Annotated in this window: 93 protein-coding genes and 4 tRNA genes (2 of these 97 cut by a window edge); 42 read left to right on the forward strand and 55 right to left on the reverse strand. The window is 42.4% G+C overall.

The features are described 5' to 3' along the window. The 6 genes from ACEN9X_RS02500 to ACEN9X_RS02525 form a co-directional block, all read right to left on the reverse strand. Nucleotides 1-3,203 carry the 5' portion of a gliding motility-associated C-terminal domain-containing protein gene (locus tag ACEN9X_RS02500; RefSeq protein ID WP_413668904.1) on the reverse strand. The gene continues 568 nt to the left of window position 1, outside the view, so the window shows 3,203 of its 3,771 coding nt (coding positions 1-3,203); it begins with the start codon at nt 3,201-3,203; its stop codon lies beyond the left edge, outside the window. Between the two features lie 291 nt (nt 3,204-3,494). After that, entirely contained in the window at nt 3,495-3,785 is a 291-nt protein-coding gene (locus ACEN9X_RS02505) for an RNA recognition motif domain-containing protein (RefSeq protein WP_090523751.1), read from the reverse strand. Nucleotides 3,786-3,932: 147 nt separating this feature from the next. Next, complete coding sequence (locus ACEN9X_RS02510) at nt 3,933-4,529, reverse strand: hypothetical protein (RefSeq protein WP_413668905.1); 597 nt, start codon at nt 4,527-4,529, stop codon at nt 3,933-3,935. A gap of 273 nt (nt 4,530-4,802) precedes the next feature. Further along, the gene (locus ACEN9X_RS02515) at nt 4,803-6,047 is read right to left on the reverse strand and encodes a hypothetical protein (protein WP_413668906.1); all 1,245 of its coding nucleotides are present in this window, start codon (nt 6,045-6,047) and stop codon (nt 4,803-4,805) included. 84 nt (nt 6,048-6,131) lie between these two features. Then, nucleotides 6,132-6,596, reverse strand: coding sequence for an RES family NAD+ phosphorylase (locus ACEN9X_RS02520; protein WP_413668907.1), 465 nt, complete (start codon nt 6,594-6,596; stop codon nt 6,132-6,134). 81 nt (nt 6,597-6,677) lie between these two features. Beyond that, the gene (locus ACEN9X_RS02525) at nt 6,678-7,184 is read right to left on the reverse strand and encodes an antitoxin Xre/MbcA/ParS toxin-binding domain-containing protein (RefSeq protein ID WP_413668908.1); all 507 of its coding nucleotides are present in this window, start codon (nt 7,182-7,184) and stop codon (nt 6,678-6,680) included. A 167-nt stretch (nt 7,185-7,351) separates the two neighbouring features. Here ACEN9X_RS02525 and ACEN9X_RS02530 point away from each other — a divergent pair, with 167 nt between their 5' ends. The 5 genes from ACEN9X_RS02530 to ACEN9X_RS02550 all read left to right on the forward strand — a co-directional run bounded on the left by ACEN9X_RS02530 (nt 7,352) and on the right by ACEN9X_RS02550 (nt 12,674). Next, a complete protein-coding gene (locus tag ACEN9X_RS02530; RefSeq protein WP_413668909.1) occupies nt 7,352-7,822 on the forward strand; it encodes a hypothetical protein in 471 nt (156 codons plus the stop codon). Nucleotides 7,823-7,872: 50 nt separating this feature from the next. After that, nucleotides 7,873-9,132 (forward strand): PBSX family phage terminase large subunit, encoded by a 1,260-nt coding sequence (locus ACEN9X_RS02535; RefSeq protein WP_413668910.1) that lies wholly within the window; start codon nt 7,873-7,875, stop codon nt 9,130-9,132. A gap of 34 nt (nt 9,133-9,166) precedes the next feature. Beyond that, nucleotides 9,167-9,892 (forward strand): hypothetical protein, encoded by a 726-nt coding sequence (locus tag ACEN9X_RS02540; protein ID WP_413668911.1) that lies wholly within the window; start codon nt 9,167-9,169, stop codon nt 9,890-9,892. A gap of 210 nt (nt 9,893-10,102) precedes the next feature. After that, on the forward strand, nt 10,103-10,543 hold the full coding sequence (locus ACEN9X_RS02545; protein WP_413668912.1) for a hypothetical protein: 441 nt from the start codon (nt 10,103-10,105) through the stop codon (nt 10,541-10,543). A gap of 25 nt (nt 10,544-10,568) precedes the next feature. Beyond that, complete coding sequence (locus ACEN9X_RS02550) at nt 10,569-12,674, forward strand: hypothetical protein (protein WP_413668913.1); 2,106 nt, start codon at nt 10,569-10,571, stop codon at nt 12,672-12,674. Between the two features lie 3 nt (nt 12,675-12,677). Here ACEN9X_RS02550 and ACEN9X_RS02555 read toward each other — a convergent pair whose 3' ends face one another. Next, nucleotides 12,678-13,124, reverse strand: coding sequence for a lipocalin family protein (locus tag ACEN9X_RS02555; protein ID WP_413668914.1), 447 nt, complete (start codon nt 13,122-13,124; stop codon nt 12,678-12,680). A gap of 136 nt (nt 13,125-13,260) precedes the next feature. Between ACEN9X_RS02555 and ACEN9X_RS02560 the strand changes: the two genes are divergently transcribed. From ACEN9X_RS02560 to ACEN9X_RS02615, 12 genes are all read left to right on the forward strand, one after another. Beyond that, nucleotides 13,261-15,309 carry a hypothetical protein gene (locus tag ACEN9X_RS02560; protein ID WP_413668915.1) on the forward strand — a complete coding sequence of 683 codons (2,049 nt, stop codon included), beginning with the start codon at nt 13,261-13,263 and terminating at the stop codon, nt 15,307-15,309. A gap of 89 nt (nt 15,310-15,398) precedes the next feature. Next, nucleotides 15,399-15,968 carry a hypothetical protein gene (locus tag ACEN9X_RS02565; protein WP_413668916.1) on the forward strand — a complete coding sequence of 190 codons (570 nt, stop codon included), beginning with the start codon at nt 15,399-15,401 and terminating at the stop codon, nt 15,966-15,968. A 326-nt stretch (nt 15,969-16,294) separates the two neighbouring features. After that, a complete protein-coding gene (locus ACEN9X_RS02570; protein ID WP_413668917.1) occupies nt 16,295-18,610 on the forward strand; it encodes a hypothetical protein in 2,316 nt (771 codons plus the stop codon). Nucleotides 18,611-18,716: 106 nt separating this feature from the next. Beyond that, nucleotides 18,717-18,956 carry a hypothetical protein gene (locus tag ACEN9X_RS02575; protein ID WP_413668918.1) on the forward strand — a complete coding sequence of 80 codons (240 nt, stop codon included), beginning with the start codon at nt 18,717-18,719 and terminating at the stop codon, nt 18,954-18,956. Between the two features lie 332 nt (nt 18,957-19,288). Continuing rightward, nucleotides 19,289-20,491 (forward strand): head maturation protease, ClpP-related, encoded by a 1,203-nt coding sequence (locus tag ACEN9X_RS02580; protein WP_413668919.1) that lies wholly within the window; start codon nt 19,289-19,291, stop codon nt 20,489-20,491. Between the two features lie 113 nt (nt 20,492-20,604). Beyond that, the gene (locus ACEN9X_RS02585; protein ID WP_413668920.1) at nt 20,605-21,813 is read left to right on the forward strand and encodes a hypothetical protein; all 1,209 of its coding nucleotides are present in this window, start codon (nt 20,605-20,607) and stop codon (nt 21,811-21,813) included. A gap of 136 nt (nt 21,814-21,949) precedes the next feature. Continuing rightward, nucleotides 21,950-22,537 (forward strand): hypothetical protein, encoded by a 588-nt coding sequence (locus ACEN9X_RS02590; RefSeq protein WP_413668921.1) that lies wholly within the window; start codon nt 21,950-21,952, stop codon nt 22,535-22,537. Nucleotides 22,538-22,641: 104 nt separating this feature from the next. Continuing rightward, nucleotides 22,642-22,875, forward strand: coding sequence for a hypothetical protein (locus ACEN9X_RS02595; RefSeq protein ID WP_413668922.1), 234 nt, complete (start codon nt 22,642-22,644; stop codon nt 22,873-22,875). Then, entirely contained in the window at nt 22,872-24,155 is a 1,284-nt protein-coding gene (locus ACEN9X_RS02600; protein ID WP_413668923.1) for a hypothetical protein, read from the forward strand. Before ACEN9X_RS02595 ends, ACEN9X_RS02600 begins: the two co-directional genes overlap by 4 nt. Before the next feature lie 117 nt (nt 24,156-24,272). Then, nucleotides 24,273-24,935, forward strand: coding sequence for a hypothetical protein (locus tag ACEN9X_RS02605; protein ID WP_413668924.1), 663 nt, complete (start codon nt 24,273-24,275; stop codon nt 24,933-24,935). Then, nucleotides 24,935-27,538, forward strand: a complete 2,604-nt coding sequence (locus ACEN9X_RS02610) for an SGNH/GDSL hydrolase family protein (protein ID WP_413668925.1) — start codon at nt 24,935-24,937, stop codon at nt 27,536-27,538. Before ACEN9X_RS02605 ends, ACEN9X_RS02610 begins: the two co-directional genes overlap by 1 nt. A gap of 36 nt (nt 27,539-27,574) precedes the next feature. After that, nucleotides 27,575-28,246, forward strand: coding sequence for a GDSL-type esterase/lipase family protein (locus ACEN9X_RS02615; RefSeq protein WP_413668926.1), 672 nt, complete (start codon nt 27,575-27,577; stop codon nt 28,244-28,246). Nucleotides 28,247-28,388: 142 nt separating this feature from the next. Here the strand turns inward: ACEN9X_RS02615 and ACEN9X_RS02620 are convergent, their stop codons facing one another. Beyond that, nucleotides 28,389-29,252 (reverse strand): hypothetical protein, encoded by an 864-nt coding sequence (locus ACEN9X_RS02620; protein WP_413668927.1) that lies wholly within the window; start codon nt 29,250-29,252, stop codon nt 28,389-28,391. Between the two features lie 166 nt (nt 29,253-29,418). Here ACEN9X_RS02620 and ACEN9X_RS02625 point away from each other — a divergent pair, with 166 nt between their 5' ends. Beyond that, nucleotides 29,419-29,670 (forward strand): hypothetical protein, encoded by a 252-nt coding sequence (locus ACEN9X_RS02625; RefSeq protein WP_413668928.1) that lies wholly within the window; start codon nt 29,419-29,421, stop codon nt 29,668-29,670. Nucleotides 29,671-29,690: 20 nt separating this feature from the next. Here ACEN9X_RS02625 and ACEN9X_RS02630 read toward each other — a convergent pair. Together ACEN9X_RS02630 and ACEN9X_RS02635 are read right to left on the reverse strand one after the other, a co-directional pair. Beyond that, nucleotides 29,691-29,774: transfer RNA gene (locus ACEN9X_RS02630), tRNA-Leu, on the reverse strand. Nucleotides 29,775-29,866: 92 nt separating this feature from the next. Beyond that, a tRNA-Leu gene (locus ACEN9X_RS02635) sits at nt 29,867-29,950 on the reverse strand. A gap of 140 nt (nt 29,951-30,090) precedes the next feature. Between ACEN9X_RS02635 and ACEN9X_RS02640 the strand changes: the two genes are divergently transcribed. The 4 genes from ACEN9X_RS02640 (at nt 30,091) to ACEN9X_RS02655 (ending at nt 32,420) form a co-directional block, all read left to right on the forward strand. Further along, entirely contained in the window at nt 30,091-31,113 is a 1,023-nt protein-coding gene (locus ACEN9X_RS02640; protein WP_413668929.1) for a WD40/YVTN/BNR-like repeat-containing protein, read from the forward strand. Between the two features lie 134 nt (nt 31,114-31,247). Further along, nucleotides 31,248-31,320, forward strand: a tRNA-Lys gene (locus tag ACEN9X_RS02645). Nucleotides 31,321-31,407: 87 nt separating this feature from the next. Then, nucleotides 31,408-31,480 (forward strand) — tRNA-Lys (locus ACEN9X_RS02650). 238 nt (nt 31,481-31,718) lie between these two features. Continuing rightward, nucleotides 31,719-32,420 carry a hypothetical protein gene (locus ACEN9X_RS02655; protein ID WP_413668930.1) on the forward strand — a complete coding sequence of 234 codons (702 nt, stop codon included), beginning with the start codon at nt 31,719-31,721 and terminating at the stop codon, nt 32,418-32,420. Between the two features lie 109 nt (nt 32,421-32,529). Here ACEN9X_RS02655 and ACEN9X_RS02660 read toward each other — a convergent pair whose 3' ends face one another. From ACEN9X_RS02660 to ACEN9X_RS02725, 14 genes are all read right to left on the reverse strand, one after another. After that, nucleotides 32,530-33,789: an alginate lyase family protein gene (locus tag ACEN9X_RS02660; RefSeq protein ID WP_413668931.1), complete on the reverse strand. Its 1,260-nt coding sequence runs from the start codon at nt 33,787-33,789 to the stop codon at nt 32,530-32,532. 340 nt (nt 33,790-34,129) lie between these two features. Continuing rightward, on the reverse strand, nt 34,130-35,785 hold the full coding sequence (locus tag ACEN9X_RS02665; RefSeq protein ID WP_413668932.1) for a hypothetical protein: 1,656 nt from the start codon (nt 35,783-35,785) through the stop codon (nt 34,130-34,132). Between the two features lie 4 nt (nt 35,786-35,789). Beyond that, nucleotides 35,790-38,642, reverse strand: coding sequence for a heparinase II/III family protein (locus tag ACEN9X_RS02670; protein WP_413668933.1), 2,853 nt, complete (start codon nt 38,640-38,642; stop codon nt 35,790-35,792). Between the two features lie 41 nt (nt 38,643-38,683). After that, nucleotides 38,684-40,321 carry a glycoside hydrolase 43 family protein gene (locus ACEN9X_RS02675; protein ID WP_413668934.1) on the reverse strand — a complete coding sequence of 546 codons (1,638 nt, stop codon included), beginning with the start codon at nt 40,319-40,321 and terminating at the stop codon, nt 38,684-38,686. A 16-nt stretch (nt 40,322-40,337) separates the two neighbouring features. Beyond that, complete coding sequence (locus ACEN9X_RS02680) at nt 40,338-42,278, reverse strand: beta-L-arabinofuranosidase domain-containing protein (protein ID WP_413668935.1); 1,941 nt, start codon at nt 42,276-42,278, stop codon at nt 40,338-40,340. Further along, the gene (locus ACEN9X_RS02685) at nt 42,275-44,185 is read right to left on the reverse strand and encodes an alpha/beta fold hydrolase (protein ID WP_413668936.1); all 1,911 of its coding nucleotides are present in this window, start codon (nt 44,183-44,185) and stop codon (nt 42,275-42,277) included. Before ACEN9X_RS02685 ends, ACEN9X_RS02680 begins: the two co-directional genes overlap by 4 nt. Continuing rightward, on the reverse strand, nt 44,185-45,417 hold the full coding sequence (locus tag ACEN9X_RS02690) for a sugar MFS transporter (protein ID WP_413668937.1): 1,233 nt from the start codon (nt 45,415-45,417) through the stop codon (nt 44,185-44,187). The genes ACEN9X_RS02685 and ACEN9X_RS02690 overlap by 1 nt, the downstream gene beginning before the upstream one ends. Before the next feature lie 5 nt (nt 45,418-45,422). Continuing rightward, nucleotides 45,423-46,355: an ROK family protein gene (locus ACEN9X_RS02695; protein WP_413668938.1), complete on the reverse strand. Its 933-nt coding sequence runs from the start codon at nt 46,353-46,355 to the stop codon at nt 45,423-45,425. Between the two features lie 45 nt (nt 46,356-46,400). Then, nucleotides 46,401-48,305 (reverse strand): glycoside hydrolase family 97 N-terminal domain-containing protein, encoded by a 1,905-nt coding sequence (locus ACEN9X_RS02700; protein ID WP_413668939.1) that lies wholly within the window; start codon nt 48,303-48,305, stop codon nt 46,401-46,403. Nucleotides 48,306-48,565: 260 nt separating this feature from the next. After that, nucleotides 48,566-50,284, reverse strand: coding sequence for an alginate lyase family protein (locus ACEN9X_RS02705; RefSeq protein WP_413668940.1), 1,719 nt, complete (start codon nt 50,282-50,284; stop codon nt 48,566-48,568). A 52-nt stretch (nt 50,285-50,336) separates the two neighbouring features. Further along, complete coding sequence (locus ACEN9X_RS02710; RefSeq protein WP_413668941.1) at nt 50,337-52,082, reverse strand: RagB/SusD family nutrient uptake outer membrane protein; 1,746 nt, start codon at nt 52,080-52,082, stop codon at nt 50,337-50,339. A gap of 11 nt (nt 52,083-52,093) precedes the next feature. Then, nucleotides 52,094-55,582: a TonB-dependent receptor gene (locus tag ACEN9X_RS02715; protein WP_413668942.1), complete on the reverse strand. Its 3,489-nt coding sequence runs from the start codon at nt 55,580-55,582 to the stop codon at nt 52,094-52,096. Between the two features lie 131 nt (nt 55,583-55,713). Beyond that, nucleotides 55,714-56,901, reverse strand: coding sequence for a FecR family protein (locus ACEN9X_RS02720; protein ID WP_413668943.1), 1,188 nt, complete (start codon nt 56,899-56,901; stop codon nt 55,714-55,716). Nucleotides 56,902-56,994: 93 nt separating this feature from the next. After that, nucleotides 56,995-57,591: an RNA polymerase sigma factor gene (locus ACEN9X_RS02725; protein ID WP_413668944.1), complete on the reverse strand. Its 597-nt coding sequence runs from the start codon at nt 57,589-57,591 to the stop codon at nt 56,995-56,997. 331 nt (nt 57,592-57,922) lie between these two features. On the opposite strand from ACEN9X_RS02725, the gene ACEN9X_RS02730 reads away from it, so the two are divergent. Beyond that, nucleotides 57,923-58,951: a LacI family DNA-binding transcriptional regulator gene (locus ACEN9X_RS02730; RefSeq protein WP_413668945.1), complete on the forward strand. Its 1,029-nt coding sequence runs from the start codon at nt 57,923-57,925 to the stop codon at nt 58,949-58,951. Nucleotides 58,952-58,954: 3 nt separating this feature from the next. On the opposite strand, the gene ACEN9X_RS02735 is transcribed toward ACEN9X_RS02730, so the two are convergent. The 9 genes from ACEN9X_RS02735 to ACEN9X_RS02775 all read right to left on the reverse strand — a co-directional run bounded on the left by ACEN9X_RS02735 (nt 58,955) and on the right by ACEN9X_RS02775 (nt 78,366). Further along, nucleotides 58,955-61,249 (reverse strand): GH92 family glycosyl hydrolase, encoded by a 2,295-nt coding sequence (locus ACEN9X_RS02735; RefSeq protein WP_413668946.1) that lies wholly within the window; start codon nt 61,247-61,249, stop codon nt 58,955-58,957. Nucleotides 61,250-61,345: 96 nt separating this feature from the next. Then, the gene (locus ACEN9X_RS02740) at nt 61,346-64,591 is read right to left on the reverse strand and encodes a GH92 family glycosyl hydrolase (protein WP_413668947.1); all 3,246 of its coding nucleotides are present in this window, start codon (nt 64,589-64,591) and stop codon (nt 61,346-61,348) included. 128 nt (nt 64,592-64,719) lie between these two features. After that, nucleotides 64,720-65,847, reverse strand: coding sequence for an acyltransferase family protein (locus tag ACEN9X_RS02745; protein WP_413668948.1), 1,128 nt, complete (start codon nt 65,845-65,847; stop codon nt 64,720-64,722). A gap of 9 nt (nt 65,848-65,856) precedes the next feature. Further along, entirely contained in the window at nt 65,857-68,814 is a 2,958-nt protein-coding gene (locus tag ACEN9X_RS02750; protein WP_413668949.1) for a beta-galactosidase, read from the reverse strand. 223 nt (nt 68,815-69,037) lie between these two features. After that, on the reverse strand, nt 69,038-71,236 hold the full coding sequence (locus tag ACEN9X_RS02755; RefSeq protein ID WP_413668950.1) for an alpha-N-acetylglucosaminidase: 2,199 nt from the start codon (nt 71,234-71,236) through the stop codon (nt 69,038-69,040). A gap of 81 nt (nt 71,237-71,317) precedes the next feature. Beyond that, the gene (locus tag ACEN9X_RS02760) at nt 71,318-72,796 is read right to left on the reverse strand and encodes a RagB/SusD family nutrient uptake outer membrane protein (protein ID WP_413668951.1); all 1,479 of its coding nucleotides are present in this window, start codon (nt 72,794-72,796) and stop codon (nt 71,318-71,320) included. Nucleotides 72,797-72,803: 7 nt separating this feature from the next. Beyond that, nucleotides 72,804-76,175: a TonB-dependent receptor gene (locus ACEN9X_RS02765; protein ID WP_413668952.1), complete on the reverse strand. Its 3,372-nt coding sequence runs from the start codon at nt 76,173-76,175 to the stop codon at nt 72,804-72,806. 195 nt (nt 76,176-76,370) lie between these two features. Next, nucleotides 76,371-77,438, reverse strand: coding sequence for a FecR family protein (locus tag ACEN9X_RS02770; protein ID WP_413668953.1), 1,068 nt, complete (start codon nt 77,436-77,438; stop codon nt 76,371-76,373). A 388-nt stretch (nt 77,439-77,826) separates the two neighbouring features. Beyond that, nucleotides 77,827-78,366: an RNA polymerase sigma-70 factor gene (locus tag ACEN9X_RS02775; protein WP_413668954.1), complete on the reverse strand. Its 540-nt coding sequence runs from the start codon at nt 78,364-78,366 to the stop codon at nt 77,827-77,829. Between the two features lie 391 nt (nt 78,367-78,757). On the opposite strand from ACEN9X_RS02775, the gene ACEN9X_RS02780 reads away from it, so the two are divergent. The 6 genes from ACEN9X_RS02780 to ACEN9X_RS02805 all read left to right on the forward strand — a co-directional run bounded on the left by ACEN9X_RS02780 (nt 78,758) and on the right by ACEN9X_RS02805 (nt 83,061). Then, a complete protein-coding gene (locus ACEN9X_RS02780; RefSeq protein ID WP_413668955.1) occupies nt 78,758-79,780 on the forward strand; it encodes a sensor histidine kinase in 1,023 nt (340 codons plus the stop codon). Further along, the gene (locus ACEN9X_RS02785) at nt 79,761-80,522 is read left to right on the forward strand and encodes a LytR/AlgR family response regulator transcription factor (protein WP_413668956.1); all 762 of its coding nucleotides are present in this window, start codon (nt 79,761-79,763) and stop codon (nt 80,520-80,522) included. The genes ACEN9X_RS02780 and ACEN9X_RS02785 overlap by 20 nt, the downstream gene beginning before the upstream one ends. Before the next feature lie 225 nt (nt 80,523-80,747). Further along, a complete protein-coding gene (locus tag ACEN9X_RS02790; protein ID WP_413668957.1) occupies nt 80,748-81,548 on the forward strand; it encodes a DUF1223 domain-containing protein in 801 nt (266 codons plus the stop codon). 169 nt (nt 81,549-81,717) lie between these two features. Further along, a complete protein-coding gene (locus tag ACEN9X_RS02795) occupies nt 81,718-81,876 on the forward strand; it encodes a hypothetical protein (protein WP_413668958.1) in 159 nt (52 codons plus the stop codon). Nucleotides 81,877-81,931: 55 nt separating this feature from the next. Further along, on the forward strand, nt 81,932-82,354 hold the full coding sequence (locus ACEN9X_RS02800; protein ID WP_413668959.1) for a hypothetical protein: 423 nt from the start codon (nt 81,932-81,934) through the stop codon (nt 82,352-82,354). Between the two features lie 26 nt (nt 82,355-82,380). Next, the gene (locus ACEN9X_RS02805) at nt 82,381-83,061 is read left to right on the forward strand and encodes a metal-dependent hydrolase (RefSeq protein ID WP_413668960.1); all 681 of its coding nucleotides are present in this window, start codon (nt 82,381-82,383) and stop codon (nt 83,059-83,061) included. Between the two features lie 179 nt (nt 83,062-83,240). On the opposite strand, the gene ACEN9X_RS02810 is transcribed toward ACEN9X_RS02805, so the two are convergent. Next, entirely contained in the window at nt 83,241-83,717 is a 477-nt protein-coding gene (locus ACEN9X_RS02810) for an organic hydroperoxide resistance protein (protein WP_413668961.1), read from the reverse strand. Nucleotides 83,718-83,996: 279 nt separating this feature from the next. Between ACEN9X_RS02810 and ACEN9X_RS02815 the strand changes: the two genes are divergently transcribed. From ACEN9X_RS02815 to ACEN9X_RS02845, 7 genes are all read left to right on the forward strand, one after another. Beyond that, nucleotides 83,997-84,545 (forward strand): hypothetical protein, encoded by a 549-nt coding sequence (locus tag ACEN9X_RS02815; RefSeq protein ID WP_413668962.1) that lies wholly within the window; start codon nt 83,997-83,999, stop codon nt 84,543-84,545. A gap of 189 nt (nt 84,546-84,734) precedes the next feature. Next, nucleotides 84,735-85,301: a carboxymuconolactone decarboxylase family protein gene (locus tag ACEN9X_RS02820; RefSeq protein WP_413668963.1), complete on the forward strand. Its 567-nt coding sequence runs from the start codon at nt 84,735-84,737 to the stop codon at nt 85,299-85,301. Nucleotides 85,302-85,329: 28 nt separating this feature from the next. After that, on the forward strand, nt 85,330-88,098 hold the full coding sequence (locus ACEN9X_RS02825; protein WP_413668964.1) for a TonB-dependent receptor: 2,769 nt from the start codon (nt 85,330-85,332) through the stop codon (nt 88,096-88,098). Between the two features lie 5 nt (nt 88,099-88,103). After that, nucleotides 88,104-89,366, forward strand: a complete 1,263-nt coding sequence (locus ACEN9X_RS02830; RefSeq protein WP_413668965.1) for an MFS transporter — start codon at nt 88,104-88,106, stop codon at nt 89,364-89,366. A gap of 77 nt (nt 89,367-89,443) precedes the next feature. Then, nucleotides 89,444-89,989 carry a carboxymuconolactone decarboxylase family protein gene (locus tag ACEN9X_RS02835; RefSeq protein ID WP_413668966.1) on the forward strand — a complete coding sequence of 182 codons (546 nt, stop codon included), beginning with the start codon at nt 89,444-89,446 and terminating at the stop codon, nt 89,987-89,989. Nucleotides 89,990-90,005: 16 nt separating this feature from the next. Then, on the forward strand, nt 90,006-90,560 hold the full coding sequence (locus tag ACEN9X_RS02840; RefSeq protein WP_413668967.1) for a carboxymuconolactone decarboxylase family protein: 555 nt from the start codon (nt 90,006-90,008) through the stop codon (nt 90,558-90,560). Nucleotides 90,561-90,931: 371 nt separating this feature from the next. Next, nucleotides 90,932-92,272 carry a polysaccharide deacetylase family protein gene (locus ACEN9X_RS02845; RefSeq protein WP_413668968.1) on the forward strand — a complete coding sequence of 447 codons (1,341 nt, stop codon included), beginning with the start codon at nt 90,932-90,934 and terminating at the stop codon, nt 92,270-92,272. Nucleotides 92,273-92,352: 80 nt separating this feature from the next. On the opposite strand, the gene hmpA is transcribed toward ACEN9X_RS02845, so the two are convergent. From hmpA to ACEN9X_RS02910, 13 genes are all read right to left on the reverse strand, one after another. Then, nucleotides 92,353-93,564 (reverse strand): NO-inducible flavohemoprotein, encoded by a 1,212-nt coding sequence (hmpA, locus tag ACEN9X_RS02850; protein ID WP_413668969.1) that lies wholly within the window; start codon nt 93,562-93,564, stop codon nt 92,353-92,355. Between the two features lie 40 nt (nt 93,565-93,604). Continuing rightward, a complete protein-coding gene (locus ACEN9X_RS02855; protein ID WP_413668970.1) occupies nt 93,605-93,901 on the reverse strand; it encodes a hypothetical protein in 297 nt (98 codons plus the stop codon). Between the two features lies 1 nt (nt 93,902). Beyond that, on the reverse strand, nt 93,903-94,196 hold the full coding sequence (locus tag ACEN9X_RS02860) for a cupin domain-containing protein (protein WP_413668971.1): 294 nt from the start codon (nt 94,194-94,196) through the stop codon (nt 93,903-93,905). Between the two features lie 216 nt (nt 94,197-94,412). Next, nucleotides 94,413-94,799 carry a group III truncated hemoglobin gene (locus tag ACEN9X_RS02865; RefSeq protein WP_413668972.1) on the reverse strand — a complete coding sequence of 129 codons (387 nt, stop codon included), beginning with the start codon at nt 94,797-94,799 and terminating at the stop codon, nt 94,413-94,415. Between the two features lie 368 nt (nt 94,800-95,167). Further along, nucleotides 95,168-95,575 carry a cytochrome C gene (locus ACEN9X_RS02870; RefSeq protein ID WP_413668973.1) on the reverse strand — a complete coding sequence of 136 codons (408 nt, stop codon included), beginning with the start codon at nt 95,573-95,575 and terminating at the stop codon, nt 95,168-95,170. Next, nucleotides 95,572-95,838: a hypothetical protein gene (locus ACEN9X_RS02875; RefSeq protein ID WP_413668974.1), complete on the reverse strand. Its 267-nt coding sequence runs from the start codon at nt 95,836-95,838 to the stop codon at nt 95,572-95,574. The genes ACEN9X_RS02870 and ACEN9X_RS02875 overlap by 4 nt, the downstream gene beginning before the upstream one ends. 19 nt (nt 95,839-95,857) lie before the next feature. Beyond that, nucleotides 95,858-96,901 carry a cbb3-type cytochrome c oxidase subunit II gene (locus tag ACEN9X_RS02880; protein ID WP_413668975.1) on the reverse strand — a complete coding sequence of 348 codons (1,044 nt, stop codon included), beginning with the start codon at nt 96,899-96,901 and terminating at the stop codon, nt 95,858-95,860. Nucleotides 96,902-96,906: 5 nt separating this feature from the next. Further along, nucleotides 96,907-99,057 (reverse strand): cbb3-type cytochrome c oxidase subunit I, encoded by a 2,151-nt coding sequence (locus tag ACEN9X_RS02885; RefSeq protein ID WP_413668976.1) that lies wholly within the window; start codon nt 99,055-99,057, stop codon nt 96,907-96,909. 118 nt (nt 99,058-99,175) lie between these two features. Beyond that, complete coding sequence (locus ACEN9X_RS02890; protein WP_413668977.1) at nt 99,176-99,613, reverse strand: RrF2 family transcriptional regulator; 438 nt, start codon at nt 99,611-99,613, stop codon at nt 99,176-99,178. A gap of 86 nt (nt 99,614-99,699) precedes the next feature. After that, the gene (locus tag ACEN9X_RS02895; RefSeq protein ID WP_413668978.1) at nt 99,700-100,818 is read right to left on the reverse strand and encodes an ATP-binding protein; all 1,119 of its coding nucleotides are present in this window, start codon (nt 100,816-100,818) and stop codon (nt 99,700-99,702) included. A 21-nt stretch (nt 100,819-100,839) separates the two neighbouring features. Further along, nucleotides 100,840-101,184: a hypothetical protein gene (locus tag ACEN9X_RS02900; RefSeq protein ID WP_413668979.1), complete on the reverse strand. Its 345-nt coding sequence runs from the start codon at nt 101,182-101,184 to the stop codon at nt 100,840-100,842. Further along, on the reverse strand, nt 101,184-101,597 hold the full coding sequence (locus ACEN9X_RS02905; RefSeq protein ID WP_413668980.1) for a hypothetical protein: 414 nt from the start codon (nt 101,595-101,597) through the stop codon (nt 101,184-101,186). The genes ACEN9X_RS02900 and ACEN9X_RS02905 overlap by 1 nt, the downstream gene beginning before the upstream one ends. Nucleotides 101,598-101,738: 141 nt before the next feature. Continuing rightward, entirely contained in the window at nt 101,739-102,710 is a 972-nt protein-coding gene (locus ACEN9X_RS02910) for a sensor histidine kinase (protein ID WP_413668981.1), read from the reverse strand. 523 nt (nt 102,711-103,233) lie between these two features. Here ACEN9X_RS02910 and ACEN9X_RS02915 point away from each other — a divergent pair. Genes ACEN9X_RS02915 through ACEN9X_RS02925 form a run of 3 tightly spaced genes read left to right on the forward strand, consistent with a single transcriptional unit; the run spans nt 103,234 to nt 106,003 of the window. Continuing rightward, nucleotides 103,234-104,106: an AraC family transcriptional regulator gene (locus ACEN9X_RS02915; RefSeq protein ID WP_413668982.1), complete on the forward strand. Its 873-nt coding sequence runs from the start codon at nt 103,234-103,236 to the stop codon at nt 104,104-104,106. A gap of 52 nt (nt 104,107-104,158) precedes the next feature. Next, nucleotides 104,159-104,398, forward strand: coding sequence for a hexameric tyrosine-coordinated heme protein (locus ACEN9X_RS02920; RefSeq protein WP_413668983.1), 240 nt, complete (start codon nt 104,159-104,161; stop codon nt 104,396-104,398). Between the two features lie 57 nt (nt 104,399-104,455). After that, nucleotides 104,456-106,003 carry an FAD-dependent monooxygenase gene (locus tag ACEN9X_RS02925; RefSeq protein WP_413668984.1) on the forward strand — a complete coding sequence of 516 codons (1,548 nt, stop codon included), beginning with the start codon at nt 104,456-104,458 and terminating at the stop codon, nt 106,001-106,003. Nucleotides 106,004-106,026: 23 nt separating this feature from the next. On the opposite strand, the gene ACEN9X_RS02930 is transcribed toward ACEN9X_RS02925, so the two are convergent. Then, the gene (locus ACEN9X_RS02930) at nt 106,027-106,467 is read right to left on the reverse strand and encodes a DoxX family protein (protein WP_413668985.1); all 441 of its coding nucleotides are present in this window, start codon (nt 106,465-106,467) and stop codon (nt 106,027-106,029) included. Nucleotides 106,468-106,634: 167 nt separating this feature from the next. Between ACEN9X_RS02930 and ACEN9X_RS02935 the strand changes: the two genes are divergently transcribed. Beyond that, a complete protein-coding gene (locus tag ACEN9X_RS02935; protein WP_413668986.1) occupies nt 106,635-107,225 on the forward strand; it encodes a hypothetical protein in 591 nt (196 codons plus the stop codon). Here the strand turns inward: ACEN9X_RS02935 and ACEN9X_RS02940 are convergent. From ACEN9X_RS02940 to ACEN9X_RS02960, 5 genes are all read right to left on the reverse strand, one after another. Further along, nucleotides 107,222-107,803, reverse strand: coding sequence for a Crp/Fnr family transcriptional regulator (locus ACEN9X_RS02940; protein WP_413668987.1), 582 nt, complete (start codon nt 107,801-107,803; stop codon nt 107,222-107,224). The two genes, ACEN9X_RS02935 and ACEN9X_RS02940, sit on opposite strands and share 4 nt — an antisense overlap. Before the next feature lie 66 nt (nt 107,804-107,869). Next, nucleotides 107,870-108,727, reverse strand: coding sequence for an SDR family oxidoreductase (locus ACEN9X_RS02945; protein WP_413668988.1), 858 nt, complete (start codon nt 108,725-108,727; stop codon nt 107,870-107,872). Nucleotides 108,728-109,196: 469 nt separating this feature from the next. Further along, complete coding sequence (locus ACEN9X_RS02950) at nt 109,197-110,246, reverse strand: family 43 glycosylhydrolase (RefSeq protein ID WP_413668989.1); 1,050 nt, start codon at nt 110,244-110,246, stop codon at nt 109,197-109,199. A 110-nt stretch (nt 110,247-110,356) separates the two neighbouring features. Then, entirely contained in the window at nt 110,357-111,391 is a 1,035-nt protein-coding gene (locus ACEN9X_RS02955; protein ID WP_413668990.1) for a LacI family DNA-binding transcriptional regulator, read from the reverse strand. Between the two features lie 359 nt (nt 111,392-111,750). Continuing rightward, nucleotides 111,751-112,416, reverse strand: a complete 666-nt coding sequence (locus tag ACEN9X_RS02960) for an O-methyltransferase (protein WP_413668991.1) — start codon at nt 112,414-112,416, stop codon at nt 111,751-111,753. A 217-nt stretch (nt 112,417-112,633) separates the two neighbouring features. Here ACEN9X_RS02960 and ACEN9X_RS02965 point away from each other — a divergent pair, with 217 nt between their 5' ends. Both ACEN9X_RS02965 and phnN read left to right on the forward strand, forming a co-directional pair. Then, a complete protein-coding gene (locus tag ACEN9X_RS02965; RefSeq protein ID WP_413668992.1) occupies nt 112,634-113,431 on the forward strand; it encodes an endonuclease/exonuclease/phosphatase family protein in 798 nt (265 codons plus the stop codon). A gap of 66 nt (nt 113,432-113,497) precedes the next feature. Next, on the forward strand, nt 113,498-114,055 hold the full coding sequence (gene phnN / locus ACEN9X_RS02970) for a phosphonate metabolism protein/1,5-bisphosphokinase (PRPP-forming) PhnN (RefSeq protein ID WP_413668993.1): 558 nt from the start codon (nt 113,498-113,500) through the stop codon (nt 114,053-114,055). Here phnN and ACEN9X_RS02975 read toward each other — a convergent pair. Together ACEN9X_RS02975 and ACEN9X_RS02980 are read right to left on the reverse strand one after the other, a co-directional pair. Then, complete coding sequence (locus ACEN9X_RS02975) at nt 114,052-114,492, reverse strand: N-acetyltransferase family protein (RefSeq protein WP_413668994.1); 441 nt, start codon at nt 114,490-114,492, stop codon at nt 114,052-114,054. The two genes, phnN and ACEN9X_RS02975, sit on opposite strands and share 4 nt — an antisense overlap. Nucleotides 114,493-114,791: 299 nt before the next feature. After that, on the reverse strand, nt 114,792-115,343 hold the end of the coding sequence (locus tag ACEN9X_RS02980; protein ID WP_413668995.1) for a COG3014 family protein. The gene runs 822 nt beyond the window's last position; 552 of the gene's 1,374 nt are visible here — the last part of the coding sequence; its start codon lies off the right edge, out of view; the stop codon is at nt 114,792-114,794.

Raw genomic sequence — 115,343 nt, forward strand, 5'->3', positions numbered from 1 at the left:
GTCAGCGTAACAGTTATCTTGTCAGCAGCCGTTATAGTAGCTGGTGCCTGGAATGTTTTATTATTATAATGCTGATCGATACCATTGATCTCCCAACGATAAACAGAATTAGCATTCTCAGTATCATGAGTGTTTGCCACAAATATTACCTGCTGTCCCGGGCAAGCCAGATTCGGTTGCTCTATTGTTACCACCGGAGGTATTAATGGCACAAATTGGGGCGATATCGGGTCGGAAATTGCACGCAAAGGGCCACAATCACTTGTATTGGTCAGCGTAACAGTTATCTTGTCAGCAGCCGTTATAGTAGCCGGTGCCTGAAATGTTTTATTATTATAATGCTGATCGATACCATTGATCTCCCAACGATAAACAGAATTAGCATTCTCAGTATCATGAGTGTTTGCCACAAATATTACCTGCTGTCCCGGGCAAGCCAGATTCGGTTGCTCTATTGTTACCACCGGAGGTATTAATGGCACAAATTGGGGCGATATCGGGTCGGAAATTGCACGCAAAGGGCCACAATCACTTGTATTGGTCAGCGTAACAGTTATCTTGTCAGCAGCCGTTATAGTAGCCGGTGCCTGAAATGTTTTATTATTATAATGCTGATCGATACCATTGATCTCCCAACGATAAACAGAATTAGCATTCTCAGTATCACGAGTGTTTGCCACAAATATTACCTGCTGTCCCGGGCAAGCCAGATTCGGTTGCTCTATTGTTACCACCGGAGGTATTAATGGCATAAATTGGGGCGATACCGGGACTGAAGTTGCACTCAGAGGCCCGCAATCACTTGTATTGGTCAGCATAACAGTTATCTTGTCAGCAGCCGTTATAGTAGCCGGTGCTTGAAATGTTTTACTGTTATAATGCTGATCAACATTATTGATCTCCCAGCGGTAAACAGAATTAGCATTCTCAGTATCATGAGTATTTGCCACAAATGTTACCTGCCGTCCCGGGCAAGCCAGATTCGGTTGTTCTACTGTTACCGTTGGCGGTGTTAATGGCATAAATTGGGGCGATACCGGGACTGAAGTTGCACTCAGAGGCCCGCAATCACTTGTATTGGTCAGCGTAACAGTCACTTTATCGGCTGTAGTAATTGTAACCGGTGCCTGGAATGTTTTATTGTTATAATTTTGATCGATATTGTTGATCTCCCAGCGGTAAACAGAATTAGCATTCTCGGTGCCATGGGTGTTTGCCACAAATGTAACCGACTGCCCCGGGCAAGCTAAGTCTGGTTGTTCTGCTGTTACGACCGGGTTTACCAATGGTATATACATGGGTGATGCCGGGGCAGAAGTAACGGATGGCGAAGTGGTACAATCAACTGTATTGGTCATCGTTACCGTTATTATATCAGTACTGCTAACATCAGAGCTTATAAAATTTACACTATTAGGCCCAGTGGGGATTCCGTTTACATACCACTGATAATTTAAATTATTGGCCGGATTGGGTGTCAACGCCACAAGTATCACTTGCTCGCCGGGGCAACCTAAAATTTGTTGATTAATGCTTACTTCAAGTGTCATGATCTCGTTTACTACCCCGCTTACAGGCACTTGAACATCCGCTACCCCAGTTGATTTTAATAACACATTCCCGGTTATATTTCCGACGGGTGCTGTTGCTGCAGAACTAACATACACGGCAATTCCGTCACCATCGGGTGGGAACTCCAAATCAGCAAGAGGTATAGTAACAGTATTGCTATAACCGCCAACCGGCGTCAACGACACTTCAAAGCTGGGAGGAGCTATAACAACTGCATCACTGGTAAGGTTTATTCCCGCAACCATGAACGTTTGATAATTTGCAGATGCCGTCCCAACGCAGGCCGTAATAGTACCACTGGCGCTACTATTATTGATAATGGGCTTTGTCACATCATCAACTTCTATACTCAATATAAATTTACTGCTACCCGCTGCGTTATATGCGGTAACTGTATAATTAGTAGCGGGCCATAAAACTGTAGGTGTACCGGTAATAATGCCTGTTTTCGGGTTAAAAACAAGACCGGCAGGCAAAGCTTTATCAATGGTATAACCGGTTGCTATAACCTGTTTTATAGCATTTTTATCATATTCTGCCACATATAAGTTACCATCCGGCCCCATTGTTATACCGCTCGGGCTACTGAAATGAACATTAGTACCAACCCCACTTTCGGCTCCTATGGGCCCGCCGCCAGCTATAGTTTTAACCTCACCATCCGGCGAAATTCGTCGCACAGTGCCCGCGCCACCGTCAGTAACATATAAATTGCCGGATGGATCAATCGTTATACCTACAGGATATTGGAAGTTAGCAGTTGTTCCGTTTCCATCACCTGTACCGAAGGAACCACTACCCGCTATTGTTGTAACCTGCCCGTTAGGGGTAATTTTACGGATTACAAATCCCCCCTGATCTGCAACGAATATATTTCCGTTTTTATCAACTACGAGTCCGGCCGGCTTGTTAAACTTTGCAGCAGGCCCAATACCATCTAACGTACCCGCCACCGGCTGCCCGGCAAGTGTATATACATATCCGGAGGGAGAAATCTTTCGGATTGCGTTATTACCATCTGATACATACAGATTATCATCCTTGTCAATTGCAATACCATTAGGATTAATGATATTTGCTACATTACCCGGACCATCGGCAGTTCCAGCTTGGCTAATACCGGCAAAAATTGTAATTATCCCGGAAGGGGTGATTTTTAGAATGTTGTGATTACTGTAATTGGCTACAAACAAATTGCCACTTTTATCCTTAACAACACCGCGGGGGTTATTAAGCTTCGGCACATTAAAAGGAGGGCCGGGTAATGCATCAGTAGCTATTGACGAAACCTGCCCGGAAGCACTTATCATACGAATCCCGCCACCACTTTCTGCTATGTAGGTATTGCCGTCGGCATCCATGCTTATACCATATGGCAATTTAAATTGCGCGGTAGCTGCGCCACCATTTACATTGCCAAACTGCCCCGTACCTGCTATAATCTTAGTTTCACCATATATAGTGGCGGGTACAGCGCCACCTGTATTAGAAGGGCTTAAGGGCGTTATTGCAGCACCATTAATATAAACGTTGAGGGTAGTATAAGTAATATCGGGCGCCTGGCCAAAAGCCGAAAAGGCCATAAGCCAAAGCGCTATTGCTGCTGTTGCCGGTTTCAGGAAAGTATACACACTGCTGTTATTTTAAATTGTAAGCAAGTTTGTGGATCCCGGAATATGAAAGATAATAAGAGCAGATATAATTGGCCATTAAATTGCAGGTAAGGTTATAGTAATCTGTTTTATATCATCAGTCTATCAATTACTTATAGACATACTAAAATAAGTCTTTTCCGGCAACTACTGGTCAGTTAATTCATTTAATATGATTTTAATTATATAGTTTCACATTACAGATAAAACAAAAAAGCCGGCATGGCCGGCTAATATTTTGAAAAAGAAGAATAAATGTTTTAATTGGTATTAATTACGTCTGAAGCCGCCTTTTTGACCACCACCGTTAAAGCCAGGACCTTTATCTTCGGCTACGTTAACCGTGATCCTGCGGCCATAATAACTTGCTCCATTCATGCAACGTATCGCTTCTTTCGCTTCATCCTCGTTAACCATCTCCACAAAACCAAAACCCTTACTCTCTTTTGTTTCGCGATCCTTAATGATCCTGAGCGATTTAACAGGCCCAAAATCACCAAAAACAGCTGTTAATTCGGCCTCATCTACTTCTAAAGGAAGACCTGCAATAAATACTTTCATCAATGTTTTTAAAATTTGCGTAAAGGTACGAAAAAAGAGCCATATTCCCGCCTCTCCGGGCATTAATGATCATTAGGTAATGGCTTTTTTACCTTCATATTACTGAATAAAAATTTCCAAACCAAATGTTAAAAACAGAGCCGGATTTTATTTAAGCTGCAGCTCAAAACTGCCCTCAACGCGGTAAAATGGCGAGTCGGATTTATCATCCTTGGCTAAAAAGGTAAAGAAAGTACCTTTGGCAATCATGTTTTCGTGGTTATACTGGTCCATATCAATTTTACCAAAATCCTGTTGCCCGGCATACCTGGTAAGTGTGTATTGAAGTAAAGGTTTTTTTTCATCAACCTTAAATAAAAACTGGCTTCCTGCTACATCACTGCTTGTTTTTACCGAAGCCAATCCTAACGAGCTGATACCAAAACTCATGTTATGCGCTTTATTAATTGCAGTGATGCCAAAATATTTATTATCACCATTATGCACGTTTATGAACGCTATCGAATCCTGGCTGGCATCAAATGTGTAAGTTGAATCTTCGATGGTAACCTTTAAAGTTCCTTTACCTGCAAGAAAATTACCGGGAGTATTGATGATGTTTACTGATGATACGCTGTCTTTACTACTTGTTGTTTTAACCGCGTTTATATCCTTCACTTCCTCATCTTTTTGACAGGAAGTTAAGGCCACCGAAATGGATAAACTTAGTAAAACAAATAATTTAGTAAAACTGGTACGTATCATAGGCTCATTGGCGAATAAACATAGCAATAAATAATTACAAATCTCATTAAATATGGTTAAACAAATTAATTTTTTAACTTTTTTTAACCTTTGTATGATATACGTCAATATTCATGCTAAAGTTGCCCTTTTCGGCACGACAAAGCACTTTTAATAAAAATGCAAAAACAAGTATGCAACCGGCTGCTTTCAGGGATTTTCGATGCCTAAAATTATAAAAGACAAAATCAAGACTACTGACAATCCACTGCCAATCAGCTCAATACATACACATTAAAACACTTCGCCTACATTTATAAACAAGCCTCGTGACCCTTCACGCCCAAAACCGTAGTCAATGGCTATGTTGGTTTTGGATACCTTATTTAGCTTAACCCTTAAACCAGCTCCAAAACCGGGCTGTATAGATTGCAAAGCCGTGCCCGGTGCCGCCGAAAATGATTCGCCGTTTGCAAAAGCTACACCTCCAAGCAAACCATTGCGGGTGATCTTAAACCGGTATTCGCTTTCAAGATAAACCATTTGCGCTCCACGAAATCTGCCTTGTATATATCCGCGTCCGGTAGTAAAGCTGGGATCATGTCCTGTGGCTGGCAGATCAAGATATGCAGGCCGGCCATTAATTACCAACCAGTTATATGACCAAAAGGCCAATACGTTATCAGAACTTTCAGGAAATCTGAAATATTTACGTATGTCAACAATTAAAGAACGCCAGGCCGTTGTGCTGCCTAAAAAAGTATAATTATCCCGGTACTGTAACGAGGTGTAAAACCCGCGCGATGCATTGATCGGGTTATCGCGACTATCATACAATCCGCTGAATGTTATCCCGGTTGATATAGCACGGCTAACAGGGCCGTACCTTTCATAATCAGAGGTTTTTCCGTTTAATTGCCCTTTCTCATACATATTCCACCGGTCATCAAAGATATAACCTAAACCGGCATAAAAATTCCCGGTTATATTGCGCAAAACGGTTTCATGAAAACGAAAAAAACTATAAACCAACGGATTTTCATTATCCCTGTCAGAATTACTGCCTAAGCCAAAACTACTTTGCGGATATTTGTAAAACCTAAAATCACCTATAAAGTCATACTTATTATTTTTTGACCAGATGTTTGATTGTATGGGGATGATCACCTGCTTATTCTGAGTATAAGCGGGATTTACGGTTATAGTAGAGATCCGGGTATTAGGAGCTAACCTGAAAATCACATTGCCGGATATAGTACCAGCCAAACCTGTTTGCAAAGTATATCCTATAGCCGGGATAATTGATATTACCGGTTTTGAGGTTACGGAATCAACCTTGCCGGGTTTATTGCTTTCATGAAAAATGGATCCGATAACATCAAAAATATCTTTTTCGAAGGTAGTGTCGGGATGGGTAACCAGTACTGTATCTTTATATTTAGTATGCCCTATAGGGATGTATTTTTGATCCTGGGCATGCACACTTATACCTATGAGCAAGCCTGCAAATATTAAAATGCCTGTTTTATTAATACCCATTATAATTATTCGATGCAGGATGTGTAAAGGTTATATCCGTGCAATTATAAAATAATTATTTAAGTTATTTGTTTGTGCAAAGTCTTATTGCGCCTTCAGCCGCGGATCAAAAGTAAACTTGCTTACGCTGCCAATGGTTATTTTATTATAATCGGGATGGGCCGGATTGAGCAGGTAATTATATTCAAGATCAATAATTGCCGATGGAACTTTTAAAACAGCTGTTTCCATTTTGCGGAGCCAGGTATCGCCAAGCAATTGCGTAACCGGATAGTTAATTACTTTATGCCAGTCGGCATTAAGTCTCTGGAGTTTGTTTACAGTGATTTCAAAAATGGGCAGATTATCAGGTATTTGAAATATAATAACCGAAAAATCACCTGCATATAAAGCAGTTCCGGGTGAATGCGCCAGTTTCTCAAGACATGAAAGCGCTAACGAACCACCCGTATAGATCATATATTGTCCCAATGAGTTCCATCGCCCGTCTATGCCCGAGCCCTTACGGTCGCGTGCATATTTGGTTTGGCTTATCCTGTAAACGTTCAAAAGGTGGTGTAGATAGATTAATAAATTATTTGGTAAACATAGATTTACGTTAAAAGGTAATCTATAATTCAATAATTGATATTATGCAAGCACACCGTAATCAATACGTATAAGCTGACTTATTACAATACTGATGCCTGTTATTGTATCAAGTAAATCATAAGGAATGGCATCAATGCCCGGGTTATAATGCTTTAACCAGCCTTTAAATTCATCAAGAGAGCCAAAGGTATCAAGGCCTTTATCAAAAAGTTCAAAAAGTTGGATAATATGCTCGCTAAGCCCCTGGTTTAACTCATGTGCACTTTGCAAATGTTTACGCAAAGTAGGCTCGGTGATATGTAACCATTTGGCAATATCACCCTGAGTAGCACCGGTTACTTTTAATAAATCAGTGATGGCATTTGAGTGTAACCCTTGTTTTATAGCACCAAGCTTAGCTAAGGGCGATTTAAAATAAGTTTCATAAGGTACCAGCAGATCATTAAAGGCCTGCATAGGCGCATCTGTAAATACATATGGGTGCGATGCAGCCTGCCCCTGCCTGGCTTCAATACCTGTATTACGATTTTTGATTGCTTTGCTCATACACAAATGTAAATATTTTCTATTAAAAAAGAAAATATTTACATTCACTTACATGCTAATTATTCTATTAATTATACTCAGTAAAAAATTACCAATAAAATTAGCAATTACAGAAAACATTTCCGATATTTGGTTATTCTTTTATGCCATTCGGCATTATAAACATAATGAAACTCAACATATCTTCCTGCAATAACGCCGCCCAGGTTAAGCAGCTTATTGATCATTATTTCGACAATATAAAAGGTGAATATCACCTTGAACACAAACCCGCAAAAAACAATAAAGACAATGTAGAAACTATTGAACACAAAGTTTGGGATAGGGACCCCGAACCTGCAACCTTATCAGCTTTAGCCCTTGCCCTTGGCTTTAGCAGCCGCCAGGAGTTTCATGATTATGTACATCATGGCCGTTTTTCGAAAGCTGTTAAACAGGGAATTTTACGCGTAGAGGCATGTTATGAAGCTCATTTACATCAAAATACAACGGGCGCAATGTTCGCATTAAAAAGTATGGGATGGACTGAAAAACCTGACTCACCATCTGCTAATACCAACGCAGATAATAATTTAAAAGTACATATAGTTGACTCCGGTCCTGCTCCGGCCGGCAGTGAAAAAGATGTAAAGCTATAATACCAACATCTCTGGTTGATAAATTATCAACCAGATTAACAATTAAAACCATGACCGATGAAGAAATAAATGCCGAAATTGAATTTAAAGAACCGGAAGATTTCCACTGCTCCGTGCTGTTCAAACAAAATTACCTCTCAACGGCACATGTGGTAGTTAACCAGGGAGGTACCAGTAGCGGTAAAACGTTCGCCATTGAACAGGCGCTGTTTTGCCTTGCCTGCGAAAAGCCCAAACAGGTAATCACCATTGTTGGACAGGACATCCCTAACCTTAAAGCAGGTGCCCTGCGCGATGCGATTAACATATATAGTTCTTCGGCAATATTACAGGCCAAAATAAAAAGCTATAATAAAAGCGACCGTATTTTTGAGTTTGTTAATGGCAGTTTGATCGAGTTTAAGAGTTATGATAACAGCCAGGATGCAAAATCGGGCAAGCGCGATTATCTGTTCATCAATGAAGCAAATGGCCTCACGTGGGATGTATATACAGAACTGGCATTACGTACTAAAAAGCGCATTTTTATTGATTACAACCCCAATACAGGCTTTTGGGTACATGAGCATTTAATTGGCAAACCAGGAGTACAACTCATTGTATCCGATCACAGGCATAATCCATTTTTAGGGGCGGAAGTCCATGATAAAATCGAAGCGCTAAAAAGCGTCGATTTTGAACTTTGGAAGGTATACGCCCGCGGCTTAACAGGAAAAATAAACGGACTTATATTTGACAACTGGTACATCTGTGAGGCAATCCCTGCCGATGCCCGCTTGATAGCCCTTGGCCTGGATTTTGGTTTTACCAATGATGAAACAGGATGCGTTGAGGTATATCAGCAAAATGGTGAACTGTGGGCAAATGAGCTACTTTATGCAACAGGATTAACCAACACCGATATATCTGCAAAATTGAAAGATGCGGGAGTAGGTATTAATAATGAGATTATTGCCGATAGCGCAGAGCCCAAATCAATAGAAGAGTTAAAACGGCTTGGATGGCGTGTTACCCCGGCAAAAAAAGGGCCCGACAGTGTTAAAAATTCTATTGATATCCTTAAACGATACAAAATAAATGTAACCCGCAACAGTGTAAACCTCCGTAACGAGCTTAACCGTTACAAATGGCGCATAGATGCAACAGGCAAAGCAATTAACGAGCCGGTTGATTCATGGAACCACCTGATAGATCCGCTAAGATATATCGCCCTTAATAAATTAAAAATAAGCAGCGCAGGCAAACTTCAGTCCCGTCTGCCGCACTTGCCAGGCAGTCGGCAAACCAACGCATTACACGGACTGATTTGACATACGTTATTAAAACAATACAGGCTTTATAATTATGACAGAACGAATATTAAAAACCACCGATGGCAAGCTGCGCATTCAGATGCCAACCCAATTAAATGAGATTACCCTTGGCCAAATGATGGATTTACAAGCCCGACCCGATATAACGGATATTGAAGCCATCAGTATACTTTCCGGCATCCCGGTAAACGAGCTTCAAAACATCAAAAACTATGATGACCTGCATCAGTTTGGAGAGGCAGTACTTTCACTATCGTACCAAATCAAATACCTGTATAACAGTAATGAGATCCCCAAAGAAATAATTTTTACAATGTTGGGCGCCAACGAAATATCGCCCCAAAAAACAAAAGTAAAAGTAAAAGTAATGCAAAACCTATCGATTGAACCCGCAGGCGCTTTTATGGCTGCACGCGACATCATAACCGAAGAAATAAACACCCACATAAAAACCCATGGAGAAAACGATTGGCAGGAGCATTTTAACCCTTCGTTAAACGCCTGCTGCCAGGTACTGGCACAATATTTTTATTGCCGGGCAACAGGTAAAAAATATAGCGAATACGAGGTTGAAAGCTTTATTGATGAAGTTAAAAAACTACGGGTAACGGAGGCGCTGCCCATCTCGAAACATTTTTTTACCTGTTATCCCAACTTATCGATACCGAAAACAAACTTTTGGCATCGGCTCCTACCGCGCTTGAAAAAAGGGCGGGCATCCAATCGTTCGAAAAATTTAAGTATATCAACACTATAAACTCCTTGGCAGGCGGTGATATTACCAAGTGGCACCAGATCATGAGTATACCATATGAGCGTATCCTCACCAAGCTACTCCTCAATAAAACTGAAGCCGAATATCAAAAGCGATATAGCGAGCTATCTCAATCCTCAACTTAAACGCCTACTCCCTGCAAGGCACTGAACACTTAACCAGCCCCAATCAGGGATCGGGGTTTTAATTTTTATGCGTAACCAAATAGAAGCTATAGTACAAACACTTAATGATAACCCAACATTTGCCTATGGCACCCAGACTGAACTAAACACCCTGGCAGACGGCATCACCTTTCCCTGCGTGTTCCTTTATCCGCTTCAATCTATCGAAGTAAGTGCGCAGGTTAATGGCTCAGTAGATAATACGTTTGCTATTTACATGGAATTTCTGTTCAAAACAGACTTTGGGCAGTTCACGTCCGAAAATGAAATATATGTATCTCAGGCATTGCAAATGGCTAATCAATTTGTGGTGAAAGCCTCACAATACCGTGAAGGCGAAGGCAGGTACTTTAGAGTAAAAGCCGGGCAAAAAGCTAAATGTGTGCCGGTTTATAACAAGTTTGATGTTAACACCACAGGCGTAGGCTTAACCATAACGTTGTCAACTATGTATTTTGATATTTTTTAACCTGGTTAAATCCAATTGACAAACAATGAAAATAACAGCTATAATTAATGAAATCATCAGCTCAACAACCTATCCCGATCAAAATGGAGGACAGATTGACCAGGGCGATATATTCATCAGCATTATTGATGCAGATACCAAACAACCTACTAATGGAAATAACTGCGAGGTTACTTATCAGCGCAACCAAAACGGTATAACAAGTAATTACACCGTTACTGTAGCCGGGCAGTCATTCCCTCTCTATTCGGGTGTAATCAGAGATTACGAGTACAGCCCCCAGGGAGATATGATCCGGAGCGATTATGTGTCGTTCACCCTAATTTCTGTAAAAGCCGGAAATAGTCCCTCCACTAATCCCTCTGTATGTGACCTAAAGATAAACTATATAGATATTAACAAGATTGAATCGGCTCCAGGGGCCTCCGATGCCCAAATTACAGTTAATGCAACCTCAAGTTTTGCATCTATATTATACAGTATAGATCTGGGCATAACCTGGCAAACCTCTCCTGTTTTTTCAAACCTGAGCGGCGGATTAAAACACATATTGGTAAAAGACAGTAATCCGTTAGGGTGCACCGACTCAGCAGACATCAGCATTTTAACATCTACAAACCTGTTAACCGGCGATCCTTCAGTTACGCTGCCCGATGGGTATGTTTCACGATGGAATGCGGCATTTAACCCCGTTGTGTTTACCTATCAACGAAAAGATTTCACTATTAAAAGTATAACAGCTGATAGCGGGCAAGGACACACTATCATCAGCGTCAATGCCAACTTCATTGATCCCAATACAGGTTTACCAAAAGTGAAGGCAGGAGATAAAATCTATATAAATACCGCTGCTTATAAAGGAGTTTATACCATTGAAAAAGTTAGCGGTATTAATACTATTGTGATCAACACGCTTTTTGCAAGTAGCGATACAACTGGTTTTATCAATATAAACAGTATGTACCCCTATTATGAACTGCATACACGTATTACTTATACCGATCCGTTTACCAATACCCTATCCACTATCAAATCAGTAAACCGGCCGGATAATACAGGGCTGATAAAAGCCGATCTGTCAAACTTTTTGCAAAGTTTATTACGCCCTGCAGATAATAACAACTACAACCAGGTTGATTATGCGGATACCAATCTATGTACCAGCTTTATGGTTGAGTATGCCTGGCATTATGACGATGGATCAACCGAGGGATTTACAAGTAACTTCAATCAAATCCAACATCCATACTACGTAGTTTATGCAGCCAAACAGCTTGGAGATAAATATGGTGGTAATCTTGCTGCTTATGTACCAAATGTTAACTCACCTGCACAGTGGATAACAGATTTCAAAGAACCTGCATACTCCGCAGGATATCCTTTTGATATAGGGTATCTCTTTACTGATGAAATGACAAACCTTCAGCCTTATTGCCAGCTCACCTTACTTGATATTAACCGGAATTCATTACCTGGTAGTTATGAACCCGACCACCTGCAAAATGAAGATGATTCATGGATCCTGAATGAAGATGGCAGTAAATTTAGTATTGGGAACCAAACATCTTTTGTGATGCCATTAGCAGGCCCTGCCGGCCTTCACCGGTTGATGGTTAGTGCCAATTTCCCACCTGAAGCTTATTACTTTAATATGCAGATCAGGTATGACGATGAAAATGGTTCGCATTCATTAACTAAAGTACAAACCGTTAGAATAGATGATGCTGTTGACGACAACTCAGTATATTTAAGATGGATCGGGTTAAGTGGTGCGTGGAACTATTACCGTTTTGTATTTAACCAGGAAATAAGTCTCGATGTTCAAAATGCCGTTATCATCAAAAACTACGTACAAAACTGGCAAACCCAGGAAGGAATTGAGGAAGTGATCAGTAAAAGCGCAGGGCAAAAAATGAAAGTAATAGCCGAAGATCTTTCTGTAAATGACATCCGTGGACTGCAGTCCATAAAATATTCGCCAAAGGTTCAAATGCTGATAAATAAAAATCCTGTTAAATGGCAAACTGTGGTAATAAATACAGCAACATATAGCGAATATGAAACCCGAAATGGTCGGGCTCCTTTTAGCGTTACATTCAATATACCGTCAATAAACATTCAAACCCAATAAAGGCTACGGCTGTTTTTTAAAAAGTATGTTATCAATTCCCCGGTAATGATCGCCATTATACACAACTGCACTTTCATAAGTAACTTCAAGCGTATTCTCAGTAAGCTGAATTATGGTATAAGTACCTTCATAAAGAGCAGGCGTATTTTGGGTTATCATCAAAGTTTTTCCGTTTAATGTATAGTTGTATTTAATTAGCTCAGTTTCACCCGCAGGTGTGAGGTTGGAGGTATAGCCTGAGCCATCAGCATTAAATAACTCGAAATCTGTAGATGTATAATTTGATTTGGAAGTATCCCGCACCAGTATATCATTCTTATAACTACGGGTATGATATTTTTTAAGATACCACTTACCCACTATTGTAATTTCAGGATTAGCGGCATTGTTATCTTTTTTACATGATGCCACGCAGCATGCCAACACAGCAACTACAAAAAAATATCTCATATGCATAGTGTGCTGTTTTAGGTTTACAACCCGGGAGACGAAAGCAACAGTTAAACTTAATAATTTATTGATAATAAACCAATTGTTTTAGTATCTCCACTTTTTACCGTACTCAAAATCATCATTTATTAATTTCATGAATCAGATACAACTTTATATTAATGACCAATTGGTCGACCTGGCCGATGACAGTCCTATAGCCCTCACCTTCCAGATTAACAACCTGGCCGAGGTAAAAAACCAGCAGGGAAACACCAGCAACCAGTTTAAGATACCATTGACACAGCGTAACCGGCAAATTCTGGGTTTCCCGGATGATATAGCTTTTACCACAACCCTCCCTTATGATAATTACCAGGCAAAAATTATCCAGGATGGCCTTGAGATTATTCCTTATGGGCTGGCTGTACTTAACAGCATTGAGCAGAATATAGCCAACATTACTATACTAAGCGGCAACGTAGATTTTTTTGATGCATTGGAAGGAAAGATTTATGATATGGGCGATAGCAGCAACTCGACATCCAATTTGGGTAAAAGGCTGCCATGGCAGGTTTATGACCACCCCTGGAATTTGGATACCATTGTTGCGTCACAAAAAAAGACAGACGGCTGGATATGGCCCGTTGTTGATTATGGATCAATAAACGAGGTTGATTTTGATAAACCTTTGGATGCGTACACCATGCGCCCCGGCTTTTTCATTAAAACAGCTATCGAACTAATGATAAGCAACATAGGATATAAGGCGACCGGATCTTTGCTTAAAAACGAGTTGTACCCTAAGCTCATTTGCCAGTTTGCAAATGATGAATTTGAGCACGGTTCAGATTTTCAGAATTCTATTGATGGCTTAAGTAAATCAGAATCATTATTATACGTAACAAAAAATGAGCTTGTAATTGACGGTGGTCGATTAGGCATGAATGCTAAGCATGTTACAGACAAAACGTTACCAATTGGCTTCCAGGAATATCATGCAACAAATCGTGTCAATGGCACTGCAAGCTTAATTCTTGATTTGGATATGCATGGCATCGCGAATACCGGCGATAACGGATATTTCGAACTCATCATAAACTACCGAGAAGCGAATGGTCATGAAAGTGAAGTGGCAAAGCAAACTATCAACTTTACTGATAAGGCTTATCCCCCTAATACCCGTGAGCGTACAGAACCGGTTAAGAATTTAAAACTCACATACGATTTTGAACTTAATAAAGGCGATTCTGTATTCATCACTTATCACCTGCATCGTTATAATACCACCGTTTTCATCCACAAAGGTGCTGTATTTAGGTTCGATGTTGACCAAAAGCCGGTTTTATATGGGCAACAGATACAGTGTGAACGCATTTTTCCGGATATAAGCCAGAAAGATCTGCTGAAAGATACATTACAGCGTTTCGGCATTGTATGCCAAACCGATAATAGTACCCGAACTGTGTCCTTTAATTCATTTGCAGATATTGTTGCCAACATTCCAATCGCAAAAAACTGGACAAGCCAGTGTATCGATCAGGGTAAAACCATAAATTTTCAGCTCGGCGGCTATGCCCAGGTTAATTACATGCAATACAAAGATGATGATAATGTGCTGCCTAAAAAGTTCGCCGACTCGGAAATTAAAGTTAATGACAAAACCTTGCCAGCCAGCGCAGATCTGTTTGAAAGCCAGTTTGCTCCCACTCTTAACCGGGCATTTATAGGCGGCACCATAGCACAAATCAAAAAACTCGATCCTGACAACAACACTAACGGCTTCAGTATCAGCACATCACCTAGAATACTGGTCGATCAGAAACTAAACCTGCTTAATCTTAAAGATGCCCCCACGGTAAAATTTACGGATGGCGAGAAAACTGTAACAGTAAATGACTTTGTATCGGTGCCCTATTTTTACAAGCCCGATGGCGAGTTTAACCTTTGTTTTTCCGACAAACCCGGGACTAATGGCAATATATTACCAGGCTTAAAAACAAACTATTACCCCCAGCTTGAAAAAATACTTACCCAAACAAAAAAAGTAGTACGTTATTTTTTGCTTACGCCGCGCGATATCCTTGAACTTGATTTACTCATTCCCGTTTATCTTGAGCAGGATAGTTGCTATTATTACATCAACAAGATTGATAGTTGGCGTAAAGGGCAACCCACAAAAGTAGAATTAGTAAAAATGGGATGATAAATATTCATTTTAAAATATCATTTGTACCTCAATAGATATATTGTATATTTACCAATAAAATTAGCAAAATCTAAATTATCACTTACATGAAACTATCAAGAACTTTATTGCTGCCATTATTCATTATTGTTGGCTGTGAGCCTATAAAATCAATTGATAATAGGCCCACTGATGAATTGGCTTTTGTAAGAAAATTTCGTGCAGCCGATTCTATTTATTCCGGCGAAAAAAACAATATTAAAAAAGCGGAAATACTTGAAAAACAACGAGCTCAACTAAGTAAATTTATAACAGATACGTTACACGCAAAATTCAATCAATGGCAAGCTATTGTTAGTCAGATCGAGATTTATAGCGCCCCTACTGATTATATTGAGATTACATTATTGATAACTAAAGATGCCGATTTAGATCCGAGCCAAAAGTATCCCGATGTTAGAAACATAATATTATCGGCAATAATTAAACCGCAAGACCCGCTTAAAGATAAATTAAAAGAATTATTAAGAGATGATAAGGTATTAGTAACCGGCAAATTCCAAAAAACATTAAAAGATAATATTGTTGAAGTTAGGAACAGCTTAGATAGCGAAGAGTCTACTTTTTCAAACCCTAAATTTGATTTTAAAATAGAAGACATAACTAAAATGAAATAGAAGTTAGCTGGTAATATAATAAGTCACACACCATCGCAAAATAAAATAGACCAATTGCACAGCAACACAATTTAACTCTCATTAAATCGGGCAATTACATTTAAATAAACTTCATATCGCACAAATAATTATTAAAAATTTTGATGCATTCAAGTCGTAAAAATTGACATCATTCATGTTTTATAAATGTGACTTTGATTATCAAACTATGCCAATAAGCATTTATTTCATAAATATCCACATTTCCCATACACTCTCAATGAACTATCAATGCTGATTGATAGTTGTTTTTTATTACAAATCATCACCTTAATTAAATAACCAAAATGGCAAATCATAACAATGAAGATCCGATATTTTCGGATATGAATAATTCCGATGCGCAGATCGAAAAATATAACCAGGCGTTTATTAATTTAAAAAATACCATAAGCAACCTTGGCAAACCAATAAAAAACTTCTCGGAAAATGTGGAGGCCTTAGATAAAGACCTGAACAAATTAACCGACTCAATTAAAAAATTAAACGAACAAAATGAGGCGGCAACAAAAGGCGGCAATAAATTTCAGGAAACTTTGTCAACACTTTCTTCTACGTTTTCAATATGGAAAGGCATTATTGAAGGTTTAAAAGCGGGCTTTTTGACATTTACCAACGTTTTAAGCGGGGGATTAACAATATTAACTATTTATGGCCCTGAAATATTGAAGTGGATTGCTTCCTTATCAAAAGGCAAAGATGCTATTGATAAGGCAAAGCTCAGTCTGGATTCTTTAAATAAGGCTTTCGGTAGCAGCGACTATTCAAAAGCAATTCAACAATTAGACGAGTTAAAGATAAATGTTGGCTTAGCCCGGAGCGGCTTTCTTAAGAAAAAGGACGTATTAAATCAGTATAATGAAACCTTGGGCAAAACCATGGGAAAAGCATCATCATTGGCTGAAGTCGAAAATAAAATAACTAAAGATGGTGATGCTTATATAAAAATGACTTTGTACAAAGCTGCGGCTCAGTTGGCCCTTCAGGACGCAGCTAAGAAAGCTTATGAGGCAGAACAAGCCAAATTAAAGTCGGACGACGATTCTCTCACTTTTTGGGACAAGCTGATGGACGCTTTAAACAGAAACGCGGGTGCCGCCGGCGAAGGGTCAATGGGCATACCAAACGCAGGTGAGTTGGCTGATAAAGAGAAGAAGAAACAAGCTGATAAACGACGGGCAGAAGCAGCGGCAAACGCAACTGACGAAATGAACAAATTAAAAAACATAGCCGCCGGATTCCAGAAACAAGCCGCCGAAACTGCAAAAAAAATGGGCATGAGCTTTTGGGACAATTTTGATACCGATACTACTCCTCATAAAAAAGAACATAAAATAGATACTTCCCGTGGTGCCCAATTATTGCAGGCCCAAGCCATTACATTTGCCAAACAAATTGAACTCGATAAACAAAACTATGACACCGAGCTCGCGCTACTAAATAAACAATTAGATGAAAAGCTGATCAGCCAGGAAGATTACAACAAAAAAAGCGAGCAGCTTCAGCAGAAGTTTCATCTTGGTATTGGCGATAAGATCCAATTTTTTAATAAAAATGATTTTGCTGAAGCGCAAAAGCAAATGCAAGCCATGATTGATGCCCACCAGCATGAGGATATCATGGCAAAGGATCAGAAAAAGGTTGATAAAGCACTATTACCTGGCCAAAAATTAGATGCCGAAAAACAGCTTATTAATGATAAGTATACCTATGAGATAGGCCTCGCCGCTGGTAACGCCGAAAAAATCAAAGCGCTGGAAGATCAAAAGCAAAAGGATATTACAGCCTTAACTCAGCAATACGAGCAACAACGCAGAGAGTTCGCCTTGCAAAGCGCGCAACAAGTGGCCGACAAAGCTTTTTCTATCATTCAAAATAACATTAAAACTGAAAGCGATGCCAGGATAAGGGGATTAGAAAAAGACAAAGCAGCCGAATTGAGTAATAAAAACCTGACAAACACTCAGAAAAAAGGGATTGAGGATAAATATCAAAAAAAGGAAGCCGCCGAAAAAGTTAAAGCTTTTAAAGCAGAACAGAAAGCATCTATACTTCAAGCTGTTATAAACGGGGCGTTGGCGGTAACCAAGGCTACCTCACAAACTGGTATATTAGCTCCTTTTGTAATACCAGGAATAATTGCTTCTACCGCTATTCAGGTTGCCACTATCGTGGCTCAAAAACCACCGCAATATGCTAAAGGTGGTCTGCATTATCAGTCGGACGGCCGCGGTGCGTTGTTGCCGGGCTATAGCCGTACGGATAATACAAACGCCTACCTCCGCTCGGGCGAAGCCATTGTAGTATCCGAAGCCATGCGCAATCCATGGGCCCGCAACCTGGTAAGTGCTATAAATGTGGCGCATGGCGGCCGCGACTTTTCAATACCCAATCCCGGCCGTGGTTATGCCGTAGGCGGCATATTTACTGATGGTGGCAATGCTAACCGATATTACAATCAACCGGTTAATGATGTAAAAGATCTGGCCAATACGCTGGCCTATCAAATGATCAATAACTTCCCTCCTGTTTATGTTGATGTTAAGGATATTAATAATCAACAAAATATACTTGCCCAAACAATTAATCGTGTAAACCTTTAAATAAATTATGCCAATCATCACAATAAACATACCTCTAACCTCTAACCTCTAACCTCTAACCTCTAACCTCTAACCTCTAACCTCTAACCTCTAACCTCTAACCTCCATGGATATTCAAATTGCTAATACACTTTTTGATGAAGGGATCTTCTCTGCTATGTACAAAGCAGGGTTCATCACTACTAAAGTATTTGTGTATCGTGAAATCTATTTATGGGTAAATGCCCAACAACAAACACGCAGCATTTCTAAAAATCAAGCTGTACTTGAAGCCGAAATCAAATTCAATAAAGATGAACGCACTATCTGGCGCGCGCTCAATTGCTTTTCTGAAAAAGTGGCTTAAAAATTCGTCCAGTGACAAAACACTGTCACCAAATTAAAAGGATTTTATGCCGACATTTGTTATGTCAATCCACCGAAACTAAAAAAATCCTTGATGATGAGAACAAGCCAAGGCAACTTCAATTCATTCAAATAATTCAACAAATTCCGGTTCAGACAGCCACTGACAAACTACTGTCACCATCAAAACAAGCAATAATCACGACCTTTGATATATGCCAACCGGCATTATAAAACATCAAAAAAACAGTCTGCTATTCCAGGCAAAATAACAAGCCCAGTCCCACTGCCGGACTTTCTCACTTACCGACTTTCGGACAAAAACAACTTAATATGAGCTACAAAATTTATTTATACGACACCGAAACCGACTGCATAGGTTCAGGCAACTTATCATCAGTATACATGCAAACCCAGCTTGCGGTAGCAGCGGGCGATGATGTTGAAGTACACATCAGTTCGGTAGGCGGCAGCGCATTTGATGCCATTGCCATTTACGATCTGCTTAAAAAGTACCCCGGTAAAGTTACTACCTATATCGATGCGCTGGCCGCCTCGGCGGCATCAGTTGTTGCAATGGGCGGACACGAGGTAGTGATGAGCAAATACGCGCTCCTCATGATCCACAAACCTATGGTTGGCACTGGCGGCAATGCCGATGAACTTTTAAAAGATGTACAAATGCTAAATGTAGTTCAGGAGCGCCTGGCACAAATCTACATGGACAAATCCGGCTTGGATGGAGTTACCGTAAACAGCTTAATTAACTCAGTAACCTGGATGACCGCAGACCAGGCACTTGATCTGGGTTTTATCGACCAAATCGAAGATTACAGTACAAAGATTACCAACAGCGCACTTATTAAAAACTATACCAGCACAGCTCCGGCAGTTTACCAGCGATGCATTAACAAAATCTTAAACATAAATAACAACAGCATGAACATCGAAAACAAAGAACTCATTGAGAAAACGACATCAGTATTAGACAAGATCATGAACTTTTTTAAAAAGGTTGTCAACAAGCAAACCATCACCGATAAGGGAACGCTCCATCACGCAGGGCAAATTGAAGAGGGTGCCGAAGTTTACCAGGATGAAGACATGACTACACCTGCCATAAGTGATACTTACACCTGTGCCGATGGTAAACAACTGGATATTAAACAAGGAAAGATCCATAGTGTAACACCTGTCGATCCTGAAAAAGCCCCCGAAGCGGAAGATGAGGACGAGGATTTGCCGGAAAGTAAATTTAAATCAGCTAAAAAAACCAACGATGTGCAAAATCGCATGCAGCAGTTAAAAGCCCGCTTGCACGCACAAAACGCATTGCTAACAGAAGCCCGTACGGCGCTTGAGGAAGCTAATAACTGCCTGCAAAAAACACGTACTGAGGTAAAAAACGAAATCAAGTCAACCTTTATTCCCGAAAGTTCAAAGCGCAGCAATAAAGCCCATTCAGAGCCTGCTCCGTTCTTTGCCCCGCAAACCGAAATCGCAAAAAATGCGGTTAAAAAGGCTATCGCCTCCTAAACCGATCAACACATTACCTAAACCTTATCATATCTAATTAACCCATTTTTACTATCCCTATACGTTTAAAACAATCAAAGCTCCCCCTTTAGGGGGCTGGGGGGCTAAACTTTATGGCTCAATTTACATTTACTAACAACACCTACGCCGGCGAAGCGCTGGCAGGATTTATGGCAAGCACATTATTAGAAGCCGATTCGGTGAAACGAGGCCTGCTCACAGTAATTAACGACGTAAAAGCCCGCAAGGTAATTCTTGATGTTGACGATGACGTTGTATTGCAAAACCCTTCGGGCATCTTTACCGACCAGGGTACAACCGCTCATCAAACCGAAAGTTATCTTGACCCGGTAGTTTACGAATTTATGAAACAGGAGCAGTGGGATAAGCTTGCGCAGAGCTGGGAAGCCCAGGCCTTAAAACCCGGTGCCTTTATGGATTACGAAGGTGTAGTTGACCTTTCGGACTTTATGGTACAACGTTATTTAACCAAAATCCAGATTGCTAACGAGCGTTTGTACTGGCTTGGTAAGACTGCTACCAAGGAGGCAGCATTCACCGCCGATTTTCCTGGCCTGCTCCCATCTATAGCTGCCGCTTCCGGTGTTTATAAAGTAGGTTTAAGCAAACCCGCTACCTCGTTAGCGGCCACTGCAATTGATGCAAACGGCATTGTAACCGTAGCAGATACCTCAACCCTTGCCGATGGCGACGTTGTTACAATCACTTCAGTAACCGGCACCAGCAAGGATATCACTAACGGTGCACCGGGTATAGCCATCCAGGGGCAATCATACTTTATCCAAATTGCCAGTGCAACTTCATTTAAACTGGTACGCAATTACAACGATGTTAACAGCCGAAAACCAGCAACTTTTAGCGGCACAACTACCGCGGCTACTGTAAACTACATCAACGTGAGCAATGTTTTACAGGTATTGGGCAGCGTTTACGCCCAGCTTGACCCAGCCGACAGGATCCAGGAAGATTTTAACTTACAGATTCCGTTACATGTAGGTTACGCTTATGCCCAGGCACAGGCCAACAAAGCACTCAATGTAATTAACGCCTTTACCGATATGAAAAAGATGGACTACCTGGGCATTCCGCTTCAGATCATGAACCACTGGCAGGCAAATACTATTTTAGGTGCAAGATCTTCAAACCTATTCCTTGGTGTTGACCTTTTAGGTGACGCATCAGAATTATCAACCGTTTACCTGAAGCCTTACACCAATGATAACGTGGTACGCATGAAAGCCCGTATGAAAGCTGCTGTAAACTTCAAATTTGCCAACGAGCTATTTTACCTGTCTGCATAGGCAATTATTGAGTTATTGAATTAGTGATTTAGTGAATTTGCTTTCATATCACATGTATAATTCAATAAATCATTAATTCAACAATAACTCCTTGATTCATTAATTCAATAAATCATTAATTCACTAATTAAACTCCATGTCAATTTATAATAAAATAAACGCCGGTTTTAGCCTGGGTACAGATGAACCTATCACCTCCGGTATTGAGGATGTGATCTACATTTTTAATGCAGATGATATTGTACTCACTTATGATACTACCAACCCACTTATTGTTAAAGGCCTTACTGCAGTAAGCAACGCTAAGGTTTACAAATTTGAGGGCACAAATAACAGCTTCAATACCATGTCCAAACTCGCCAAAACACAGGTGGGCCCACGTTATACCGAAGAGATAGATTTCAACATTGCAGGTTTATCTGTTGATATCAAAGGGCTGCTTATGGCTATGGGATACGGCCGTGTGCGAGCGATAGCCGTTAATAATTATAAATCAAGCGATTCGGCGATTGAACTTTTTGGCGCCGTAAACGGATTGATCCTCACCGATGCTGAACGTAATGCGGCCGATGAATCACTTGACGGTGGTTACAAACTAAAACTTACCAATCCGGATAAAATGAAAGAGCCCTACCCTCCCCGTGCGGTATCTATTGCTCCAACATCGGGCACCGCTACGTACGCCAGTACCATAGCAGCGCTTGAGGCACTGGTTGTAGCATAATCATTGTGTCATGAGGTCATTAGTCATTTTTAATAATGGCTAATGACCATTAAAACATCTTTTTGATATAACCTAAAACTAATGACCAAATGACTAATGACACAATGACAAAGAAATACATTCTTAAACCTGGTCTCCATCAGTTCGCCCCCGGTTCGGCAGCTGTTCATTGTAATGAAAACCTGAGCGATAAAGAAGCAGAATGGTATTTGCAACGATACCCGCATATTGAAGCACTGTTTGCCCCCCGGCCCCCTGAAGGGGGAGTTGCAAAGCAGACCAAAGAGCAGCGCCAATCAACAGAAGATGAAATGTTAGGCAAAGGAGGTTCGGTATGAAAACCTACCTACCACAAATTGAACGGCGAATACTGGTGAGGCCAAACCAAACCTATGGTATTCTTAACTATGACCTGGATAACGCTTATCCGCAGCGCATGCTTGAGTTGGTAGCCGGATCGCCAACTGCCAAAGACTGCTGGAACAAACGAACAAAGTTTATTGCCGGTAATGGGTTTGAAGAAAAGGAACTTGGAAAACAAGTAATCAACTCTAAGGGCCTAACTGTAGCTAAACTGTTAAAAGCCTTGGCAACCGATAAAGCACTATTTACGGGTTTTGGAATCCATGTAAATTACAATGCCGATTTTAAGATCGTATCGGTAAGCTATGTAAAATTTGAAGATATCCGCATGGGTGATACCGACACCCCGGAAACAGCCGATAAATACGCACTATACCCTGATTGGGGCCGCAAAACCTGGAAAAATATCATGCGCAGCAAAATCGCATTTTTAGACAGGTACAATCCTGATCCGGAGGTGATCATTGAACAGGTATGCCGGGCTGGCGGCTGGGAAAACTACAAAGGGCAATTATTTTATTTTAACCCGGAAGTTGATGATTACCCCCTGATTGAAGCAGATTCTGTATGGGAAGACTTTGAAACCGAAGCCGGGATCAAAATTTTCAATAACCGGGAAGTGACTACCGGATTCCTGCCCTCAACCATGCTTTTTATGCAATCGCGCCGCGAAGAGGCGGAAAACACCCGGCCTGATGCCAATGAATATGCAGGGATCAATGTTCCATCTCAGCTTGAAAAAGATCTCGGCGCATTTCAGGGAGCAAAAAGCGCGCAAAAGATCATTGTAATTGAATATGAAGATGAAAACTCAAAACCGGAGTTCAAGGCTTATCCAATTCAAAATAACGACAAACTGTTTGAAACTACCGAACGATCTGTCGAAGCAAGGATTATCAAAGGCTTTTCGGTGCCAAAAGAATTGATCAATGTCGAAAAATCATCCGGCTTAAGCAACGGCAGCGAAAAGAAACAGGCTATTCTTGAATTTAATGATAACACCGCTGCCGACAGGTTCGATTTGTCAGAAACCTTTGCCGAAATCTTTAGTCGTTTTTACAGAGATATTAATCCCGGCAATAACTGGAACATCGTACCCGTAACAGCAATAGCAGCCGACGATACCCCGGGCTTCAAAGCCGGAAAAGCCATCAACGAGCTGCTGCAATCAGCCATTCCTCAAAAAAGCAAAATAGCTGCTTTGGTATATGCATACGGTTTTAAACAAGCCGAAGCTGAAGCCATATGCCCCTGATTAAGTCATAAGTTTTTAGTTATAAGTCATAAGTTCTAAATATTAAAAGAAGAAAATCTGACTTAAGACTTCCTACTTAAAACTATTATTCCAGCGGGAATCTCAATAAACATCATTATGATAAAACATTTTCAACTCCCCCATTGGGGGTCAGGAGGCCATGCTATGATCTATTTAATCAATCAAACCATATTTCAACAATACGAGGATATCAACGTAAATATTAAGCCCGAACGCCTCAAGGTGTTCATTAAAAAAGCTCAGGAACTCGACCTAAAACCGTTTTTAGGGTATGCTTTATACAACCAGCTGATAACCTATTGCAATGATGACGGCACCATAAAAGAAAACGCGCCGCAGGCTTATAAAGATCTTTTAAACGGCAGCGAGTATCTCGATGATTACGGCCGTATAGTATTGTATGAGGGTCTGGCCCCTTCACTGGTTTATTTCACCTTTGCCCGTTTTATTGAAAACGACTCGGTTCATTATACAGCAACTGGCCCGGTTATCAAACGCCACGATAATGGCAACGCGCTTTCATCACCCGAAATAGTAAAACTCGTGCAGCAACAACGCAGCATAGCCAATGCTTATGTCAATGATGTCGAAAAGTTTTTAAGAGATAACCAGGAAGGCTTTCCGCTTTGGCACTATAACGAAAAGAATAAAAGCAGCAGGCAATCCGGTCCGCGAATCCGTGGTATCGACAAAACTGATTTCAACTATCCGGTCACTATAAATGATTATAATTTACCAATAACCGATTTTTTAAACTAATGGCAAACGATAAAAAAATAAGCGAGCTTCCAATAGCCGAAACTATAAGTGCGTCCGACAGATCAATCCTGATCAGCAATAATGCCGACTACCAATTTGATTTTGCCACACTGCTTCAATTCATCAACTCGGGGCTTAATGCCGGAGCTAACCTAACTTTCGGCCCGGTGCTCCCGCAAAACACAGCCGGTAAAAATGGCGACGTATTTATTAATACTTCTGCAGGTGCCTTTGCGCAAAAAATAGCAGGCGTTTGGACAATTGTTTATACCATAGCTACAGGCAGTAGTACTGATACCACGGTACTGTATGGTACTACCAATCCGGGTACAGGAACCGGCAACAATGGTGATACTTTTATCAATACCGTAAGCGGCATATTTTACAAGAAAAGCGGCGGCGCATGGAACCAGGTATTCTCCATGCAAACAGGTCCGCAGGGACCACAAGGCCCAAGCGGAACAAATGGCACCAATGGAACTAATGGTAAAACCATATTAAATGGCACAACAAATCCGGCAAATAGCCTTGGTACCGATGGAGATTTTTACATCAATACATCATCCTATTACTTTTTTGGTCCCAAAAGCGCCGGAGTGTGGGGAACGGGAATTTCCCTGATAGTTTCGGGCGTACAATTTGAAGAAACAGCCAATAAAAACGCTCCGGACGGTTACGCCGGTTTAGATAGCAGCGGGAAAATTGCATCAGCACAGCTCCCGAGCTATGTTGATGATGTAATAGAAGTTACCAATTATGCCTCATTGCCAACAAGCGGAGAGACCGGGAAAATCTATATAACCACGGATACAAACAACGAATACCGATGGAGCGGATCAGCGTACATACAAATTGTAGCATCACCCGGCACAACCGATGCAGTACCTGAGGGTACAACAAATAAATATTTTACGTTATCGCGGGTGTTAAACGCAGTACTTACCGGCATAGGCTTCGGAAATGCCTCGGCAATATCAGCTACAGATAGTATTTTACAAGCATTAGGTAAACTTCAGGCACAAATTACGGGTTTATTTAAAATTCCCGGTGGAGGAACAAGCGGGCAAATATTAGCAAAAAATAGCAGTGCCGATGGTGACCTGCATTGGATTAACGCACCTTCCGGTAGTGGAGGTGGCTCATCTGAGCCTTCCGGGCAAATTAAATCTTTCAGAGTTGATTACGGCGCTGTGGGTGATGGCGTGACAGATGATACGGCGGCAGTGAACGCAGCGCTGGCGGCTGAAAAGGTGATAGAAGATAGTGGTGATTTTTTTGTTACATCTATACCTATAAATAAATATGGCACAAAAATCCAGGGTAACGTAAGGATTCTAAGGAATAGTCCAAACGGCAATGCAGTTAAACAGCAACTAAACAGCTATGCAGATGATTATCAACACATATTTGGAACTGAATATTTGAGCTCATTCCATAAAAAATTGTATGCTAATCAGACGACATCTTCGCCAACGGCATTAAAGATCATATTTTCAGGTGATAGCACAACTGGGGGTGGTGATGAGGGTAGTGATACCGCAATTGATCAGGTGTTTATTAGCTTAGCTGCTCGGGACTATATACCAAATCTTACATTTGTCAATCATGGCTATGGAGGGCAAAGCACAATCCAGTGGCTTTCGACTTATTTGGCGAATGACTTAGCTCTAAACCCGCATGTATACGTTTTAAGGTGGGGTATCAATGACACCAACGGCTCAACTCCCCAACAACTACTTGATAGGATGGATACAGGATTAAGTACAATCCGTAGCAATTCAAGTTTTACAAAGGATAAGCTTGCTATCATTCTTTGTTCTATGAATACTACTACAGATGATAATCAAAACCATCAGGGAGAAATTTTCAATGAAGAATACAACAAAGGCTTACGTTTACTTGCACGAAAGTATTGCTGCTGCTACATGGATTTATATGCTTTGTGGCAGGATGCGAGAAACGGGCAAGACTATTTCAACCCTTACGATGTAACCAGACCTAACGAGTTAATTCATCCCGGAAAATCGCTTAAGGTACTTATCGCCTGTAAAACATACGAAGTTCTGTTCCCTCTTTATTATAGACGTAATGATATAGTAGATTTAAGCCAATCAGGACGTTTATTTACCGCTCTGCCATCAGCCTATGCTAAGGGAATGTCTTATGAGTATGTGGAGATTGCAAATGGATGGCCTATAAATGGTTTTTTAATTACACATCATCTTAGCAATGATATGTACAGGCAGGAATTATCCTCTTTTAGTGCCACGGACAATAAATTATATATCAGAGTAGGCTGGTCTGCATCCGGTTGGCAACCGTTTTACATTTTACAACCATTACCAACTCAGGTGGCGTTTATTGGAGCAGGTGGTGGTTTTGGCTCAATACCCTTTTCTCAAGCCTATTCAGTATGGCCTGAGGGTATGACACTGGATTATGTTAATGCAACTGATGGATGGCCAGTTAATGGCTCTTTGGTTACATTCAAGAATAATGGAGTTTTTCAACAAACATTGACGAGTACCAGCTCTCCAGTAAGGCAATTTGTTCGTGTCGCTTATCTTGGTACCGGAACATTCAAAGAAGTAACTTTGACGTAATAAGTTATATCTTAGCTGCAACATAATATATTTTTGATGGTTGATAATAAGTTCAAAAAAGGGTTGTTAATTGCTTCTTTATCACTCAACGTCTTATTCATTTTATTTTTTATTGGAAAGCGATTTTATTATAGTCATTGGTCGCTTTTTCATCACGTTAAATTAGATCGCTGGAGTGAATATTTAAAATCAAAGCCGGATACCGGTGAGATCATATTTTTAGGAACAAGCATTACCGAGGGATTTCCTGTAAAAAAGGAGTTCAACAATCCTAAAGTTAAAAACATGGGATTTGCCGGAAGTATATCTGAAAATGGCATACAGGTAATTAAAAGACTAATTTACCGCAGACCTCAAAAGGTTTTTTTAGAATTTGGTGTAAATGATTTTAAATATCATATAAGTGCGGATACAGTAAAATCCAACCTAATCACAATGATTGACATTATTAAAGCTAAGTCACCCAATACAAAAATTTATGTCCAGTCTGTTTTTCCCACCAACATCGACAGTTTGAATAATAAGATTGTTAACTATAACAAAGAAGCTGAAAGTATCTGTTTAACCAAAGAGGCAACTTTTATAAACCTTTACCCTGATTTTCTAAAAGGGAATAAGATAGACTCGGATTTAACAATTGACGGCACACATCTTTCAACTACTGGCTACTTCAACTGGCGGCGGCTAATCGACAAATATGTTAATTGACTTTTTTGTTAACATTTAAATGGCTAAGCTGCGCTGAAAAATATTACAAGTCGTTTTATTTTTTTTACAAGTGGATTTTGCGATTTTAACCGGTATAATTATTTCAATGATACCGGTTAAAATCGCTTATATAAAGACATTACTACAATATAGATTTCATCTTAGGCATCAAATGAGGGCATCCTGCAAAATGCATAAATACCGAAAGCTCATAAATATTTTTTAATGCCTGTAGTTCGGCTTCACTTGTTTGTAGCGGTTCCTTCTCGGTTAATCTCCTAACAATTTTGTAATAGAAGCTCTTTAAAGCTGATGGCTTAATATTAAGTAGGTAAGGATAAAACGCCGATATAATATTTATCACACAAAAGTTAAATTGCGGCGCAATCCATTTCACAAGGTCATCTTTTACAAGCTCATAAGACATCGCCGGGTTCTCGAAATTCCATTCTCCACCATGTGTATCTTCGTAATTATGATAAATATATTCAAATCTTTCGCGGTGATGGCTCGGAGAGCAAACAAATATACCTGCTTGCATTACTTTTTGCAGTTGGTTAACTGGCAGTCCGCGATTTGCATAATAACTTGCAGGAGTTCTGTTATCAATAAAAGGTACCTTATCCCTTGTCCATACATCATATAACCGCTTTAATGATATATCAAATATCTCTTTTGTCGGAATAGCATATTGATCAACACCGCCTACTTTTTCCAAGGGAACGCTGCTCGTAATATCGAATGCGTTGTTTGTATTTATAATTACGTCAGTATCAACCCAAACGATTTGATCATATTTATCAGACCAGGGTTGGGATAAAATCAGAAGCTTTTGCCATGAAGGAGATCGCTTCGATGCACGTTCCGATGTATCTAAATTCTGATCTATAACAATGAGATCAAAATTGAACATATCGCAATAGGCAGTCCAGTTGCTTCGGCAATATTCATCAAATAAGTTTTTATATTTTTCACCGATGCATAAGGTTACTATTGCTTTTTTCATTCTCTAATTTTTTCCAAATATAATATAAGAAGATCAGGTTACTGAGGGTATCAGAAGATGTAGCCTCATTGGATCGATAGGTCCAATGTCAATACAAGATCATCTAACAGCGCACTGCCTTCAAACAACATTATGCTTCTTATAATCAATCATTAATTTCTACATCATGACAACATTCGAACACAGAGAGATCAGAGGCATCACCATCAAGAATATGATAGTTACTATAGCCAGCACCATAAGTATTGTTGTTTCTGTAATGACAGGCTATTTCCAATTGAAAGGTGATATTAAAGATATCCGCTCCTCACAGGAAACACAAAGCAGGATCAACGAAATCAGGTTAAAAGTCCTTGAAGGGACAGTCAATGTGCTGCAACAGGAGGTTCAGGAATTAAAAGAGGAAAAGAAATCTTAAATGCAATTGTTTAAGAGTTGTGCCCAGAACGAGATTCGAACTCGTACATCCTTACGAATGCCACCCCCTCAAGATGGTGCGTCTACCAATTTCGCCACCTGGGCCTTTTAAGAAGAATTGAGATATGAGATTGGAGACATGAGATGCGAAAATTTCTCAATTCTCACATCTCAATTCTCATATCTTAAAAAAGGCGTGCCCGAAGAGAGACTCGAACTCTCAAGAGACAATTCTCAACGGCTTCTGAGACCGCAACGTTTACCAATTTCGCCATCCGGGCTTATCGTTTTATTAACAAGCGTGCAAATATAATCGTTTCCGGCAAATTGCAACTCAATAAATTAAAAAATGAGTATTATGTTGCTTAAAGTCCTGTGAACCTCTAACTTAGGTTTCATAAAATAATTCATATCAAATTAAATGAAGCCAAACCACATTTTTATTTTAAGTACAGTACTATATTTTTTACTACCTATTTACGTTTTAAAAGCACAAACCATTACCATTTTACAACAAGACAAGCCAACAAGTATCCGTGGCTTATCGGTAGTTGACGATAAAATAGCATGGATAAGTGGCAGTAAAGGATATATTGCTAAAACAACCGATGGCGGCAAAACCTGGAACTGGCAGCAAATAAAAGGCTACGAAAAATCCGACTTCCGGGATATTGAAGCTTTCAATGATAAAGAGGCGGTGATCATGAGTTCGGGCTCGCCCTCCTTTGTCTTAAAAACATCAGACGGGGGACAAACCTGGCAGGAAAAATATCGAAAAACAGATACTACTTATTTTTTAGATGCCATGGATTTCGCCGATAAACCTCACGGTTATATTTTAGGTGATCCTATTAATAGTAAATTCTTACTATTGGAAACTAAAGATGGTGGCGAAACATGGAACGAGTTGCAAAATGCGCCAGAAGCTTTAGCCGGTGAGGCTGCTTTTGCAGCAAGCGGCACCTGCCTTAGGGTAACAAATAAAGGCTCAATCTATATCGCCTCGGGAGGTAAAAGTACAAGGCTTATTTCCTTACAGCCAAATAATGATCAATGGCAGTATTTAAACCTGCCACTGACGCACGGGCGAAGTAGCGAAGGGGCTTTTTCCTTATCAATAGTACAAAACCAGGCAATTATTGTTGGAGGCGACTATGCTAACGACAAAAAAAACGATTCCGTAGCCACTATCCATATAGTTCACCCCACTCCCACTTTTACGCCGCCGCAGACAGCCCCTGCAGGTTTTCAATCCAGTGTTGAACATATAAAATCTGGAATATTCCTTTCAACCGGTACCCCTGGAAGCAATCTTACTACCGATGGAGGCAAGACGTGGAAGCAAATTGACAGTACAAGTTTCAACGTTTGCCGCAAAGCCAAGCACGGAAAACTCGTATTATTGGCGGGGAACGGCGGTAAAATAGCTATCTTGAATTTATAGTTTACTGGTTTTTAATATCTTAAAAAAAGCTTTACATTAATTTAAAAAATAGCTTGCAGGGAATAATTAAGAACCCTATATTTGCACCACTTTAAACGGAAACGGTTAACCGAACCAAAGAAGTTGAAAAGTATGATTCCGTAGCTCAGCCGGTAGAGCATAACACTTTTAATGTTGGGGTCCTGGGTTCGAGTCCCAGCGGGATCACAAAGCCTTTGAAAAGAGGCTTTTTTATTTAAAAACAAAGCTGCCTTTAAACGGCTTCGCCTTAATAAAGCGAAAAATTTAAAGAATGATTCCGTAGCTCAGCCGGTAGAGCATAACACTTTTAATGTTGGGGTCCTGGGTTCGAGTCCCAGCGGGATCACTTAAAAAAGACGATCAAATTTGGTCGTCTTTTTTATTACACAGCCCCATGTTTCCAATCCATTACGAACTCTCAATTGCAAAAAGCACTCAATTAATACAATTATCCGTTTCGTATAAAGACAATAGTTCGCCAGTTAAAACAAAAAAGTTTTTGGTTAATACTTTAAAAGTACTTTGAATTTAAAAGTTATTAATTAGCTTTATGTTTGAAAATATCTCAAAGAAATTTTACTAATATGAGAATGCTCTACGACCAAGCCAAAGCCGACCCATGGTTCCGGCGCTTCGCTATTTTCTGCCGCGTAACCCTCGCCGCGAGTTTCTTGCCAACCGGCTTTGTCAAAATCATGGGTCAGCGTTTCGCTGAAGGTCTGCCGCACAACAACCCTTTGGGGCATTACTTTGATGCCTTACTCCAGACCGGCTATTATTATACCTTCATTGGCATTACGCAAATCGTTATAGCTGTCTTATTATTAATCCCGCGTACCGCACTGCTCGGTGCCATTATGTATTTTCCACTGATCATTAATATCACCGTACTGACCTATGCCACACGTTTTGACGGTACCCGACTCATCACCATGATGCTATTGGGCTGTATCTACCTATTGATCTGGGATTATGACAGGCTAAAAAGCTTATTGCCAATTAAGCAGTCTCCCGCTCCCTCTTTTGAACGAACGGCTAGTACCGGACGATTCCGCCTATATTTTTTCGGCGGAGTCTTTACCATTCTCGCCTTCATTATTGGCGGTACTTTTTACTTATACGAGATCACGCCGGGCAATGAGGAAGCCGAATGTCGCAATCAATGCCCTTCCAGTAAAAACCCGAAAGCCTGCCAGGTTTTCTGCGATTGCATTTACAAAAAAGGTCAACCTTTGGATAGTTCCCTGGCCACTTACAAAAAGGCAAAAGACCAACGGCATCCCTGATCATACAACTTTAATCTTCTGTTAAATGGCTCGGGTTTTGTCCTGATGGACACACTATATAGCAAAAAGGAGGCTGTCTTTTGGAGACAGCTTCCTTTTTATAAAAAATTTACCAGGTGTATGACGGAGTAACAACAGTTTGCGAAGTATTACAATAAAACAAACTACCCCACCCAACTTCGTCGGTAATTGTAGCTGTAGCGCCTTCATTTACATGGCTTGCCATTACCTGCTCGGTATAAGGCATGCTCAACCCTCTGTATCGGTGATAATAGTTATAGGCCATATACCAGATAGGCCGGTAATTACCACGGTTAGATGATGAAATAGCAGCAATTGGAGGCGTAACCTGCCATATCGGCGTGGCCGGGGTTACAGGATCCCAGGTTACGCTGTTTCCAAGGTTATACTTGGCTGTATATTCCATGGCCTTGCCAATCACCCCGCTACGGGCGTCATAAAGTGATTTGTCACCCTGATTATAGGCCATCTGGGCCCATTCCAGGAAACTGGCCAAACACAATTGGGTATAGTATTGGTCACGCCCTCCCTCAACAGGCTGCCCTGTTGACAAAAATGCCGTTACGTTGGTGCCATTATCGGCGCCATTAGCAGCGGTTCTGTTAAAGTATTCAAGTGAAAGGTTATATGCCGTCTGGCTTTCGCAGAAGATACCGTATGCCATAATAAATTTACCTGCACTTGATCCCCATGATGGCCAGCCGGCTACTACAAAGGGCGCTGTTTTGCTATAGGTAGCAGCGTAAGCTGCATAATAGTTATAAAATATCTTGAACAGGTTTTTATAGTTGGTCTTTTTAGTTGAAGTAAGACCGGAATAATTGTAAACCATGTCTGCTCCATAAATCATAAAATGCAATCCGTAGCCATTACATAATTGCCAGTCGTTATCGGGATATTGAATAGATGTACAGGTTGAGGCCCATGCGTCAAGTAATTGAATAACCTTGTCTGCATACTGGGTTTGTCCGGTCATATTCCACATAACGCCGTTTACAAACATAGCCATCGCATCATTTTCGTAGTCACTTTTATATAAATTACGGCCTACCTGAGCGTGTGCGTGCGGTGCATAGCTGCTGGATAAAAATGTGGCATAATTGCTTTGAAAGTTAGCGAAGGTTGTTTTGTAAGGCTCCACATTAGCCATGGCCTGGGCATAAGCATATTGCATTTGTGGTTTAGTGAGCACCGTTCCGGGATGTATGAAATCAATCGTCGATGTTTTTACGTTACTATTTTTAGACTCATCAGCTGTATTAGTTGATATAAGAGCTTTTTTTTCTTTAGAGCAACCGGTAAACGCGGCAAGCATAACGATACATGCATAAAACAAAGCTTTTCTCATAATTTTTTAATTTTAAGTTGGTAAAATGTAATTAGTAAGATTTAAGTCCTGAGCAATTATTCAGCGGCATTTTCCTTCGCTCAAGGCAATAGATCACCTGTCACGCCGATTCAGCCTGTCAAACATTTTTATTAAGCATTGATTTTAACTGATAATTGGCAATCAGTTTTCAGGGTATAACAAGAGGTTTTATACCGCACAGAAGCATAATTGATCCTTCCCCGAATCAATTATTGAGGTTGAAGTGATTTTAATTTATTTCATTAGCTTTGGGTTTAAGTGATACATATTGAATTTGTTATAAAAAGCATAATCATGATTAATATTTTAATTGCTTCAACTATTTTTCGATAAAAAAGGATTGTTCTATGGGCATAGCAGTTTGCAGTTTTGGCTCATGGCTATTACCATATTGCCATGCCACTACCGTAACTTTTACGGGGAAACGGCTTCGTGGCGGAATGTCCGTAATATTTAACATACCGCCCGATAACTCTGCGGGCCCTTCCAATACATAAAAACCTACCGGTACATGCGCATCTGATCGGGCATCCAATTTTATTCCTTTCGCATATTGCTTTTGGTTAGAGATTGGCAAAAATGTAATATGCTGCTCCTTTCCTACTGCGTTGCGAGGAGGTACAATCATCAGCGATTGCTGCACCGCAGGTTTATATTCAGCATTGCCTGGATGAGTAGCAGCAAACCATAATTCATAACTATGCGGATTGTCCCAATAACCAGCTTGCGGATTTAGCCTGAACGTTGAATCATTTAACTTGATGACCGGGCCGGTGATCCGATTGATAGTAATAGGAGTACTTTCAACGGCGTGCCCTATAGAAGAACCAACTGGCCTATCAGACCAAACAGGTAGGCGAGGGCTTCCCCCCGGCACTGTATCATAAAAAGCAGCATGAAGTGTAAACGTAATTCCATCTTCCGCAGGCTCAAACTTCAGGTTTACCTGCTGATGCGTATTGTGCTGTTCAACCATTTGCCCATGTTGCACATATCCTATCAACTGTGGTTTTTGATTGCGATGTTTTGCCTGGTATGCTATAGTTACCTTGGCCGTTTCCTCATCAAAATACCAAAATGCCTTCGAAACATCATCTTTATAACTACCTATGGGCGCGGCATTGGCAGCCGGCGGTTCATTATAGCGCCATTTATCAACCAGCCAACCCGTTTTTGTCGGATCGATGTCGATCAATTTCGGCGCAATGCCCGTTGGTACATTTTGGGGTAAGCGGTATTGCATGGCCTTTTTAATATAAAAGGCAAGGTAACCTATCTTTTCCCGGGTAGCAGCGAAATGCCCCTGGGCCGGGCTTGACAGCATACTCAGCGGCAGCAGCGGATGTTTCTGCCGCTCTTTCAACCCTTCATCGCTCCAGGTATTGGCAGCTTCGTATTCACCCATCGTTTCCAGGCAAGGGATATAATCCAGGGTCTGATCCTTACTCCAAATATCCGGGGCAAAAACATTTCTTACGTAGGGCCATTGCCCACTTACCGAGATACAAGCCAGCGTACGCGAGGGGTTCCAGGCGCCGAAATAATAAGGTGCACTTGCCGCTGCTGAATGCCCCATAGGGATCACCGCCGCCGTTTTTAGTTCGTTGTAACCCGAAATATCAGCCAGGTCATTAATCAATGTATTAAACTGATCGCCGGCACCTTCATTAAATAAAAATTTAAGATTGAAAGCCGGGCTAACCCAGATCTCTGCAACACCCAATTCCCCCATTTTCGTCCTGAATTCGGGGTCTTCCAGTATGGATTGCTCTTCCATATTGTTTTGAGCGAATATGACGGTCTTCACTTGTTTACAGTTTGGCGCTATCCATAAAAAAGCCCTTGAAGGATCTTTATTAACCCCTACCTGTTTAACAGGCACCGACCATTGCCATACCGCGGCATGAGCAAATGGCCTTGCCAAAAACATGAAAGCAGTCAAAAGAGCAGCACAACGGTCATTCCTTTTTTTCATAATCTTAATTCAATACAATTTCAGCATCAGTACTTACAGGCATATTAAAACACCACTGTTTGTTGCCGTTTTGATTTACCAATTCGCCTTTTATCGTTATGTTCCTCAGAATAATGCTATGTTGCACAGACAATAGATTAGCAGGCAGATAAAGCTTCACCGGGTGATCGGCGGTAAAATGCAATTTGCCTTGCTCTAACCACAATGCGGCTGATGCCGGTTGTGAAGATGTTAAACCATAACCGTTTTTAGCTATACTTATGCCTCTACCTAAAAAAAGACGAACCAGCTTATTACCGTTAACGCTAATCACTCCATATAAACCCTTAAACTGCACATCTTCAAAACCAACCTGCCGGGCTTCGGCATGTGCAAATATGTAATCGTTTCGCCCTGATTTATTATTGACAATTAAACCGGTAAATCCGGGCTCATTACCAAACGAACCAATGCTTTTAATAGATGTTCCGTTATTTGCAGCTCCTGATGGCTCGTAGATGGCGGCAAATGGCTTGCTCCATGCCTCGCCAGTTTGGCGTACAACAACCGTAGGTAATGGCATGTTGGCAATACTATCCGGTATCATTTCATTTTTACGCCATGCTTTTGATGGCGGTGCTTTTACACTGAATACTTCCCTGCCGGCATAGCCTTTCATCCACATATTCATCAATATGGCTTCCCTGCCGGGGATGCTTAAACTGAAACGGGCTTTAAAATCATGGTCAGTATGGGTTGATTTTTTATCGTAGAAATAGTCATAGCCCACCAGTTCCGTATTAGCGAACGTAAGTTTCTCTGTTGGCCGGATTTCCAGCGGTTTGTTGTCGTTATCAGATAAAATTACCTGCTGCCCGAGGTTATGGTAGATATAATCATGCGACTTGTCCTTACCATCTTTACGCCTCGACCTGAAGATATCTACATAATACCCCGTCGAATCACCGGTACGAATAATACTCATCAGCCTGTTCTGATCTGCGTTAGTTTCAGGTTCCAAAAATGAAACATCTGAAAAGGTAATGCCTTTAAAATACCCAGCCTTTTGGGCAGATTGTGGGTAAAGGGCGTTGAGTTTTAAGGGATGATTACTTTTCATAACCGGGTACGATGAAATGCCATCAACCACCACAGTATTATGCGCCGGAAACTGTGAGTAGTATTCGGCATAGTCGGTCTGAAAATAACTCCCGCCAATGCCACCTTCCGGCGCAAGCACTATTCCCCTGCCGTAAAGCTCCATGGCAATGCCGTTTGCATGCATATGGTTACCGCTGGAACCGACTTGAGAAATCATCAGCCCTGTGTTTATGTCCAACCCATTCCGTTGTACCATCCAGCTTACGTTGGGCGACCAGAATGTTGCAGTCATGTAATCGCCTGGTGATCCTACCTTAACTGTATCAGGAACGGTAATAGGCGGGGTACCAAAAAGCGCATTGAAACCTGTTTGGCGTATAGCTGTTTCAGGGCCGTCCTGCTGTCCCAGAGTGTTGATCGTTTTTAGCATCCGGCTGTAAATAGCCTCCTGGGCCTGCTTGTTGTTTACGCGGGCGTTACGGACCAGATCGGATATGGCATCCGTTCGGAGCCTGCCGTAATGAGTATCACCAAATCCTACAATATAACCATTAGGGTAAAGGTATTGCGCATAAGCCAGCACCGCTTTGGGTAATATCGGTATTTGTTTAAGGAGGTCGGTATGCAGCGTACGGTCAAACAGGTTCACAAAACCCGTAAAATCAGCTATCACATTCTGAGAATAGCCGGGGCACTCACCCCAGATGGCAGTTACCGGGTCATAACCTTTAAGTAATGTGGTCAAACTCCACTGGCGTGTATAGGTCTTATTCAGGATCTGGTCAAGGTAGTATTGGCATCCTTTTTTATCGGCATAATAGCTGTCATTTTCAAGAATGATGGCGATATCTGCTACAAACTTGGCTTCTATTAAATCCCAGTTATTAAAAGGCACACCATTTTTGATGATGAGATCGGCCCATTTCTTAAAGGTAACGGCATACGTCTGTAATTTTTCGGGGTGATGTTTTTTGATATATGGGAAAAGGAAATCGTAGCCGGCGGTTAAAGGTTCCAGCACATCTTCGTGGATCACTTCAAAAGCGGATAAACCAACCAGCGTTTGATCATGGCCATGGTTAAGGTCAACCGGTTCGTTCCGGTACCCCATGCCTGTGATATATGGATCCAGGATGGAATAAGAAAAAGCGGCATATTTTTCATCGCCGGTAAACCAGTAAAGCATTGCGGCGTTCCGGGCCTTTTCAATGATCTCGATATTGATAGATTCGACGATCCTCCCTGTTTTTGACTGCTCTACCCACTCCCATGGCTTGCCCGGTACCGTTCCGTTTTGCAGGTACAATTTTCCATCTTCATCCATGTAAGGCTTGATATCTTCAAGTTTTGGACGCATATATTGGGTAGCAACATCCCGCGTTCCGGTAAACCTGACAGTGGGCACAGGCGCACGACCGGTTGCGTAGGCATAGATGCCGTTTTTAATAAACACATCAGTATAATGCTGCTTCCAGTACATTTGTAACCGCGATACCATCCAGGAGCTATCTACCTGACAGCGGGAAACATATGCATCCACATCAGTCCTGATCCTGTCGAAAGTTTGCGCTGCCCAATCTTCCTTTTTTATAAGTGTATTAAGTTTATCCCTGCCGGTATTTTCATCTGCAAGCAAGCGGGGATGGCCTTTTATATTCACACCGGAAATATCTATCTGTTGCGCATTCACAGGTGTAATTGCAAGTAACCATAACGACAAACCAGACAAGGCAAGTTTGGTCGCCGTGTTTTGTCTCCGTAAATATCTTTTAATCATGATGATCATCATTTACTCTTCTTTCTTTATAAAATAATATGCTATTTATCTGCCCTGAACCAATCGAAATCCGCATAACCACCCATACGTACATCAGCGGCGCTGATACAAAACAAGCCTACTTTAGCACCTATCCATTTATCAGGTTTGGCAGCAAACTCTTTTCCTATAATGGTAAAATTTATCCCATCCTCGCTGTAACTGAAAACACACCGGGCATCGGGAGCGCTTACTTTGATGCACAGATATGCCTCAGCACTTTTGATACGTTTCTCATCAGTCACTTCCTCCGTTGTACCGTCCATGGCGTTTTTACAAACCACTGTGTTTAACTTATATCCCTGATCATCTTTTGATATGGAGAGGTAGGCATAATCATTGCCCATCATTAGTAAACCTGCTTTTTTTCCCTGTCCTGTCTCCCACTCAACCTGGTATCTTACCTTTGTCGTTACTGTAAATTCGGGGGCAGGCAGTTTTTGCAGTAACAGGTTAGGAGTATTCCAAAGGTTAATCGCATTTTTATCCTGCGGATAAGCAAACAACCGTAAATAGCCTGATCCTTTGATCTGGGCACTCCATTGAATTTTAGAATTAGCATGCCATTGCCACTGCAAACCGGTTTTATCACTGTTAAATTCATCGCTTTCGGCAGGTCTCTGGATAGGATACACCGCACCTATATTTGGCTTTTTATAGGTAAGTACAGGTTCTCCCTTACCATCCTGATCCGGGTCATTACCAATCACCGGCCAGTCGTTCACCCATTTCATCGGTTGTAAATGAACTACCCGGCCGTAAACACCTTTGTCCTGGAAATGAATAAACCAGGGCTCACCTGTTTGGGTTTCCACCAGCGCACCCTGGTGCGGGCCGTTCACATTGGTTTTGCCCTGGTCCATTACTACCTTTTCTTCGTAAGGTCCATAAATATTTTTAGAACGTAGTATTAATTGCCAGCCGGTAGCTACTCCCCCTGCCGGGGCAAAAATGTAGTAATAGCCATTTCGTTTATAAAACTTGGGACCTTCTATGGTATGATTTTTTCCGTGTCCGTCATAAACATGTGTTCCTTCATCGGTAACTGCTGTTCCACTTGCATCCATCTTAAAAATGGTGATGAGACTGTTAACACCGGCACGGCTGCCAGCCCAGGCAACAGCTAAATAAGCTTTGCCGTCATCGCCCCAAAAAGGAGCCGGATCAATAATCCCTTTACCCGGCAATACCAACACCGGTTTTTCCCAATCCCCTGCAGGATTCCTGGTTTTAACCATGTAAATACCGTAATCGGGATCAGGATAATAGATATAAAACTCATTATTATGATAACGGATGCAAGGGGCCCAAACCCCTTTTCCGTGTTGAGGCAAATCGTAAACCGCTGCAGGCTCCTGCTTTTTTAAGGCATAATTGATCAGCTGCCAGTTTACCAGGTCCTTAGAATGCAGAATTGGCAATCCCGGCATACAATTAAAACTGGATGATACCATGTAATAATCATTCCCTACGCGGATAGCATCAGGGTCAGAATAATCGGCATGGATAATGGGGTTTTGATAAGTGCCATTGCCTTTATCGGCCACCCAAACTTTCGATATTTGCGTGAAGCCCCGACCAGTACCCATAACCAGGATGAATCCCGTTATTAAGCTTTTTATAAAACTTCTTTTATACATTGTTAAGCTATTCATATCAATTTAAATCCCAGTAAACTACATAGCGCTGGCGGTGCAGGTTATAGTAGGGTTCCAATGTAACCGGCGTTCCATTTATAGTATTGGTAGTTTTAAAAGTCAGAGGCTCCCCTTTAACTGGTTTTAAAGCCTCAGCAACGTTCTCCGCATTAATTTTTAAAGAACGAACCATATTATCCGGGATGTTATAATCATAATCGTAATACTGGTAAGGATCGGTTGCGTCATGATATGGTGCATGGGCTGGCATCGCTTCGGTACCCATTTCACCTGCCAGTACTACCGGCCCATACATTACAGCGGCAACTTTAGGATTATCCGGCGTTGGTTCCAGGCGCAACGTCATTGGATAGGTTACTTCAACCTTGTCGCCGGTTCTCCATTTGCGGTTCAGGGTGATATAGCTTTCCGACACCTGGTTAACTTTGACGCTTTTACCATTTATTTTCACTATCGCGCCACTACGGGCCCAACCCGGGTAACGAATATAAAGCGATAAGCCTTCTGCATTTGCGGAATCGATAATAAGCCGGGTAGTCGCCTCTTCGGGATAAGCGGTTTCCTGTCTTAATTTCAAACCTTTAGCTTTCCAGGTTAATACCGATGGAATTAACAGGTTGACATAAACACCCTGATCGTTATGGTAATAAATAGCTTCGCCATACTTCGACTGGCTCTCAAACCCCGAGCCTACACAGCACCAAAACGAACTATCGCGGGTACTGTACAGCCGGAAGGCCCCGGCTTTTAATGGCGTAAAGTAACATACCATACCAGTTTTGGGATCCTGCTGCCCCAAAATATGATTGTATAAAGCCCGCTCATAATAATCGGCATATTTTACGTCGGCATCCCATGTAAAAAGGTGGCGTGTTACCTTGAGCATATTGTAGGTATTACAGGTTTCGCCGGTGTAGCCGGTTATGAATTTTGAGATCTTGCCAGGTTCGATAAAGTGTTCCTTATCGCTGTTACTGCCGATGACATAGGTTTGATTACGGATCACATTATCCCAGAAATTGCTTACGATCGCTTTATCCCTGACATCTCCTGTTAACTCATAAGCACGGGCCTCACCCGTGATTTTGGGAATAACGGTATTGGCGTGCATCTTGTTGAGTTTGTCCTCGCCTGCTGCCAAAGGATCAAGCACGGCGTGGTGATAAAACAAATCGCCAAGTTTTTTATGTTCCGGGTTACCGGTGATGGAATATAGGTTATACCAGGCTTCGTTCATGCCGCCAAACTCATTCCTGAGCATCAGGGCCAGTTGATCTCCACTCAGTGGCGTTATTTTTTTGTAAGCCCATGAAGCCATTTTATTCACCACATCCAGTGCCTGGGTATTGCCCGAGTACCAGTAAGCATCAATTAAACCGGCCACTATTTTATGCAGGGTGTACCATGGAGCCCAAACGCTTTTGCCTTGAATATTCCTGTCAATATAATTTTGCGGAAAAGCACTTAAGTAACCATCTTCATTCAGGGTAATCTGTACCTCTGCGAGCCCGGCAACCAGGCTATCGATCTTTTGCTTAAAAGCTGCATTACCTGTAGCAGCATATTGGAAGGATAAGCCAGATAGTAAATGTCCTATGCTATGACCACGTAATTCCATATCCAAGGCTTCCCAACCGCCAAGCGGGGTAGGCATTTTGGTTTTGCTGCTCTTTTTATCCGTGAGCATGCCGGCGTTAACCCTAAAGCTGTGCAACAGCCGCTCTACTGGTAAGGATAGCATCCATTCGCCTTCGCGGTCCATATTATCCTTAAAACGGCTATCAAGCAGTTTCACATCCTGTAAATCAAAACTGTATGCTTTGACAGCTATCTTCGGTTCTGCTTTTATTTGAGATTGGTGCTGACCCACATATTGAGCTAACGCTCCAAAGGGTAATATCAGCAGCCCAATCATCAAGAACCTGTTAATTTTTTTCATCTTTTGCTATCTATCGTATTTAAAAAAGCCAATAGCTTTTCATTAAAACCATCGGGGTTTTCCAGGTTGCTGACATGGCCGGCATGAGGAATGATCATTTGTTTAGCCGATGGCACCACTTTTAATAACCTGTCGGGAATATCCGCATCAGCATCGCCTGTGAGCACCATTACCGGAACGGTTATTTTTTGCGCCTTTAACCGGGTTTCCGCCTCATTGCCTAATAAAAATCGGGGCTCAAGATGCTGGGGCTGCCAGGCATCCCATTTATAGATCATGTTCCAGACGGGCTGTCTTAAGCTTTTAATGTTTTTACCATTGCGTACGGTTAATTTATTAAACCACTCTCGCTTACCGGCCTGGATACCTTTTACCTGCCATGTTTTGATCTTTTCATGCTGAGTTTCGGCCTCTTCGGCTGTCCATGGTTGACCGGGGCCGGGAACATCAAAAAAATCGCCGCTGGCCGCAGTGGCCGAAAGCAGGCGACCGGGGTAAAGCGCCAAAAAATCAGTAACAATAAACCCGCCCAATGACAACCCAACTACGTGCGCTTTTGCTATATGCAACTGATCCATTAAGGCTTTCAGATCATCGGCATGCAGGGCTTTCTGATTTTCTGAAGGCATCGATGACCAGCCGTATCCTCTCAGGTCATAACGGATCACCCTGTATTTTTTAGTGAGCGCAAAAAACTGCGGGTCCCATTCCGTACGGTCAAATGAATGCCCGTGGAGAAGAATGAGCGGCTCGCCTTTTCCCGTTTCTTCATAATACAGCTTAGCGCCATCCGGTGTGGTGATATAACCGTGTTTTACACAGCTCATGCTCACCTGGACAAGCACATCTCTTACCAACAGCGGCAGTACCGGGCTTCCTAAAAATGAATTGAAACCGTTTTTCATTTCGGCTACACGGGCAAGCATAAAGCCATAAACATGGTTCTTTTTATCAATCCAGGGATAAGCCCCCGCCCAGCTCGGGCTGCTGATCAGTATGGCATTACCTTTGGCATCAACCTCTTCCCGCCATTCGCCAAGACCGTAAACATCCTTTCGTTCACTGGCACGGGTGTTTTCAACGTAAGGGTCGGTCATTTCAGCATTTCCAACCTGGTCGGCCTGTAGCTCTTGTATGGCTTTTGCGGAAAGGATGCGCTTGCCTTTATATACCCCGTTATGGATTATCATGTTCAGGAAACGGGCATAATCTTCCAGTGCCGATCTTGCCCCGCCACCAAGCATAGGACTTTGACCATCAACATCGCTTACGGGCGTAAAATGGGTTAATTGCATCCCCAATGGCTTCGCTATTTTCTCCTGGAAGATCGATTCCCAATCCTTACCTGTAGCTAATTCGGCCATACGACCGGCTACCTGCATGGCAAGGCCGCCGTATTTGAATTTAGTAGCGGGAGCAGTATCGGCGGGTAAATCAACAATGTGAGCTACCGACTCTTTTAGGGTTTGATAGTTATCAGGATGTCGGCCGGCCGGCTGATAATCAGGATAGCCGGCTGTGTGCGAAAACAGTTGTCTTAAAGTAGCTTCTCCTTTTTGACCTTTAAATTCGGGCAGCCATTTTTTAACCTTGTCATCCCATGATAATTTGCCATCGTCAACAACAGCAGCTATAGTAGCAGCAGCAAGCCATTTGCCTGCCGATGCTATATAGGCTACTGTTTCAGGGGTATAGTTTCCAAAATATTTTTGATGGATAACCTTGTCATCCTTAACAATAATTATAGATGCACCTTTATAGTAACCACTATCAACCCAGCCGCCGATCTTCCTATCGAGGTAAGAAAAATCATACCTAACAGGCATTTTTGTTTTCACTTGCGCAGATGCAACTCCGGCTATAGCGGCCAGTATGCAGGTTAAAATGATTATCCGGGCGTATTTCATTAGTGTTTAACTTTATAAAATTTGGCGCCGAATAAAAAGATCACCGCATAGCATATAATCGGCAAGTAGTAAGCGTGGGCTACGCTTTGGTTGGCTATCTGCCCCATGATCATTGGAAATACCGCGCCGCCTACAACCCCCATCGCTATAAAAGATGAAGCCTGCTGTGTATGACTGCCCAGGTTTTTGATCCCCAAACTGAAAATAGTAGGGAACATAATGCTGAAAAAGAAGTTGATCATCAGCAGGGCGATGTATGATGTCCAGCCTAAACTTTGTGCAACTATAAGGCACATTAAGATGCTCCCGCAGGCAAATACGGCCAGCAATTTATTGGGGGCAATAACGGTCATGAGTGAGGTGCCCACAATACGGCCAAGCAACATCATACCCATAAATAAACTCATAAAATAAGCGGCTTTTTCATCACTGAAATGCATTACACTTGCGCCATAATTTATAAAATAAGCCCAGGTACCTGCTTGTGCAGCTACATTAAAGAATTGAGCAACACAAGCCCATACAAAGTGACTATGCTGGAATAGCTTTTTTGAAGGGGCTACATCTACATTAATGGCTTCCGGATCATCAGCTACAATGGTTGCGTGAGGGTCTGTTAAAGCCGGTATCTTCAAAAACGCAAATACAACAGCTATTAATATCACTACAATGCCAATGGCTACATATAAAGTTTTAACTGAGGTAAGATCTGTTGATTTCACAGTGTCTCCGCTCAACAGGAAAAAGCCGCCAATGGTAGGCCCTATGATGGTACCCACTGCGTTAAACGTTTGCGCAAAGTTTAACCGCAGGTCGCTTTTACGCTGGTCACCAAGCGCTGCGGCAAACGGATGTGCCACCGTTTCGAGTGTTGCCATGCCACAGCCTACGATAAAAAGTGCCATCCTGAAAAAGGCGAAGGAGGCGGCATTGGCTGCCGGCACAAATAAAAATAAACCTCCGGCAAATAAAAGTAAACCTAATATCACACCAGACTTGTAGCCGTATTTTTTCATGAACAAACCTGCCGGGATACTCATAATAAAATAAGCGCCAAAAACTGAAAATTGTATTAGGCCGGATTGGGATATGGAGAGGTTGAGCACGTTTTGAAAATGCTTATTCAGCACATCGCTCATAGCATGCAGCAAGCCCCACATAAGGAACAGCAAGGTAACAAATACGAAGGTTACGATAAATCTTTTCTCGGTAAAAGCTGGTTTATTGGTCATATTATTTATTGAAATTGATTGTCCTGTTGATTGGCGTTAAGTAAAATATCAAGCCCTAACCTGTTATCAAAGCTTGCAGCGGCTCCCATCAGGGCGGCGTCTTCTCCTAACACTGCCAATTTAATTTTCAAACTTTCAAAATGTGATGTTAACAGGTTGGTGAGTTCATCCAGGAACATGCCGGATGCCTTTGCAATATTGCCGCCAATAACAAGCGTATCCGGCTTTTCATGCAGAACAATATCTTTAAGGAACAACGACAGATTAACCGTAAACTCATCAAATATGCCCCTGACCACCGCGCTATGTTTGGACGTTAATATTAGCCCGCTCACTCCTGTAGCCGAGAGGCCGGTTATTTCATGATATCGCCGCAAAAACCACCTTGTAGAGAAATAATCATCAGCAATACTATCTCGATAAACCTCGCTACCCAAGTTTAAATCATTTACAATACCGTCAACACTCAGGGCTGACCCAAACCCGGTACCCAGTGTAATTCCAATAACCTTCCGGAAGCCGGTACCTGCTCCTGCTACTACTTCTCCCTGTAAAAAAGCTTCAGCATCATTTCTGAACAGGATATCTGCAGCTTCTACCCCAAGCACTTCAGATAAGTATAACTTAATGTTTAAACCATAAATAGCCTCATATTTATGCAGATCTTTAATTAGTGAGATCCCATTTTCATAGTCAAACGGACCGGGCATTGCCAGGCCAATCTGCTTAACCGGAGAACCAAATTTTTCATAAGCCTGTACCAATGCGGCTGACCAACTTTCAAGTATTTCAGTTGCTGTTCCCTGTGAATCTACGTTTACCCGGGTGCGGGTACCCTCAATGATCATCTTCTTTTCCAGGTCAATAACAGCCGCGGTAATATGGGTACCGCCGATATCTGCACTGATTACGTAATTATTTTTATGCTTTAGGCTCATGTATGATGTATTATTAGATTAAATTATTCTAAGCTGATTATGGGGTTATTTTTCCGGGGTAAGATAAACTGCCTCTCCGCCAGATGGCAGCAGGACAAACTTCAATGCTGTATTGCTGTTTACACTTTTACTGCTCACCTTAACATGGGTGGCTGTATTTACCAACGGGTCATCGCTGTAAATTGTAGCTTTATATTTTTTACCGGGTTCTAAAAAACTCAAATCAAGTTTAACTTCGCGTGCATCATTGTTGGTAATAGTGGCTACAAACCAATCTTTTCCGCTTCTGCGGGCTGTTGTGATGTATTGCCCCGGAGCTCCCTGTATTACTTTTGTTTCGTCCCATGTGGTTGGGATCTTGTCCCAAAATTCCAGTTCGGGCTCATTGTGTTCAGCCGAGGGTTTATCATACCAATACAGGGTCTGCAGCGGACTGTAATAAATAGCAGCCAGCGCCAATTGATGAGCATGGGTGTTTTTTATCCGCTTGTCAAAATAACAGATAGTATAATCGGCTGCTCCGGCAATGTACCGCGTAAAAGGCAGTACTGTATTGTGCGAGGCATCAGGCATCTCCTCGTTACCACGGATCCCCTCGGCCGACATCAGGTTTGGCCAGGTACGCTGCTCGCCGGTCGGCCGCCAGTCATCATGCATATTTACCATGATGTGTGCATCTGCCGCCTGCTGAATTGCCTTTTCCACCCAGGTTGTCCAACGATGCGAGCCCTGCTGTACAAACCCGAACTTTACACCTTTAACTCCCCATTTATGATAGACGGCAAACAGACTATCGCTTTGGGCATACAGCCCCTGCTGATTAACATAGAGCCAAACGCCTACGCCTTTATCATTTCCATATTTAATTATACCAGGCAGGTCAAAATCGGGTATCGCAACCTTAGTGGCATCGGAACTAAAGCTAAAGGCCGGCCCATACCATTTCCAGTCAAACAAGATATACTGCAGGTTATGTTTTACCGCGAAATCTATATTTGCTTTGGCATCAGCTGTGGTCTGGGCCATTACCCGCATAATTTTACCGGGCTTGATCCAATCGGCATTAGTTATTCTTGATGGCTCGTTGAGGTTAAGCATCATATAGTTATGTTCGATCAAATCACCCGGCTTTTCGGCTATCATGATTGCCCGCCACGGGGTGCCTACCGGCGAAATCAGCTGCGCCCCACCAAACATCGATGTTACTAAAGTAGATGGTTTATCAGTGCTCAGTTTAAATTTAGTGCGGGCATAGTCAACCAGTTGAGCCTCTCCGAGTGCGGCAAACAGGCCGTTAGGCAGTTCAATGGTTAATGGCCGTTCGCTTTCACCGGGCCAGTCTTTTAATGGCAGTTTATAATACGGAGCTTGTGCCCAATTGGCAAACCAGCCCTGCGTACCTTCAGGCACACTGAATTCGGTATTTTCTGAAGTTACATTGTAATAGGTACCTTTAGGATTTTCGGGGAAATAATACCTAAACGCTACCCCCTCGTTGTAAACCCTAACCTGCACCTGCATTACATAAATTGGGTTATCATCTTTTACCAGCGTAATATTCATGGCATTATAATGATCCCTGATGATAGCTTGCTCGCCTGTAACAGGAACCCAGGTAGTATCATGTAGAGAGGAATCAATTCCGGTGATCAGCAGGTTTTCGCACCAGTTTTTATGCTGATCAACTTTAAGCGCCATTGCTTTTTCTGAGAGACTATTATCCAGCTGAAGATCAAGGGTTGACTGAAGGATTACCTGTTTGTTTTTATAAGCTACACTATAGTACATTGTGCGCTTCCCTGCATCAGCCTTTTGACTAAACCTGAATGTTATATTTTTATCCGGCGACCGAATGCTAAGTACAGAATCTTTTATTCCCTGTCCGTGGACCATGCTGATAAAGCAGCTTATCCACAAACCGGTCATCAATATTATTGCGTTTTTTTTCATATCAAAACAGTATCATCCTCAAGTTTTTTCATCCCGATTCTCATTGGGTCTTTTAACTAAAACGGTTTAATATCTATAGGACAAATAATTTCACGATTTATAATCATCTCAAAAGTAATTACCTTAAAAAATTACAAAGGGGGGTAACAGCTCAATCATAAGGGACAATTTTTCATTCTCTTTGATAAACCTTTATAAATCCGAAGCCCGCTTGAAACCGGCTCCGGATTCACTACCGAGATATCTTTTGATAACGAGTCTTAATTATTCGGAATATCCGCCAGGTTTTTATACGAACGCACCCAGTCGACCTTGGCTTTTTCGCCGCTTGCGCAATCACCAAAATCAAGGTAAAGCCCGCCTGTTGTTGAAGCTGTTGGGAATGGCACTCCATCATTCAGGCCAGATTTTGGCGTCCATTTAATGACGTAAACCTGCGTGCCCAAAAGCGTCATATCTGTTTTGCTCACGTACCTGAAATCGTGATTTGTGCCGTTAATGCTCCAATAAGCCTGGACAGCCCAATCGTCGGTACTCTTTTTAAGCTTAGGGATCTGGGTAACTTTAACAGCGAGATAAGGATAGGTCACGGGATCTAACAAAGCAGAACCCTGCCATGCACGAATATAAGTGCCGATTGAAGCAGAGACTTCTAACTGACCATTAGCCACGGCAACCTTTGAGTTTTCGGCCCATGGTATGCCTCCCCAGCCTTCCAGCGCATCAAATTCCCATCTTAATGCACCAACCGCTACAGGGGTTAAACCGCCTGCCGAAGGATGGTAAAACAATAAGCTCCCCCAGCCGGTACCGTCTGTAACTGTGCCGATAGTTTGTTTTTCAATGGCAGTATATTGCTCCAGCACGCGCTGGGTATTTGGCATAGCTGCACCAAGACGGTTATGAAATTGATTGTAGGCCATATAAAATATAGGACGGTAGCTCCCCCTGCTATCAGTAGATATGGCCGGGTACACCCATTTTCCATATACCTCGGGAAAAGCTGTATTGTAAGGTACATCCTGGCCCAGGTTATATTTGGCGTTATATTCAAAAGCTTTCATAATGACAGTATCCTTAGCTACCCACATATCCGGTTTGCCCTGATTATAACCCATTTCGCATAGTTCTTCGAAATTACAAAGCCCTAACTGACTATAGCTTTGTGTCCTCCCGGATTCCTGGTTTTGCCCGCTTGGCAGAAAATAATGCTCGATAGTACCATCCCCGTTTCCATGATAGAAATAGTTGTAAGCAGCATCAAACATTGACTGGTCATCCAGAAATATCCCAAAGGCCATTATCGCCTTAGCATTGGCACTGTCCCAGGTTCCATTGGCCCCACCCGGAATTTCGATACCCTTAATTACAGGGTACCAGATGTTCCGGAACATGTCTTTACATCTTTGCAGGTCTGCGGTTTGCCATCCGGAATAATCACGTACCAGTTCGGCACCATTGGCCATGATGAAACCATTGAAACTTGCACATAGATAAACATCTGGCCCGGTACTGGTAATGCTCTTCAATGTGGTAGACCATGCATTAAGCATTTTCACCGCATTATCCGCATAGGCGTTGTTGCCGGTAAGTTTCCACATCAGGGCCTGAGCAAAGATTGCGTAAGAGTCATTTTCAATAATTGACTTATAGTTTATACCATCACGGGCTATAATTGTAGGATCACGGGTGATGAGCGTGGTTGGCCCCTGCATTTGATAGTTTAAAGAAGCCCATGTTGAGGCTTTGAGGGCAATAAGAGTTGTGTTCCATGGCTCGGAAGATGATGCTATCTGTGTTTTGATATAATCTAACGACGATGCAGTCAGCAACATTCCCGGGTGTTTAAATGTTGCCGCCCCGGTTGGGTTAGCCACACCCTTACTATTTTTTTCTACACCATATAATGACGGTGATTTTTTGCAGGACGTTGTTACCAATATGGCATACAACGCTATTAACCATAAAGTAGGTTTCATAATTTGGTCTTTTTAATATTTTGTATTTAGGCTGATCTGGTTGAGTTAATTACTACCAACCCGGATTTTGCGTAAGCTTACTATTTAACTTGATCTGGTCCTGAGGAAGTGGTAACAGGTAGTTTTTATCCTGCCAGGTCCTGGCGTTATCGATAATCAAAATGCCGTTTGCATCCTGGGGTATGGTACTTGCACCAGGCCAAATGGTGGCAAATTCGGTACCGGCCCATTTAATGCCCTGCACCGGCATCGGCATTTCCGTTTCGGCGGTTTTCCAGCGTTTAAGATCGTCTATCCGGAAGCCTTCATTATACAATTCGATGGTTCGCTCCCTCCTGATCTCCGTTTGCATATTTAAACCATTGACGGTTACAAAATCATTGGTAAGCGATGGCATTGCGTTGTTTACACGGTGCCTTACCTGATTTAACGAAATATTTAAATCGGCATCAGAGATATTTCCGTTACGCTCGTAAGTAGCTTCAGCGTAGTTCAGTAATACTTCGGCATACCTTATCACAGGGTAATCATATGACTCATAAGTGTCGGCCACATTTCTTTCTGACGCCCATTTCTGGTTCTGGTAACCGGTACCATAATTAGAAACCAGCGGTTTTAAAGCGGCGTTGGCCATATCTGCGGCATCATTTTTCCAGGTAACACGATAGTTGGTATTGTTCCAGTAGTAATTGCCGTTTACCATTAAGGTATATTGCATACGTTTGTCCCTGTTAGCAAATTCAGACCTTGCCGTACTATAACCTTTAAACAATGGCGATTTTTCGATAGGTAAGCCATCACTGCATAAATAAAGATTAGCGAGTTTGCGGGTTGCCCAATCTACAAGGCCATTGCCAAATGTTGTTTTGGTTATGTTAAGATTAGAAATACGGATACTTTCATCATAACGGTTTGAAAGAATATACTCGGTATTTGCCGATTTGGTAATACCTGCCGGATTTGATTTGGTATTTTCAAGTATGAACATATACTTCTGCGCCGAATCGCCTAAGGCAATGCTTGAGCCGGTTGTCCCAAACAAGGCATATTGCCCGCTGGTCATTACAGCTTTGCTTGAACTAATGGCTATATCCAGTAATGTATTGGCGCGCGTAGCGTTTCCCCTTGATTTTTGCCAGGTTCCTTCATAAAGGGCCACCCTTGATAGCAACGCCCCGGCAGCCCCCTTACTTACACGCCCCTCATCTGCAGACCGAAGCACACTTTCCAATGGCAGGTTGGCAATTGCGGCATTCAGGTCGGCTATAATAAAATCGGTAACTTCATCCCTTGAATTTCTGGCTGCCATCAATAATGGATCATTGGTATCCAACGGTTTCGAAACAATAGTTACCCCACCGAAGATTTGCAGAAGGTCGAAATACACATATGCCCTGAAAAATTTGGCTTCGGCTACATACTGGGCTATTTCGGCCGGCGCAGCATAGGTTGAAGCTTTGTCTAAAAGAAAATTGATATTCCGGATGCGCTGGTAATCTGTATTATATGTTCCGTCTGTTTGTACAACGCTGTTAGTTCCCTGGCTGTAAACGTTTTTAGTGCTGTTGGTTATCAGATCTGATCTCAGATCACTGTGTACGCCATCCGTAACTGTACCCGCAAATGTTCTTTCATACAGGTAAAATGCATTTGCAGCCAGCTTAAAATCGTTGGCTTTTTTCCAATAAGCAGCGTCAGACAAGGTATCCTGCGGGTTTAAATTCAACGCTTTTTTGCAGCCGAATACAGCAGCAATCAATGCAAACGCTACGATATATTTATAATTAAATCTTTTCATGTTTTTAAAAATTAGAAGGTAACGTTAACACCGGCGGTTAAATATCTGTAAAATGGATAGCGGCCGTAATAAGGGCTTCCGTCTGTCGTGATCACATTTCTTGGCGCTTCCGGGTCCCATCCATCTTTTATTTTAGTTATTTCCCACAGGTCGTTTCCTGAGATATAAACACGTAGTTTTGATATAAAATTGGTTGCAGAAATCAGTTTTTGAGGTATTGTATAGCCTATTACCGCGTTTTTCAAGCGCAGGTAAGCGCCATTTTCAACCGACCATGAAGAGGGTTGATAGTTATAGGAATTGACAGTGCCGTTAGTTGAATATTTAGGATAATAAGCACCGGTATTTTCCGGTGTCCAGTTATTATTTACCGATTGATTGGTGGTATTCAGGTAAACGGCGCTAAAAGGCACCCGCCATACATCACCATTTCTGAAAATGGTTCTGCTGCCTACTCCCTGAAAAATTACAGAGATATCAAAACCCTTCCATTGTACCCCGGTATTGAAGGAATAGGAATACCGAGGATCGTCGGTACCGAGATACTTATAATCGGCGCTGGTAATTTTTCCATCACCATTTAAATCTTTATAAGAGTTATCGCCTATTTGGGCAGTATAAGAACCACCCGGGATATCAGAGCCTGCAATCAGCTTAGTAGCGGCGTCCGCCTGTTCCTGTGTTTGGATGCGGCCGGCATATTCCAGACCAAATACCGAACCTATAGGGTAACCTTGTGTTGCTGCATTATAACCGCCATATATAGTTGTAGCGCCATTGATGTTGATCAGTTTGTTTTTATTATAACTGATATTGCCGCCTACATTGTAACCAACCTGGCCAATTTTATCAGCCCAGGATAAGCTAACTTCCCATCCATTGGTTTTCAGGTGGCCAATATTTGCCGCAGGGGCCTGTGCCCCCAAAATTGAGGGATAGGTTTGCGGTAAAAGCATATTGCTGTTATCTTTTATAAAATATTCGGCAGTACCGGTTAAACGGCTCTTCAATATCGAGAAATCGAGCGCAATGTTGCTGTTTTTGATACGCTCCCATGTTCTGTTCAAACTCACCAGGCCATTAGTTGGGCCAACGGTTACGGCCTGTCCCGAGCCCAGGATGGGGTTATTGCTGGTTACAGTACCTGTTTTAGCTAATACCAATTGCTGGATATAATCATATAAACCAATCCCGCTTTGATTACCTACAACTCCGTAGGACGCTCTCAACTTTAAATCATTAAAAAAAGTAGCACCTTTCATGAAATTTTCCTGGCTGATCCTCCAGCCTGCAGAAAAACCGTAAAAGGCCTTCCACCTGTCTTCTTCGGCAAATTTGGAAGAACCATCATACCTGAAATTGGCCTCGAGCAGGTATTTTTGTTTATAGGCATAATTTACCCTGCTAAATGCCGAGCCTATGGCGTAGTGGTTTTTGGTTTCACTATTGGTTTGGTTACCAATACCAGTTAACGTTTTAATATCCTGCGAAACCGGGTTAAGGACGGTAGCATCAAAATAATCATATTCATCGCGCTCGTACTGGCTGCCTGCTGTAACACTTACCGAATGGTCTGTGCTAAAGGTATTTTTGTATTCGAAATAAGCATTGGCATTATAATAGTCTTCGCCAAGATTTGCACGTTTAAAATAGGATGCGTCCTGTGTAGGATTAGTAATACCCGGCACGGTGCCTAAATAATTGTACCACTGAATTGAATTTTGCTGCGTATACCGGTTTGCATTATTTGTGTTATAACCCAGGGTGGCAACAAACTTCAGACTTTTTAAAATGTCATAATTAATTTTTTCATTGATATAAACGTTTGCTTTGGTCAAACGGTTATCGCCGCCCAGTTTGGCCTGCCAGTTGGGGTTAAGCTGTCCGCCCCATGCATATGGCCCGCCGTTAATGGTTGATATGGGCATCCCAGGCTGAGCGTATTGCCCAAGTACATTATTGATCAGCGTAGGTGTTAAAACGTCATTACGGTCATAGTCTATATTTGATTCGATTTTCACTTTGCTGCCTATCAGGAAATCATTAGCCAAACGTACGTTGTAACGTTTATTGGAGTTATTTCCCCATCGCAGGATACTACCATCGTCCATGTATCCTAAAGAAATACGATAACCTGCCTTTTCGGTACGGCCGGCAACACTTAAGTTATTTTGGGTAGAGTTTGCTGTTCCCCATAAAACATTTGTCCAGCTGTTGTTAAAAAACACATAGTCGTTTACATCGCTAAAGTTTGGTAAGGGGTTACTTCCATAGGTTTTGATATCTATATAATTATTCAAATTAGCTAAAGCCAGCTTACCATACTTGATCCAAACATCACTGTCGTCAAATCCATCATTTCTTCTGGCTGTAATGACGCCGTTGGCCCATTGCTCAACATTCATTAAATGAGGCTGAAGCCCAACAATTTTGCTCGAAAACGAACCATCATATTGTACTACCGTTTTACCGCTTTTGGCTTTTTTAGTAGTGATCAGCACCACGCCGCCAGCGGCCCTCGCCCCATAAATAGCTGCCGATGCATCTTTGAGGAACGACATGCTTTCAATATCATTTGGATTGATAGCATCCAACGACCGAACACCAACGGCTGCAACACCGTCAATCACCACTAATGCATCTGTAGGGTTTATCGAGGATGCTCCCCTGATATTGATATTCCAGCCTTCGTTACCCGGCGCTGCCGAGCCTCTTGTTATCAGCACACCCGGTACCTGACCCTGTAATGCCTGGAAGGGATTGGCCAAACTGCCTTTATCTTCAAATGCCTTAGCATTAACTGTTGCAACCGAGCCTGTTAATGTAGCCCTTTTTTGAGTACCGTAACCTACTACTACAATCTCATTCAGCTTATTGTCTGTAACATTGAGTTTGACGTTAATGATCGTTTGGCTGCCTACAACCACTTCTTTTGAATCAAAACCAACGAAACTAAATACAAGTACCGCATTGGTTTCGCCCGAGGGGATAGTAATGGTATAAGCCCCTGAATTATCGGTTACAGCATTAATGGCCCTACCTTTAAGCGTTACAGTAACACCCGGAAGAGGACTCCCCTTATCATCGGTAACCTTACCTTTCACAACTATTGCCTGCGCCACTATCAGCGGTTCCGGCTCGGGCAATTTACGCTGAATTATAATTACTCTATTTTTTACGGTATATGTTAGTGGCTGATTCCGGAAACAAGCTTTCAACACCTCGGTTAACGGGGTACGTTTAAAATCAACGCTTACCGGATTGGAGCCGTTAAGCATTTCATCGGTATAAAGAAAAGTATAACCGGTTTGATTTTGGATCTCATTAAATACCTGCGCAATAGGGGTATTTTTGCCAGAAAATGTGATGTTTTGCGCGTGACCTGCAAAGGATACCTGGACAAATGCTGTGATCAATAAAACGATGGTAAGTTTCATCACCAACAGAAATTTATGGATATAGGCAGAGTGCCTACACCCGGTAAGAGCATAAAATTTCATATCTTTGAAATGTTTGGGTTTAATTGGTTTATCGTTGTGGATCAATAATATATCGGTTATAAACTCAAACATCAGCCGGGAGTGTTCGCTGCACTTCCGGTTTCCTTTTTAAGTTTATACCATGAGTAGATTTATGGCATAACTATAACCCTCCTCTCAATAATTTTAAAGTGTACTAATCCTGTTAATTCAAGTGCATTTAAAACCTCAGTTATATTTTCAGAACGCGGTACCGTTCCTACAAAACCCTCGTTTGTTATAGCGCCCTGGTATTGCACGCTTACATTGTACCAACGGGCCACTTTACGCATAATGGTTTCTATGTTTTCGTGCGAGAAGTTGAAATTGCCGTTCTTCCATTCTACAGCCTGTGCTGCATTTACTTTGGCCACCTCTATTGCCCCGTTCACACGGGCCTGCTCGCCCGGCACAATAAGCTTTTGATTGTTTCCTGAAATTATTTTCACCGAACCTTCCAGCAGGGTTGTGTTGGTAGATTTTTCATCTGCATAACCCATAATATTAAAATGGGTACCCAATACTTCAACTGTAGAATGATTTACTGTTACCCTGAAAGGCATCGCCTTATTTTTGGCAACTTCAAAATACCCCTCTCCCGTTAACTCAACATTTCGTTCCTTACCGGTAAAGGCAACCGGAAACTTGAGTGAGGATGCAGCATTTAGCCAAACCATGGTACCATCAGGCAAAACAACCTGGTACTGGCCGCCATTGGGGGTTGAGATGGTATTGTAGCCAGATACTTCTGTACCTCTCTGCTGTTTTTGTGAAGCATCATATACCAGCTTTCCATCGGCAGTTTTGTTAACTATGCTATTTTGCTGGTTTGCCAATACCCCATTTTTAGCACTTTCAAGTACAATCTGAGAACCATTGGCCAGTGTAAGTATCGCTTTATTGCCACCCGGAATTATCTTATTGACTTTAGCATTACTTGCAACCGTTTGTTCTTTTATCGGGCTATTCCTAAAGACAATCCCCGCGGTAATGAGCAACAAGATTGAAGCTGCAATAGCGATGAGCTTTTTAAATGTCGTTTTAGGTTGGATGCTATGGTACTGGGCATCTTCATTTTCCATCTCATCAAGCCGGGCCTCAATTTTAGCAAGCAATTCGGGATGGTTAACGGGTTCATGATCAGGAAGATTTTTAAAAAAATCGCCATACTGCTCCAGTAAGGCAGCTACTTCTTCATCTGGAAGCGATTCAAGCCATTTAATAAAAAGCTTGTGCTCCTGCTCCGTATGCCGGTTTTCAGAAAATTTTTCAAGGAAATTGTTCCGCGCTTTTTCGTCCATATATGTGTAAGACGACCGGGAAGAAATAAAGGACTACTCAAAAAAATATTTTTTAAATAATCATCAAAAAAAGAAAAAGATACCCTGATAAGCTTAAAACAAATGCTTCCAGGCCCCAACAAGAAAAACACCGATGGTAAGCTCGCCGTGGGCAAGCATATGTTTCCTTACAAAGTCCATCCCGCTGTATAATTGCTTTTTCACGGTGGCTTTAGAAATAGACAGTTTTTCGGCGATTTCATCTAAAGAAAGTTCATCTTTAGTACGAAGCTCCACGATCTGCCTTCTTTTTTCGGGAAGCAAATTGATAGCATCCTGTGCCATCAGGTAAAAATCTTTATAATTTATTTTTGCATCAGATCGCTCGGAACTCTCTTCGGAAATTGGTTGCACCATAACCAACACCTGCGCCTCAGTTTTACTCTTCTTGATATGATCTAATAAAAGATTTTTGGCAGCACGATAAACATACGACTGGAAAGAAACAATGTTTGTTAATGATTCCCTGCGTTCCCAGATCTTGATAAAAACACATTGAACAATTTCTTCTGTTAATTCGGCCGACCGGCAGATCATGTAGATGTAACGGTATAGATTATTGATGTTCCTGTTATACAATACAGTAAAAGCCTTTCGGTCTCCTTTTGAGAGCCGACCTAATAATTCACTCTCATCTAATTGTATTAACATTTCTATATTGGTTATCTATATAAAAATAATTTGAATATAAATTAGGTAACGGATGCCTGCCTATTTAACAGGAGTACTCCCCGGAAGCTCTTTATCAACAGATTATAACTGGCGTTCAAATCTAATAATTATTTTACCAAACACAATTTTCTTCGGTTTTACTTTTCATAATTCAAAAACACCGATGATGCCCGGGTGCTGAGGGGCTTGTCATATTCAGGAACGGAATAATAGCACTATTTAGCCAACAATCTGAACACAGACTACAGAACGCCTTTTTTCGTTATATTGGCCGTACAATAAGGCACAACCAATTTAAACTTTGCTAAAAATGACCGGCGGTAACAAGAACGATAAGGTGAATATGAAAACGCTTGCGAAAGAACTCAACCTTTCAACCGCAACCATATCAAAAGCGATGCGCGATAGCTATGACATAAGCCATGAAACCAAACTTAGGGTAATGGAGGCCGCCAGGCGCTTAAATTATGTGCCTAACGCTTATGCCAGCAGTCTCCGAAAACAAAGCAGCAATACTATAGCCATTATTATCCCCGAAATTGCCGACAGCTTTTTCAGCCAGGCCATTAATGGCATTGAAAGCATTATTGCCCCCCAAAAATATCATGCGCTGATCTATCTTACCCATGACAGTTATGAACGGGAGGCATCTATGTTTAACGATCTGGCCAGCGGACGTGTTGACGGCGTCATCATGTCTGTAGCCAGTAGTACGCAGGATACCGGTCACATTAAAAAATTGCAGGAAACGGGCACTCCTATAGTTTTTTTTGACAGGGTGTGTGAAGATGTTACTGCGGATAAAATTGTAACCGATGATTATAACAGCGCCTACAACGCTGCCGTCCATTTGCTGCTGGCAGGGTGTAAAAATATCTCGCTGGTCACCATCAGCGGTTATCCTTCTATTTTATCGGCCCGCGAACAAGGGTATCGCGATGCTTTAAATAACAACGGATTTACAACCGATGATACAAGGATAGTAATCTGCTCCAATAAGTATACGGACGAAAATGTAAACGAGATCAAAGCGCATTTAACTACCGTTAAACCCGATGGTATAATAGCCACAGTTGAGCAACTGGCAACGGCTACCTACCTGGCCTGCGATGAACTGAAACTACAGATCCCAGGTGATGTAAAAGTTGTTTGCTTTACCAACCAGATTACTGCAGCCATACTTAGCCCGCCGCTTACTACTGTATTACAACCGGCATATGATATGGGCAAACAGGCGGCCGAAATACTTTTCGGCCGCCTGTCCGGAAGACTTATTGAATCTGAGCAAGAGCTGGTAATGCCATCACAACTGGTTGCGAGGGCGTCTACAGCCTCGTAATACTTAATCTTTTTGAGGGATATTGGTCATAGTGAAAGCTAAAGTACCACCATGGCTGATCTGCTCGTGCGATATCATATGATCTTTTATAGGTACTCCGTTAAATGTAACCAACTTTACATATTTGTTCTGAGCTGATAAACCGGTGGCTTTGATAACCAATTTATTACCGTTTTGCAGGTTCAGGGCTATGTACGGAAACTGTGGTGCGCCAATACTGTACATGCCCGATGCCGGTGTTACAGGATAAAAACCCAGGGTACTAAAAATATACCAGGCAGATGTTTGCCCGCAGTCATCGTTGCCGTTTATACCTATAGGTGCATTCCTGAAATTTTGCCATGAGGTATGCTGCCTTATCAGTTCCTGCGCTTTCCATGGCATACCGCAATAGTTAAACAGGTAAATGTAATGGTGCCCAGGCTCGTTATCGGCCCTGTAATGGCCATCATTAAAATTGTGAGCGAGCTTATCGGCAAAAGCCTTTTCGCCGCCCATGAGGGCTATCATTCCGGGTACATCCTGCATAGCGCCAAAAGTGTAAGTCCACTTTGTTCCTTCGGTAAAGCCACTATCCGGCTGTGCCGACCAGCTCCCATCTGCATTACGTGGAGCCATAAAGCCGGTTGAAGTGTTGTACACATTTTTATAATTTTTACTCCAGCCCATCAACTGGTTATAATCGCTGGTTTTACCTAAAGCCTTTGCAAGCTGGGCAACGCAATAATCATCAATACCATACTCAATAGTGCGTGATACCGATTCTTTGGTTTTATCAACCGGAACATAACCTAATTTGTGGTAATTGGTTAAACCTCCCCTTGCCTCAAAGCTTGTCCACAAGTCACGGTCACCCCATTTTTTCTGAATGTCGCCATCGGGTGCTGTAAACGCGTCTTTGTGTAGTGCTTCGTAAGCTAAGGCCGCGTTGTAGCCCCTGAAACCTTTGATGTAAGCATCGGCAATTACAGCATCGGCGTGGGTACCTATCATGATATTGGTATAAGTTGGGTTTGGCCACATTGGCATCCAACCGCCTTCCTGGTACATTTGCAGCAGCGATTTTACCATATCATTTACACGCTCAGGCTGGGTAAGGATCAGCAGCGGATGCAAGGCCCTGAAGGTATCCCACAATGAATAATCGTTGTAAGAAACGCCATTGTGAATTTTATCATCAAAAGCACTGTAATACCTGCCATACTCCGAAAACTCCCTTGGGAAAAGCAGGGTGTGGAACATGGCCGTATAAAATATGGTCTTCTGTCCGTCGGTAATATCAGCTACCTGCACTTTTTTCAATTGCTGTTGCCAGTTATCGCGAGTGTTTTTAACCACCTTCTCAAAGTCCCAATCAGGGATTTCACGCTTAAGGTTGTGACGTGCCTGATCGATGCTGATAAATGACGTAGCTACGGTAACCTTTACTACGGTACTACCTGTTGTTTTGAATGAAACATAAGCGCCCATACGGGTACCAAACTGTTCTTTACTTTTCTTCTTAATGGTTTGATTATCCCAGGTGCCGTAGCTGCGGATGGGCTTATCGAACTTAATAATAAAGTAGCCTTTAAAGTTTTTAAGCGGCGGACCAAGCTGTGCCGACTGCCTGTCGGGATTGTAGCCGGTTATCTCGTTATTTACCGTGTCGATATGCACATATCCGCGCAACTCTTTCATCCTTACCTTAAAATCATTGGCCCAATCGGTAAGTGCAGGATTAAGATTGATACCCTGAATGATGAGATGCGCCTGATCTGCCTTAGGGAAAGTAAAGCGGAACATACCGCAAGTATTGGCACCGGCTATTTCGGCTTTAATATTTGCATTATTGGCAGCCTTTAGTTTTACGGAGTAGTAATATGGTTTAGCCACTTCATCCTTATGGTCAAACATCAGCTTACGCTCTTCGGGCAGTACCCGGAGGTTACCGATCTGAGGCATTACAGATACATAACCATAATCGCCCATCCAAACGGTTGGCTGGTGCGAGGCCATTAGGCCTATTACCGAGTTATCCTCATAAGTATAACTCATTTTGCTCATCTTGTTTTCGCCGGTTTGGGCAACAAAATTGGTCATGGCAAACGGCACATTTACACATGGCATGGTACCACCGCCGTCGAGTCCTTTGGCAAAGCCGGTTGATGCTGTACCGATGAGCGGGTTTACATAGTCAACCTCGTCCTTCTTAACTTTATTCGCTTTTTGCTGCGCGTTTGTTGCATTGGTAACCAACGAAAGCAGTAGCAACGGATAGATGTTCCGTTTTAATTTCGGGCAAATGTTTAAGATCATTTCAGATAGATTTTTAGGCTTGTTTAAACAGGCCTGGCAAATCTCTGATTTTTCAGATCATATTTGTGATAAGCCTGATATTTTTTTCGCGAATATTTATTGCTGAAGAATTGATACCTTTTCTGAGGATACGATGCCTTTGATATCATCGGCAGATAAAGCAGCCTTGAATACTTTCACTTTGTTTATATAACCATGAAACACCCTTTCTGAAGGAAATTCCTCATTGCGGCCCAACGTCCATTTGTTATTTACCGACAGATTAGTAGTTACATCTAATTCGGAAGTACCCACTAAAATGCCATCTATATAAAGATAAAGCTTTTTGCCGCTGCAAACCCCCGCTATGTGGTGCCAGTGTTGATGCCAGTCGGCAGGGAGGTTTACAGTACAATCGCCCCTGCCCCATCCGCCGGCAAAAAAAGTAAGCGTTTTGTTATCGGTCATTTGCAACACGTGGTTATCGCCTTTGGTAATGATGTCGGTTAAACCTTTCTCGTTACCCGTTGGGTACACCCAGCCCATCATACTAATGAATTCGCCCATGTTATCTAAAACCGGCGCGTTAGGAACTTCCACGTAAGTGCTATCTCCAAACTGCAGTTGATCTTTATTGGTTGTTGCCGGAGTTGAGATAATGTTCCCGTTGTTATGAAATCCTGAGCTATCAGCTACCGACTTGCCGGGAGCTATCGATACGAAATCAAGCATCAATGATTCGGCGGCATCTTCATAAACTTTATATAAGGTTTTCGCAGTATCAACCTTTACTTGTTTAAATCCTTTTTTGGAAGCAGTTATATTATGACCGATAGTTTTAACCTCACCTGCATTCAGTTTGATATTATCTGTAAATACAACCGAATCATTCTGGATTACCGGTATTATAAAAGTTTGCTTTAAGCCACCTGTATTTTTTATCCGGTATTTTATCTCCTGGTTTCCATTTAACCTGATCATCGGCTTTACTTCCAGTTGGGATATTTCAAAAGCATGCTCCTGTGGTTTTGCCGGCAGCTTCACATCAACAGTAAACGGGAGTGTATTATCAAGTGTCAATGTAGTCCTCCCAACCGGATAAAGCCTGAACATTATAGAATCCTGAATAGTTTGGCCTTGTTCAATCAAACAATTCCTATAGCCATATGGCTTGCCGTTAACCAACAACTTCACCGTTTTAACACCTTTGCTACCTGTATTTTTAAGCCTGAACTTTACGACAAGCGGCTCGTGTGGCACTACGCTTTTTTTATCAACCGAATAATCAATGATCTTAAAAGCGGTGTTTTTTTGTGTAGATGATAACTCAACCGGATCTTTATCCACAGACCAATTGGCAGGCCCTTTGCCCATATCAAAAGTCATTGCACCGCCGTTTGCTATAACGGAATGCGGTAACACTGACTGCCGCCAGGCCTTACCATTTACCTGCAACGATTGTATGTAGTTATTTTTTAATGCTGAATTATTGCTGCTGATGACAAACTTCCTGCCGTTTGGCAGATGAAGGGTTACTGCTTTAAACAATGGCGTACCAATAGCATAAAGCGGCCTGCCGGGACAAACAGGATAAATCCCCAGCGAACTGAAAACATACCAGCTGGATGTTGAACCAAGGTCATCATTACCGGGCAAACCGCCGGGCGTAGCACTGAACCTGTTTAACATGATATTCCTTACCCATTTTTGTGTTAAGTGTGGCTTACCGGCCTGGTTAAATAGGTAAGGCAGGTGAAATACGGTTTCGTTATCAAACAGAATAACATTATTACGAAGAGCCGAATCCAGTCGGCCGGCAAACTGCTCATTCCCGCCGGTCATATTGATGAGTTCTTTGCCATTTTGAGGTACAAAATAGGAATATACCCACTTATCGCCTTCTTTATATCCTGATGTACCTGGCTGAAGTTTAAACTCATTACCATTTCGCGGAAGCATGAACAATTCATCTTTATTCAAAAGATTACGGTAGTTAAATCCTCTGTTTGATAATAATTGAGCGGTTTGTTTGTCGCCCATCACTTTGTCCGCAAATTGCGACAAAGCCCAATCATCATAAGCATATTCCACCGTACGGGTAACAGACTCCTGCCGGGTAAAGGGAACGTAGCCTTTTTGATGGTAAACTTCCATGTCCGACTGTACAAACGGCCCATCAACCAGATCTTTTTTCATTGCCTTGTAAGCAAGCTCTTTATCGAAACCGGCTATCCCTTTTAAATAGGAATCAACAATGATGGGGATAGCATGGTTACCCGTCATACTTTCGGTTGGCAGGTGCCCGCTTTGCTTGTAAACATCCAACATAGATAGGATGATGTCCTGCTGTTTTTGCGGGTATAGCAATGTAAGCAAAGGATGCAGTGACCGGAAAGTATCCCAGGGAGAAAACCCGCCATATTGACTTAGCCCTTCTCTTTGATAAATTTTGCCATCATCGCCACGATAGCTGCCATCTGCATCATCAATTACCCATGGCAATAACAGCGAATGATAAAGTGCCGTATAAAATACCTTTTTATGCTGTTCATTATCGTCAGCTATATCAACAACCGATAATAACTTAGCCCATTCCTTACTGGTCTTCGCGCGTACTTCGTCAAAATTAAGACTACCTATTTCCTGATCAATATTATGTTGCGCACCGGAATAATCAATGGATGATTTACTAAGCAACACTGTAATCACTTTAGCTTTCGGAAAAGTGAAGAGCCAGCCGCCATCTATTTCCTTTTTTCCCGTATATCCTTCGCTAAAATTTATTGCGGTATTGGCGGCTGAAATATGGATTATTTTATTGGATATGAATTGAATCTCACCTCCGCCACCGATAAAAACTTGCGGATTAGCATTCCCATCAAAAGTAAAACGAAACATTCCTGCTCTGGTGGTTGCGGTGGCTTCCGTAGTGATGTGCTGATCATCAAAGCGCACTTTATAATAACCTGGTGCAGCGCTTTCCTTTTTGTGCGAAAAGTGAATGCTTGATTTGCCTGGCTCAAAATTAGCACCGCTATTCCATGGCATGATAAAAAGACGACCGGATGATCCTTCGGGGAAGCCGCTCATATGCCCCAGGCAACTGAAGTAGTAAATTGAACTATCAGTATAATTATACCCTTTGGCCCCGGTAACCCTTGTTTCCGGACTTAATTGAACACTCCCCGATGGTGCAACTGCACCAGGATAACAGCCGCCATTATTGCCCCACTTGGTTAACACATTGCTTACAGTTGTGCCAATAAATGGGTCAACATAATGCAGGTGGTTTGTTTGTTGGGCGAAAAGACTTGTACCCAGTAACAGCATCAGAACCGAAATAAAACAGAATATCTTCTTCAATTGCGTAATCAATGATTTTAATATTAAATGTAAAGACGCATAATTGCGTCTCCCGCTTGCAAGGCATTGGAAATTCACTATCCGCTCTGTACAGTTAGAGACGCTATTATGCGTCTCTACAGTTATCATTATATCTTTATATAGATTTTCTTTTTATCAAGCACATATGCCACCAGCCAGCAAAGCATCATGTAGCAAAGTGCAAATACCAAGGTACCAAACGCGCCGGGGAATATCTTTTGGTAAAACACCTGGTTTATCCAGTCGTAAAAACTTAACTGGGGTTTAACCCAAATGGTTTGCAAAACGGTGAGCAGCAATTCTGACAACAGGTAAATAGCCAACGAATTTCGTCCGAAAATGAGGAAGAAATTTGTACCGCTCTTTATCTTTTTTATTTCGATAGCAAATACCATAAACCCCAACAACAAAAGATCGATACCTATCGTAAGCAACGTGAATGAGCTTGTCCACAGTTTTTTGGCCACAGGAAAAAACTGCGCCCAGAATAAGGAAACAGCGATCAATAGAACCCCGCACATGAACAACCTTGCAACCGATTCGTAATTTTTTCCTTTACGCTGAATGAACGCTCCGGCCAGGAAACCGCCAATGACATTCACAATGGCCGTCATGGTACTGAGCAAGCCCTCGGGGTCAAAAGCTATCGGGCCGCCTTTATCATGATATAAATGATCGTTACCCATCAGCACAATGTCCAATCGGGTGCCCGCGTTGCCAAGCATGGTATACTCTTTGCCCGGCTCGCCGCAAAATATCAGGAAAGCCCAGTAGCCCAGTAAAAGCATAGCTGAGATAATGATGGCCGTTTTTTGCGAGCAATAATGCACTATCAAAGCACCAAAAAAGTAGCATAATGCTATCCGCTGTAACACACCCATAATACGGGTATGGCTTAAAGGGTTAAATACCCAACTGCCCGTTTCACGATGGAAAAACGGGAACCAGTACATGAGGTAGCCCAGCAGGAAAATAATAACCGTGCGTTTAAATATCTTGCCTATAAAAGCAGCATCAGTTTCAAACTTTTTTTTGGAAAAACTAAGCGCATTACCTACAGCGAACAGGAACGACGGAAAAACCAGATCGGTAGGTGTAAAACCAATCCAGGGGGCATGATCAAGCGGCGACCATACGTTTGCCCCCGAACCGGGGGCATTAACGATGATCATGAAGCAAATGGTCATACCACGGAAAACATCAAGTGCGGTAAATCTTTCGGTTGTTGTAGCCATGCGCTGTTATTAATTAAGGGGTATTGAAATTTCGTTGATTGTTCTGCCTGCTGCCTCTTCGGCTACAATTCGGGTTTGGTTGATACTATTGCCATCTTCATCATAAACCACCAGCTGGTTTAAGCCTGTTTTAAGCCAGCACTCGGGGATGTAAAGGCTTTTCATATCCAGTTTTTCAGGGTATCTTCCTAAATTGTGTCCGTTAACCCAAACAGAGCCATGCCCCAAACCTTCAGGTTCAAAACGCCAGATAAAGATATTCCCTTTTGATGGTGGTAAGCTAAATGTTGTGCGATAAAAAACCGGCTCATTTTTCATTTGCATGGCTGCATCGGGTTTTGTCCAGCCGGTAGAGGCCAACACATCGCCGGGGCCACCTTTTAGTTGCCAGTTGGTTACGACTATGGCATCGCCCATAGCATTAATTTTTACAGGCTGATCGATACCTCCTTCATTCGAATAATTCTCGATAAAGACAGTAAGCTCAACCGGACGTTTTAATGTTTCGGCATCGGTAATATTTACTTCAAAAGGCTGGTTCCATCCGTCGTGATGCGCTACCTGTTTGCCATTAATAAATACGGTAGCATTTTCGTCAACACTTTTAAATAGCACCTGTATTTTAGCAGTACCGGCAAGCTGTTGCGGAATGATGGTATGGAACCACGCATAACCCTCTTTCAGGTTAAAAACATCATTGCCTATTTTATACTTTTTGTACACCGATGTATCAAATGCCGGCGGACCTTGCTTTACATCATCTTTTTTGTTGGCTTTGGCAAAATACCAGTCGCCAAGTTCAGAAATAAACGGCCCGCCTTTTTTGATAAGCGCATTGCCAAAAAGTCCTTTGCTATCCACCTCATCTATCGGGCCAAGGTAGGCAGCCAGTTTATCGCGGCCATCATGTGCGGCAAAAACAGCCAGGGTATGCTTTCCTTTTTTAAGATCGAGCGATAACTCATTATCGTTCAGCTTCCATTTGGCAGCAGGTTTACCATCAATAAAGGCTTGTCCCCGGCCGCCGCCTTTTACCTGCAGGGTATATTTTCCGTTTGAGGGTATGTTTAATGTAGTCCGGTACCAAGCATCGGCGGTAATATCGGCATCTGCACCCATAGGTTGCGGATCTTTTGATTTAAGCCAGGTGCTTGTATTTACGTTGGATGCCGCGCTAATGGCGGCGTTTTTATATTGCCAGTTTGATAAATTGTGAGTTTGCGGCTGATTGCCCTTTTTAGCATCGATATTAAAAGCGATCCCTTTACTATCGGTGTATAAAATTGCTTTCTGAATCGCGCTTTGCGTTAAAGGTGTTTCTAAGGTTATCTTAAAGTGTCCATTTTTAACCGATGTCTCACCAACATAGTTCAGCCCCGTTATAATGTAGTCTTTGCCCTCAATTTCGGTGATCCATGTTTTATCGGTTAGAGCACGGTTCATGGCCAACACCCTTATAGTTTCCGAGCCTGATTTAAAAGTATATTCAACCGGCTTTTCGGCTGTAGCAGGCATTTGCTCATCAATCAGTACATCATTGTTTTCAACTTTCACTGAAGTTGATGCTGACGTAGCTTTGGCTTTTGTATTAAAGCGAAGTAATAACGGATTACCTGCTTCTGCATCAACAATTATAGTTGTGGTGTTAGCTTGCTTTACAATGGCAAATACGCGGGTAAGCGCCCAATCAAGCGCAACTTCCTCATTCAATTTATAATTATGCACCAAAGGATAAATCTCTTTAGACTTCAAGTTGATCCTTTTGCCCGCAAGCAGATTTTCGGCACCATTGATATTTAATGATGCGCTTATTTTAGAAGTACCCGGATTATCTAAAAATATCAGAGCACCTGCTGGACTTGTGCGGGCGGATACTTTCAAAGCGGTATCCTTAGTTATGGCGCTGTAAGCAGTTGACGCATTCGTACTGTTCTCCAGCACATCCTGAAAACTGCGCGAAAACCAAGCAGCGCGTTTAAAGGCATAATAAATTGGCCGTAAATCGCCCGCCTGACCTATACCCGTACCATAATCGTACGAAGCTGCATCCTCATCATTATTGGTATAGCCAAAGTTTGAACCACCATGAGCCATGTAGTAGTTATAACCGTTACCGCCATGAGCGATAATTTTCCAGGTGCGCCTGTCATAAAGTTCAGCGTCGCCTGGCTTCGCGCCGTATTGCGAATACCAAACGGCCCAGAATTCGGTAGAAAACCATGGGTTTGGCCGTTTATCGTCATCAAGCTTACCATCACCTGCCGGATCGCTGGCGTGGTGTAACCCGCTGAAAAAATATGGCACCTGCATACCCATATCCAAGGCTTTTGCCTGCAGGTGTTTAAAATACCCATCGGGCATTACGGTTCCCCAGCCATTGGGATGTTCGTTTTCAAGCTGCACCAATATTACCGCACCACCTTTATTAATTTGCCTTTGAAATACTACGGGCAATAAATGGTCAAAAAAGCGGTCAACATATTGTTCAAATGGTTTATTGTCTTCCCGAACCCGCAGACCTTTTTTAAATTTAAGCCATATGGGGTAACCGCCGTTATCCCACTCAGCGCAATAGTATGGGCCAACGCGTACAATGGCGTATAAGCCAAGTTGTTTTACTATATCCAGGAATTTACCCAAATCATGGTCGCCGGTAAAGTTGAATTTGCCTTCCTGTTCTTCATGAAAATTCCAGATGGTATAGATCTCAATACAATTAAAGCCCGCCCGTTTTATCCTCAGGAGCCTATCGTACCAAAGCTCATGCGGTATACGGGCATACTCAAGTCCGGCTGATACAATGAACGTACGTTTACCATTCACCATAAAACCTTTGTTGTCAAAATCGATATAGGGCCTTGCAACAGCCGTAGCAGGGAAAATATGGTCGTTAGCACTTTGACTGTGTGCTGCAGTAAAGGCGCTTAATAGTATGATAAATGTTAATATAGAATAGCGTATTCTCATAAGTTATTTTACGATCCTGTCATTTCGGTAAAATCCAGACTTACGAAATTTTAACAACTTCGTAAGTCTTCAACAGCTTATTTCCTATTGTCATTTCGACGAACTTGCGGTGGCCTTCGCCCGGCAAGAGGAGAAATCTTATACACCTTGCAAGGCCAAAATGACCAGGGCGTATAAGATTTCTCCTCGTTCCTCGTCGAAATGACATTTTGCTTTTATTGAGTTAATGCGTTGCTAAAATCACCGAATTATACTTCACATACAATTGCTTCGATTTTTCAACGGCGTCACCTTTAGCAGCATCAGTGTAGGCATTGTCATGCTTGTTCACCCACTGCCATTCCCAGTCTTTCACCTGCTTGTCAAAAGCATCGGCATTGAAGTCGGTTTTAGCCGATAATGACTTATCCAGCAGACCAAAGTACAGTGCCCAGCGTGGTTTGTAATAACCTTTGATTAAACCTGCCCATTGACGGTTTGAATACTCTCTTAAACCGCTTTCCTTATCGCCCCAAAGGGTAACCAGGTCGCGGGCGTTGAATTCGTACAGGTTTTTCTCTTTGTCGGTTATACCATTAGCCCTTGCTTCGTTGATCCATTTGCCTAACAGGAAATCTTTTCGGGTACTTAGCAGGGCATCCATATCGTCCATTAGCTCCAGGAACTGACCGCTGTATAATTTAAACTGCTGCTGATCTTTATTTTGATAAGCCTGTGCCATTTTCTGTTGCAACGGACTCGCATAATTAGCCAATACCTGACGGGTTACATCAACCAGATCATACTGAAAACCATCACTTTGTTTCAGGCTATCGGCAGCATTTATAAGCAAGCCCCAGGCTTTAACCAATTGTATCGGATCGTAATCCAATTTGGTTAATACCCTATCAATATATTTTTTCATTGTTGGTCTTGCCACAATAATTGACTCCGGGCCCCCTTCAGTTAAGCCTCCCGAATAAACCGAATTTAACAGGATATGCCATGCCTCATTTGCCTGGCCGTTAACCTGACCGTAACGGCGTTGAGCATAGTTCGCAACCCAGGCATCGGCATCAATCGGGGTATCGCGCCAAACGTTTTCAAGCATCAGTGCAAATAGTGCGGGGTTTTGTTCAATACCTTCGGGGGTAACACCAATGCCACGCATATTTTTTGATTCGGGATCATGCAGGGCAATGGCCGGGTCGGCAGCTACATGGCGCATACGGCCAAAAAGACTGATGTTACCGCCAAAGTTTTGCAGCATGCTCCAGATCCAGGGCTTGCCATAGTATGCTTCGGTACGGTTCCAAACCGGGTGGGCATCGCTATACAGATCAAGCACAATCATTTGCTCGTTAGGTACCGCGTTAAGCAAAGCTTTGATCTGTTGCGGCTGCCAGAATTTGTTATTGTAGTGAAACATCCAGCCCTGCATTACCCAGATTGCTTTTGGATCGGCGGCAGCCATAGAGTTAAACACCTTTTTGCTCATGCCATCCAAATAGGTGGAATCGTTGGTTGGCGGCACATTTTCGTTAAAAGTATCGGCCGAGTACAGGTGGTCGGTACCAAACTCTTTGGTTTGTGCTTCTATATATTTTTTGCCGATGGTTTCAAACATCGGATCGTCGGGATCAAGTATAAAAACATCGGGAAACCCGGCATCCCAGTTGGTTCTTTTAACCTTAGCACCGGGGAATTTATCTTTAAACGATGGCGGCACATGGCCGGTGAATGACGACAGAACAGGCGTCATCCCAAAAGAGCGCTCACGCTCTAAAATCTTTTTTTGCAATGCTTTGTGCGAGTCCATCCAATGCTGCGGCAGCGGGCCACCCCATGCATCAATATTCCCCATCCAAAACCATGAAAAATAAGCAGGGCCGCTAAAAAACTCATCCAGTTGTTTATCGGTAAAGCCCATGTCTTTGTAAACGGTTTGCCAAACAGCTTCTTCGCCGGTTATAGCCAGCGGCATGTTGATGCCATTCAGGGCCATCCAGTCAATTTCTTTTTGCCAGCGGTCCCAATCCCACCAGGCCATGGTGTAGTTAAACGTGCAGTAATTTAAATAGTAGCGATATTGATAAGGTGTAGTTTTATGGATAAGCCCTTTAACAGCAGGCAGGGTTGCCGGCAAGTTAAGATTGGTGCCATTCCAGCCGATATCACAAAAACAATAATTTTTAAGATAGTAGTTTAATGCCGATGCTATTGACAGACCGTTATTACCCCTGAGCACAATTTTACCATTACGGCTTTCCAGCTCAAATACATCTTTACCGTTCTGCTGGGGGATAGACTCAATAGTAAATAAATTACTCTTGCCGGGAATTACCCTTTCAATAAAATCATAGGAAGTTTTCTGATCAACCTGGGCACCGGCTTTAAAGCCAAATGCGATAATAGCTGCTACAACAAGTAAACACTTTCTCATCAATAGATAGTTAAACGCCGGCAATTACCGGAAATAAATACCGGCAACAGGAGGTGCTCCCCTGCCGCCGGTATATGGTTATTATTTAAAATTAGGGTTTTGTACTAATACGCCTTTACTTTTATCAATCTCAACCTGAGGAATTGGGAAATAATAGTTTTTAGGGCGTACAAAGGTTACTGTTTTATTTTGATCAAGCGGGGCTTTGGAAACAGCAAGGTTATAAATAGCTGCTATATCAACTATGTTCTTTTTGTCCCAGCGCATCAAATCCTGGTGACGTTGGTCTTCACCAGCCAGCTCAACACGGCGCTCGTGGATCAGCTCTTTCATGCCAGCTCCCGAAACCGGTTTTAATGAAGCTGAGGCCCGGTGCCTGATCTGGTTGATCAGTGCATCTCCGGCACCTGCCCCCTGTGTACGGATCAATGCTTCGGCAACTAACAGGTAAATATCAGCCGAACGCATTAAAGGCACTGCATAACTATGGTCAACACCACCACCATCTGCCTGGGTATTAAACACAGCGTACTTTTTAAAGGCAAAACCGGTAGCCGAAAGATCGGCAGTAAAGGTTGTTAAACCGTTACCATCGCCCAGATCAACTTTATCGCCAACGCTTAACAATGTTGCAGCTTTACGCGGATCACCCGCTTCAAACTCATTGGCAAGGCCCTGTAATGGCTGGCTAAAACCATAACCTCCCCATGGACGCGGAATGTAATAAACGGTAAAGTCGTTTTGAACCACATTTTGTACGGCCTGGATTGAGAAAAGCATTTCAGTACTGTTTTCATTTGCGCGGGTAAAATTATCAGTATAATTAGGCGCAAGTGCATAAGCCGGATTGGAGATCACCTTTTGGCCGGTTGCTATGGCTTCAGGCAATTTTTCCCAGTACATATAAAGCTTGGTTAATAAGCCCAATGCTGTTCCTTTGCTCACGCGGCCACGATCCGCAGCGCCGTAGCTTTCAGGCAGCAAATCAACTGCCTTTAACAAATCGGATTCTATTTGTTTACGAACTTCTTCTATGGGCGATTTTGGAACATTGAAATTCAAGGAGGTATAATCAGCTTCAGTAATGATAGGCACATCACCGTGGATGATCATCAAACGCCAGTAGCCAAAAGCCCTTAAAAAATAAGCCTCACCCATGCTGCGGTTTTTAACATCGGCAGATATAGCAGTTATTTTCGGGATATTGATGATGCAGTTAGTAGCGCGGTTAATTTCCTCATAGCGCCATTTCCATGGGTAACGGATAGCTGCGTTTGATGCGTCGTAGGTTAAGTTTTCGATAGCCTCGTCCTCACCATGGTCGCCCGAGCGCCAGTAATCATCAGATGGGGTATCAAATGTTGACTCGGCATGCCCTATATAATCCTCCTCCGGTAAAATACTGTAAATACCGGTTATCGCGTTAACAGCATCAACCTCGTTGCGGAAATAGTTGGTTGAGCTGTAAACACCCTGCTGCTTTAAATCAAGTGCTTTTTTACAGCCGCTGCCCATCAGGGCCAATGACACAAGCGTATATATTAGTTTGTTTGATTTCATGATGATGTTATAATTTAACTGTTACACCAAATGTTATTGTCCTTGTCGACGGATATTGAGCTACGTCAACCCCTCTTTGCAAATTGCCGTTAGTATAACCCAGCTCAGGCGTGTAACCTTTGTAGCCGGTTATGAAAAACACATTTTGACCGGATGCATATAACTTTATACTTTTTAATGTGGCTTTTTTAGCCCAGCTCACAGGAAGCGTATAACCTAAAGTGACATTTTTAAGGCTTACATAGCTTCCGTTTTCAACAAACATATCAGATGTGCGGTAGTTATCATTAGCACGGTCAAGCGATAAACGAGGGATAGTGTTACTGGTACCCGGTCCCGTCCAACGGCCTAAAGTTTCGGCATAAAGGTTAAACGGATAAGTTGGGTCGATACCCTGCATCCTGTCGGCATTATAAAGACTCACGCCAAATACCCCGGTAAAGTTTGCCGATAGATCAAAGCCCTTGTATGATATATTACCTTGTAAACCGGCAGTAACCTTAGGATTAGGATTGCCCAGATTGGTACGGTCGTTACCATCAATTAAACCATCACCATTCAGGTCAAGGAAACGCACATCTCCCGGTCTGATACTCGCTTTACGAGGGTCGTTTTTGAGCGACGGATCATTATCAATGTCGGCTTGTGTTTGGTATAAACCGTTGGTTTTCCAGCCGTAAAATGAAGCTATCGGCTGACCTTCATAAGTGCGGGAAATTTCCTGGCTCGAGCGGCCATATACTGTTGAGCCAACAAAGGTACCTTCGCCGTTTAATTTGGTTACCTTGTTTTTGATATACGAGGCGTTAGCGCCAATAGTATATTTTACTTTATCGTTACCGCCATGGTAATTAACTTCAAACTCAACACCCTTGTTGTTCATGGTGCCGATGTTTTGGTTAGGGATATTTACCGAACCGGCCGCACCTACAACAGGCGGCGATAAAAGCATATCCTTGGTGTTTTTATTGAACCAGGTTAACGTGGTGGTTAACTGATTGTTTAAAAAACCTGCATCCAGGCTAATGTTAGTCATGGCTGTACGCTCCCAGGTAATATCCGGGTTGGCAAGACTGTAAACTGCCGCACCGGTATAACCAGTGCCACCAAAGGTATAACCATTATTTTCATAGGTGCTGCCTAACCTTATTAAGCTGGTGTATTGGAATGTACCGATGTTTTGGTTACCAAGCTCGCCATAACCGCCTGTTAGTTTCAGGTTGCTTATCCAACTTATGTTTTTGATAAACTGCTCGTTAGATAACCTCCAGCCCAAAGAGAATGCCGGGAAGTAACCCCATCTTTTTGATGGCGCAAATTTAGATGATCCGTCTGCACGGAAAGTAACAGTAGCCAGGAAGCGGCCATCGTAGTCATAAAACAACCTGCCAAAGCCCGATTGTAATGACGATTCATCAGGCACCACACTTGAGTTAAACTGACTGTTGCCCAAGCTAAGTACACGCTGATCCTGTGAGGTATCGTCATACCCTACCCGCCATGCGTTAAAACCATAAGTTTTAAAATTTTGGTATGAGTAACCACCGGTAAAGGTAACGTGACTTTTCCCAAATACCTTATCATAAGTCAGGAATGATTCTAATAATTGCGATGACAACTCGCCCTCGTTTTGGGTTAGCTGCGAGGTAGTGTTTTGCCTGGCCTGGTTAACATCAGCAATATTGAAGTTATACGCACGGTTTAAAGTACCATCATACGCATAGTTTACACGGAGTTTTAGCTCTTTTAAAAACGTTATCTCAGCAAAGGCATTTGCCAGGGCACGGTATTTTTTATTAAACCTGTCTGCCTCCTGAATGGTAGCATAAGGACTGTTTATATCACCTAACTGGTTAGCAAACGCCTTTGAAGTACCGTATGTTCCATCCGGATTAACCAACGGAATGGCAGGGTTAAAGCGTAAAGCCGAAAAAATCAAACCTGTTTGGGAGTTATTATTATCGAATCCAACATTATTGGCATAATTTAACTGGAGATTTTCGCCCAATTTTAACCATTCGGTTACCTTATGCTCTGAGTTAAAGCGGGTGCTAAAGCGTTCAAAATTAGTTTTGGCAATGATACCATCTTCATTGTAAACCGAGGTAGACCAACTGTATGCAGATACCTCGTTACCGCCATTTAAACTCACATCCCCACTGGTTACATGACCTGTTTTCATAATGGCACGCTGCCAATCGGTGCGTTGAGTAGCGTAATAGCTGTCGTTCCAGGGCGCATCAATAGCAACACCATCATTGGTATAGCGCTCCCTTTTCAATGTATACAAATCGGGGGCAGTTAACAGTTTGAGGTATTTAGTGGTATTAGAGAAACCGTTGTAAAAATTAACGGTGGTAACCAATTTTTGATTGTATGTGCCTTTTTTAGTGGTAACCAACACAACGCCATTGGCAGCACGTGTACCGTAAATAGCAGCTGCCGATGCATCTTTCAAGATATCAACCGAAGCAATATCGTTCGGATTAATATCACTCAAGGCATCCGGATTACTGGTAGGTACACCATCAACAACAACAAGTGGGTTGGCATCGTTTAACGTACCGGTACCGCGGATACGGATACTTGAAGCAGCACCCGGCGAGCCATCGTTGCGCACAATGTTTACACCAGCTGCGCGGCCATCCAGGGCCTGGGTTGCTGAAGCTACAGGAAGATTTTGAAGATCAGCACCTTTTACACTTGCTACAGAGCCGGTAACATCGATCTTTTTAGTGGTACCATAACCAACAACCACAACTTCGGTCAAGGCAGATGGCAGGGCCGTCAAGGTTATATTTAAAGTTTGGCTTCCGGTTATGGTAACCACCTTTTTTTCAAACCCGATATAAGAGATTTCCAACACTCCGTTTATAGGGGCATCAATACTGAAATTTCCATTCGCATCGGTGGTAGTACCCTGGTTGGTACCCTGCAGGCGAATGTTAACTCCAATAAGTGGCTCGCCTTTGGCATCAACAACCTTACCCTTTACAAGGGCTATACTTTTGGTTTCTTCCTGGTTAGCAATGATCACTACATGGTCATCATTCATCTTATAAGAAAGCTTATCATCAATGATGGCTGCAAGCAATTCATCAATGGTTGCATCTTTTACGTCAAGGTCAACCTTGCCCAGCTTTTTGATGGAAGCATAGTTATAGAAGAAGCGGTAATCGCTTTGTTTCTGAATTTTTGTAAGGATACTGCTTACTTCGGCCTGCTTTAAGCTAAGCGTAAATTTCTGCTGTGAGTACACTTTTGCAGAAACTTGTACGCAGGTAGCCAGGACAAATAAAAATACTGCTTTCATCAGCAAAATAACTTTGAGACATACGGGGGCGCCACGAAGCGGGAACACCCTTCTTGTTTTTTTCATTACATTTGTTTTGAAAATAAATGGATGGAGCAAGTGCTGTTTTACAATTGCTTACTCCGTTAATAAAATCCTATTTGTTTGCGGGGAGGAGTGGCAGCTCTTCCCTTGTTTACTTGCGGATGTTCAGGAATCTGATAGGTAAGTTTTCAATATCATAAGCTGTTGGTTAATGGGTTAGTTAGTTTATTTTGATTTCTATTTTTCTTTTTTTGACAGGTAAACCGTTTGCCCATCCACTCTGAATTTGAATGGTGTAGTCAATTCTATAATGCCCAAAGCCTCCTTCAATGTTTCCTTATCAAGCAAACCGCTAATTTGCTCGGTGCGGAGCGCCTGATCTTCAAATACAACCTGCACGTTATATTTGCGTTCAATTTGCGCGGCCACATCTTCAAACATCTCGTTGGTGAACAGAATCCGGTTATCAACCCAGGCTGTTTCTTTTACTTCATCAGGTTTAACATCCGGCAATTCGGTTACCTGGTATTCAATCTTTCCCTCTTTAGGCTTTACACTTTTTGGCTCCCGGTTATTAATAACAATCAGCTTTTCGTTAGGCAACAGAATGATCCTTTTCTCGGGATTATTTTTTAGTTCAACCTGTACTTTGCCTCTTAACAAAGTAGTTTCAACGGTTTTATCGTTATTGTAGGCTTTTACGTTAAAAACAGTTCCCAATACCTTTACAACAAGCCTGGCAGTATGTACCAGAAAAGGTTTCTTGGCATTTTTAGTTACCTCAAAAAAACCTTCGCCGGTAAGGCTTACATCCCGGCTGTTTTTTTCAAAAGCCTCGGGGTATGAAAAAGTACTGCCTGCATTAAGGGTAACCTGTGTTCCGTCGGGCAATTTGAGCTTTTCGGTTTTGCCGTAAGGCACATGAATTTCATGTAATATATTTTCGGCAATCAGGCCATCCTGTTGCTCCATTTTTTTATAAAACAAGGCCCCGGCAGCAATAAACACCAATATGGCTGCTGCAACCCATTGCCACCTGAACATTGGTTTTATCCTGGTGTCATCCGCCGAATTTTCGCCTGAACTTTTAATCCTGTTCCAGATCTCTTCCAGGCTTCCGTTAACATCTTCAGGCTTTACTTCCGCCTGTTCGGGATCATTTCCTTTTAAGGCATTGGTAACCTGGTATGTTTTTTTATAATTAGGAAATTGTTCAAGAAACATGTCGAGTTCGGCCAACTCTTCAGCACTGGCTGTTTTGCCCATGCTTTTGGCCATCAACTCAATAAACCTGGATTTGCTCATAGTAATACGGTATTCTGCATTAAGGACACAGCTACTCCAGGTTTTTCCTAAAAGAAATTAAAATATTTTTTAAGGGGGAGATTACATCATGTCATTTACCTTGCGCTCGTTTGCAACAAGCGCTTAATATGGTTTGGCGATTGTATCGCCTTTGCGTTATAAACGCAAACCCGGGTACGCACTCGTTGCAAACGAGCGCGAGTTTAAGAAAACTTGTACATCCGGCTCTAAACTATGTAAAGCTACTCTACAGGGCGTATAAGATTTCTCTTTCGCTCCCATGCTTAGGCCTACTCCGCTCTATCTAAATGACAATTTTTCATTTAAAACTTATGGGTACACGGTAGGTAGCAAAACGGGCGCGAGGTAGACAATTACCTTTTAGCTTTTACTTATTCCCAAGCGCCTCATCCAGTTTCTTCAGCGCAATAGCCAATTGGGCGAATACCGTTTTATTAGAAAGTCCAAGAATATCTGCCACTTCATTGCAGGAAAGGTCGTCTTCTTTAACCATTTTAAAAATGAGTTTACAACGCGGAGGCAAACTGTTTACGGCGTTTAAAACTCCGGCTTGCAACTCTTTACTAATAAGCAGCTGCGATGGATCAACCGATAAATGAAAATAATAGCTTTCGGCAAGCCGGGCATCCCGGTTTCGTTTCGAAGTGTTACTTCGGATGTGATTGAGGCAGGCATTTTTTATCGCCACATAAAAGTATACCTTAGGGTTTGAGATCTTATCCAACTTATGGCGGCCAGTCCAGATATTTACAAAAAGGTCGTTGATGATCTCCTCGCAAGCTTCCTTATCGCCCAAAAAGGACCAGGCGAACTGATTAAGGTTTTTGATCAGCAGCTTGTATAGTTCATTAAAGGCAGATTCATCATTGTTGTAATGGATAGAATCTATAAGTTCTTTAATCTCCAATGTTGAGCGGCTTGCTTTTAACGGGAACAGTTAACTGAAATAATGTACAATTTTAAGTAAAAAATCTTGATCAGAAGTATTTTAGGTTGATGGATTTATTCATCGGTTAAAACCATTGTCTGTAAGTCTTCTGCTGTTTGCATATCAGAAATATTCGCGGCTTAAAATGTCTGATTCAGGCGATAAAATGTCCATTTGTCCCATAAACCTCTATTTTTATATTAAAACCTGTTATATATTGGCAGCAAACGGAAATAATTGGGGCGTTTAGTCAAAACAAACTAAAGTTTCGTGTGGCTTTTAGTAACGCAACAACAGATTTAAGCCACAGGCCATAATTAACTTTATATTTGCCCGGCAACCATTTTATTTCCGCAAATCTTTGCAATAAATGAAAGACACAACATTTAAAATCTCTTCCGGAATAATATGGAGCAGTTCAATTTTCCTTGGTCTGCTGGCCTCCGTTCCTCAAATAGCCGAACGGCATTTTAAACCCGCCGAAGCAGCAGTTAACTCAGGAGTTACCGCTGCGTTTTCACTGTTTGTATGGTATTATAATATTTATACGCTGCCGCAGCCGTCTAACAATAAACAAATAAACAAAAGCATTTCTTATTCCAGGCTGCTTACCACATTGGTGATAGGTATGGGCGTGATGCTGGCTTTAGCCTACATACAGCAACTTATTTTAACGCATTTAAATTTCGGCCCCGTGATGCTGATGATTGAGGTAAGGGGCATCCTGATCAACCTGGTATTTTATATGCTGATAAACCTGCTTTACCAAAACTATCAAAACCAGCAGGTTAGCGTTGAGTTGGAATGCATAAAAGCCGATAACCTTGGCGCACAATACGAACTGCTTAAACAACAGATTAACCCGCACTTCCTGTTCAACAGCCTTAATACCCTGAAAGCCATGGTTGAAACCGGCGACCAAAACTCGGTAGATTTTATACTTAAGCTTTCTAATTTTTATCGTTTTACCCTGGAGAGCCGAAAATTAGACCTTGTTCATTTATCGGACGAGCTGGATATAGTGGATGCTTATAACTTTTTACTTAAAGCCCGGTTTGAGGATGGTTTCATTTTCACCAATACTATTGATGATCAATATCGCGGTACACTGATCCCACCGTTTACATTGCAACTGCTGATAGAGAACTGTATTAAACATAACGTAGTATCGTTGGACCATCCTCTGCACATTAAGCTATATGCTGAGGGCGACAACATTGTTATGGAAAATGAGATAAAACCCAAACGCTTTGAAGAACCATCAACAGGTGTTGGCCTCAGGAATATCAATTTGCGTTATGATCACCTGCTTGATAAACAAATAGAGATCATTGCTGAGGATAAAATATTCAAAGTTAAACTACCTATTATTCATGAACATTATCATCATTGAAGACGAACTAAAGGCGGCCCGTTCGCTTGAAAGTATCATATTAGAGTTAAGGCCGCACTCAAAAATTGTTGCCAAACTGCAGAGTATTGAAAGTTCGGTTGCCTATCTTTCTGAAAACAGGCAGCCCGATCTTATTTTTATGGATATCCAGCTTTCGGACGGTTTGTGTTTTGAGATCTTTAAATCGGTAAAAGTATCATGCCCTATTATTTTTTGTACCGCTTTTGATGAATACTCGTTGGAGGCCTTTAAAGCCAACAGCGTCGATTATGTGCTCAAACCCTTCTCCAAAGCAGATATTGCCGATGCTTTTAAAAAGGTAGATGAGCTTCGGAATTTCTTTCAGCAGGGTTCAGCGCCTGATATCAGCAGCCTGTTATCGCAGGTTACACCTCCTGCCGGTAAAAAAAGCTTCCTGGTATTTAAAAACAATAAGTATATCACCATAGCTTCCAACAACATAGCGTTCTTCTACATTCGTAACGAACTGTCAACCATTATGACTTTTGACCAGCAGGAGTATGTTGTTAACCAATCGCTTGATCAGATCAGCGGTCAGCTTTCACAGGAACAGTTTTTTAGGCTGAACAGACAATACATTGTGAACTTCAGTGCGATAAAAGAAGTTGAACATTATTTTATGCGCAAACTGTTTGTGAAACTGACAATTCCTACTCCCGAAAAATTACTCATCAATAAAGAAAAAGCGCCGGTATTTTTAAGCTGGCTCGAGAACAGGTAGTGCTAGGTCTTAAGTTCTAAGTCTGAAGTCATAAGTTCTAAGTAGAAAGTAAAAATGACTTCTAACTTGAGATTAAAGACTCCCGACTGACTCAATACTTAGTACTTAAGACTTTCGACTTAATAAACGCCCAACTGAACTATCAATATGTCCGGTTGGGCTTTTTTATGCTGTTTTAGTGCCTATTTCAAGGCTAATTTTGATATACATTAAAAATCGAAAGATATGAAAACGTTAAAAATTTTAAGCTTTTGCGTTGGTGCGGTAGCACTGGCGCTTGCTACTGCCGCATATGCCGCCCGTAAAATAGATTCAGTTAAAACTGTAAGCGCCGATACTCCTGGTAAAGGTTTTGCCCTGGTTGAATTGTTTACCTCAGAGGGGTGTTCAAGCTGCCCGCCGGCCGATGAATTGTTGGCCCGGATCCAAAAAGAGTCGCAGGATAAACCTGTTTACATATTAGCTTATCATGTTGATTACTGGAATAGCCTTGGCTGGAAAGATGTATTCAGCAATGCTATGTTTTCAAAACGCCAGCGGGAATACAGCGCTTATTTAAATGCCCAGGTTTATACCCCGCAGGTTGTTGTTAACGGCAAAACCGAATTGGTAGGTTCGGATGAGCCTGTACTTCGCGAGGCTATTTCCAGCGCTTTAACAACTGCCCAAACCGCACAAGTTTCTCTTCAGGCGCAACAAAATGGTGATAAGCTAACTGTAAACTATGAGTTATCCGGTAATACTGATAACCGAAATCTGCTGATAGCTATCGTTCAAAAATCGACCATTAGCAAAGTTGCCAAAGGTGAAAACGAAGGCAGAACTTTATCCCACACCCAGATAGTTCGCGATCTAAAAACAGTCGTCTTAAACCAGGCAAAGAAAGGTGAAACCGTCATCAACTTACCTAAAGAGTTTACTCCGCAAGGCTGGGAAGTTATTGGGTTTATTCAGGACAAAGCCAAAGGCGAAGTTTTAACCGCAACAAAAGCTGTTTTAGCTGGTGAAGTAGTAACAAAAATATAAAAGTTCAGCAATTACCCTTCTGATCACAAAAATCGTTTTAACAAAAAACTCGCAGGGGCTCCGCCGGAGCCTTCCAAATAAAGATTTGGCTCCGTAGGTGCCTCCTGTTTTAAAACGATTCTTTATCACATTTATCAAGAGGATATTGATAATCATAAATTCAAAAACTATGAGCAAGTTGAAACAAGGCCGGTTATTAATGGGCTTCATCTCGCTGTTCTCATTATCATTTCTTACAAGGGCGCCGTTTGAGCGTAACCCGCAGGATTGTGAAATGATCTGCGTACCAGGAAAGAAGAAAAAACCAGCAGAAAATAAATACATCTAATATAAACAGCATCGGCCCTTTTGCAGGGCCGATGCTGTTTTAAACAAATACCATCATGAAAAAACTCCTGTTAATTTGCATAACAACACTTTTAAGTATAGGTGCTTATGCCCAGGCAAATGAATTAAACTGTACCGAACGGGCATTTACTTTTAAAATAAACCTGCCTTCGGGTGGGCATAACTATTCATCTAAAATTGGCTGCTCTAATTCTTCGCAATTACCATCAGATTTCAGGCTGCCGGGGGCTTCTGCGGATAAGCAAAATCAAGCGAAAACTACCCTTCTGTTTGGTCTTAACGAAAAATCCGCTCAGTACACATCTTATTCTTCGGCCGATACGATCATGTTTAAAAATATGACATTTCTATATCCTAAAATAAACAATGTAACAGGTAAATTTAGCCGTACAGCCTATGATCATTTTAAGCTATTGTCAATGCCAGTCCTAAATGCCTTAACTCCGCTTTTAAACTAATCATCATTAACATAAAAACCAAACCAATGAAAATCAACTATTACGGTCACTCATGCTTCTCGGTGGTTTCCGGAGGTAAACACATCCTGTTCGATCCCTTTATTACAGGCAACGAAATGGCTAAAGACATCAACATTGATGAAATTAAAGCCGATTACATTTTTGTATCCCATGGTCATTATGATCATATTTTGGATGTGGAAACTATAGCAAACCGCACAGGAGCTATGGTTGTGGGTATTTATGAGGTTTACGATTACTTCAACAAGAAAGGCGTTAAAAATGTTCATCCTTTAAACCCGGGTGGTAAGGTAACCTTTGATTTTGGTACTGCAAAATCATTCATCGCTCAGCACTCGGCCAGCTTTCCTGATGGCAGCTATGCCGGTGTAGCCTGCGGCTACGCTTTAAAAACCGATGATGGTAATCTTTATTACAGCGGCGATACCGGGCTTACACTGGATATGGAACTGGTGGCTAAGTGGGTTGATCTTGATTTCGCTGTGTTTCCCATTGGAGATATGCTGACCATGGGCGTTGATGATGCCATTGAAGCAGCTAAGCTTGTTAAGGCCAATAAGGTTTTAGGCGTTCATTATGATACTTTTGGCTTTATTAAAATAGATAAAAATGAAGCGATAAAACAATTTGAACATGCAGGCTTAAAGCTGTTTTTACCAACCATAGGCGAGAGCATTGATATTTGAGCGGCCTAAACGTCTTATTATCATCAGAAAGTGAAATAACAAAGGCGGAGAAGACTTCCGAAGTTTTAAAAACTTCGGAAGTCCGGGTTTAAAGAAAGCAAAAAAGGCCTGCTCCAAACTACTGGAGCAGGCCTTTTTTGCTTTCTTTAAAGTACCCCCTTTAGGGGGCGGAGGGGGCTTTACACCAGGTTGATCTCAACATTGATGTTACCGTGAGTTAATTTAGAATACGGACATGTTTGGTGAGCTTCTTCAAGCAAAGCTTTGGCTACATCCACATCCAGACCTGGCAGACTTACATTTAAACGGGCTTGTAAAAAGTAAGCACCGGTAGTAATACCCAAATCCACTTCGGCGTCAATAGCCAGTTCGGCAGGGAGTACAATCCTTTTTTTAGCAGCAGCTATTCCGATAGCACCTTCAAAACAAGCTGACCAGCCGGCAGCAAATAATTGTTCGGGGTTAGTACCTGGTTTAGGAGTGCCGGGAGTTGAATGTTTGATATCCAATTGACCATCGCTGCTTACAGACGAACCGCCATCACGGCCGCCAACTGTACGAACTTTAGCGGTATATAATACTTTTTCGATTTTATTAGCTGAGATACCTTCGATTACCTTGATCTTATCGGTAGCTGAATTTTTAATAGTTTCCATTGTGTTGTTTATTTAAACAGTTTTTGTTTTTTGTATACTCAAAGATACCCTGATATCGACTGGAGTCCTATCACTAACTATCCGAGCCGGACATCGCATACCGCGAACCGGACATTCTTTAAGCCGAAAATCCAATCAACAAAAAGGGTTATTGAAACTTTTAATTATAATCGATAACGGATAAAGAAAACAGGCTATGCTTACGCATAATAATTCTAAATAAATTTGGATACTACGTTTATAAACAGCATTTTTAGGTAACCTTTGTTCGTAAACCAATTGAAAAAACTTGTCGCTCTGATGTTGCTTAGCATTCACCTGCTTAATATAGGCGGGCATGTAGCGTTACATCAATTCCTGGTTTACAAAAGCAACAGATACTTTACCGAGCAAACCGCCAAAGGCTTTTACAATGTAAATGACCTTACCGAGATAGTTATCCCTGCCAATATGCCCGGCATAACCGACTGGAAAAGCTACGAGAACATTCACGGACAGATCCAGTTTGGCAACAACAGTTACAATTATCAAAAAATGCGCGTAACAAGGCATGCCATTTATCTAATGTGCATACCTAATTATGCAACCACCCGCCTGGCCGATAAAAACATCATTAACGCTAAGGATGTAAAAGAGAACTCGGTACCGCAAAAAGAGCATGTGCCCTTTGGTAAAATAACAATGCAGGACAACCTCAATTTCACTTTTGCGTACTTTGAGTTTAGTTGTCCAATAAAATATACTCAACAAATTGTTGTTCACCCCGTTCAACAGTTAATTCCTGCTCACCAGGATATCCCGGAGCAACCGCCCAAGGCCGTTTGCTGATCTTTTTCCCTGTTTTAATTCATTTTTTGGGTAGTGGTTGTACCACTCTGCTGCTGTGTTATTATTTATTTCTGCCGATAGTTTATTAGTAGCTCAAGGGCTATGAGAACAACTATATATCGATAGCGTTAATAATCTCCGGACAGGTACATCCTTTCCCCCAACCTACAAACATTCAACTAATTATTTATGCCTTATATTACCCTTGAAAGCCATTTGCCGGGCATTACCGGCTTATTGGAGTATGCCAAAGAACCGGCACAACCTATCCGTAACCTTACGCAATTTTTGTTGCGCGGCCCGTCAACCTTATCCGAAGCTGATCGCGAACTGATAGCCACCGTAGTATCGCACAACAACCAGTGCACCTTTTGCACTACCGCACACACCGCCGCCGCCGATCTGCTGGCCGGCGAAGCAGAAACAGCGCAAAAAGTAAAGGAAAACATTGAAACCGCTCCGGTTACCGAAAAAATGAAGGCCTTGCTTACCATTGCCAAACTAACCGCTCAAAACGGCCGAAATGTAACAACCGAAGCTATTGACCGCGCCAAAGCTGTAGGAGCTACCGATGTTGAAATTCATGACACCGTATTGATTGCGGCCCTGTTTTGCTATTATAACCGCTATGTTGATGGACTGGCCACCGCCCTCCCCGCCGATGCCGGTTACTATAATGTGCTGGCCGAACGCCTGGTTAACCATGGCTACACCCGCCTGCCGCAAGGCTATGATCATTTAAAAAAACAATCCTAATCCCTATTTAAAGTAAAACCCAATCACAATGAAAAAACTTTTATTATTTGTATTACTGCTCACATCCATAAACCTGTTTGCCCAGGAAGTAAAGGTAACGGGCAACATTACCGATGCAGCCACCGGCAAGCCTGTGTCCGGCGCGAGTATCACCGTTAAAGGAAAGCTTACCGGTACCATTACCGATTCAAAGGGTAATTATGCTTTGAATGCCAATAAACTAAAGCTTCCCTTTACTATTGTTATATCAGCTGTAGGCTTTGAAGTACAGGAAAGCCAGGTAACATCTGCCAGCAATAACATCAGTATAAAGCTAACCCAACAGGCTATTGTACTTAACGAGGTAGTATCCTCTGCTACCCGTATCAACCAAAGCATTTTGCAATCGCCGGTGAGTATCGAAAAAATGAGTCTTAAGGCCATTAAGGACAACCCATCGTTTACTTTTTACGATGGATTACAAAGTGTAAAAGGTATTGAATCGGTTACCAGCAGTTTAACTTACAAACAGATCAATACCCGTGGTTTTAACAGTACAGGAAACAGTCGTTTTTTACAACTGGTTGATGGCGTCGACAATCAGACGCCCGGCTTAAATTTTTCAGTAGGTAACCTTTTCGGCGCTTCGGATATTGATATTGAAAGTGTGGAAGTTATCCCGGGAGCAGCTTCGGCATTATATGGCCCTGTTGCATTTAATGGTCTGCTTTCACTTAAAACCAAGGATCCATTCAAATACCAGGGCTTAACCCTGCAGGTTAAAAGCGGACTGAACCACTTTGGCGAATCGGTTGTAAAACCACAGGGTTTGTATGATTTTGCGGCCCGCTATGCTAAGGCGTTCAATGATAAATTCGCATTTAAAATCAATGCATCATACCTCACCGGTCGCGATTGGTATGCAGATAATTATACTGATGTAAGCGCCTCAACCCCTGCCGCCCAACGTGGCCCCAATAATCCAGGCCGTGACGCGCTTAATATTTATGGCGATGAGGTTTCCAAAACTCTACCCGGTATTGGTTTGGTTTCAAGGACAGGTTATGAAGAAAAAGACCTGATGAACTATAACGTTTACAGCCTGAAACTGAACGGTGCTTTACAATACCGCTTCAGCAATAACCTGGAAGCTATCTACCAATACAACTATGGTCGCGGTACTGCAAGCTATACCGGTAGCAGTCGTTTCGACCTCAATAACTTTGTTTTACAAACCCACAGAGTTGAGTTAAAAGGCAGCAACTTCTTTATCCGTGGCTATTCGGTTGAAGAAAACTCACACGATTCATACAACACCCGCTCACTGGCCCAATTCATTAACCGCGACTGGGTAAAAGACCTCAACGGTAACACAGTTACCCCGGATAAAGCCGATGACACCTGGTTTACCCGTTATGCCGCAGCATTTAACGGCACAGTAAGCGGCGTTACTCCTAATAACAATTCCGCAGCAAGAACTTTTGCCGACCAGGGCCGTTTTTTACCGGGTACTGCAGAATTCAACAACGCCAAGAATGCATCTATCCACAACTACGGCTTGAGTGGTGCAGGCGTTTTCAGTAACAGTAAGTTTTACCATGCAGAAGGCCAGTATGATTTTACCAGTGCCATCAAAGTATTTGAGCTTTTAGCCGGCGGCAGCTTCCGCGATTACAGGATGTTTACTAACGGCAGTTTGTTTGATGATAAAGATAAACGCGTAACTATCAAAGAATACGGTTCCTTTGTACAGGCAGCAAAAAAACTGTTTGACGATAACCTGAAACTAACGGCCTCTATCCGTTATGATAAAAACGAGAACTTTAAAGGAAGCTTCACCCCTCGTTTTTCGGCGGTGTATACCGTTGATAAAACATCCAACTTCAGGGCATCATACCAAACCGGCTTCAGGAACCCAACCCCGGTTGATCAGTTCATTCATCTTAACGTAGGGCCTATCACCATTTTGGGAGGTGCGCCTAATAACAGCAAAGGCCTGAATGTTTATGAAAACTCGTTCACCTCATCATCGGTGAGTGCCTTTGGCGCAGCGTTTGGCAAGGCCGTACAAAGCGGTACACCTTTCCCTCAGGCAGTTGAACAAAATAAAAGCCTGCTTCAAAAAGCCAGTGTAGCCTATATCAAACCCGAACAGCAAAAAGCATTTGAGTTAGGTTACAAAGGCCTGATCATGGATAAATTACTGATCGACCTGAACTACTACCACAGCAGCTACAACAATTTTATCCTGAACACAGTTGTGATCCAACCAAGCAACCCAATTCTTGGTTCTGATGGACAGGTGACCACAGCCTCTGCAACTGATATCCCTAACGGCAAGGTGCACGCATTCCAGTTGTACACCAACGCGCCTGATAAGGTATCTGCCCAGGGAGCAAGCGCGGGTTTAACTTACCTGCTCAATGGCGGTTACGCTGTGGGTGGTAATGCAACCTTATCGGTGTTTAACCTCCGCAATGCTAATCCTAATAACATTGCAGCCTTTAACACACCTAAATGGAGCACAAACGCAACATTTGGCAACAGTAATGTGATCAATGATTTCGGCTTCAACGCGGCATGGCACTGGCAAACTGCTTACGACTGGTATGGAACCTTTAACGGCACCCGTCCGGGCCGTGTAGATGCTTACTCTTTAGTTGATCTTCAGTTTAGCAAAAAACTACCAAAGCTCCAGTCGACCATCAAACTGGGCGGTAGCAATATATTCAACAATAAAGTATACCAATCGTACGGCTCGCCGGCAATCGGCGCCATTTATTATGTATCAATAGTATTTGATGACCTTTTAAAATAAACAACATGAGCACTTTAACAATTGATGGTCAGGTTGCAAAACCTCAAACAAGCCTCAGCGCCGCCTACAGGGTAGTGCTGTTCGCGATCTGCTTTTTTAGTACTGCGTTGGGAGGTTCCGTGTCAACGCTGATGTCGGTTTACCTGCCCGTTGTGGTAAAAGACCTTCAGGGAACGGTTCCTGCGGATGAAATTAACGCCATCAGCGGGTATATCAACGCCATCTTCATTTTTGGATGGGCCTTTGGCGGCTTTACCTGGGGCGTTATCAGCGATAAAATGGGGCGCAAAAAAGCCTTGCTGCTGGCTATTGGCAGCTATGGTGTATTTACCATTTTAACCGGGTTGATGCCAACCTGGTGGGGTGTATTGCTTTGCCGCTTTTGCAGCGGTTTTGGTGTTGGTGGGGTTTTAGTAACTTCCATAACTTTGGTAAGCGAGGTTTGGCCCAGCAAGAGCAAGGCCGTGGTTATCGGGATCCTTTCCATTGCGTTTCCTGTAGGCATTTTCTCTGCCGGGGTAATTAACCTCATCGTTTCATCGTGGCGATCTGGCTTTTTGGTCGGGGTAATCCCGCTTACTTTGGCCATTATAGGCGCGCTGATACTGAATGAATCTGAAAACTGGCTCAATTATCGCAATGCTATCGCCAACCGCGAAAACCCTTTAAATAAGCTGCTCTCCAAAAGCCATCGCCGCGAGCTCATCGTAGGCTCCTTAACTTTTGGTACCATGCTAATAGGTTTATGGGCCATATTTTCATGGCTGCCTACCTGGGTGCAAAGCCTAATTACCGATCATGATGCCGCTAAAGAACGCGGACTGAGCATGATGTGCTTAGGTATGGGCGGCTTGACAGGCGGTTTCTTTTCGGGCTGGCTGGTGAACTTGTTATCCATCAGGCGTTCTATGATCATTTGTTTTGCTGTTTGCGCAGGCATGTCATTCGTCCTATTTAAAACCAATAACACATTCAGTCCCGCCATTTATATCGAGATAGCCATACTGGCCTTGTTCTTCGGCGCAAGCCAGGGTGTATTATCAGCGTACATACCGCAATTGTTTTCAACCGGTATTAAAGCAACAGCTACAGGTTTTTGCTTCAACATAGGCCGCATATTCACAGCCACGGCAGTATTATTCGTAGGTGTACTGGTGTCTTCACTTGGCGGTTACGGCAATGCGCTGTTCATCTTCTCGCTGGTATTTATCATAGGTCTGGTGGTAGTATTATTTGTACGGGAGAAAGTCGAAGGATCTAAAAGCTGAAGGCTTAAAGCCAAAAGCAAAAACACATAAAAATTAATTCACTAAATCACTAATTCAATAACTCACTAAATAAAAATATGGCACACATCAATGTACCCGAAGGCGTTCCGGGCATCCGTTCGCTGGTAATGTTCAGGCCCGAAACCGGTCAATATTTATATGAACTGGCCGAAGTACTATTACGCGGAGAATCAACCTTAAGTCCGGCCGACCGTGAGCTGATAGCCACTTATGTATCATACCGTAATAACTGCACATTCTGCTATAGCAGTCACGCTGCCGCCGCCCGTTGTTTGTATGAGGATGACGCCCTGATTGTGGACGAAGTATTGCGCGACATGACCGACGCGCCGATCAGCGCCAAACTAAAAGCATTGTTAAATATTGCAGGCAAGGTGCAGATCCTGGGCAAAGAGGTAAAACAAGAGGATGTTGATGCAGCACGTGCAGAGGGAGCCACCGACCGCGAAATTCACGATGCAGTATTAATAGCCGCCGCCTTCAGCATGTTTAACCGCTATGTAGATGGACTTGCAAGCCTTACTCCTACCGATCCGGAAGCTTATGCCGAAATGGGAAAACGTATGGCAAAAGGTTATGTATTACCCCAACCACAGCATTAATTTAAAACCTGATATTATGGCACATATTGAATTAAATAACGATTTGCCCGGCATCCGTGGCCTGATGTTTTACAGCCCGGAAACAGAGGCACCGTTAAACGCCCTTGCCGAGCAATTGCTTCGCGATGATAACAATTCCTTATCCCGCGGCGAACGTGAACTGATAGCCACTTATGTATCCTACCTTAACGATTGTTTCTTTTGCCAGAACGTACATGGCGCTGTAGCCGGGTATTACCTCGGCTGCAACATTGATGAGATAGACGCTATCAAAGTTAACTTTTCGGCGACCGACCTTTCACCCAAAATGAAAGCGCTCTTAGCCATTGCCGGCAGCGTACAAAAAGGCGGCAAACATGTAACGACTGAACAAATTGAAGCGGCCCGCGCACAAGGTGCCGATGATAAAGAGATCCACGATACTGTATTGATAGCAGCTGCTTTCTGCATGTTTAACCGATACGTTGACGGCTTGGGAACATGGGCACCGCAAGACAGGCAAATTTACATCGACCGCGCGCCTGAACGTGCCGAAGTTGGCTATATATCAAGCATTTTTAAGAAAGTTTAATACCTAAGTTTTTATCACATCAATGGCCCGGGGTTAAAAGCTCCGGGCTTTTTTGCTAACTTATCCGGATATTTAAGCGATAATTTGGGATTAACTCTACTGACAAAAGGGGGTTAACAGGGTTAACACAATTTAGTGCTATTTTTTTTTAATAATTACCTCACAGTCAATCAGTTGATTGTTTTTTTTGCAAAAAAAGTGTTAACCCCCTTTTTTGTATAAATATATCGGCCAAATTTCAATTTATTGGTGACATAACACCAAGACTAGTCAATTGGTTTATAATACAGCCTCCTTTATGGCACCTCATACCCAGCCAATTGAAACAGCAATATTACTTTGTAAATTAATTTAAAAAGTTAATTTTAGTTATGCTTACCACCAATTACAAACCAGTTAAAACCCTGCTGCTCACAGCACTCATTGCCTCGCAAGGCTTACAAAGCAATGCACAAACCAAACCGGGCACAACCGAAATAACCAAATGGCAATATGGCAAAACCGGGGCCGTTTCCCTTACTTATGATGACGGCTCCATGAACCAGTTCAGAAAAGCCCTGCCCGTGATGGAGCACCTTAAAATGCCGGCCACATTTTTCATTATTACCGGCTCTATTCCCGGATCCAAATACCATGGAAAATTTATAGGTCGACCCGTAAAGGAGATTATCAAAGAATCGGCAACGGCTCCTACCAATGATCAAAACTTTTTTGAACGATGCTCGGCGGCCGGATACCTGGGTTACATGGGCACCATCGCCTCACATACACAGGCAGGAAGTTTGTATGATAGCGGTAAAAAGGAAAAAGCATTCAAGGTATTGGATGATATCTATGCCAAAGCCCGCAACGGCGAATTGAAACCAGGCTACGAACCCAATGATGAGTTTAAACAATCTATAGGCTCAACCTGGGACGATTTCAGGAAAGACGCCGCCGAGGGTTATGAGTTTGCCAGTCACTCTATTACCCACCCCAGCATGCCCGGTCTTGACGAGCCCAACCTGCTTTGGGAACTGGAAAAAAGCAAAGCTGATATCCTTGCACAGCTTGGCCCTAAACATACCTTTTCGGCAGAGTGCCCTTACGGTTTTGAAAACGACAGGGTGATGAGCTATGCGTTAAAAATTTACCCCGCCTTGCGTAACCGCATGCCCGAGCCATGGCTAAAAGAGATTGATCGCGCCAGTAAACAATCACCTGGTTCAACAGATAAAGATTACATTCAATGGCAGCGCGGCGCAACTACCAAAACACCACTACCTATGATGAAGCTTTGGGTTGATACCACGCTTAACCATAGCAATACCTGGCTGGTACTGGTTTTCCATGGTATTGATGGCATGGGTTACGAAGCCCTGCCCAGCACCCTGCTTGACGAATATTTTCAATACATCAAAAGCAAAAACGATAAGCTTTGGGTAGCAACCTTTGGCGATGTAACCCGTTATATGCGCGAACGTGAGCACGGCAAAGCTGTAGCTTCAACGGTAGGAAACGCCATACAGGTTAAAGTAAGTCATAACCTTGATGCCAAAATGTATTATCTGCCATTAACGCTCAAAACTTATGTATCACCAAGCTGGACAAGCACAATGGTAATCCAGGGTTCAAAAAGCAAAAAGATTAGTACAACTAAAGATGAAAAAGGTACTTATGTACTGTATCAGGCTCAACCCAACCAGGCGATAGTAACGCTGAAGAAAGGATAATGATATAGAGAATAACCATTTCATGCTGAGGCAGCTTATCTAAGAGATAAATGGCTTCAGCATGAAATAGCAATCCTGTTTTAATTCAACTGCAAAGTTTGCGGACCAAACTCTTCAAAATGGATCAGTTGTTTATCGATACCTTTTTTAACCAGTTCGCGGTAATGCAGCTCGATAAACCCAGCCGGACCGCAAATGTAGTACTCGGTATTGGGTTCAAAAATCTCATCGCCTAATTGGTTCAGGTCAACCCAACCCTCATATAAATTGTCAGATACGCCTTCCTCAACTTCGTTGTAGAAAATGTGCTTTTTAACTTCCTCGTTTTCGCCTTCCCAATGTTCAATAACTTCTTTAAAGGCATGCACATTTTTATCACGGCAACCATGAACCCAGGTTTTAGGCCGCTTACTGCCGCTTTTGATCAGGCTTTCCAACATGCTCATCAGTGGGGTTTGACCAACACCACCGCTGATAAAAACTATTGGATGGTCGCCATCACCATTTAGCACAAAGCCGCCTGCCGGTGCCGATACCTCAATGATATCGCCCTCATTAACAAAATTATGCAAACGGTTACTGATCATACCATCAGCAAGCAACTCGGTACCTGTTTCGCGTTTAACCGAAATACGGTAATACTCGCTGTTAGGCGCGCTTGAGATGCTGTATTGCCGGGGTTGCAATAAATTAAGTTCGGGCAAAAACAAACGCACGCTCAAAAACTGGCCGGGAGTAAAATCAGGCACAGCACCACCGTGAGTAGGATACAGGTAAAAAGAAGTGATCTCCGCCGATTCTCTTACCTTCTGTTTTACTACAAACGGCCTCCAGCCGGTCCAGCCGCCTTTTTTTGCTACCTGTTTGCTGTATAAATTTTGCTCATGGCCGGCCATGATAGTTGCCAGCTGGTTATAAGCAACAGTCCATGCTTCCAACAGCTCTGAAGTAGCTGCATCGCCCAATACCTCGCTGATTGAGGCAATCAGATGCCCGCCAACAATAGCGTAATGCTCGGGCCTGATATCAAGACTGGTATGTTTTTGCCCAATACCGTCAAGCACAGGCATTAATACTCCAGGGTTTTCGATATGCTCGGCATAAGCAAGCACGGCCATAGCAAGGGCTGTTTGTTGTTTGCTGTTTTGTTGGTTACCCAGGTTAAATACATTTTTAAGCTCGGGATTGTGGGTAAACATCCGGTTGTAAAAATGCGTAGTTAACAATACTCCATGCTCCTTCAATACAGGCACTGTAGCCTTTACCAACTCTTTTTGTTCTTTAGTAATCATCGTTTTAACAGTATATATTTATCATTAATTGCCGCGCCCGTTAGCCTTGTATTAAAAGGCAAATACTATCCTCAAGGGCAAGCAGGCTGTGCGGCACGTTTACGGGTATTTCAAAATCAGCATCGCGTTTCAAATCAACCGCGCGTTCCTGCTCATTATAGGTTACATGGCCTTCGGTAACTATCAGCCTGGCAGGTATGGCGGTTTTATGTTCTTTTAAAACCGCACCCTTTTTCAGACCAATGACCATCATTTTATAGCTATCGCTTTGTTTTAATATTTTAACCACCGGCCCTGCGGCTAATGGCATTTGCTCGCGCACTTGTTCTATGATCATATTAATTAATGTAAATGTTATCGGCTTCGGGGTATTTGATCTGCGCAGTACTCGCTAATACAATCCAGGCTTTGAAATCATCTATTATTTTAAGCATGTGCTGCTCATTGGCCGGTATCAGGGAAGTTTCGCCTTTGCTAAGCTCATACGTTTCGCCAGAGTATATGAGCAGGGCATTTCCGTCTTCCACAATCATATAAGCATCTGATGTGGCTATATGCCTTTTCATATTTGCGCCTGCGGCGAACTCAATTTTAACCACCTGGAAGTGCTCGTTTGTTTGAAGCTGTTTCATTGCATTTGATTTTAAGTATTTGATAGCTTTTCTTTCGTTCCCTCCTTCGGGAGGGGTGCGGTTGGTAAGTGCAGTGGAAGGGAGGGGTTATGCTCCTTTCAAGTGAGTAAGCATATTGATGAAACCCCTCCCTACACCCTCCCTGTGGAGGGAATCGCACGTTCCATCGCGCAGCAATCGTCTTCCAAACACAGATATAATATTAATGCGCATCCACTACATGATAACCTTGCCCGGTCCGCCTTTCATGTTGGCCAGTTTACTCATAAACATTACGGCCATTAAACCAGCCCTGTTTTTAGCATCATTAGCCATGGGGCCGGTGAAGTGTGCGTCAACGGTATCTTTAAATAGTTCCAGCCAGCGGTCAAAATGAGCGTTACCGATAGGTAGCGGCGCATGTCGGGCAAAGGGATTACCTTTAAATCCGGGAACGCCAAACAAAGCGGCGTTCCAGAAAGCGTACATTTTATCAAGGTGCGGCTGCCAGTCGTCTTTTATTACTTCGGCAAAAACAGGCCCCAATAACCCATCAAGCCGCACCCTGGTATAAAATTCATCAACCAGTAGCTTGATTGATGTTATATCTTGTATATCGTTCATTATTATATGTTATTCTAATACTTAAAAAAGATTGTCATTTCGAACGATAGTGAGAAATCTCATACATTCTGTTTGGCAGCCGTGCAGGTTTACTTTGCACATCGTATAAGATTTCTCTTTCGCTCCTACGCTCTTTCCCACCCATGCTCTATCGAAATGACACCTTTTTACTAACCTCTCCACAAGTGCGTTACCTTCGGCCCGGGCTATCCGCTCATACGCCTGCAGGCATTGCGCACATGGGCCGGTATCCGCTACTATCCCTAACGCGGCACCTCACCCAACCCTCTCCAAAGGAGAGGGCTTTAAAAACATCTCCAATTTGCTAATCCAAGTCCTCTCCTTTGGAGAGGATTTAGGTGAGGTTCCTACAACTTCACTGCCAGCGATGTAATAATGAAATATCCAGTCCATGCTACAAACAGGATAATCCCTACCACCAGCCACCAGGGGATACTTTGCGGGGTTTCGCTGCCCGCCAGCATAAAGGTTTTCTGATCGCCTTTGCCGTAAGCATTAATCATGAGGGGCAATACACCTTCAACAATTTCGTCTTTCTTTAAACCCTCAATGGCGATCGCCGGGCCATTACGCACCACAAAAGGGATCAGCTTAATACCTTCTTTACCCTGGTGGTCTTTACTCACAACTTTGAGCACATGGTTGCCGTCGGTCAGTTTTCGGGTATCCAGATCAAACGTTACAGGTGCCGGGAACTCACCTATCGGTTTCGGGTCTTCATCAATAAACAGGGTTACAAAACTTTGATCTCTCATGGCTTCAGGTCGTTTAAAATCATCCGTTTAATGTGTTCTTCATTCTTTTCACCGGGTTTTATAAAGCATTTGATGGTTGCTACCAGCACGTACAGCGTAATCGCTACCATTACAAATACAATAAGATAATCCCAGTTGCTATCAGGACCCGCGCCGTGGGTTATTCCTCCAAAACCGCCGGGTTGTTGCTTTTTACAGGCCTCGCAGGCGATAGCATCCAGTTTAAGGATGAGCATGAGCAGCAGTATGATATATTTTTTCATCTTTTGGGGATCTTGATCTTTACTTTTTAGCAGCTATTGTTTCGGGTTTACCAAACGAGGCAATGATCTTTTTCACATCATCAGCGTTTACCTTCTTGGAGTTGTTGCCCCAATTGCTGCGTTCATGATTTACAATGGCGGCTACCTCTTCAGGTTTCAGGTTGTTATTTGTCCCCACGGCTGGCATTATACCGTAACCCTCACTTACACGGCCATTATAACCTTTCATGATTATAGTCACCTGCACCTCGGGATTATCATCAAGCACTATCTTGCTGCCTTTCAACGCCGGGAAAGCACCAACCAGGCCTTCTCCGTTTCCCTGATGGCATGACTGACAATTGGTGGAGTAAAGTGCTGCACCATCAAATTGTGGCTTGGCGGCTGCGCCTTTGCCGGGTGTATTTGCAGCAGCTTTTTCGGCTTCACTTTTCCCGTACAGGAATATTGGTACCGGTTTGCCATCGGGCAGGGTAACTTCCTTTAACGATCGCAGGTAAGCTACCAGCGCTACTGCTTTATGCGTAGCTATTATTTTGCCGGTTATACCTTTTTTAAAATCATCAGGTACATTAACTACCACATCATTTGGCCAGGCATAATCTTTAATTTCAAACAGACATTCATATGAAGGCATAACAGACTCCGCCACTACCGACCTTGGGTTAAACAAATGCAGGTAATGCCAGTCGTTACTTGGCTGGCGTATGCCTACGTTGGTTAAATCGGGGCCGGTACGTTCGGAACCCATGAGTGTGGCCGTGTTACGCCAAACATCAGTGCGGGTGATGTTAGCGTAATCGGCAGCTATATTGGGGCGGGCTCCCCAAACTTTGTCCATATCTACATTACGCACCTGCTGGGTATGGCAGGCCACACATCCTTCGGCAATAAATACCGCCTTGCCTTCGGTTTCAAGCCGGTTCAGCGGCTTACTGCCTGGCAATGGTGCATTGTTATTTTGGCTGGTAAATGCCGGCCCTATCACCACAAAAAATGTGAGCAGCACAAAGAAGCATAACGCGGCAGTAAAAAGTTTTTTATGATTATTATAGATTTCCATGGCTATCAGATTTCGGCGTTAACGGGTATAGCATTTAGTTTCTCAAAAACTTCCTTCCTGATATCGGGATCGCTTTTATGGCCCGAAAACATTACATACATGTTCCAGGCAAACACCAGGTGTGAGGCCCACATCAGCGAGCCGCCAATGGCACGCCATAACCAGTAAGGAGCCATCAGCACCACGCTATCAATAAATGGTTTCCCATCGCGCCAGGCCATACCTTTCAAAGTACCACCTACCATGAGCGGAATGGTGTAAAACAATACACCTATCAATGCCATCCAGAAATGCGCACCAACCAAACCTTGCTTCGGTTCGTTACCGGTAAGCCTTGGCACTATGGTATAAATACTTGCCCAAAGAAAAAAGGCAATAATACCATACATGGTAATATGCGAATGTGCTGTTGTAAAATCGGTAAAGTGCCAGATGAGATTGGTTTCCCTGAATGCTTCGGCCGTGCCCTGTGTGGAACCTGTAAAGTAAAACAAGATGCCAACTATGTAAAACGGCAGCGTATAGCTCCGGCCTATCTTATTAAAGTTGCCCCTGAAGGTCATGATAAAATTGGTTGTGCCCGAAAATACCGGTATCAGCATACCCATACTGCCCACAATAGCTACGGTTTGCAGCCACCATGGTATCGAACTAAAAATAAAGTGATGGGTACCTATCAGCGTGTAAAACAAAATCTGCGACCAATACGCCAGGATCCCTAAACTGTAGGAGTATATAGGCGTATTTAACTGCTGCGGCAAAAAGTAATATACCAGCCCCAGGTTAAAGAACATGAACCACATACCTACGGCCTGGTGCATGTAATAACCCTGCACAATAGTTTCGCCAAGGCCATCCTGGTAAAAGGGCAGATAACCAACGGTTACGATCACCGTTAAAAACATCATGGCCGAAACGATATACCAGTTGGAGATATAGATCTCCTTAGTTTTGCGCTGTGCTATGGTTTGAATATAATTGGCGAGGCTCACTACAATGCCGCCCGCAAAAAGTGCCATCACCGGCCAAATATATTCGCGGTATTCGCCGCCGCCGTTATTGATGCCGGCCATGAGCATGCCACTACCTAAAACAATGGCAGCATTCATGAGCACGAGCGAGTAATATCCCCACTTAATACTGTAAACTGCAGTATTACTAACCGTAGATACCACATAGTAACCGAGTCCTAACATGGCCATTGACGACCATCCCCAGAAAACCATATTGGTATGTACCGGTCTCAGACGGCCAAAGCTCAGCCAGCTAATATGGTCGGCATCCGGCGAAACAAACTTGATACCGATATACTCACCCACCGAAGTGCCCAGCACCAGCCAAAGCGTGGCGGTACCCAGGTACCACATGATCAACTTTATTAGCCTGGGATCGGTTTGATGTTTATGGGCTGCTTTACGTTTGGCAGCAAAGAACCGCGGACCATGAACCTCATCAACATTAAACAAGATTCCTTTTGCGTCTTCGGGCCCGATATTACCGGCAAGCTCATTGTTGGTTAACCGGTAATTAAGCGCGTGCTTGCGTTTAATAAGATCATCATACACCCCATCATCATTATCAACTATATTGGCAAGTTCACGCGCTTCGCTGTTCAGCCTGTTGTAGCGCGTTTTCATAGCGAGATTGCGGATTTTTAAAGCCACCAAAAAAACGGTTATCACCAGCGGGATAAAAATTAGCGTAAGCATAATGATCATACCGGGACTGGTTAATATATTTTTGCCGTCCGCAGGTGTTTGAGCATTTACCTCCAATGATGAAAGCAAAAGCAGCAACACCATAACAGCTGTAAAGCCGTTATGGCCGCCCTTTGCTTTGCCGATGGCCTTTTTACGGCTGTTTCTGCGGCTTATTAACTGATCAAGCTGCCGGGCATCCAGACTGTTTATTTGCCTGAAGATCCATTTATCGCCGTGTTTTTCCTGTGCTGCTTCATCTTCTTTCAGGCCGCGGGCCAAACGAATAAGCCAAACCAGCAGTAACAACAAAAAGAAAATGGTAAATGCAATAATGATGCAGACGCCGGTGTTAAAGGCGGGATCGGGCTTCAATACATCGGCAGCATATACTGCTGTTCGGGGGGAAAACTGCAGCAGGCCAATAAGGCTAAGGGTTAAGTAGATTTTGAGTTTCATATAAAATATATTAATACCTTTTTATCTTTTAAATTTACTGTCTTGATACTTCAATAATTTATTTGCTAAAACTTTAAATGATTTTTGAACGCGCCTGTAACCTTTTTGGCGGGTTGGGTTATTTTTTCAGTACTACTATTCCCAGGTTCAGATCTTCGTTGAACTGGCCTATGGTGATAGATTCAAGCATGTTTTGCAGGCGGTTCCTTACCTCTAAAAAATCATGGTGCAAAGGGCAGGGATTTTTTGATGAACACTCTTTCAGTCCTAAACCGCAATCCCTGAATATCCCCCCACCGTCAACCGCTTCTATCACATCTGACAGTGGGCGGGCCAGGCTTTGTGCATCAAGATAAAAACCGCCATTAGGCCCTTTTACCGATTGAATGATGCCCCTCTTGCTTAAATCCTGAAGGATCTTGGCCAGGAAAGGTTCGGGCGAATCAATGTTTACGGCTATTTCCTTTATACCTACCCTACTGCCATCGGCGGTGTGCTGGGCTATAAAAAATACTGCCCTCACCGCATACTCACATGTTTTTGAAAATATTCCCATTGCTTTTATAAAGCAAAAGTAGTTATTTCAATCAATAATAAAAGATGTTTTTATCTTTTATTATTTCCTTACTTAAACATGACCGTTTAAGCCATCAATTTCACCGCCTCCTGCCCGGTAGTATTAAATTTACTTTGCTGACTAAGCGGCAGACTGAAAGAAAATACGGCCCCGCCATCTTTTCCGTTCTCGGCCTTTACCGTGCCACCATGTTTTTGAATAATATTTTTCACAATATACAGGCCCAAACCTTTGCTGTTTTTTTGCCTTACCGATTTTTGGTTGCACTGGTAAAATTTTTGGAACAACGCCTGGCCGTTTTCTTCATTAATGCCTACACCCTGATCATGCACCGATACTTCAACATCATTTTCATTGCGGTCAATATTGACATTAATGTGCGAGCATGGCGGCGAAAATTTGGCGGCATTGGTTATATAATTGATCAATACCTGTGTGATCTTGTATTTATCGCCCCTAACTAAAATGCCATCCGTAGCAGGGTATTTGCAAAAACGGTGCCCGGGGTACAGGATCCTCATTTCTCCAAGCACGGTCTCAACCAGGTCATTAATATCAAATAAACTAAAATTGAGTTGTGCAGATCTGTCATCACTGGTTGAGGGCGATAAATATTCATCAATCAATTTGGTCATCCCGTTAATATGCTGGTCAACCATGGTTAATAATTTAACCGGCTGTTTATTAATGCTGTGCCCCAAATGATTGATCAGGAACTGCGTATTGAGTTTAATTATGGTTAAAGGAGCACGCAATTCATGGTTTACAATAGCCATGCTCAGGCATTCCTCGTTAACTTTCTGGGTAACATCTTCAATGGTGCCAATCATTTGTTCGGCAGTACCCCACCTTCTTGAGTATAAAACTCCTGTAAGCAAGATCCATTTTTCACTGCCGCAGGGAGTTACAATTTGCACCTGTTTTTCAAATTTGGTGCCATTAAAACAGGCCACCTTAAACTCATGGATCAGTCCGCTCAATTGTGCAGGCTTAACCAAGCCAAAAAGTTGATCAATTTTTTCGTCATACCCTTTTGATAGTTCAAGGATCTTGCGCATCCGCGGGCAAAAGGATACCTTGTTTGATTTGAGCTGAATTTTCCAGTTACCTATATACACCGCTCCTATGGTAGGTTCAGGTACCACACCCATCCTGTTTTCCATATTTCTGATTTCCCTGTTCATTTGGATCTGTTTTCTTGTATTTTATTTTATCATTGATAGATTTAACCTGATTACACTATTAAATTTCGACCATAACCTCAGTGACATCCCCCTGATGTACGATTTGTAATCGCTCATCAATATGCCTTTCATCTCATAGTTGGTTACCCGGATTGCGTACACCAAACTGCACTCATTGTTTTTACCGGATGATTTGCAGTGATACGTTTCCAGTATCTCAAAATCATCGGGTGAGATGAGCTCATTATATTGCAGGCACCTGATATGTTCATTCTCAATAACAAAATCATGATTAAAACCCCGATCCTGCAGATCAATAATGAGGTTTATCAATTGTTCATCATCATGGTGCATATCAATATCCATTAAACAGGTGATGCTATAAGTTCATTTTCAATAGTGTTATTAGCTGCATTGCCTTTGTAAAGCCAAAAAGGGCCTTGCAAGGCCATGTAAAAAAGCAGCAGTAAAGCCTGCACCACAACAAGTGATACCGGAATACTTAGCGTTAAACTGAGAATGTTGCTCAGGATTAAAAAAGCAATATCGGCCGATATAAAACCCAAACCTGTTAGTTTAAGTAAGGGCTTGTCAGGCATGAGTATGATAACCAGTAAAGCAAATTTGAACGCACACATAACATACAACACTATGACGAAAAATTTGGCTGGTACCAGCGGCTCCATTAAACTTGTATTGAGTTTAATAAACAACCCTGTTGTTGCAAACATCAATACACTTGTAAAGAAAGCTACCGCGAAACAAATAAACTTTTTCATAGTGAAGGCTTTACGTGTTATCAGTACAATTAATTAATATTGAATAATTAACTGCTGTTTAACAATGTAAAGTTCGGGTTGGGGATCCCCTAAATCAATGTACTAATTATGGTTTCAGTAGTATAAATTACATATAGCCCTTTAAAACCGTGCGGGGTAATTTTCGTTTTCGATGTTCCCGAACTTTCTTTCGGCCCGGAAAATAAGCGTGATTACTACACCATTGTTATTTTCCATTTTAAAACTACCGTCAAGCTGCTTACTTAGCGCCTTCATCATTTCCATGCCCAAAGATGAAGTTTCTTTAATATCAAAACCCTGGGGCAACCCGATACCATCGTCGGCTATAGTCAGCATGATATTATTATCATCAAGTGTTCCGAGCGAAATGTTTATATACCCCCGTTTGTTCGGAAAAGCATATTTAATAGCATTGGTGATAGCCTCGTTAAGCATAAGGCCAACAGGTATAGCCTGGGCAACGTCCATTTTAACAGGCTCAATTTGTTGTTCAAACCTGATTCCGCGGTCATGAGTTTCGTAGCTATCGGCAAGATAATTAACCAACTCACTGATATAAACCGCAATATCAATATAAGCTACACTTGAATTGCTGTATAACTTTTGATGAATCAGTGCAATAGCTTGCACCCTGTTCTGACTTTCACGAATAGCCGCAATTGCCGCATTATTTTTTAAAAAAGCCGACTGGGTATTAAGCAGGCTCATTACTATTTGCAGGTTATTTTTAACCCGGTGATGCACCTCTTTTAACAGCCAGTCTTTTTCATCAATCAAACGGTCTTTGTCTACAGTTAGTTGCTGCACTACCTGGTTTTGCCCAATAACCTCCTTTTCTTTTAACCACAACTGGTAATTGATTTGTTGTTTTTGCCGGTACCCGGTATAAACTATGCCTAAAATGATAAGCAGTACAACAACACTTGTTGTTATAAAATCCCATTTAACAATTAGTAAGCTACCTTTTGTCCATAAAATATCATAAGTTATACGGTTATAATGCTGTGCCGGGGCGCTTACGGGTATCAAATGCAAGAAGCCTGTAAGTACCAGCTTACAATAAAACCGGGGCAAGTTTATATTGAAATTCACTTGATATTATTTTAATGATCAGCCTAAGACCCACAAATTTAGTTCGCCATACACGGTTCTACACTGATAAACCTGCGATCAAATTCAACTTATAAAAATAATATACTTACTAAACCCGGCCGATGTATTAAACACGGATTTTGATGTATAAATTACATATTGCATTTACCTTCTTACAATAAAGGCAATATTAACCTATATAATTAATAATCAAAATATTAGATACGCAACACCAATCTTAAGCTCTTTATTTAACCACGCTGTCCTGCTTTTCTGCGGCAAACTTTCTTCCTTTTCCTGATATCTTTTTAACAACTCACCGGCTAACAGATGATAGCATGTGGATATATGTTTAGTGACATAAAAGATGCGATATTTCGCTCCTTGAACAGCAATGTGATGATATTTCGTTAAGTCGAAGGACTTAAACAATAACACAAACATCTGATTATCAATAAAATAAAAACAACGGCACGAAATTAGAGAGCAGGCATATGCCATACAAGCTTTAAACTTCGCAGCCATGAAACAATTTAACGACTTTGCACCGCTACATTTTGAGAAAGTATCTTATTGCCTTCCTTTCAAAATCCATACTATTGAATGGATCAAAGAAAACGGCATCGATCTTCCCAATGACTATTTCATGCTGATATGGATAGTTTCAGGCAACGGTTATTACAGGCTCAATTTGCAAAAAGAGGCTGTAAACTCCAATCAATTACTGCTGATTAAACCCGGCCAGTTGCATGATCTTAAATTTAGCAATGGCCTGCATGGTTATGTAATATCGTTTACCGACTCGTTTTTGGATGCAGATGATTATGGCCGCGACCCTATCTATAGCCCCATCCATCAAATGTTTAGTCAAACGCAGATCGTTGCTATCAACAGCGAGCTGGCTGATGATATGAACGATATTACCGAAATAATGATGAAGGAATATAGCAGGCACAACCTTTACCGTGCAGAAATATTAAAACGCTATTTTAAAATCTTCTTCATCTATCTTTCGCGTCAGTTGGAATTTATGGAACAGGCGCCCAAGCAGTCGCGCAATACTGCCATATTACAAAACTTCATGAGCTTGCTCGATAAAAACTTCAGGGAACATAAAATGGTGGCCGATTATGCCGACAGGCTTTCCGTAACCCCCAATTACCTTAACGAAGTGGTAAAAAAATTGACAGGGCAATCTGCCGGCCATCACATCAGGCAAAGGATTGCAGCCGAAGCTAAACGGCAAGCTATACACCCTGATAACTGTATGAAAAAAATAGCATATGATCTTGGTTTTTGTGACATGGCCCATTTCAGTAAATTCTTTAAAAATGCCACAGGGACCAGTTTTTCCGATTTTAAGAAAAGGGGAACTGTATTACAACCCGTTTTTTAATCCAATTTCATAAAAGCATTCATCAACCTTTTAACCAATTAAATTTATCATCATGTCAGAATCTGTACAACTAATCCCGGGCGACTCGTTAATCACAGCAACACCGCAGGAGGGCCGTGAACTTGCTATTAAAATGGCCAGGCTCATCATCAAAGTAACACAACCCGATGCCGAAATTCGTGGAAAGCTGAGAGGGGTTTACGCCGAAGATGCCGCAATGCTCATTGCTGTAGGGCAAACAGTGGCAACCGAATTTGCTACAATAGCTGCAGCTAATAATTACTGGCGATAGCCCGGCAATGCCCTTGCCTTGCCAATTAATTTCATATTTTAAAGCCGGTAATACATCGTGCAAACACAAGTAATTATTATCGGTGCCGGGCCAACCGGCTTAATGGCCGCCTGCCAGCTGGCCCGCTTTAACGTTGATTTTATTATTATCGATACCAAGCCCGCGCCCACTCACGAGTCGCGGGCTATGTTGGTTACTGCCCGCAGCATGGAAATTTACCAGCAAATGGGTGTAGCTGATACTGTTTTGCAGCAGGGACAGATGATCAACAAATTTGCCATTTATATGAACGGCCGTGAAAAAGCGGCACTTGAAACTGCCAACGCAGGCAACGGGCTTACCGATTTTCCTAACCTGCAGGCATTTGAGCAGTTTAAGAACGAGGAACTGCTTTACGAGCAATTAAAAGCAACGGGGCGTGATGTTTTATGGCGAACCAGTTTGGTTAGTTTTGAACAATATGAAGACCATGTTGTGGCCAGTCTTTATGATAAAAGTAACCCATTCAGAAAAATAAGTATTAAAGCCTCCTACCTGCTGGCTTGTGACGGGGCATCAAGCCTGGTAAGGCAGCAGTTAGGACTAAACTTTGATGGAGGTACCTACCAAAATAAGTTTTTTGTTGCCGATGTGCAGCTTAACTGGCAGCAACCTGCAAACAAGCTCATCGCATCACTGTCGCGTGTTAATTTCTGCGCTTTTTTTCCGATGTATGGCAATAACAGTTACCGCATTTTGGGCACCCTGCCCGAAAGCTTTTCCGGCAACGAAGATGTTGGCTCTGATGACCTTAAAGACGTGATCACCGCGAATGTTAAACTGCCGTTTAGCGTCGAAAAGTTGAACTGGTTTTCGGTTTATAAGCTACATCACCGCTGTGTTAACCGGTTTAGGGTGAATCGCTGCCTTTTGCTGGGTGATGCAGTGCACATCCATAGCCCCGCAGGCGGGCAAGGGATGAATACCGGTTTGCAGGATGCACATAACCTGGCCTGGAAACTTTCCCTGGTATTGCAGGGCGTTGCTGATGATAAACTTATTGATACTTACCATGACGAGCGATATCCCTTTGCCCAATGGCTCATGAAATTTACCGATAAAATATTTGCATTTATGACAAGCTGTAACTGGTTCATATATCAAATGCGCACCTACATGATGCCTCATATTTTACGTCTTGTGCTATCAACAAAATGGATTTCAAAACGCGTTTTCAGGATATTGTCCCAAATTTGGTATTCGTACAAAAAAAGCCTGCTTTCCCTGCAATTTATCAAGCAAAAGCTAAAGTTTTGCGCCGGCGACAGATGTCCCTATATTTTGACAGAAATTGATGGCAAATTGCAAAGCATCTATCATTTGCTCACGGAACCGAAGTTTCACCTATTATGTATCGGTAGCAGTGGATACGACAAGCACATTCCAGATCACTTAACAGCTTACATCAAGGTAGTTAATCTGCCTCTTAATGAAGGCTGGGAAAAATCAGGGGTAAAATCAGGACTTTATTTACTAATAAGGCCCGATAATTATATAGGCTTGCTTAGTGATGAAATGAGCCCGGGGTTAATAACCGGCTATTTTAATACATTTAAAGGTAACTGAACAGCAAAAGGCTTTAACAGACATTAAGCTTCATCGTATATAAAATCAATGCTCCAGCGATAAGTGGCTATGCTTGCCAGCAATAAACTACCTGCACTATCAGCCCAAACCGAATAATTAAAAGGAGCCTTGAATCCTGAAAATATCGTCATGCAAAGCGCAAAAGTAAGCGTAAGGGCAAAACTTGCGTAAGCCGCTGTACGGATCTTAAAACCTGCAATAAACATGATGGCTATGGAAACCTCGGCCACCGTTGCTAAAAAGCCCATGACACCTGCCATCGAACGACTCAAATATGGCATCAGTGTATTGGTATAAACTACAAAATTGTCCCAGCTACCCCAACTTACCTGATTTTGGCCTGCCGGTCCCATGAAACCCAACCGATCGGCCACTGGCAACAAGAAACCGATAGCTAATGCAAAGCGGAGATAAAGTTGTGCTATTTGAAGGGTGTTTTTCATCTGTGAACATTTATGCATCTAAAATACAGGTTTAAAATCCCGCTTAAAAACGTAAAATCCATGTTTACACAAATAAGATAAAAGTGTCATCTTTTTGTTGAGAGGCAGGAATCTGAACATTTATCCAGATTTTCTACAGAATGTGAGGGTAGTATAGCACCTTTCACATGCCTGCGATAAGTATAAAAAAAAGGGCCGCGGCCTACGTTACCTCATTAATGGAAGAAAACCTTCCGGCAAACATGTATTTCCATAATTTGGGACATACTCAAAGAGTTGTAGACGCAGCAATTGAAATTGCCGGGCATAGCAAAATAAAAAAGCCGGAGCTAACCGTCCTAACTGTGGCCGCCTGGTTTCATGATACCGGCTACCTTTATCATTACAAGGGCCACGAAGATACCAGCATGATCATTGCAGGTACTTTTTTAATGCAGCACCATTACAATAACGATTTTATACAACAGGTATGGGATTGTATCGAAGCTACAAAAATTCCGCAGTCACCCCAAAACCTGATAGAGCAGATTATTTGCGACGCCGATATGCGTCATTTCGCGTCGCCCGATTATTTTAAATGTGCCAACAATTTAAAACAGGAATGGGAAGTACATTTGGATAAGCACTACGGCGATGAAGAGTGGCACAGTTTAAACCTAAGGGTATTACAACACCACCAGTACTTTACTGATTACGGTAAAACTGTACTGCAGGCAGCAAAAGAAAAAAACATCGACCAAATGAAGCAAACGGCTTAATGCCGCTTTACAGTTTCCTTTCGTACACGGCTTAAAGTTTCAGGAGTGATTCCCAAATATGATGCGATCATGGCCTGCGGAACCCTTAACGACAGATCAGGATATTTCTGAACAAAATCAAGATATTTTTGCTCGGCAGTAAAGGAAATGGCCGAATGGATCCGGTTTTGACTGGTGATAAAGCTCTTGTTGATGATAGCATTCACCATATCATTAAAGGGCGGTATTTCGCGGCAAAGGTTATCAAAATTTGTTTTGGTGATCAGTATTAGTTCGGTATCTTCAATAGCGTCAATATTATTTCTGGATGGCTCGCCGGTAAGCAGGCTGGCACGGTCGCCGGTCCACCAGTTTTCTTTGGCAAAGCTCACTATGTTTTCGCGGCCGCTTTCATCAACGCTGTAAAAACGCACCAGGCCCTTGGTTATAAAGGCATTATATTTCCAAACATCACCTTCCTGCAACAGATATTGCCTTTTACGAAGCTTTTTATAAATACACACGGCTTCGATTTTAGCATAGTCGGCATCGGTAAGGGTTGTTTTCTGGCTGATGTATTCTTTAAATAGCTCAAACATATAAAAGCAAATATCCCCTTTATCCGGGGATATTTGCTTCTGTTCGGGTCATATTTTTATCAGCAGTTATGCTGTGTATTTACTTAACCATTTGGTTTTAATGGCAGCACGTGCATCAATAAATTCCTGGTCGGTACCCTGGGCCACGGCATCAAGCGGGTAACGCAATGGTCTTGTTCCTTTTTCCATTTCCACAAGCCTCAGTATCCCATCGGCAATGGTTTGCGGATCCATATTAAACTCGGCCATTTTGCTGAAAAGCGCGGTGCCCATGGCGTTGAATTGCTGTGCCGAAGCTTCACCATATTCGGCAACAACTTCTGGTTTATCAGCATGGATACCTGCTTTACTGCCATTGTTCATTTCGGTTGGATATACACCGGGCTGGATGCTTACGTTTTCGATGTTGTACTGTGCAAGTTCATCCTGTAAACCCTCGGTAATACTTTCTACCCCAAATTTGGAGGCAAGGTAAGGGATCATAAATGGCAGGGTATGGCCGCTTGCACCTGATGTAATGTTAATGATCAACCCGTTCTTAGCTGCGCGCATGCCCGGCAAAACTGCAAAGATAGTACGGAGAGCTCCGTAAAAATTCACTTCAAACATCTGCCTGATCTGGTCAAGCGAGTAGGCTTCCAGTACCCCAAAACCTGAAACCGCCGCATTATTAACCAGGACATCAATATGGCCGTATTTGGTTAAAGTATATTCAAAAGCTGCTTTAACTGAGGCATCATCAGTAATATCAACTTCAACTACTTCAACATTTGGCAGGGCTGATAACTCTCTGGCCACAGCTTCGTTTTTGCCATTTATTCCACGCATACCTGCTATTACGGTATGGCCTGCATTTGCAAGGGTTATAGTGGTTAATTTACCAAATCCTGTACTTGTTCCGGTTATAAAAATTGTTTTTGACATTTTGTATCGTTTTTTTGTTGATACAAATCTATCGCGACGCTACAACCTGTACATTGATATTTGATAAGAACGAAATTGATATTTGTCAAGAAAATGGGGAGTATACAAGATTCTCATTGTTGTAAGCGCAGCGTGGCAATCCCCGATTAGTTGAGGGGTTTTACAAGTCTGCTCTGCATTGTTTGAGATTCCTTTGTTTTTTTATAATGACGTGTTTGTAAGTTATTGGTTATTAGGTATATTTTTTGATCAATTTTATAACATGGGCGTTCCCGTTAGCTAACGGGCCGGGCTATCCGCTGCAAGTCCTCGCTTTGCCTGCGCACAATCCGGCGCACGCTGTGGGCTTTACGCTTCTATCCCTAACGCGGCCCCGCACAACACCGCTAAAACATTTACACGTCATTACATCTTTTTCAGATTCTTACCCGCAGTGACGATCTTTAAACTAAGAAGTGAACAGAACTCTTTACTTCGTTCCTGAAGGTACAGCCAATGGTTGTCCATCTTTCAGCGGCACGCCAAAATTTGGTGAGCCATCTTTATTCCAGGTAAATTTCTGAGCGCGAGGCGAACGTTTATTACCGCAGCCTTCGTTAGGATTTGAATTGGCATGATACAGGATCCATTCCTCCCTGCCATCGGGCGACTTAAAGAATGAATTATGTCCCGACGCATATACACTATTTTCCGGCGATTGCTTAAATACAGGCTGTTCCGTTTTTATCCATGACGCGGAATTCAACAGGTCGCTGTTTTTGGAAGCTGTAAGCATCCCCAAAGCATAAAAATCAGTCCAGCAGCCACTGGCCGAATAGATCAGGAATAGCTTATCCTTATGTTTTAAAATTTCCGGTCCTTCGTTTACACTCACGTGTGCCGGATTGCCGGCATCATTTAAATCGCCATTGGTTTCCCATTGGTAGGCCGGACTTGATATTTTTACTCGTTCGCTGCCAATGGTCTGGGCATCCTTCATTTTGGCAATGTAGATATTTTGCTGGCCATTATGGTCACCCTCCCAGCCCGACCAGATCATATACCAGCTTCCGTTATTTTCAAATACTGAAGCATCAATGGCCCATTTATCGGTACTGTCGGCTATTTTTCCTTTAAATTCCCAGGTACCTTCCGTGGGATCGGCCGACTTATTTTCGAGCACATAAATACGGTGATTGTTGTTATCGCCGTTATCGGCAGCAAAATATACGTACCACTTGCCTTTTATAAAATGCAGTTCGGGAGCCCAAAGGTCTTTTGAGTAAGCAGTGCCTGCAGGAGGCGCCCAAACAGCCTTTTTAGGCGCGGTACTTAGTTTGGTAACATCCTTCGTTTTCCAGATAACAATATTGCCACCTGTTGAATTGGTATAATAGTAAAACCCATCCTTATAAATTACCCAGGGATCGGCTCCTGATGGCAGCAAAGGATTAGTAAAAGTTTTATCACCGGTGTTTTGCGCCATAGCAGCTTTAGAAAATAAAAGCAGCAGCAAGCAAACATTAAACAACTTCTTCATAGGGCTGAAATGTTTTAGCTTGGTTTATAATGCGCTAAAAGTCTGTAAAAGATTTTACAAAAACAACAAATGTTAAGAATACATTTATTAAACAAGCAGCGTTGTTTTGCCTACGCCTTTACCGGCTGGGATGAGGCGCGGATGAAAACCTGGGTTGGTAATACAGTAGTTTCAAACTCGGTAACAGGGCGCTTGCTTTCAATGATGCTGATGAGCATTTCGGTAGCTTTTTTTCCCATTTCAAAGCCGGGCTGATAAACTGCACTCAACGGCGGGTTTAAAACTTCGGCCAATTGGGTGTTAGTGAAGCCAAGCAAAGCGATATCCCCCGGGATCTTATAACCTAATTTATGCAAGAGCGATAAAGTAGTTGTCGTGATCCTGTCGGATGCGGTAAAGATGGCGTCTGGCCTACTCTCAGAAAACAACTCGCTTAGCGCGTTCTCTATTTCGGCAAGGTCTTTACCGCCATGAGGGCAGTATTTGATCAGCCTTTCATCGGGCTGCATGCCATGCTGTTCAAGCGCCTTTTTATATCCTCTCAATCGTTCGGCGGTGATGGATACGTTTACCGAACTGGTAATGTGCGCTATTTTGCGGTACCCTGCGCCAATTAATTGCGTTGTGGCATCATACGCACCGGCAAAGTTATCAGCCACCACCTTGTGGGTATCAATTTCATCGCTTACCCTGTCAAAGAAAACTATCGGTAAGCCTTTTTGGTGTAGGTTTTTAAGGTGATCGATATTATTAGTTTCGGTTGAAAGGGAAATCAGTAAACCATCAATGGAACGAAAAGTCAGGTGGCGCACATTCTGCATCTCCAACTCATACGATTCATGGGTTTGTGTAATGAACACATTGTATCCCTTGCTATGCGCTACCGATTCGATACCATTGATCACCTGCGAAAAAAACTGATTCTCAATAGTGGAAACTACAATCCCAAGAGATTTGCTGTTTCCCCGTTTAAGACTTTGGGCATTTAGATTAGGCTGATAGTTAAGCCTTTGAGCACATTCCAACACAAGCGCCTTAGTTTTTTCACCAATTTCGTGACTGTCTTTAAGCGCCTTGGAAACCGCCGAGGGCGAAATTCCCAACTCTTTAGCAATATCCTTTATAGTAACTCCGCCAAAATTCATTTCGTCCCCTGCTTATGATCTCAAAATTAACAATCCGGTTGTATATCGGATAGTAAACATAAGAAAAATAAGTTCTACACGGGATAAAGATGTATTATGCCTCGTAATCTCGCATTGATAGCCATGAAATTAAATTCCAGAAAGCCGTTCATATATGCTCATTCAAGCTCAATCATTTGAAAGTTTGTCAATTCCCTCCTTGGGGAGGGGTGCGTTGGAATGTGTAGCGGCAGGGAGGGGTTTATGCGTTATTTCAAACAAACAGGCCAATTGATGAAACCCCTCCCTACACCCTCCCAGGGGAATCGAACAATCCCCCACTTTTTGTCTTGCTTATTAAAACCAGCGGGTAATGATAATTATTTCACAACCACTATAGCCATACCGTCATGCTCTTTAGTACCTACAGTTTGGATAATAGTAGCTGCTACCTGTTTATTATCGGCAAGGGCTTTATTAAAACGCTGTACTCCCCTAACCCGCTCATCGTCACAGTTATCGTCGAGTACCTTACCCTCGCGGATCACATTGTCGGCAACAATAAGGGTTCCCGGCTTTGAAAGTTTAAGCGCCCATTCAAAATATTCGGTATAGGGCGGTTTATCTGCATCAATAAATATCATATCAAACGGCCCTTCATCTTCGGCATCAAGAGCAGCAAGGCTGTCCATCGCTTTCCCTACTTTGATATCTACAATTGGATCCAAACCGGCTTTGATGATATTTTGATGGGCAACATCGGCATATGCCTGTTCCAACTCAAGTGTGATCAGCTGACCATCGGCAGGCAGCGCACGGGCCATCCAAATGGTGCTGTAACCGCCAAGCGTGCCTATTTCCAGGATCTTTTTGGCGTTACATAACTTAGCCAGCACCTGTAAAAACTTACCCTGGTTGGCTGTTACATTGATACCCGGGATACCTGCATCTTTCATGGACTTCAAAGTACCTCTCAGCACCGCATCTTCATCGCCCAGCAGGTTACCTATATACTGATCAACCGATTCAAAAAGTGAAGTATCCATAATGTTTATTTTGGTTGTGATAAAATTAAACACTATTTACCGAAAACCATTGTAAGCTTATTGTTAAACAAAAGCAGCAAAACGTCTCAATTGTTAACTGTTCGGGATAAAATATCATCACTTCGTTTAACGCATATCAATTATTAATCAAAAACTAATCATCAGCTAATAATTAACGAATGTTGATTGTACAATTTAGATTGCTGATATTGCTGATGTGGAAAATGTTAAGATTATCACCATAAATACGTGGAAATGTGATGGCGAATACCGGCTGCGCATGGACATACTTGCCAAACAACTTAAACAATTAAAACCCCATGTTATAGCTTGCCAGGAATGTTTTTATAGCGAAGAAGCCAATGCCGATACCCTGAAGTTTTTGGCCGATGAATTAAATATGAACTACAGCTTTTTACCCGGCCGGTCGAAAAAACGCCCGTTTGAAGGCAAGATGGTTAACAGCACATCCGGACTGGGCATATTATCCGTTTATCCGGTTACCGAAGCCGAAAGCTTTGATTTGCCAATAGTGCCCGAAGACAATGACCGCAAGGCTTTTAAGGTTGATATCGACCTGCCATCGGGAAAAACCTTAACTGTAACCACTACCCACCTCACACATTTAGGCCAGCAAAAAGGTTTAAGAAAAGCGCAGGCCGAAGCACTTGCAGGTTTTGTTACTGAAGAAACACCGAACCCATACCATATCATTTGTGGCGATTTTAACGCTACGCCCGATTCGGAAGCCGTTATGGCTTTCATGGAACTGGCAAAAGCCACCGATTGTTATACCCTGGGTAACGGTACTGAACCGCATTATAGCTTAACTGATGCCTATTATAAGGCTAACAAACAGGTATGTATTGACCATATTTTCACTTTACAATTGCCCGGGATAAATAACTATCCGCAATTTATTGATTCGGCCGTTGTGTTAAATACCCCCGACGAAACAAGTGGCTTATATCCAAGTGATCATTTTGGCATAACCACCACACTTTTAATCCCCTAACCTACGTTATCAATAAAACAATTAACACAACCTGATACTTTCACGATAAAGTTTTTGTACCCAATTATGAGTAAGCTATTTTATGTTATTGGCGCCTCCGGAGCCGGAAAAGACACCCTGATGAACTATGCCCGCAAACAGATCAACGGATCGGAAAATGTAGTATTTGCTCACAGATATATCACCCGTCCGCCGTTTTCAGGTAACGAGAACCATGTTAGTTTAACTAACGAAGAATTTGCATTAAGGAGCAAAGCCGGCATGTTTGCTTTAAGCTGGGGCAGCCATGATAAATACTATGGCATAGGTCAGGAAATAAACAACTGGCTTAACAAAGGTTTTAATGTGATAGTTAATGGCTCTCGCGAATATCTGCCCATTGCACAGCGACTTTACCCCGATCTGAAAGTAGTATTAATAACAGCGAGGCCTGAAATTATTGCCAGCCGTTTGGCCGTTCGTGGGCGGGAAAATGCTGAGGAAATTGCCAAACGCATAGCCCGCACTGCCGAACTCAATACCAATCTCGAAAACTGCATCGAAATACAAAACAACGGCGCTGTTGAACTTGCCGGAAACGAACTGGTAAACCTGATCTCGGTAACAGAGAAACAACTGGCTTAAACCTGCTTTACAAATCCGGAAGACTTGATCTCATAGCCCATTTTCTGATAAAAGACATGGGCAACTTTCCTGTCGTCACGGTTACCACTATTAATGATCACCGTATTCAGGCCTTTTTCAATGGCATAGCCTTCACAGGCTTTAATCAGTATTTTACCGATACCGAGATTGCGCGCCGTTTCCTTCACAACAAAGGCAAGCACCCTGAGATATTTGCCTTTCTTTTCATAATAGTTGCCTTTTACCAGGCCTGCCATGCCCACTATTTCATCCTTATAAACAGCTAAAATTGTTTTATAATCCGGATGAACAAAGATAGGTTCCATGCGGGCCTGCATTTCGGCCACGGTGGTCGGATAATTTAAATCGGTCATGAGCACCGCTATAGTTTCAACATCTCCCTCATGGGCGTCCCGAAGTATTACCTGATTTACCATTTGATATCATTATAAAAGCCACGCAGGCCCGATAGCCCTAAAACAAATGTAGCCGTGCAAAATTCTGTTTTAATTATTAACATTTTATTAGCCGGCTATAAGAAATGGTTGGAAATACGTGATAGAATATACCCAGAAAGGGGTATTTCCGGGTGGAAATTTTAAGTCTATTTTTACAAAAAAATAATAAAGAAATTTTCAAAGGCAATAAATAACCTAAACCCTATTATATAAATCAGCCATCTGCTCTGAACAGCAAATGGCTTTTTTGTTTATATAGAAATTCGAGTTGTTGCCAGCTATCTTAAAGTTGCATAATTATAAAACTGCAACCGGCCGGTACCCTGCACCGTGATAGTTTTGGTTTCGGTTGCTCCCTGCGCATTCTTAAGGGTAATATGAACCTGATTGTCTCCTTTTTGTAAAGGGATGCGGGTATAAGAAATATAAGCCGGCAAACTTTGCCAGTTACGGGTATCGGCCTTTTCGGATAGTAAGCTGTACAGTTGGATACCATAACCAAGCCCTTCCAACAGGCCATTAGTTTTGCCATCGCTTTTTGCGGCAGCACGCAACGAATACTCGGCTATTTTTTTCACCGCAAGGCGCGATAAAATACCGCTCATTTCTTTCAAAGCACGTTGTTGTAATGTTTTAAATGCCAGTTCATTGATATCTTCTGCTTTTACCAGTTGCGCTTCCTGGTTATTAACAGAGATACTCGCACTTGAATAATAGGGCGTTTGCGCAACGTATTTAGGAAATGCAACACGAAGGCTTTCAACCGATTTGGTATTTACCCTGTTCCTGTCGCCATCATAATTGAACGGAACCACTATGCCACCTGCAGC

Source organism: Mucilaginibacter sp. Mucisp86 (assembly GCF_047324315.1).
Taxonomy (GTDB): Bacteria; Bacteroidota; Bacteroidia; order Sphingobacteriales; family Sphingobacteriaceae; genus Mucilaginibacter.

Coding starts and splice junctions, on each gene's coding strand:
- ACEN9X_RS02505 (WP_090523751.1), bottom strand. CDS start 3,785: ATGAAAGTATTTATTGCAGGTCTTCCTTTAGAAGTAGATGAGGCCGAA.
- ACEN9X_RS02510 (WP_413668905.1), bottom strand. CDS start 4,529: ATGATACGTACCAGTTTTACTAAATTATTTGTTTTACTAAGTTTATCC.
- ACEN9X_RS02515 (WP_413668906.1), bottom strand. CDS start 6,047: ATGGGTATTAATAAAACAGGCATTTTAATATTTGCAGGCTTGCTCATA.
- ACEN9X_RS02525 (WP_413668908.1), bottom strand. CDS start 7,184: ATGAGCAAAGCAATCAAAAATCGTAATACAGGTATTGAAGCCAGGCAG.
- ACEN9X_RS02530 (WP_413668909.1), top strand. CDS start 7,352: ATGAAACTCAACATATCTTCCTGCAATAACGCCGCCCAGGTTAAGCAG.
- ACEN9X_RS02535 (WP_413668910.1), top strand. CDS start 7,873: ATGACCGATGAAGAAATAAATGCCGAAATTGAATTTAAAGAACCGGAA.
- ACEN9X_RS02540 (WP_413668911.1), top strand. CDS start 9,167: ATGACAGAACGAATATTAAAAACCACCGATGGCAAGCTGCGCATTCAG.
- ACEN9X_RS02545 (WP_413668912.1), top strand. CDS start 10,103: ATGCGTAACCAAATAGAAGCTATAGTACAAACACTTAATGATAACCCA.
- ACEN9X_RS02550 (WP_413668913.1), top strand. CDS start 10,569: ATGAAAATAACAGCTATAATTAATGAAATCATCAGCTCAACAACCTAT.
- ACEN9X_RS02555 (WP_413668914.1), bottom strand. CDS start 13,124: ATGAGATATTTTTTTGTAGTTGCTGTGTTGGCATGCTGCGTGGCATCA.
- ACEN9X_RS02560 (WP_413668915.1), top strand. CDS start 13,261: ATGAATCAGATACAACTTTATATTAATGACCAATTGGTCGACCTGGCC.
- ACEN9X_RS02565 (WP_413668916.1), top strand. CDS start 15,399: ATGAAACTATCAAGAACTTTATTGCTGCCATTATTCATTATTGTTGGC.
- ACEN9X_RS02570 (WP_413668917.1), top strand. CDS start 16,295: ATGGCAAATCATAACAATGAAGATCCGATATTTTCGGATATGAATAAT.
- ACEN9X_RS02575 (WP_413668918.1), top strand. CDS start 18,717: ATGGATATTCAAATTGCTAATACACTTTTTGATGAAGGGATCTTCTCT.
- ACEN9X_RS02580 (WP_413668919.1), top strand. CDS start 19,289: ATGAGCTACAAAATTTATTTATACGACACCGAAACCGACTGCATAGGT.
- ACEN9X_RS02585 (WP_413668920.1), top strand. CDS start 20,605: ATGGCTCAATTTACATTTACTAACAACACCTACGCCGGCGAAGCGCTG.
- ACEN9X_RS02590 (WP_413668921.1), top strand. CDS start 21,950: ATGTCAATTTATAATAAAATAAACGCCGGTTTTAGCCTGGGTACAGAT.
- ACEN9X_RS02595 (WP_413668922.1), top strand. CDS start 22,642: ATGACAAAGAAATACATTCTTAAACCTGGTCTCCATCAGTTCGCCCCC.
- ACEN9X_RS02600 (WP_413668923.1), top strand. CDS start 22,872: ATGAAAACCTACCTACCACAAATTGAACGGCGAATACTGGTGAGGCCA.
- ACEN9X_RS02605 (WP_413668924.1), top strand. CDS start 24,273: ATGATAAAACATTTTCAACTCCCCCATTGGGGGTCAGGAGGCCATGCT.
- ACEN9X_RS02610 (WP_413668925.1), top strand. CDS start 24,935: ATGGCAAACGATAAAAAAATAAGCGAGCTTCCAATAGCCGAAACTATA.
- ACEN9X_RS02615 (WP_413668926.1), top strand. CDS start 27,575: ATGGTTGATAATAAGTTCAAAAAAGGGTTGTTAATTGCTTCTTTATCA.
- ACEN9X_RS02620 (WP_413668927.1), bottom strand. CDS start 29,252: ATGAAAAAAGCAATAGTAACCTTATGCATCGGTGAAAAATATAAAAAC.
- ACEN9X_RS02625 (WP_413668928.1), top strand. CDS start 29,419: ATGACAACATTCGAACACAGAGAGATCAGAGGCATCACCATCAAGAAT.
- ACEN9X_RS02640 (WP_413668929.1), top strand. CDS start 30,091: ATGAAGCCAAACCACATTTTTATTTTAAGTACAGTACTATATTTTTTA.
- ACEN9X_RS02655 (WP_413668930.1), top strand. CDS start 31,719: ATGAGAATGCTCTACGACCAAGCCAAAGCCGACCCATGGTTCCGGCGC.
- ACEN9X_RS02660 (WP_413668931.1), bottom strand. CDS start 33,789: ATGAGAAAAGCTTTGTTTTATGCATGTATCGTTATGCTTGCCGCGTTT.
- ACEN9X_RS02665 (WP_413668932.1), bottom strand. CDS start 35,785: ATGAAAAAAAGGAATGACCGTTGTGCTGCTCTTTTGACTGCTTTCATG.
- ACEN9X_RS02670 (WP_413668933.1), bottom strand. CDS start 38,642: ATGATTAAAAGATATTTACGGAGACAAAACACGGCGACCAAACTTGCC.
- ACEN9X_RS02675 (WP_413668934.1), bottom strand. CDS start 40,321: ATGTATAAAAGAAGTTTTATAAAAAGCTTAATAACGGGATTCATCCTG.
- ACEN9X_RS02680 (WP_413668935.1), bottom strand. CDS start 42,278: ATGAAAAAAATTAACAGGTTCTTGATGATTGGGCTGCTGATATTACCC.
- ACEN9X_RS02685 (WP_413668936.1), bottom strand. CDS start 44,185: ATGAAATACGCCCGGATAATCATTTTAACCTGCATACTGGCCGCTATA.
- ACEN9X_RS02690 (WP_413668937.1), bottom strand. CDS start 45,417: ATGACCAATAAACCAGCTTTTACCGAGAAAAGATTTATCGTAACCTTC.
- ACEN9X_RS02695 (WP_413668938.1), bottom strand. CDS start 46,355: ATGAGCCTAAAGCATAAAAATAATTACGTAATCAGTGCAGATATCGGC.
- ACEN9X_RS02700 (WP_413668939.1), bottom strand. CDS start 48,305: ATGAAAAAAAACGCAATAATATTGATGACCGGTTTGTGGATAAGCTGC.
- ACEN9X_RS02705 (WP_413668940.1), bottom strand. CDS start 50,284: ATGAAACCTACTTTATGGTTAATAGCGTTGTATGCCATATTGGTAACA.
- ACEN9X_RS02710 (WP_413668941.1), bottom strand. CDS start 52,082: ATGAAAAGATTTAATTATAAATATATCGTAGCGTTTGCATTGATTGCT.
- ACEN9X_RS02715 (WP_413668942.1), bottom strand. CDS start 55,582: ATGAAATTTTATGCTCTTACCGGGTGTAGGCACTCTGCCTATATCCAT.
- ACEN9X_RS02720 (WP_413668943.1), bottom strand. CDS start 56,901: ATGGACGAAAAAGCGCGGAACAATTTCCTTGAAAAATTTTCTGAAAAC.
- ACEN9X_RS02725 (WP_413668944.1), bottom strand. CDS start 57,591: ATGTTAATACAATTAGATGAGAGTGAATTATTAGGTCGGCTCTCAAAA.
- ACEN9X_RS02730 (WP_413668945.1), top strand. CDS start 57,923: ATGACCGGCGGTAACAAGAACGATAAGGTGAATATGAAAACGCTTGCG.
- ACEN9X_RS02735 (WP_413668946.1), bottom strand. CDS start 61,249: ATGATCTTAAACATTTGCCCGAAATTAAAACGGAACATCTATCCGTTG.
- ACEN9X_RS02745 (WP_413668948.1), bottom strand. CDS start 65,847: ATGGCTACAACAACCGAAAGATTTACCGCACTTGATGTTTTCCGTGGT.
- ACEN9X_RS02750 (WP_413668949.1), bottom strand. CDS start 68,814: ATGAGAATACGCTATTCTATATTAACATTTATCATACTATTAAGCGCC.
- ACEN9X_RS02755 (WP_413668950.1), bottom strand. CDS start 71,236: ATGAGAAAGTGTTTACTTGTTGTAGCAGCTATTATCGCATTTGGCTTT.
- ACEN9X_RS02760 (WP_413668951.1), bottom strand. CDS start 72,796: ATGAAATCAAACAAACTAATATATACGCTTGTGTCATTGGCCCTGATG.
- ACEN9X_RS02765 (WP_413668952.1), bottom strand. CDS start 76,175: ATGAAAAAAACAAGAAGGGTGTTCCCGCTTCGTGGCGCCCCCGTATGT.
- ACEN9X_RS02770 (WP_413668953.1), bottom strand. CDS start 77,438: ATGAGCAAATCCAGGTTTATTGAGTTGATGGCCAAAAGCATGGGCAAA.
- ACEN9X_RS02780 (WP_413668955.1), top strand. CDS start 78,758: ATGAAAGACACAACATTTAAAATCTCTTCCGGAATAATATGGAGCAGT.
- ACEN9X_RS02785 (WP_413668956.1), top strand. CDS start 79,761: ATGAACATTATCATCATTGAAGACGAACTAAAGGCGGCCCGTTCGCTT.
- ACEN9X_RS02790 (WP_413668957.1), top strand. CDS start 80,748: ATGAAAACGTTAAAAATTTTAAGCTTTTGCGTTGGTGCGGTAGCACTG.
- ACEN9X_RS02795 (WP_413668958.1), top strand. CDS start 81,718: ATGAGCAAGTTGAAACAAGGCCGGTTATTAATGGGCTTCATCTCGCTG.
- ACEN9X_RS02800 (WP_413668959.1), top strand. CDS start 81,932: ATGAAAAAACTCCTGTTAATTTGCATAACAACACTTTTAAGTATAGGT.
- ACEN9X_RS02805 (WP_413668960.1), top strand. CDS start 82,381: ATGAAAATCAACTATTACGGTCACTCATGCTTCTCGGTGGTTTCCGGA.
- ACEN9X_RS02810 (WP_413668961.1), bottom strand. CDS start 83,717: ATGGAAACTATTAAAAATTCAGCTACCGATAAGATCAAGGTAATCGAA.
- ACEN9X_RS02820 (WP_413668963.1), top strand. CDS start 84,735: ATGCCTTATATTACCCTTGAAAGCCATTTGCCGGGCATTACCGGCTTA.
- ACEN9X_RS02825 (WP_413668964.1), top strand. CDS start 85,330: ATGAAAAAACTTTTATTATTTGTATTACTGCTCACATCCATAAACCTG.
- ACEN9X_RS02830 (WP_413668965.1), top strand. CDS start 88,104: ATGAGCACTTTAACAATTGATGGTCAGGTTGCAAAACCTCAAACAAGC.
- ACEN9X_RS02835 (WP_413668966.1), top strand. CDS start 89,444: ATGGCACACATCAATGTACCCGAAGGCGTTCCGGGCATCCGTTCGCTG.
- ACEN9X_RS02840 (WP_413668967.1), top strand. CDS start 90,006: ATGGCACATATTGAATTAAATAACGATTTGCCCGGCATCCGTGGCCTG.
- ACEN9X_RS02845 (WP_413668968.1), top strand. CDS start 90,932: ATGCTTACCACCAATTACAAACCAGTTAAAACCCTGCTGCTCACAGCA.
- hmpA (WP_413668969.1), bottom strand. CDS start 93,564: ATGATTACTAAAGAACAAAAAGAGTTGGTAAAGGCTACAGTGCCTGTA.
- ACEN9X_RS02855 (WP_413668970.1), bottom strand. CDS start 93,901: ATGATCATAGAACAAGTGCGCGAGCAAATGCCATTAGCCGCAGGGCCG.
- ACEN9X_RS02860 (WP_413668971.1), bottom strand. CDS start 94,196: ATGAAACAGCTTCAAACAAACGAGCACTTCCAGGTGGTTAAAATTGAG.
- ACEN9X_RS02865 (WP_413668972.1), bottom strand. CDS start 94,799: ATGAACGATATACAAGATATAACATCAATCAAGCTACTGGTTGATGAA.
- ACEN9X_RS02870 (WP_413668973.1), bottom strand. CDS start 95,575: ATGAGAGATCAAAGTTTTGTAACCCTGTTTATTGATGAAGACCCGAAA.
- ACEN9X_RS02875 (WP_413668974.1), bottom strand. CDS start 95,838: ATGAAAAAATATATCATACTGCTGCTCATGCTCATCCTTAAACTGGAT.
- ACEN9X_RS02880 (WP_413668975.1), bottom strand. CDS start 96,901: ATGGAAATCTATAATAATCATAAAAAACTTTTTACTGCCGCGTTATGC.
- ACEN9X_RS02885 (WP_413668976.1), bottom strand. CDS start 99,057: ATGAAACTCAAAATCTACTTAACCCTTAGCCTTATTGGCCTGCTGCAG.
- ACEN9X_RS02890 (WP_413668977.1), bottom strand. CDS start 99,613: ATGGGAATATTTTCAAAAACATGTGAGTATGCGGTGAGGGCAGTATTT.
- ACEN9X_RS02895 (WP_413668978.1), bottom strand. CDS start 100,818: ATGAACAGGGAAATCAGAAATATGGAAAACAGGATGGGTGTGGTACCT.
- ACEN9X_RS02900 (WP_413668979.1), bottom strand. CDS start 101,184: ATGGATATTGATATGCACCATGATGATGAACAATTGATAAACCTCATT.
- ACEN9X_RS02905 (WP_413668980.1), bottom strand. CDS start 101,597: ATGAAAAAGTTTATTTGTTTCGCGGTAGCTTTCTTTACAAGTGTATTG.
- ACEN9X_RS02915 (WP_413668982.1), top strand. CDS start 103,234: ATGAAACAATTTAACGACTTTGCACCGCTACATTTTGAGAAAGTATCT.
- ACEN9X_RS02920 (WP_413668983.1), top strand. CDS start 104,159: ATGTCAGAATCTGTACAACTAATCCCGGGCGACTCGTTAATCACAGCA.
- ACEN9X_RS02930 (WP_413668985.1), bottom strand. CDS start 106,467: ATGAAAAACACCCTTCAAATAGCACAACTTTATCTCCGCTTTGCATTA.
- ACEN9X_RS02935 (WP_413668986.1), top strand. CDS start 106,635: ATGCCTGCGATAAGTATAAAAAAAAGGGCCGCGGCCTACGTTACCTCA.
- ACEN9X_RS02940 (WP_413668987.1), bottom strand. CDS start 107,803: ATGTTTGAGCTATTTAAAGAATACATCAGCCAGAAAACAACCCTTACC.
- ACEN9X_RS02945 (WP_413668988.1), bottom strand. CDS start 108,727: ATGTCAAAAACAATTTTTATAACCGGAACAAGTACAGGATTTGGTAAA.
- ACEN9X_RS02950 (WP_413668989.1), bottom strand. CDS start 110,246: ATGAAGAAGTTGTTTAATGTTTGCTTGCTGCTGCTTTTATTTTCTAAA.
- ACEN9X_RS02955 (WP_413668990.1), bottom strand. CDS start 111,391: ATGAATTTTGGCGGAGTTACTATAAAGGATATTGCTAAAGAGTTGGGA.
- ACEN9X_RS02960 (WP_413668991.1), bottom strand. CDS start 112,416: ATGGATACTTCACTTTTTGAATCGGTTGATCAGTATATAGGTAACCTG.
- phnN (WP_413668993.1), top strand. CDS start 113,498: ATGAGTAAGCTATTTTATGTTATTGGCGCCTCCGGAGCCGGAAAAGAC.
- ACEN9X_RS02975 (WP_413668994.1), bottom strand. CDS start 114,492: ATGGTAAATCAGGTAATACTTCGGGACGCCCATGAGGGAGATGTTGAA.